This is a genomic window from Bacillus sp. FSL W8-1127 (assembly GCF_038006725.1).
In the GTDB taxonomy this organism is placed as follows: domain Bacteria; phylum Bacillota; class Bacilli; order Bacillales; family DSM-4216; genus Bacillus_O; species Bacillus_O smithii.
The window spans coordinates 2018504-2133846 of record NZ_JBBOVU010000001.1 but is presented as its reverse complement, the minus strand read 5'-3'; the positions used below and the strand labels follow the sequence as shown (position 1 = coordinate 2133846).

Here is a 115343-nt window from a genome sequence, read left to right as displayed (position 1 = left end):
ATGAGAATGGTGATTCCTTCGAGGATTTTTTGGAAAGATCCCTTTTATTATGTGGCGGTCGACTATTCTCAAGAAGGGATGAAAAAAAATCTGGAGCCTGTTATTTTGGAATATGCAGAGAGATCTCGTCTCACGATTCATTATTTGGAGGAATACGGAAAAATAATTTTTTCCAATAAAGGGATTGAAAACGTCTATAAATTATTTCCGGGATAAAAAAGAGTCTTACCAAAAGGCTCTTTTTATAAGCCTGTTTTTATTTTCTGTTTTATTCGGCTTTTTCCATGTGGCGATGATTCATGTTTTGTAAAATGACCGGGATCTATTCAAAACATATGATGGAAATGAGGTACATATTCCCTGCGAACGGGAAGATGAAATTCCAATGGCCGCTTTTTGATCCGAAATCCCAGATTTTTGATTGCATTTCAAGGATTCTAGTGTATACTATGACGTGAATTGTAGCGTGAGAATGGGAAGATGGATAGGACAAAATGGATTAAAAGAGCCATTTTGCATTTTTGCTGCTTTTGAAACGAATGAAACGAAAAAAAGCAATACATAAATTTCCAGTAAAATAAAGTGGTGAACGGAACGACCGTGCGACGTGCAATCCTTAAGGAACTGTTTTCTTGCACGAAGGTAAGCCGCAGTGACAAATTGCCAATGATTTAATGTTTTTCATTCGTCATCACAATATTGATTGAAATGCGGGTAAAACATTGGATTTACCGGGATTTTGTATATGACGGGAGCGAAAATAGACAAATACTTTTCGATTGTTTGGAATATATGAAATGTTTTAAAGGATCCGAACGAAAGAAACGTCTGAATGGACTTTTATCAGCAGTACCGCTTCTTTGTTGTACGGTAGGAGAAAGGGTGGAACGGAATGTTGAAGGAAGAATGCATCATTATTGGAGGAGGGCCATGCGGTTTGGCGGCAGCCATCTCGTTAAAAGAAACAGGAAAAAACCCACTCATTATTGAAAAAGGAAATATTGTGGATACGATTTATCGTTTTCCCACTCATCAAACTTTTTTCAGTTCAAGCGATAAACTGGCAATTGGCGATGTTCCTTTTATAACGGTGGAACGGAAACCAAAAAGAAACGATGCCTTAACGTATTATCGTGAAGTGGTGAAAAGAAAACAGCTTCGCATCCATCGTTTCGAAGAAGTAAAAGACGTAACGAAACAATCGAACGGTACCTTTTTCGTCAAAACGACAAAAGAAGTGTATGAAACTCCATATGTAGTTGTCGCAACTGGCTATTACGACCATCCCAATTATATGAATATACCAGGAGAAGAATTGGACAAAGTCTATCATTATTTCAAAGAAGCTCATCCGTTTTTTGACACTGATGTCGTCGTGATCGGCGGCAAAAATTCGGCTGTTGATGCTGCATTGGAGCTGCATAAATCAGGAGCGAGAGTGACGGTTTTATACAGAGGAAAACAATATTCGGAAAGTATAAAACCGTGGATTTTGCCAGAATTTGATTCCTTGATACGTCATGGAGAAATTGTGATGGAATTCAACGCCCATGTGAAAGAGATCAAGCAAAACTCAGTTCTATATACGGTTGGAAGTATTGATAAAGAAATCGCAAATGATTTTGTATTCGCCATGACCGGGTATCATCCTGACCATGAATTCATCAGCAAAATGGGAGTGGAGATTATACCGGAAACAGGAAGGCCAAACTATAATCCCGATACGATGGAAACGAATGTTGAAGGGATCTTTATCGCAGGCGTGATTGCTGCCGGGAACAATGCCAATGAAATTTTTATAGAAAATGGCCGTTTTCATGGCGAACTCATAGCGGCGGCGATTGCAGAAAAAGAACAAGCAAGCTAAACAATGCGACCATCTGCTAGTTTCATAGAATGAAAAGGACAAATGGTATCATTGGTTTCATTTGTCCTTTTGCTGTTTCCTGAAATGAAAAGACATGGTCATTCTACATAGGAATGTACTTGACTATTTCCGTTGGACATTCGACTTTCATTGATGATTCGGGACACAGTACCCTATAAAATAGGGATTACTGCAAAACCGAATGGCGATGAAATCTTAAAGTGTTTGCAAAATCATTCTCCTAAATCGTAAGATGTGAAAATGCCCTCGCCAGATTGTATTGTTTAAAAAGGTTCTTTTCTTGTTGATCCATGCTGGATGAATTGTGCGACCCACATTATTTCTAATTTTAAAAAAATTGCAAAAAACATCTTTAAACAACAAAATGAGTATGATAGTATAAAAAAAAACATTTTTATAACCAGGTCATCAGATGACCAGTTAACCTGTAATGATGAGTCAAAGTAAACAAGGGGGGAGGACATAAAAAAGCAAGAAGTTATAACGTTATTATCAGCAAAAAAATAAGAATATTCTTATTTGATATGAACAAAGGAAAGGGAGAGAATGATGGAGAAAAGTATGTGGAGAGTTTTAATTGCAAGCATAGTTGGCAGTGCCATTGAATGGTTTGATTATTTTTTATACGGAACCGTGGCATCGCTAGTTTTTAATCAGCTCTTTTTTGTCAGCAAAAGCCCCACGATCGGTTTATTATTCGCCTATACTTCATTTGCTTTAGCGTTTTTTCTAAGACCTGTTGGCGGGATTATCTTTAGCCATATAGGAGATAAACTCGGGAGAAAGAAAACGTTGGTCTTAACGCTTAGCTTGATGGGGATTTCAACATTTGGCATGGGGATACTGCCCACCTATCAAGTGATTGGAATATGGGCTCCTATCTTTTTAACTTGCTTACGATTTATACAAGGTTTAGCGCTTGGCGGAGAGTGGGGAGGATCCGTTTTATTAGCCGTGGAATATGCTCCAAAAGATAAAAGAGGATTGTTTGGCAGTGTTCCACAAATGGGTATTTCAGTAGGGTTGATATTAGGCACGCTAGCCCTTTCAGTAATGACGCTGCTGCCGGAAAAAGATTTTATGTCATGGGGATGGCGCGTTCCTTTCTTATTAAGTGCGATATTAGTTATTTTAGGGTTATGGATTAGAAAAGGAATTGAAGAGACCCCATCCTTTAAGAAAGCCCAAGAAAAAGGAGAAGTTTCCAAAATCCCATTAGTGGATACTCTTCGCTATCATTGGAAAGAAGTATTCATTGCAATGGGTACTAAAGTAGTGGAAACGGCACCATTTTATATATTTGGTACGTTTGTTGTTTCTTATGCCACTGCCAATTTACATTTTAGTAAAACGTCTGCTTTAACCGCTGTTCTTATTGGTTCAGTCACTGCCACTATTTTAGCTCCTTTCATTGGAATGTTGTCTGATCGCATTGGACGTAAACCGATTTACGTTAGTGGAATTGTTTTGACTATTTTGTATGCGTTTCCATATTTTTGGTTGCTTCAACAAAAATCTGTAGCGCTATTAATTATCGCAACGGTCATCGGTCTCGGTGTGATTTGGGGATCGATTAATGCTGTCCAAGGCACGTTGTTTTCAGAGATCTTTACAGCAAAAATAAGATATACAGGCATTTCGTTAGGCTATCAACTAGGAGCGGCAATTGCAGGGGGGACAGCACCATTAGTGGCAACCGCTTTATTAGCTGAATTTCATCAATCATATGTACCAGTTGCTCTTTATATCATTTTGGCTGCATTGATCAGTTCGATTGCTATATGGACAGTGAAAGACAGATCGAATCAAGAGATAGATAAAGAACTGCAGTTTGATGCTCGTTCGAAGATATCTAAGATCGAAGGTTGAGGAATGGATATTTAGATCTGTCTGTGAATGAATCGAGATGTTGAGATATATTTCGGAAATGATTCGTCGGCAGAATCTCTTCATGATCCATGGCTTTTACGCTTAAAATAAAATATGAATAATAGATAAGCGACTCAACCGCTTTGTTCAAAATGGAAAACGCCATAACAAACAGGGGCTCCCTATATGGGAACCCCTATGACAATATTATGGGCGTTATTGTAAATTTTGCTGAGAAATTTGAGTGAGTGCCTCTCCAGCTTTTTCATTCGATTTTTCGCTGACGGATAGGTCGCCAAGAGCAACCATGCCGACAATTTGACCGTTTTCTACGACTGGAAGACGGCGGATTTGGTGTTGTGCCATTAATTGAGCCGCTTCTTCAACAGAAGCGTCAGGACTGACTGAAACGACATTATGAGTCATGACTTGCTCTACATTTTTGTTGGCATTGTCATCAGCTACCGCACGGATAGTTACATCGCGGTCCGTAATCATTCCAGTTACTTGGCCGTTTTCTACGACTGGAAGGGCACCGATATTCAATTGTTTCATTTTAGAGGCCACTGTTTGCAAGGAATCTTGACTAGAGCAGCTTTCAATATTGGATGACATGATATCACGCACTTTCATGACATTTCCTCCTTTAATGGTGTAGTGCATACATAGTATTTGCTGCGTATTCAAACCTATTCAAAGAATTCTTTCCTTGCGGCCTGACTCTGACTCCGTTGATTACAATTGAAACATTTCTTCAATTTTTTGAACATCTTTCGTAATGGACAAAGTGATAAGCAATTTGATCCGGGCTTTTTGGCCGTTCAGACCATTCGAGAAAATAACGCCCAAATCTTTTAATTGTTTCCCTCCACCTTCATAGGCATACACATCCTCAGCAATTCCGTTGAAGCATCTAGAAACAAGAACGACCGGAATTCCCGCTTCCACAAGGCTTTTAATTCCGGGAACGGTAGCAGGAGGTACATTGCCTTGTCCGAGCGCTTCAATGACCACGCCATCATAATTTAAGTCTTTTAACGCATAAAACAAACTCGAATCCATGCCGGAATGAATTTTAAGTAATCCGATTTTCGGAGAAATGTCCAAAATCGGATAATGTTCCCTGGAAACGGGCGTATGATGAAAAAGAACCGCTCTTTTCGTGACGATGCCGATCGGACCGTATTGAGGACTTTGAAAAGTTGAAACATTGCTTGCATGAGTTTTGGTAACGTTTTTGGCGGCATGAATCTCATCATTTAGGACGACCAATACTCCTTTGTCTTTTGCCTCCTCGCATGACGCCACTTTAATGGAAGAAATCAGATTGTATAGTCCGTCTGCCCCGATTTCATTGCTTGACCGCATGGCTCCGGTGAACACAATGGGAATAGAAGTTTGGACGGTAAGGTCCAGAAAATAGGCCGTTTCTTCCAGCGTATCTGTTCCGTGGGTGATCACAACCCCTTCAATCATCGAATGTTCTTTCAGCTTCTCTTCAATCAAGCGTTTCAGTTCATACATTTCTTTTGTCGTAATATGAGGAGATGGAAGTTGAAATGGTTCTTCGGTGATGATATTGGCATATTGGTTCAATATTTTTTCAGCTTCTGTCAAGGGATTTTTTTGCCGAGGAAGAACATTTCCTGTCTTCTTATCTTCTTGCATGGAAATGGTTCCTCCGGTATGAATGACTAATATCGTTTTTTTCAACCGAAAAACCTCCTACCTGCAATTTTTTAAATAGAAAATCATTTCATTTCTTTTCTTTACATGATAAATTTAACATGAAACTAAACAGATAGAAATGAGGACCATGTATGCTTACTGTTTTATCCGCCGGAATTGCTCCCGGTCTAGCGCTCCTCTGTTATTTTTATTTAAAAGACCAATTTGAAACAGAACCTTTACTGATGGTCTTGAAAATGTTTATTTACGGCGGCTTTTTAACCTTGCCCGTCATGTTTATTCAATATGTGTTTTCCGCGGAAGGAATCGTTCATTCTGACTTTTTGCAAGCTTTTTTCTCATCGGGAATGATTGAAGAATTGTTTAAGTGGCTTGTTTTATTTTATGCCATATACGGACATGCAGAGTTTGATGAGCCATATGATGGCATTGTGTATGCAACTAGTGTGTCATTAGGGTTTGCCACTGTAGAAAATATTTTATATTTGATCGCAAATGGAGTTGAGTTTGCTTTTTCGAGAGCTTTGCTTCCGGTTTCCAGCCATGCTCTTTTTGGAGTCATAATGGGCTATTATTTGGGAAAATCGAAATTTTCCAGCCCCGGGAAAAAACGAACAGGTTTGTTTCTTTCTTTGTTTTTGCCTTTCGTACTTCATGGGCTTTACGATTATATATTATTTTTAAAGGAGACATGGATGTATGTCATCATACCGTTCATGCTGTTTTTATGGTGGCTCGGTCTCAAAAAAGTTAAAGATGCTCGCATTGTGACAGAACATTATAAAAAAGGTCTGTTGTCAAAATAGACTCCTCTTGTTTTGAGTGAGAAATAAGATGAATGGCATAAAAAGGCGATACGCGGTGTATCGTTCTTTTTTTTGTCTTTTTAGAGGCTGCTTTTTTCCGGAAAAGGATCTGAAAAACGATTCAAGTGAAAAATGAGTTCAGGATAGTCGGAAAGATTTCCTTGTCATCTCAATATGGAAAGATTTGAAACTCTTTCTAGTTTTTGTTGTTGGAAGTTTGGAATAAAAAGACAATGATAACGAAAAATAGGGTTAATGTTAAAACAGGGTTTGGAGGTTTGCGACATGAAAAGTTGGAGATGGATCCTTTTAATGGGTCGGATGATGGTTATTTTAAGTTTCATTATTTTTTTCCCTTGTCAAAATCTTAGAGCAAATGCTTTTTCCAACCAGGTCATTCAAAGAGGAGCATTTGGTGATGATGTGATCGAACTTCAAGCACGGCTTCAATATATTGGATATTACCGTGGAAAAATTGATGGAGTTTTCGGGTGGGGAACTTATTGGGCGGTAAGAAATTTTCAAAATGCATTTGGTCTGCCGGTCGACGGATTGGTGGGTGATGCAACGAAACAAAAACTTGTAAAAGCTTCCAAATACGATGAAAACTATGTGAAAGAACAAATTTACAAAGGAAAAAATTTTACCTATTACGGGGGAACCGAGCAAACGAAAAATAGTGGCAGCGGCCAAATAAAACCTACTGCAGCAAACACTCCGCCTGGTTTTTCTCAAAATGATATTCAACTGATGGCAAACGCGGTGTATGGCGAGGCGAGAGGAGAGCCTTATGAAGGACAAGTAGCAGTCGCTGCTGTCATTTTAAACCGTCTGGAACATCCGTCTTTTCCAAAAACGATTTCCGGTATCATTTTCGAACCTGGAGCTTTCACCGCCGTTTCAGACGGACAAATATGGCTGACTCCAAATGAGACAGCCAAAAGAGCTGTACTGGATGCGATTAATGGATGGGATCCAAGCGATGGAGCGATTTATTATTTCAATCCGGCCACGGCTACGAGCAAATGGATTTGGTCGCGTCCGCAAATCAAGCAAATTGGTAAACATATTTTCTGTCGGTAAAGGGGTGGAAAAATGATCAGATACATTTTAGTTGTCATCTTGACATTGGGACTTGCCGGAACGGTTCTTTGGGGATACCAAGAGCATAAAGAAAAAAACGCTGTGTTGATCAACGCCGAAAATAATTATCAACGAGCTTTTCATGATTTGACGTACCAAGTAGACATGCTCCATGACAAAATTGGAGCCACGTTGGCCATGAATTCACAGAAACAGTTATCGCCTGCTTTGGCGGATGTGTGGAGGTTGACTTCTGAAGCTCATACCGACGTTGGACAACTGCCGCTTTCTTTGCTTCCGTTTAATAAAACCGAAGAATTTCTATCCAACATAGGAAACTTCAGCTATCGAACAGCGATCCGCGATTTGAATAAGCAGCCTCTTTCAGAACAAGAGTACAGTCAATTGAAAAAGTTATATAAACAGTCGGCCGACATTCAAAATGAACTGCGTCAAGTCCAGCACATGGTATTGAAAAACAATCTTCGCTGGATGGACGTCGAAATGGCGCTTGCAAATGGCAAAGAAGCCTCCGACAATACGATTATTGACGGTTTTAAGACCGTTGAGAAAACAGTAGGGGGATATGGAGAAGAAGATGTCAACGGCGTGGCTTCTATTTCGACAAGAGCGAAAAAGCCGCAATTCGATCAGCTTCCGGGAAAAGAAATTTCCAGAAAAGAGGCTGTCCAGATTGCCAAATCGTTTTCTCCTTCTTCAAACATATCGAATGTGAAAGTAACCAAAAACGGGGATGGTTCGGAATTTGGATTTTATAGCGTTTCTTTTAAAAGCGACGGAGCTGAAGGCACTATGGATGTAACGAAAAAAGGCGGTTATCCGATTTGGTATATGGTGAACAGAGACGTGGCGAATCAAAAACTGAGTTTAAATGAAGCTTATTTAACAGCCCAAAGATTTTTAAAAAAACATCACTTTCAAAATCTGGAGGGAGTGGACAGCGCTCAGTATGATCATATCGGGGTGTTCACTTTCGTTTCCAACCAAAATGGAGTAAGGATCTATCCGGAAGCAGTGAAAATCAAAGTGGCCCTTGATAATGGCGAGGTGATGGGGCTAGTCGCTTCCGACTATTTAAATCATCATCATAAGCGACAACTTCCAAAGCCGAAACTATCAGTCAGCGATGCGAAAAAAATGATTCATAGCAATGTGAAAATTGAAGAGAGCCGCCTTGCCGTGATTAACAATGATTTGGATGAAGAAGTGCTGTGCTATGAATTTTTGGGAACGCTTGATCAAGATACGTACCGCATTTATATTAATGCTGAAACAGGAGACGAAGAGAAAGTGGAAAAATTAGAAAACGCAGAACCTATTTACAATGATGTTCTATAAATGAAACGAGATTTTCTTTATCAGTCGTTGAAGTCGGCATTCCGCATTTCCTTATAGATTCCTCATCTTTTTCATGGCATAATAAAGATGGATTTTTGAGGAAACAGGTGATGGAATGTTGGAAATCGGGTCAATATTAACGCTGAAGACGGTCGATGAAAATGAAGAACTTTATAAATGCCGGGTAGTCGATAAAGGCCCCGGTATACTTTACGTTGATTATCCAGTCCATTTGGAGACAAATAAATCTCGCTTTTTTATGGACGGAACAACGTTCAAAGTTACGTTTATTGCGGAAAAAAATTCAGTCTATACTTTTCAGACAACGGTGATCGGAAAAGAAATAAAACAAATCCCGACCATGGTCATACAAGATCCGGGCGAAGAAAAATATATACGGATTCAACGGCGTCGGTTCGTTCGGGTGGAAACCTCTGTAGATGTCTCGATTTCGAAAGAGGGGAGCGATGAAGTTTTTGCCACCATTACAAAGGACATAAGCGCAGGAGGGGCCGCTGTAATCATTCCTAAACATCTGGATTTGAAGCAGAAAGAACAATTGAATATATTGATGGTGTTGCCAATGCAGTCCGGTGAATTTCATTATTTAAAATTAAAAGGTGAAATCGTTAGAGTTTCGGATGAAGGCCATAATTCCATTGCTTATATTCAATTTTCCGATACGACTGCTTTTGAGCGCCAGCTTTTGCTCCGCTTTAGTTTTGAAAGACAGTTATTATTAAGAAAAAAAGGTCTGCTCGAATAGTGATATTCTAATGTTGTTGAATATGGACTGGATGCGCGGCAGCAATGATGAAAAATGACTTTCAAAATGCTTTTCATCCTCGCTGTGAATTCAAAACAAATGGTGGTTCACCTTCGATAGTTCGAAGGAGGAAAATGGAAAAAACATTTTTGTTTTTATTGTGAAACGTTTGGAGAAGTTGCCAGCCTTCGGAATACTGCTGGAGAGTGCCTCATTATATCCCCCGTTTGCCCCAAAAGTAAAAGAATCTCCCGGCGAAGCATTCTTTTTCTCTTCGCACCGGGAGATTCTTTTGTTGGCGATTGGACACGAATGTTGGACGAATTAACATTAGTGTATAAAGAAAAGTAAGCTTTAAGAGAAAGAGTTCGCTTGCTTTTGTGTTATGTTTTGCTTTGACTTTACATCTTTTTCAATTCATACTTTATAACATCGTTATGATAAAATAGACTTGACTGATTGTGAGAAGGTGAAAATATGGTGAAAGAGATTCAAATTGCAATTGACGGGCCGGCAGCTGCCGGAAAAAGCACCGTCGCGAAATTGGTTGCTAAAAAGTTATCATACCTATACATAGATACAGGAGCGATGTATAGAGCTCTTACATATAAGGCGCTAAAGTTAGGAGCGGATCTGGAAGATGAACAAGCTTTAGCGGAGATTTTAAACAATACTAATATCGAACTTATCCAAGGGAATGCAGCACAACACGTTTTATTAGACGGAACGGATGTTACGGACGAAATACGATCTCACGAAGTGACAAAACATGTCTCCACTGTTTCCAAGCATCCATTAGTCAGAAAAGAAATGGTGGAAAGGCAGAGGGAATTAGCCCAAAAAGGCGGAATCGTCATGGATGGAAGAGACATTGGCACTCATGTGCTTCCAAACGCCGAAGTCAAGATTTTTTTAGTGGCCACTGTTGAGGAACGGGCTAAAAGACGACATCAAGAAAATTTAGCAAAAGGATTTGAATCGGATCTAGCCCAATTAATGAAAGAAATTGCTTTGCGCGATAAGATGGATTCAGAAAGAGAGGCCTCTCCTTTAAAAAAAGCGGATGACGCAATCGAATTAGATACGACTTCCTTGTCCATTGAGGAAGTGGTAGACCATATCATGGAGCTTGTAAAAGAAAGGGTTCGATTGAAGTGACGTTTTATGCGTTTGCAAAGCGGATCGTATCTCCTATCTTAAAAAAAATGTATAGAGTGGAAGTTAAAGGATTGGAACACTTTCCTGAACAAGGAGGTGTTCTCCTTTGTTCCAATCATATAGATAATATGGACCCTCCTATTTTAGGAGTAACTTGTCCACGCCCCATTTCCTTTATGGCAAAAGCTGAACTTTTCAATGTACCGATTCTAAGCGGCATCATTAAAAAGCTCAATGCTTTCCCTGTAAAAAGAGGAGGAAACGACAGAGAAGCGTTGCGAACGGGTTTGAAAGTACTTAAGGAAGGAAAAGTTCTAGGTCTGTTTCCGGAGGGAACCCGCTCTAAGACAGGCAAATTAGGAAAAGGTCTGGCCGGAGCCGGTTATTTTGCCTTGAGGACAAATGCTCAAGTCATTCCTTGTGCCATCATTGGCAGCTATAGAATATTTCAAAAAGTAAAAGTGATTTACGGGAAACCGATTGATATGTCGGAATTGCGAGAAAAAAAAGCATCTCCTGAAGAGGCGACAAATCTGATCATGACGCATATTCAGCAGCTTTTAAATGAAAATCGCTAATGCGAGATGCTTGACAAATGACAGCATTTGTTAGAAGTTAGTAAAAAGAGGTTTTTTTTCATTTTTTCGCAGTCTCGTATTAAGGAGGAGTACTTTATGACAGAGGATTTGAATAGTCTCGAAATTTCCCCGTTGAATGTGGGAGACAAAGTAAAAGGAACGGTTATAAAAGTTGAAGACAAACAAGTGCAAGTAGAAATTGAAAACAGTAAAAAAGACGGTATTATTCCTATTAGCGAGCTGTCAAGTTTACACATAGAAAAAGCATCGGATGCAGTAAATGTAGGAGATACGCTTGAATTAGTAATTACGAAAGAAGAAGATGATCTGTATGTTCTTTCGAAACGGAAAGTGGATGCAGAAAAGGCTTGGGATTTGATGCGTAAGCGCTTTGAAAACGGCGAAATATTTGAAGCCGAAGTAAAAGAAGTTGTAAAAGGCGGCCTCGTGGTTGACTTAGGCGTACGCGGGTTTGTTCCGGCGTCGTTGGTAGAAGATTATTATGTAGAAGATTTTGAAGACTACAAAGGAAAAACACTGACTTTCAAAATTGTAGAGTTGGACGAAGAAAAAAATAGGCTGATTCTTTCCCATAGGGCAGTGGTGGAAGAAGAAAAACAAAAAGCGAAGAAAAAACTTTTGGATGAAATTCAGCCTGGTGACGTACTGGAAGGAAAAGTACAAAGGCTGACGGACTTTGGAGCGTTTGTCGATATAGGTGGAGTGGACGGTCTTGTTCATATTTCGCAATTATCGCATGAACATGTAGAAAAACCTTCTGATGTGGTAAAAGAAGGCGAGATTGTCAAAGTAAAAGTACTCTCTGTCGATAGAGACAATGAACGCATTTCATTGTCCATTAAAGAAACCATTCCGGGACCTTGGGAAAATATTGCAGAAAAAGCACCTGTCGGCTCCGTTTTAAAAGGAACCGTTAAACGCCTTGTTTCTTATGGCGCTTTTGTCGAAGTTTTCCCTGGGGTGGAAGGTCTCGTCCATATTTCGCAAATTTCCCATAAACATATTGGCACGCCGCATGAAGTTTTAAGCGAAGGCCAAGAAGTGGAAGTAAAAGTGTTGGATGTAAATGAAAAAGAAAAACGTCTTTCTTTAAGCATAAAAGAATTAGAAAATGAACCTGTCGATACAAATGATTCTTTTGAATTGCCGGAAGAATCGAAAGGTTTCCAGTTGGGTGAAGTAATCGGCGACCAACTAAAAGGTCTTAAATAATTCCTATTGCTCGAAGGAAAAGGGGATGCCCAAAAGTCAGAAAAATGACTGAGGGGCATCCCCTTTTTTATGTAAATCTCGGGATCGCAATCCACTCGTTTTCCGCGGACGATCCGCAAGTCTTTTCTTTCGCTCCTCGCCCGGCTCGCTTCCCCGCAACAGTCTCCCACATTTTTCGACCGTCACAGTAAAAAGCAACTTTGACAAATGCCAAAAACTCGGCTTGCCCATTCATTCGTTCGTTCGGTCATATTAAAGGCAATCAGTCATTCCGCAAATTTTCTTTGCAAAAGCTGCATCGAATTCGGGCTGCTCTGTCATCTCTTATCACTTTTTGAAACAGGAGGAAGAAAACAGCCTGATTCAAAAAGAAAGTTCCGAATAGAAAAAACCCGACGAGAAAATTTTATCTCGTTGCCGGATAGGTCAGAATTCGTTCATCTTCTGTTCATGAGGATAAAAAGAAACAATTCCTTCCGTTCCAAGAAAACGCATTCGTTCGCATTGGACGATCATCATTTCGAATAATTCGATTTTCCAATAGATTGGAAATCGGAAAGCGAGGCTTTTGATGAATCCTGGCCTGGCTTTTACCATTAAGAAATGTTATCTTTGTTGTTTTCTCTATCTCTCCCCTCCTTAGTATGAAGGAAATGACGAAAACCGTGAACTTTTCCAATGAATGAAATTCATAATCCTTTCCCATAATGGTAACAATAGGAGGGCAAATGATGGAGTACATAATTTTTTTATCCGTATGCTGGGGTATATGGATAACGGCTACCTTTCTTATGGATAAATCTCATCCTCTACGGTTGAAAATAAGCATTATGAGCTTGCTGCTTTGTATTGGAGCGGGAAAATTTATCACAATCGATCATGCTGAAGTATCGTTTTCTTATCTTTTACTGACAGCGATTGGATGTTTCGCCATTCGACAATATCCATTCATACAACTGTTTTCATTATGTATATCCGCGTTGATGACCGCTATGGTATTCGCGGGGATAAAGCTTTTTGAAATGTATGAAAGGGCCTGGTTTTTAGTCGACGTCAAATGGTATATTGTGATCCTTGTTCTGCTCATTCAATTTGCGATCTATCCTAAGCCTCGACTTTGGAAAAATAGAATGATCTCTGTTTATATGGGGTTTTTAGCGGGAGAATGGTTATTGTTTAAGGTCCTTAGCCAAGCATCCTTGCCTTATAAAATAGGGGATAGCTGGTTTTTAGACTTTTTTTCTTTTTCCATGCTAATCATGGTTGGCATCCATGAATTACGGATTCTCAAATCTATATTCCACGTAAAATCTTTGCCAGTAAAGGAGAAGCAAACTTATGAATGAGTATGTGCATCCAGTGATATTCGGTGTGGTTGCCGGAACATTAACCAGGATTTACATGTTAAAAACAGATTACCGTCAGTATCCGACCTATCTGCACGGAAAAATTATTCATATTTCCATGGGATTTATTGCTTCAGCCTTAGGTTCAGTCGCGATACCGGCGATTATGGAAAAAGATTTTACAGCTATTACATTCTTATCGTTAGCTGCTCAACAATTTCGTGATGTTCGGAATATGGAGCGGAATACGTTGACAACCATCGACCAATTAGAACTAGTGCCAAGGGGCGCTACTTATATCGAAGGAATTGCTGTTGCTTTCGAAAGCAGAAATTACCTCGTGATTTTAACTTCATTTACTACAACGCTTTTGTATATTCTCTTTCACTTTTATGTCGCACTCATCGGTGCTTTTGTATGCTTGTTGATTTCAAGAAAATTAATGGCTGGCGGAAAACTGGGCGATATCGTTCATATTGAATACGTTGAGCCGCATGTGAAAGGAGCAGGCTTGTATGTGGGAGATATTTATATTATGAATATAGGACTTCCTGAAAGGCAAAAGGAAGTATTGAAATACGGCATGGGATTTATTTTGACGCCAAAAAATTTTAATGCGCGCACTACGATTGCCAACCTCGGACAGAGACAAGCGATATTACACGATATTTCCACCGCTATGGGAGTCATCCGGGATTCCGGAACGCCAGCGTTAGTTCCGTTGGCTAAAAGGGATCTGAATAACGGCCAAGTGGCTGTTTTTGTGTTGCCGCAAGAAAAAAACAAGGAAAAAGCCATCCGTATTTTAAAAGAGGTCCCGACACTTGAAAACGCGATTCGAATGCCGAGTGAGTCAAATGCCATTCAAAAGGGGGATCGGCAAAAATGACAATGATGATTGAAAATTTCATTTTGGCCGCCGTGACCACGAATCCCAAAAAAGTTCCGTCCGGCACGACTGTTTTTCACTGCGAGGATCAAAAGGAGATGGAAGTCATCGCCACGAATTTAGAGGCTATATTGGATGGAATCGCCCACCAGCTGACCGAAGAGATATTTATTATCGTGAGGCATTAGATTCTATTCGCCATTGCTAGTTTTGTGCATTATTGCTAAAATGGTGAAGTTGAACCCTTCTTTTTCGGAAGGGTTTTGTTCTTAATTGATAAAAAATCGACAGACTCGACGGGAGTCTTCCTTCCAGCTGTGCTTTCTCTTAAAATGGACATGTCTTTAGATTGAATTATGGACAAAAAATGAATGGAATATTTTCTATAACCACTGTGAAAGGATGATATAAATGGCAAAACCGGTTGTAGCGATCGTGGGGAGGCCAAATGTGGGGAAATCCACTATTTTCAACCGTATTGTTGGGGAAAGAATCTCAATAGTGGAAGATGTTCCGGGTGTTACTAGAGACCGGATTTACAGCTCTGCTGAATGGCTGACTCATGAATTTAATATTATTGACACCGGCGGGATTGAGATCGGTGATGAACCTTTTCTTGAACAAATTCGCCAGCAAGCGGAAATCGCCATTGATGAGGCGGATGTCATCATCTTTTTGACCAATGGACGGGAAGGGGTTACAGCAGCTGATGAAGAAGTGGCTAAAATTTTGTATCGTTCCAATAAACCGGTTGTGTTGGCTGTCAATAAGATCGATAATCCGGATATGAGGGATGTAATTTACGATTTCTATGCTCTTGGTTTTGGAGAGCCATTTCCTATTTCCGGCGCCCATGGTCTTGGACTTGGAGACTTGCTGGATGAAGTGGTGAAACGTTTTCCGAAGTCTTCTCAGCAAGAGTACGATGATGATGTGATTAAATTTTGCTTAATCGGCCGGCCAAATGTAGGAAAATCTTCTTTAGTCAATGCTATTTTAGGGGAAGAAAGAGTGATTGTGAGCGATGTCGCCGGCACCACTAGGGATGCGGTGGACTCTCCTTATACGTATAACGGTCAAAAGTACGTGATTATCGATACAGCCGGCATGAAGAAAAAAGGAAAAGTATATGAATCAACGGAGAAATACAGCGTGCTGCGTGCTCTTAGAGCAATTGAACGTTCAGACGTTGTATTAGTCGTGTTGAATGCAGAAGAAGGGATAAGAGAGCAAGATAAGAAGATTGCCGGCTATGCTCATGAAGCGGGAAGAGGAATTGTGATCGTCGTAAATAAATGGGATGCGGTTGAAAAAGACGAGAAAACGATGAATGAATTTGAAAAAAAGATACGCAGTCATTTCTTATTTTTGGATTATGCGCCGATCGTATTTGTGTCAGCTAAAACAAAGAAACGTCTTCATACGCTTCTTCCCGTTATAAACATGGTGAGTGAAAACCATGCGATGCGCGTTCAATCCAGCGTGCTCAATGATGTCATAATGGATGCCGTGGCGATGAATCCTACTCCTACTGAGAATCAACGGCGGCTAAAAATATTTTACGCGACTCAAGTGGCAGTCAAACCGCCGACTATTGTTATCTTCGTCAATGATCCTGAATTAATGCATTTTTCATATGAACGTTTTTTAGAGAATCGGATCAGAGATGCATTTGGATTTGAAGGAACGCCTATTAAAATCATTGCGAGATCTCGGAAATAACCAAAAGTAGGTGAAAAGCATGAATGAGACGAATATTGACACGATTACCGTTATCGGTGCAGGCAGTTGGGGAACCGCTTTGAGCATGGTACTTGCGGATAATGGATGCCATGTACGGCTTTGGGGTCATAATCCACAACAAATCATGGAAATCAATGAACATCATACGAATAAAAAATATTTGCCGAATGTCATATTGCCCGAAAACATAAAAGGATTCGCCTCCATGGAAGAAGCGCTGAACGGTGTTGAATTGATTGTATTGGCAGTGCCGACAAAGGCGATTCGAGAAGTTGTCAGACAAATGGTCGAGGTTTTAAAAAAGCCGATTACTCTCGTCCATGTCAGTAAAGGGATTGAGCCCGATACGCTTATGAGAATTTCGGAAATGATTGAAGAAGAAATGCCTTCTTGTTTGTTAACGGATCTTATCGTCTTGTCAGGACCGAGTCACGCAGAAGAAGTAAGCCAGCGTCAGCCGACGACTGTGACGGTTTCTTCAAAAAATATAAAAGCAGCCGAGAAAATCCAAAAACTGTTTATGAATCAGCATTTCCGTGTTTATACGAACCCGGATATGATCGGCGTAGAAATTGGAGGAGCGCTAAAAAATGTCATTGCGCTTGCAGCAGGTATTTCGGATGGTTTAGGGTACGGAGATAATGCCAAAGCGGCTCTTATCACGCGAGGGCTAGCTGAAATAGCCCGTCTGGGAACAAAAATGGGGGCCAATCCTTTAACTTTTTCCGGGTTGGCCGGGCTCGGTGATTTAATTGTTACATGTACAAGCGTCCACTCGCGAAATTGGCGGGCAGGGAATTTGCTTGGAAAAGGAAAAAATTTAAACGAAGTGCTCGAAAACATGGGAATGGTGGTAGAAGGGGTAAGAACAACCAAAGCGGCTTATCAATTATCTCAAAATTATAATGTGAAAATGCCTATTACAACTGCCCTTTATCAAGTACTTTTTCATAACTATGACCCGAAAAAAGCTGTGGATGAATTGATGACCAGAATGAGAACTCATGAAATGGAAGACTTGTCCGGTATTTTAGATGCAAGAATGAATGAGTAATGTGTTTTGGTTTTTGCCCCAACGTGCAAATCGAACGAAACCATTACGCGGCGATAAAAGGATTAAGCGGGAAACTTCAATAGGTTGTTGCCACTCTCGTTTCATTTGAAAAAAGATACCGAGACTTGTCGGCAAAAAAAGCGGAAATTCAAGAGAATTTATGATCATTTGGGCTTTAGAAGGATGCACATCTAGTTTCTACTCATACGATACTATGAGAAAGCAGGCTTTATAAAAAGGATGGGTCGTCTTTCTAACCGGGGATATTCCCCGGTTGTACTTTCTTGAAAAAGTCTCTTGGCAATGAACAAAACAGGAATCATTTGATCAAAACCTCCTCGAAAGCAATGCATCGAGGAGATTTTTTTGTTTTTCTTTTGTGAATGGAGTTGAACGGAATGGCAAATTTTATTTAGTGTGTATGTCCGATTTTTCACTTCGGAAACGAAAACGGCAGCTGTGATTCTGAAGACACGGCCGAATTCTGTGCTTCCTTCTCTTTGAACTCGCCATCCAAAATAATCTTCACTATATTTATGTCAGATTATCTGACAAATAAATATTAAAAATAGTATGAAAATTTTAAAATATAATCAAGAAAGGTTTCGATAAGTGATAGATTATTTAGAAAAGGTGTGAAAACTATTGAAAAAAAGTACTTTATTGAAGTCAAACGAAAAAGATTTCCTTTTTGAAGAAGTCACAGTAGAAGAACTTATAGCTGGGTATCAAAATGGTGAATATACGGCTCAAGAAGTAGTTCAGTCTTACCTTGATCGAATTCATGAATTGGAACAGTTTTATAATGCCTTTACCTTCATGAATCCTAATGCTCTTGAGGATGCTAAAAACATTGACCGGCTGCGTGAAGAAGGAGCAGAACTTGGACCTCTGGCAGGAATTCCTATTGTCATAAAGGAAGCGGTGGATGTTGCAGGGTTTCCTTCCACGTTTGGCTGGGCTCCTCTTTGTAAGGAATCTGGTGGAATCGAGTTAATGCCGGTGAAAGATGCGCCGGTCGTTGCAAGATTGAAAGAAGCGGGTGCTATCATTCTAGGAAAAACCAATATTCCGGCTTTTAGCTGTGCTTATAATGCAAACAATAGTTGGGACGGGCCCACATATAATGCAGTAAACCGCTCGATTTCACCAGGAGGAAGCAGTAGTGGTACCGCGACTGCCGTTTCAGGAAACTTTGCGGTCCTTGGCGTCGCTGAGGAAACGGCCGGATCCATTCAAGTTCCTGCTGCAGCTCAAGCTTTAGTCGGTATTAAGCCTTCTTTTGGGTTAATACCGAATGTCGGGGTCACTCCCCTAGGAGGAACGACTCGCGATGTGTTAGGACCACACGCTCGTACGGTTCAAGATGCAGCGCTTATGCTAAGCGTGATGGCCGGGTATTCAAAAGAAGATCCAAAAACCATTTCTTCAATTGGAAATATTCCTAAAAACGGATACACTTCTTTTCTTGATAAGAATTTTTTACAAGGTAAACGTTTAGGATTATACGGACCGGGATGGCGTACACAAGAACTTTCAGCGGAAACCCAAAAATTGTATTTGGCGGCCATTGAAGTATTAAAAGCCCAAGGTGCGGAAGTTGTTGAGGATCCTTTTGCAGGAACCGGACTTGCTGAATATGTATCATCTAAAGGTGGTCCGTCGGCTTTAGTGGGTCTTGGGCTGGAAACCTTTTTCTACGACTTGGAAAAATACCTTAAACATTTAAATCCGGAGGATCCTTCTCTTTCGATCAAAACAGTGTTTGATAAAGCAAAAAGTATTCCTTGGACTGAAGATGGCCCGCTTGCTTTAGTTCACGATTATGTGAATGCTGAAACAGCTGAAGCGGATCACAGCATTTTGCCGGATTTGAGTGAATTTTACGAAACAAAGGGGGAATTGCTTAGAATGATTCATCAAGTAATGGAAGACAAAGGTCTTGACGGATTTGTCTATCCACAAATGCCAACAGCCATTCCGTCGATTCAGGAAAATGTTGTGCAATCTACCACCATATCTGAAATCAATATAAGCGGTTTACCGCTGATTACCGTTCCGGCTGGCTATTATGAAAGCGGATCGCCGTTTGCATTGGCCTTCTTCGGCAAAATGTGGAGTGAAGGCGAACTGATTGGAATGGCTTATGCTTACGAACAAGCTACAAAACATCGAAAAGCCCCTGTATTGTATCCGGAATATTAAGTCCTTGTTAACATGAAAAGCACGATAAACGCTTTTTGAACCAGCAGCCAGTGAAAAATAATAAAAAGTTTAAACGGCCTTAAGCCCTATATTTCAGTGGTGTGAGGCCGTTTAATTGTTGTTATATTCTTTCGTGGCTATAAAATCGCATGTATATTTTTCAGCCGTTGTAGATCATCCTTCAAGGTATCGTACCTTTCCCCGTGAATGTGTCTCCAAAAAGATTCCATTGGATTAAATCTATACATCTCCCAACCCAACCCGGGACATACTGTGAGTCCGATTTGCTTTCTTCATCTTTCTCTTTCATCCATGCGAAGTTGCCCGCACCTACAATCGATATAAAATAAGTGGATGTTCATCAGGAAATCATACAAAAGCTCTTGATCAAGAGTATCCAACATAAATTTATTATTATAGAATGTTTAAGAACATAACCGACGATCGTTTCATCATAAAGATCACGAATGGTACTGAAATGCAATGTTTTCAAACCATCGTTTTGTTTTATCTGAATCGGCAAAGGAAAAATGCAGCAATAATATTTTTGAAAAATAACGAAAATTCTATGAAATATACTCGTAGCGTGATATACTATATTTGGAAAAATAGGAGGAGATATTCCATGTCACCAGGCATGATTAAAATGTGGATATCCTTTCTTGCGATGGGGTTCATGATTCTTTCTGTGTTCGCTATTTATGTCAGCCGATATAAAATGAAATTTAAGTTTCTTCGATTTCTTGTTGCTTTTTTTGCCTACATATTTTTATTTCTTGGCGGCATCATGATGATCTATGTTGTTTTCAGCGGCCCTGTCGGCTAGAAAGAAAAAGAATTTTCATTTATTCGTATCCGCTTTATTAACGTTGGATTTTTGACATAGAAAGGGAGTTTTCGATTGAGGAAGTTGCTCATATCTGTTTTATTGCTCACAACTGTTTTCTTTTTAGATGGATGCATGTTTCCGGATGAAGAGAAAGCAGAGAATAAAGTCCCTTATCAAGAACAAATTCAATCCGTTCAAAAAGCCGTTGAACAGTTTCAAAAACAAAACGGAGGCATCCTTCCCATTCAAACAAAAGATGAGAATGTTCCAATCTATCAAAAATATTTAATTGATTTTAAAAAATTAGTTCCTCAATATTTGCCGGAACCTCCGGGGAATTCGTACGAAAACGGCGGGATCTTTCAATACGTATTGTTGGATGTAGAGAAAAAACCTGTTGTCAAAATCTTTGATTTGCGTATTGCGGAAACCATAAGGGAATTGGAAATACGTATTCAATCTCACGGATATCCACCGTTTAAAAAAGAAATCGCGCCAAATGTCTATACTCTTGATTACAAAAAACTTGGCTATAAAGAAGAACCAATGGTTACGAGCCCCTACTCTCAAAAAAATCTTCCACTCGTCATTACCGGAGACGGAAAGATTTATGTCGATTATCGTATGGACTTGTATGAGGCCTTGAAAAACAACAAACATATATACAAGCCGGGAGAAGATATACGACCGTTATTAACGCAGCATTCATTTTTCGTTCCCGCTTATTCATTGCCCTATACCGTTAATGAAAAAAATGAACCGGTATTTATGAAAAAATAGGTTCTAACCCTTTTCTTTGCAAATATATTGTAGGGAAGAGGGTTTTTTATTGCATTATTAGAAAGTACATCTTATTTTGCAGTCATAACAAAGTGGGACAATGTCATACACATATATAGAAGACATATATACCAGAATATCATCCCTGGAATGAATGTTGGGAGGGAATCCTTTTGGAAAAAGTAGATCTTTTTAAAGATATTGCAGAAAGAACCGGCGGAGATATCTACTTAGGGGTAGTAGGAGCGGTCCGTACGGGAAAATCAACTTTTATAAAAAAATTCATGGAACTTGTTGTATTGCCGAATATTCAAAGTGAAGCAGACCGGGCTCGTGCTCAAGATGAACTTCCACAGAGTGCGGCGGGGAAAACAATTATGACCACCGAGCCGAAATTTGTTCCAAATCAAGCGGTGAAAGTGAGCGTTGATGAGGGGCTTGAAGTGAATATTCGCTTGGTTGATTGCGTTGGATATACGGTTCCGGGAGCAAAAGGATATGAAGATGAAAACGGACCGAGAATGATCAGCACTCCGTGGTATGAAGAGCCGATTCCTTTCCATGAAGCAGCTGAAATTGGTACAAGAAAAGTCATTCAAGAACATTCAACGATTGGTGTTGTCATTACGACAGATGGAAGTATTGGAGAAATCCCGCGCGCTGATTATATTGAAGCCGAGGAGCGCGTCATCGATGAATTAAAAGAAGTAGGGAAGCCATTTATCATGATTGTCAATTCTGCGAGGCCTTATCATCCGGAAACGGAAGCGCTTCGTTTAGAGCTTAGCGAAAAATATGATATTCCCGTATTGTCCATGTCGGTGGAAAATATGCGGGAAGGCGACGTTTTAAGTGTTTTACGTGAAGCATTATATGAATTTCCTGTGCTTGAGGTGAATGTTAATCTGCCTAGTTGGGTCATGGTATTGAAAGAAGATCATTGGCTTCGGGAAAATTATCAAGAAGCCGTGAAAGAAACGGTGAAAGATATCAAACGGCTTAGAGATGTGGAACGAGTGGTTCAGCAATTTGACGAGCTCGAATTTATTGAAAGAGCCGGTTTGGCAGGAATGGATATGGGGCAAGGGGTTGCGGAAATAGATTTATATGCACCCGATGAATTGTATGATCAAGTATTGAAAGAAATTGTCGGTGTGGAAGTGCGGGGAAAAGATCATCTGTTGGAATTGATGCAAGATTTTGCTCATGCAAAATCGGAATATGATCAAATTGCTGATGCTTTGAAAATGGTAAAACAAACCGGATACGGCATCGCCGCACCGTCTTTAACGGATATGAGTTTAGACGAACCGGAAATTATCAGGCAAGGGTCGCGATTCGGTGTCAGACTAAAAGCCGTCGCCCCATCCATTCATATGATTAAAGTGGATGTTGAATCAGAATTTGCTCCGATCATTGGAACGGAAAAACAAAGCGAAGAATTGGTCCGGTATTTGATGCAAGACTTTGAAGATGATCCGTTATCCATTTGGAATTCCGATATATTTGGCAGAAGTTTAAGTTCGATTGTTCGAGAAGGCATACAGGCGAAACTATCATTAATGCCGGAAAATGCCCGCTATAAACTGAAAGAGACGCTGGAACGCATCATTAACGAAGGTTCCGGAGGACTTATAGCCATTATACTTTAGGCCTCTTATGTGGGAGGTCTTTTTTTATTTACATTTTGACTCGGTATATGCCAATAAAGCGTTTTAACGGTTGAACGATAGAAGGGCGCCCGTTATTTGCCAACAAGGCTATGGCCAATCGGACTTTAAAACAAGCTAATGTGTCGAGTATTTATGTATGACGATTTTTTTTAATTTTTTTTAATTTAATCTTTTTCCCAATTTGTATTCCAGTATGACTTGACAATAAAGGCGATAAAGAGTATAAAAATGGAAACCGAAAAAAATCAATAGAGTATTGGAACAAATCCTTTATGTATGATTAAGGAAATATTGTTAAGGAAATATTGACCGAAATAAAAGAATTGTGCTTGATATGGCAATTCTTATGTGATAATCTTTTAACAGAATTGATGTGATAAACATGAATTCTACAGCGTTTCTCCCATAAAGTTTGTTTAGAAACGGAAAAAATGCGTAAAAATGAAAAATAAGCAGAAGTGCATTGTTAATTTTGGGAGGAGGTGATTGGTGTGAATAAAACAGAACTAATCAACGAAGTTGCAGAAGCAGCTGAACTTTCTAAAAAAGATGCGACAAAAGCGGTGGATGCGGTGTTTACTGCTATCCAAAATGCTCTGGCTAGCGGAGATAAAGTTCAACTTATCGGATTTGGAAATTTCGAAGTTCGCGAACGTGCTGCGCGTAAAGGACGCAACCCTCAAACAGGAGAAGAAATTGAAATCGCAGCTAGCAAAGTGCCTGCATTTAAACCTGGTAAAGCATTGAAGGATGCTGTCAAGTGAGTACATAAGTGCCGGGTATAGAAAGAAGACTCGTACTTTCGAGTCTTCTTTTTTTGTCCCGCTTTAAGCAGGCGAAAGAAGTTACAGGTGAAAGACAGTGCCGCTAAAAGCCCGATTGGTCCAACGAACCATCATTGGAAGAAGATGAGAAAATCTCCGCTTATGAAAGCACTGTATCTCATTTTAAGAAGCGGTAGTTCTGCAAAGATAAGCAGTCCTAATAGGAGAAACTGATTATAAAAAGCCGTTTCTGCAGCGGAAGAGTCTTAAACGAATCGTGGGATGCACAAACCATAAATCTTCGCTGCTTTGAAATAGTTTAAAGGGTTTCATTCTCATGGAAACGGACTTTTTGAAAGATAAAACATTTATCGAAAGGAAAAAGCTAATCCAAATCCATAAAAGTCTTTTTGGTTGTCTTTCATTTTCAATCGGCAAAAAGAATCCCTCTAGATCGCAAATTGCTTCTTTGCCCCCTTCCTATTCGTGTGCTATTATGAAGATTAGCATATGCTTGCGAATGAAAATACCTTTAGGAGTGGTTCTATACATGCAAAAAACAGAAGTCAATTTGACACAAATTGAACAAGCTGTGCGCTTGATTTTAGAAGCAATCGGAGAAGATCCCGAACGAGAAGGGTTGATTGATACACCAAAACGGGTGGCAAGAATGTATCAGGAAGTCTTTTCGGGTTTAAGACAAGATCCCGGCGAGTATTTTGAAACCATCTTTAGCGAAGACCACGAGGAGTTAGTCCTTGTCAAAGATATTCCTTTTTACTCGATGTGTGAACATCATCTTGTCCCTTTCTTCGGGAAGGCTCATGTTGCTTACATACCAAAGAACGGAAAAGTAACGGGCTTAAGCAAACTTGCTCGTGCAGTAGAAGCAGTGGCCAAACGTCCGCAGCTTCAAGAAAGAATTACAGATGAAGTCATAGAGGCCATCATGAAAAAATTAGATCCGCATGGAGCGATGGTGGTCGTAGAAGCTGAGCATATGTGTATGACGATGCGAGGAGTCAAGAAACCAGGATCTAAAACGGTTACGACTGCTGTTCGAGGGATTTTCGAACAAGATGCTCAAGCACGTGCTGAAGTATTGGCTCTTATCAAATAAACTTTTCACCATGAAGGAAGCGAGAGTGGAATGGTCAATCAAAGTGATTATGTGGTCATCAAAGCGTTGGAAAACGGAGTAAACGTCATCGGCTTAACAAGAGGAACCGATACTCGTTTTCACCATTCGGAAAAATTAGATGCAGGCGAAGTAATGATCGCGCAATTTACAGAACACACGTCCGCTATCAAAGTACGGGGGCGTGCGGAAATATGGACGAATGTTGGCCAGCTAAAAAGCGGGGTCGATGAATAAAAGATGAAATAGAAAGAAGAGCAAGCTGTTTTTCATTTAAAAGAAAAACAGCATGTTTTCTTTCATCCAACCGCTGTTCGTAATTAAAAGGCGAGTATGATATAATATTGGTTGTTTTAAAAACTGCGCGTACATATGGGTGAATAGGATACATACTTTTATTTTTATGGGATTAAGGGGAATGCTTATGTACACTTGGTTGAAGAAGATGGCGGATATTAAAGAAGAAATTCAGCAAAAGCTGTCATATCCTTACTTGAGTCGGCATTTGGATGATCCGCATATTGATGAAGATCGGCTCTTATTTTTGTTATTGCCATTTCAAGAAGAATCGTTGAAAGAAAACGTGAAACATTATATTACAACAGCTATGCTGATTCAAATTGCCCTTGATACCCATGAAAAGGTTTCCGTGTCTAATGAAGAACCAGCGATGAAACGTCAAATCAAAGTGTTGGCAGGCGATTATTTCAGCGGGCTGTATTATCAAATTTTGGCCGATGTTCAAAATGTATCCATGATCCGAATATTTGCCAATTCCATTAAGCAAATCAATGAGCAGAAAATCGCTGTATATCAACATGAGAATCGATCGACGGACGAGATTATAAACAGCATCAAGTTGATAGAATCAGGTGTTGCTCAAGGATTTTACTCTTATTTTCAATACGGCGCTTATTCTTCTTTCATATCTGAAATTTTATTACTCAAAAGGCTTCTGCAGGAACGGAACTTATTTTTAAAACAAAAACCGGCTTTGCTTTTTGATGCTTTGAAATCCATTCAATTTCCGACAGTTCAAGGCTCTTTGTACAGTTTGGCCGGAAGTGATCTTCGCTCCTTGCTTCACATTAGCGATCGATACATTCAAAGGACAAAACAAAAAATCGAGAAAACTCTCAACACTTGGGAGCATCGGGATCCATTGCTGATTGAAAAAGTTCGAACGTTGTTAGAAACGGAGCCGTATTCAATCAAAATACTTGCGGAAGAAGGGTAGCGAATGCATCAACCATCATCAAAAGAAGAACGTGTTTTAAATGTGTTTGAAAAAATTTATTCGAATTACGATAAAATGAATTCACTGATTAGCTTTAAGCAACATATGCGGTGGCGAAAAGATACAATGAAGCGAATGAATGTGCAGAAAGGAAAAATTGCTCTCGATGTATGTTGCGGAACGGCTGATTGGACGATAGCGTTGGCGGAAGCGGTCGGTGAAGAAGGAAAAGTGTATGGACTCGATTTCAGCAAAAATATGCTGAAAATCGGCGAACAAAAGATAAAAGAAAAAAACCTTTCCCAAGTGACGCTTCTACACGGCAATGCTATGGAGCTTCCTTTTGAAGATAATACGTTTGATTATGTCACGATCGGATTTGGGTTAAGGAATGTTCCTGATTATTTGCGCGTTTTGGAGGAGATGCACAGGGTATTGAAGCCGGGCGGGATGGCAGTCTGTCTCGATACTTCGCAGCCGACTTTATGGGGATATCGGCAGCTTTATTATTTTTATTTTCGGTTCATCATGCCTTTGTTCGGAAAAATCTTTGCCAAAAGTTATGATGAGTATTCGTGGCTTCAAGAATCCGCCCGCGAATTTCCAGGTATGAAAGAACTGGCAAAGCTTTTTGAAAAGGCAGGATTTATTAACGTCGCTTATAAACCTTATAATGGCGGTGTGGCTGCAAGCCATTTTGGATATAAACAAACGTAAGCTAGGTGGATAAAAATATGAAATTTCAATCGTTATATTCGTTTTTAAAAACGGATATTGATTTAATTGAAAGGGAACTGGAGCAGGCCATTTATTCCCGGTCCCCCATCATTTATAACTCCTCTTTAAAACTGTTGCAGGCTGGCGGAAAACGGATTCGCCCCATCTTTGTCTTGCTGGCCGCTCATTTTGGAAATTACGATATTGGAAAAATCAAAAATTTGGCTGTAGCTCTTGAGCTTATACATATGGCTTCTCTCGTTCACGATGATGTCATCGATGATTCCGATATAAGGAGAGGAAAGCCGACTGTAAAAGCTCAATGGGACAACCGAGTGGCGATGTATACAGGTGACTATCTTTTCGCTCGCTCGTTGGAATATATGACTAAGCTTGAAAATGTGGAAGTTCATAAGGTCTTGTCCGATACGATCATCGAAGTATGTATCGGCGAAATGGTACAAATGAAAGACAAGTATCGATTTGATCAAAATCTAAGGGATTACCTTCGTCGAATTAAAAGAAAAACGGCGTTGCTGATCGCGGCAAGCTGCCAGCTCGGAGCCGTTGCGTCCGGCGCCCCGCCCCATATTTGCAAAAAATTGTACCATTTCGGCTATAATGTCGGGATGTCTTATCAAATCATTGACGATATATTGGACTTCACGGGAACGGAAAAACAGTTGGGGAAACCTGCTGGAGGCGATCTTCTTCAAGGAAATGTCACCCTCCCTGTTTTATATGCCATGGAGAAGCCCGGACTGCGGGAAGCGATCTATACGGTCAATGAAAAAACATCCCAAAAAGATATCAAAAGGATCATCGAACAAATCAAGCAAAGTGATGCCATTCAGCGTTCCAACAATTTAAGCCAAAGATACTTGGATCGAGCAATCGCCATCTTGGATGATCTTCCCGACAATAAAGCAAAAAAGTCTTTGAAAGAAATCGCCAAGTATATCGGTAAAAGAAAATATTAGAAAAAGACATGGAAACGTTGTCAAATATTTGCGCGAATGATACTATTTTCTTGGGTTGTCTTTTGTGACAACAATAGTGATACATAATAGGAGTTGGGAAAATGGAAAGAACATTTTTAATGATCAAACCGGATGGAGTCCAAAGAAATTTGATTGGTGAAATTGTGTCCCGTTTTGAAAAAAAAGGATTTCAACTTGTGGGCGCTAAATTGATGACAGTCACGAAAGAGTTGGCGGAAAAACACTATCAAGAACATAAAGAACGCCCTTTTTTCGGTGAATTAGTGGAATTCATTACGTCCGGACCTGTATTTGCGATGGTTTGGGAAGGAGAAAATGTCATTGCGACAGCTCGTCAAATGATGGGAACGACCAATCCGAAAGACGCTGCTCCGGGAACCATCAGAGGAGATTTTGGACTGACTGTAAGTAAAAACGTCATTCATGGATCTGATTCTCCGGAAAGTGCAGAGCGTGAAATTGGTATTTTCTTCAAAGAAGAAGAACTCGTTGAATATTCAAAATTGATCAACCAATGGATTTATTAAGATAAAAATTTTTTCTTAAGGAAAGGGTTGCCGTGATGGCAGCTCTTTTTTGATTGTTGGGAGGAATCATTTCATTTTGACTGGGTTTCAATCGTGTGAATTTCTGCTCATTCTTGATGTCAAATTTATGATTGATTTCGTTAAATAGGAAATCGAAGCATTTTTTTCCTTCAACTGATTGCCTCCATTCGTTATAATAAAGTACAAACGAAAACTTCAATCCGTGGGAGATGGATAATGAGTGGAACCAGTTCGGGCGTAGAGAGAGTTTCAACCTTGAGGATTTCTGCATGTATTGGTGGCTATTAAGTCTCTATGTTAAGAGGAAATGTGTGTAATTAGATGGAGAGGAAAAAGTCATGCCGGATGATTATCAAGCATTTATTGTTTCGATTAAGAAAAAAACAGGAATCGATCTTTCGTTGTATAAAGAAGCGCAAATGAAGAGAAGATTGACTTCCTTGTATCAAAAAAGGGGCTTTCGCTCTTTTCAAGAGTTTTTTCAAGCGATGAATACCAATTCCGAACTATTGAACGAATGTTTGGATCGAATGACGATTAACGTGTCGGAATTTTACCGCAACAGAAAACGATGGGAAGTTCTTGAGAAAAAGATTTTTCCAAGGATGCTGGCAGCAAACAAGCAGTTGAAAATTTGGAGTGCTGCTTGCTCGACTGGCGAAGAGCCATACACGATTGCCATGATATTGTCCCAGTTTCTCCCCTTATCGCAAATAAGGGTTCTTGCTACGGATATAGACGAAAAGGCGATTCAAAAAGCAAAAATGGGAGTATACCCGGAACGTTCTTTGGAAGAAGTTCCTTCGGAAATGAAAACAAAATACTTCACAAAAGAAGGAGATTTTTATCGCCTATCCGATGAGATAAAGCGTACGGTCCAATTTCGGAAAGAAAACTTGTTTTCAGATCCATTCGAGAAAAATTATGATTTGATCGTCTGCCGTAATGTGCTTATTTATTTTACAGAAGAAGCGAAAGATCTTTTGTATAAAAAATTTAACGCCGCATTGAAAGAAGGGGGCGTCCTATTTGTAGGGAGTACAGAGCAAATTTTTAATCCAGAAGTCTATGGCTTTGAACCGGAGGAACCTTTTTTTTATCGGAAATTATAAATGTTAGACTGTTAGTCGTAAAACGATCACGGGTCCGTAAAGGTATTGGATTTTGAAGAATAAAGAAAAAAGCTTTCATAAGGCAATATGTGGGGGCTGAAAGGCCCTCCGCTGTTTTTGGGCTGGTTTAGCTTTTTTTCGGCAAAGAAAGACGGAAAAATTTTTCAAATAAAATCAATAATAGACGGAACTATTTGAAAACAAATGATATTATGAATAATAGGCAAATAAGAAAAAGTCTTGGAAATTCATTTTTTCTATGCCAAGTCATGCGGAATATGATATATTGTTATAAACGCTTTAACGAGTTGAAGGGAGAAAGTGACATGAGATATTTAACAGCAGGAGAATCACATGGCCCTCAGCTAACTGCTATTATCGAGGGCCTTCCCGCAGGAATGCCTTTAACTGCGGAAGACATCAATATTGAATTAAGCCGTCGTCAAAAGGGCTATGGGCGAGGACGGCGAATGCAAATCGAAAAAGACCAGGTTCAGATTAAGGGCGGTGTTCGCCACAGACTGACATTAGGCTCACCTGTCGCTCTCGTTGTCGAGAACAAGGATTGGAAGCATTGGACCAACATTATGGGCATTGAAGCCCCGGAGCAACCGGAAGAAACAAAAAGAAAGGTTACGAGGCCACGTCCCGGTCATGCGGATTTAAATGGGGGAATCAAATACGGACACCGTGATATGCGAAATGTTCTTGAACGTTCGTCTGCGAGAGAAACGACCGTGCGAGTAGCAGCCGGTGCGGTTGCCAAAAAACTATTAAAACTGCTTGGAATCGAAATCGCTTCTCACGTAGTGGAAATAGGGGGAGTAAAGGCGAAAAACCTCCGCTACAAATCGATAAAAGAACTGCAAGAAGTCACTGAACAATCTCCGGTTCGTTGTTTTGACAGCGAAGCGGAAAAGGAAATGATGAAAGCGATCGACCAAGCAAAAGAAAAAGGAGATTCGATCGGCGGCATAGTGGAAGTAGTCGCTGAAGGAATGCCGGCAGGAGTCGGCAGCTATGTACATTATGACCGAAAGCTGGATGCAAAAATCGCGGCGGCGATCGTCAGCATCAATGCTTTCAAAGGCGTAGAATTCGGGATCGGCTTTGAAGCGGCCGGAAAGTTTGGCAGCGAAGTGCACGACGAAATCATTTGGGATGAAGAAAGAGGGTTTTCGCGGAAAACGAACCGTCTTGGCGGATTTGAAGGGGGAATGACAACCGGAATGCCGATAGTCGTCCGAGGAGTCATGAAGCCTATTCCAACACTTTATAAACCGCTTCAAAGTGTAGATATCGACACGAAAGAACCGTTTTCCGCCAGCATTGAGCGTTCCGACAGCTGTGCCGTCCCTGCTGCCAGCGTGGTCGCAGAAGCGGTTGTTGCTTGGGAATTAGCAGCGGCGATCGTTGATCAATTTTACAGCGACCGTATGGATGCGTTAATTCGAAACGTAGATGAACAAAGAAAGTATGCAAGGGAGTTTTAATATGGAAAAGATGGAGGTCCATACACGAAATAAAACCTACCCGATTTGGGTGGGAGAAAATGCGCTGGAAATGATTCCAGAAATTTTTAAGGAAAAGCTGTCAGATGCCACGAAAATCCTGGTGATCGCCGATAAGCATGTTTCTCATCTATATAAGGAAAAGCTAAAAAAACATCTGCCGACCCATGTCCCGTATGCATGGAAAGAAGTGCCTCAAGGGGAAGCGGCTAAATCAATGGCTGTTTTTGAATCGTGTATAACGGAAGCGCTCGAACAAAATTTGGATCGAAAATCATGTATTATCGCTTTTGGGGGAGGAGCCGCGGGAGATCTGGCCGGATATGTGTCGGCTTCCTATATGAGAGGAATCCGTTTTTTACAAGTTCCAACCACCATTCTAGCCCACGACAGTGCTGTAGGAGGAAAAGTGGCCATCAACCATCCCCTTGGAAAAAATATGATCGGGCACTTCCATCAGCCGGAAGCGGTTATTTTTGATACGAATTTTATCAATAGTTTACCAGAAAAAGAGGTTCGTTCCGGATTCGCAGAAGTGATCAAACATGCGCTGATAAAAGATAAAACATTTTTACATCAGCTAACCAGTACGCTCGTGTCCTTTGATAAGATGGACTCTGATTTTCTGGAAATGTGCTTATGCAAAGGCATCAGCATTAAAGCGGACATTGTTTCAGAAGATGAAACGGAACAAGGAATACGGGCATTTTTAAATTTTGGGCATACATACGGCCATGCATTGGAAGCGACTATTGGCTACGGAAGAATAACTCATGGCGAAGCGGTTATGATTGGAATCGTATATGCATTGTATTTAAGCAAGAAAAAATACTCGCTCGACTTGGATTTGTCGTCTTTTGTTGATTGGATCAAACAACTGGGATATTCCTTGGATGTACCAGAAACGATCTCATTTGATCAGCTTTTCGCCGCCATGAAGCGAGATAAGAAAACGATTGGCAGCTCCATTCGGTTTGTGCTTCTCGAAGAAATCGGAAAGCCTGTCATTGTGGAGATGAATCAAGAAGACTTAAAAGAAGCGGATCAGTTTATTCGATCTTTCTCTAAACTTTGAACCAATCGTTATGAAGACCTTGTCCGTTTGACTAAAAAACCATTTAAGATGGCTTGGACAGTGTATGAGAAAGGGAGGAAATGGATTGATTAGAGGGATAAGAGGGGCGACAACCGTTGAACAAAATGAGGAAACCGAGATCATCGCTGCGACCAAGCAGCTTTTGGTCGAAATGATCGAATCGAATAACATTCAACCGGAAGATGTTGCTTCTGTTTTCATTTCTGTTACAAAAGATGTGTTTGCCGCTTTTCCAGCTAAGGCGCTTAGAGAAATCGAAGGTTGGACATACGTTCCTGTTATGTGTATGCAAGAAATCCCTGTTCCTGATAGTTTAGAAAAATGTATCAGGATTATGATGCATGTGGAAACGGCGGTTCCTCAGGAAGAAATCCGCCATATTTATTTGAATCACGCAACGGTTTTGCGTCCGGATTTAGCAGGATCAAATGAATCTAATCAAAAATAAACTTTAGTGCTACAATAAAGATAAGGTTTCTTTATCTTGGTAAAGAAATAAAGTGCAAAAGCAGGGAGAGATAAACATGAAATGGAAAAAACAAATATTAGATTTGGAGCCTTACCAACCTGGAAGAACAATAGAGGCAGTGAAAAAAGAATTCAATCTTGAGAAAGTAACGAAACTGGCATCCAATGAAAACCCGTTCGGCTGTTCTCCGCTTGTAAAAGAGTGGCTGAAAAATTTTGATCGTTCTTTTGCCCTTTATCCAGATGGATATGCAACCGAATTGCGCAAAGAGATGGCCAAACGCTTAAATATTGAAGAAAATCAGCTGCTTTTTGGCAATGGATCCGACAATATCCTACAAGTCGTTTCCAGCACGATTCTTGAGCCGGGAAAAAATACTGTCATGGCAGTGCCGACTTTTTCACAATATCGCCATAACGCAGTCATTGCAGGAGCAGAAGTGAGGGAAGTTCCACTGATCAACGGAGCTCATGACTTGGACGGAATGTTAGCGGCCATTGATGAAAACACGGCCATAGTGTGGATATGCAATCCCAATAATCCAACTGGGGTCTACATCACTGAGGATGAAATGATACCATTTTTGAAAAAAGTTCCGGATCATGTTCTGGTCGTGTTAGACGAAGCGTATAGAGAATACGTTGTAGCGGACGATATTTATGATGCTGTATCGTTGGTGAAAACATTCAAAAATGTTCTTGTTACTCGCACTTTTTCCAAAATATACGGTATGGCAAGCTTCCGAGTAGGCTACGCATTCGGTCATCCAGACATCATCAAGTATTTCAATGCGGTGCGCGAACCGTTTAATGTCAATACATTTGGCCAGGGAGCTGCCGTTCAAGCGCTTCGCGATCAAGAATTTATCGAAGAATGCCGCAAGAAAAACCGACAAGGACTTGAGCAATTTTACGAATTTTGCCGTCAAGAAAAGTTAAACTATTTTCCTTCTCAAACCAACTTTGTTTTGATTGATTTTGGCTGTAACGGTGATGATGTCTTCCATTATTTAATGACAAAAGGCTATATTGTTCGATCAGGCAATGCCCTTGGATTCCCAACATCCGTTAGGGTGACGGTTGGTTCCAAAGAACAAAATGAAGGCGTCATTGAAGCGATGCGAAGCTTTATAAAAGAAAGAGCTATTGGCTAACGTGAGGAGGATCGTTTTTTGAAAGGGACAGTTTTAATCGCCGGTATCGGTTTAATTGGAGGATCGCTGGCACTTACCATTAAAGAGGCTCATCCTCATGCAACTGTTATCGGCTTTGACGTTAAAGAATCAGAGAGAAAATTGGCTAAAGCGCTAGGAGTGGTGGATGAAGAATCTGATTCTTTTATCGAGCTGGCAGCAAGGGCAGATCTCATCATTTTAGCTGTTCCTGTCAAGCAAACCGAGATTCTCATCAAGGAATTGGTCCAAAACGCGGACAAATTGAAAAAAAATGTCATTGTGACAGACACAGGCAGTACGAAAGCGAGAATCATGCAAAAAGGAAAAAAATTGAATGACTTAGGAATCTCCTTTATCGGAGGCCATCCGATGGCGGGATCCCACAAAAGCGGTGTAGCGGCTGCTAAGAAAATTCTTTTTGAAAATGCGTTTTATTTATTGACTCCCGATGAACAAACCAGTACTGAAGAGCTAAATGCATTGAAGGAGTGGCTCAAAGGGACAAAAGCGAAAATGATCGAAGTGACTCCTGAAGAACATGATCAATTAACCGGAGTCATCAGCCATTTTCCTCACGTGATTGCGTCTTCCCTTGTCCATCAAGCCAGGCATTTTGACCAACAAAATCCGTTAGTGTCTAGGCTTGCGGCGGGTGGATTTCGCGATATTACACGCATTGCTTCCAGCAATCCTGAAATGTGGAAAGATGTTTCGTTGCACAACAAGGAGACGCTCATCCAGCTTTTAGAAGTATGGCAAAAAGAGATGCACAAATTTGCCGAGCTGTTGAAAGACGAAAACGGGGAAGGATTGTACGAATATTTTGCTGCGGCTAAAACGTTTCGCGATCAGCTGCCTTCTTCATCTAAAGGAGCAATTCCTGCCTTTTATGATTTATATGTGGATGTGCCCGACTATCCGGGGGTCATCTCAGAGATAACCGGCTACCTTGCCGAGGAAAGAATCAGCATCACCAATATTCGAATTATGGAAACGCGCGAAGATGTATACGGTGTTTTGGTCATCAGTTTTCAAAACGATCATGACCGTATGAAAGCAAAAAAATGTATTCAAAAACATACAAATTATGACGTATTTCTTGCGTAATAGAAAAGGATGGTAGAGACATGAGGTTGCCACATAATCATTCCCATTTACGTGGAGTCATTCATGTACCCGGAGACAAGTCGATTTCCCACCGTGCCATTATGTTTGGTTCAATCGCTCAAGGGAAAACCACAATTCGCCACTTTTTAAGAGGACAAGATTGTTTAAGCACCATAGACTGTTTTCGAAAACTAGGCGTTCATATAGAGGAAGATGGACAACAGATCACCATTTTAGGAAAAGGTTGGGAAGGGTTGGAAGAACCAAAGGATATATTGTACACAGGAAATTCCGGCACTACGACGAGATTAATAATGGGGATTCTTGCCGGCCGCCCTTTTCATTTCGTGCTCATGGGAGATGAATCCATAGGCAGACGGCCGATGGATCGCGTCGTTCTTCCGTTACGGGAAATGGGGGCCTCCATTTCGGGAAGAGAAAATGGTAAATTTACGCCGATTTCCATTAATGGAGGATCACTTCGGTCGATTCACTATAAAATGCCGGTAGCAAGTGCCCAAGTCAAATCCGCCTTGCTATTTGCAGGCCTCCAAGCGGAGGGGACCACCGTGATTGAAGAAATGGCCCCAACTAGAGATCATACCGAAAAAATGATCAAGGAATTTGGCGGTGAATGTATCCGAGAAGGCATGACCATTTCCGTTAAAGGATCTCAATCATTTGAAGGAAGAGACATTTATGTGCCGGGAGATATATCGTCAGCTGCCTTTTTCCTGGCGGCTGGAGCGATCATTCCAGGAAGCGAGATTATTTTAAAAAATGTAGGTTTAAATCCGACTCGTTCTGGAATCATTGATGTTTTGAAGGAAATGGGAGCGGATTTGGAGTTGTCTGATCTCTCGTCTAATGGCGAAGAAACGGGCACGATTGTGATACGCTATTCCCAATTAAAAGGCATCGAAATCGGAGGCAGTTTAATTCCGCGATTAATTGACGAGATTCCTATTATCGCTTTAATGGCTACTCAAGCAGAAGGGGAAACGGTGATTAAAGACGCGGAGGAATTAAAAGTAAAGGAAACAAACCGAATCGATACCGTCGTAGGAGAATTGAAAAAATTGGGAGCGGATATTGAATCGAGAAAAGATGGGATGGTCATACGGGGAAAAACGGCATTAAAAGGCGGTAAAGTGTCCAGTTTTGGAGATCATCGTATTGGAATGATGCTCGCCATAGCTGCTTTGCTGTCAAAAGATCCGGTCGATTTAGAAAACCCGGAATGCATAGCTGTCTCTTACCCCAATTTCTTTGACGATTTGCAGAAGTTGATTTAAAACCATAGCCTCACAAGACTTTTGGTCTTGTCAGAGGCTTTTCTTATTTCTTTTATCCGAAAGAAGTCTAGCTCAATCAGCCTGCTTCCGTTTTATGGAAGAAAGATGATCCAAAGAGATGCCGCCGGCACAAAGACTGATCCTTTTGATTTCGGTTTTGGGTTTTTATCGGATGAATTTTTTCGTGCAAATCGACGATTTTATGAAGGGAATATTCGCTGCAAAAGAGAATTCTAGAAAAGTAAGAATGGCATTTTAGTTGAAGGAAAGAGAACTTTGCTTTACTATTAACAGCAGATTCATAATGATTCACAGAATGATCATTGGGTTCACCAATCTGATGGAGTTACCCAAGAATAGTCGCTTTTCATTTTTTAACATTACCTAATCCGTCAACACGAGTTTACGCTAAAAGGAGATATACTTGTGATGAACAACGTGGAAGAAATCATCCAATTATTTGAAAATGGACAATTAGATAAAGCAAAAAAGCTTATTGATAAGGTAAAAACAAGCGGGAGTGATGAAGAACGATATCTTCTTGCAGAAGAATTAAACCAGCTTGGATTTCCTGAAGATGCAAAGAATTTGTATCAGATTCTTCTGGAAAAATATCCTGAAGAAGGAGAATTAATTGTCCTTCTCGCCGAAACGTTCGTAGATCTCAATCAAGAAGAAGAGGCCATACTTCTTTTGGAAAAAATTGACGCCTCGGATCCGTCCTACCCACGAGCACTGCTGCTATTAGCTGATTTGTATCAAATGCAGGGATTGTATGAAGTAAGTGAGCAAAAACTGTTAATGGCCAAAGAATTAGCAAAAGATGAGCCTGTGATTGATTTTGCTCTTGGCGAACTTTATATGGAACAAGGACGGTATCGTGAAGCGGTTGATTACTATCATAAGTTAATCGATCAACAGATATACGAATTGGCGGGTACTCAAATTCGCCAACGAATCGCCGAAGCATTAAGCGCTGCCGGAGAATTTGAAGAGGCTTTGCCTTATTATGACGATGCATTGGATGAAAAATTAGAAGTCAATACTTTATTTGGCTTTGGGTTAACTGCCTATCAAGCCGGTTATTATCAAACGGCAATTGAAAAATTTACGGAATTAAAAGCCCTCGATCCTGATTATCACTCATTGTATCTTTATTTAGCAAGATCCTACGAGCATGAAGAAATGCTTGAACAAGCATTGCAATCGATTAAGGAAGGAATTTCACACGATGAATTTCAAAAGGAATTGTACTTCCTTGGAGGAAAGATTGCTTTGAAATTGCAAAAAGAGGACGAAGCGGAGTCATTTTTCCAACAGGCATTGCGATTAGACCCGGGCTATTTGGAAGCAGCACTCACTCTTAATAAATTATACATGACTCAGGAACGGTACAGCGACATATTGGATATTATTAAGCAAGTGCAAAACGAAGGGGAAGACGACCCTCAGTTTTTATGGGATCAAGCGAAAGCTCTTCACGGCTTAGAGCAATATTCAGAGGCATTAAAAATGTACCAGAAAGCATATAATGATTTTAAAAACAATCAAGATTTTCTTGAAGAATACGGTTATTTTCTTTTGGAGGAAGGAAAAACGCAAAAAGCTGCAGAAATATTTCATAAGCTGTTGGAAAAGGATCCGACCAATGAAGAATGGATTCTTTTGCTGGAAAGACTTGAGTGATTCTGAGAGCTTTATTACACAGTAAGGAGGGAAAGAACATGGCAACCCCTGTTTCTGTGAATGAAAAGAAAGATTTTATTCGCTGGTTTTTAAATCATTATCAATTAAAAAGAAGAGAGTCGGTCTGGATTCTAAACTATTTAATGAGCCACGATCAATTGATGGAGAAAGTTCATTTTGTGGAAGATGCACAATATTGCCCTAGAGGAATTGTGATGTCCACACATTGCGTAGACAGTACTCCATTTCGTTTTTTCAAAAATAATATCATGACGACAGATGCCGAAAAATCCTTTCATGATATCCGCTTGAACAAAGATGAAAATATCTATATAGAATTAAAATTTCGCGGAGCCAATACTTCTCATCAATATGCGCTTGTGCTTGAAGAAAACCCTTATATGCCGAGAAATTTAAAAATCACCGAAAAAGATCGGTTTTTAGCGGAACAGTTTCTAAAGGACAGCATCTATAAATTTCAGAAAGAAAAACTTCTCAAGGCCATTGATGAAGCATTAGACAAAAATGATAAAGAAGCTTTTCAAATTTTAACTGAAAAGTTAAAAGAACTGGAACGATAAATCCCTTTTACACGTTGTTGTTAAAGGGGTTTTTCTTTTATCTGAAAGTGAAAGAAAGCATCAAGTGTGGTATATTGGCAAGAATATCAGCCATCATGTACGAGAACTTCAAATGTTGATCTTAGCATTCGTTTTTTCTTTGTCATCTGCTTTCGAAGCAATATTGACTACTGTAATCGAAATTTTTATCGTTCCTTTGGAAAAAATTTGTTATAATGGGAGAAAAAAGAGGTGAAAATAATGATATGGAACGGGAGGGACGCACGACTTTATCAACAAGAAAAGAGCTTTATTGATAGTGCCGTGATACCGCTCTTGCCGATTGATTTTGGAAATGAAATGAGGCGATCCGCTTCACAAGGAGAATATATCCAATTGTTTTCGAGTTGTCTTGAAAAACAATTCAGAGGAAGAATCATGTTGTTTCCAGCCATTATTTATTTATCACAAGAAATAACGGATGAAAAATCTTCACTCCTAAACCGCTGGTCTGATTTATTACATGAAGAAGGATTTATGCATCTGTTTTTTATCACGTCCGATGCCAACTGGAAATCAAGAGAAAGCCAGCTGAAAGGAACGCTGATTTGGCTCCCTGCGACCCCAATGGAGGATATGGACGATTCCTTTAAATACGATTTCATCGAAAATCAAGTCAAACAGTATGTACATAAGATTCTTGAGAAATGGGAAAAACAATAGATGATTTCTAAATATTTAGTATTTTATAAACTTTTGGACAATTGTTATTGATTTCATCTTCTGTATGATTTATCATAATGATGACTAACTTTAATGTTGTACGTAAAGGTCCGAATGGGCTTAGTTCAAAATTGAAGGAGGAAACATATGAGCAAGGAGCGTGTATCTAGACGCCAATTTCTAAATTATACGCTTACTGGTGTAGGCGGTTTCATGGCAGCTGGTGTTCTTATGCCGATGCTTCGTTTTGCCATTGATCCTGTCCTGGCAGCCGAAGGAAAAGGCAATTTTCATGCGACGAAGCAAAAGGTTGATGATTTGACAGAAACTCCAACGCGTGTAGACTTCACTTACGAGCAAAAGGATGCCTGGTATACGTCCAATGTCACTCAAACAGCCTGGGTTTATAAAACGAAGAATGGAGACATTGTGGCTCTTTCCCCTATTTGTAAGCATCTAGGCTGCACCGTCAACTGGAATGCAAACAAGTCCCACCCCAATATGTTTTTCTGTCCTTGCCACGGAGGTCTTTACCACAAAAATGGGAAAAACGTACCCGGTACTCCGCCTACAAAACCGTTAGACGTTTATCCGGTAAAAGTGAAAGACGGCTATTTGTATCTTGGAAAACCAAAGGCGAATAATCTCGTATAAAGGGGGCGTAATCCTTGCTGAACAAACTGTATGATTGGATTGATGAACGTTTAGACATTACGCCTTTATGGCGGGATATAGCAGACCACGAGGTTCCAGAGCATGTGAATCCGGCGCATCATTTTTCTGCCTTCGTGTATTGTTTTGGAGGATTGACGTTTTTTATCGTTGTCATTCAAATTCTTTCTGGCATGTTTTTAACCATGTATTATGTACCGGATATTAAAAATGCTTGGCAATCGGTCTATTACTTGCAAAATGAAGTCGCTTTCGGACAAATTGTTCGCGGCATGCACCACTGGGGAGCCAGCCTTGTCATTGTAATGATCTTTTTACATACATTGCGGGTCTTTTTCCAAGGTGCATACAAAAAACCGCGCGAATTAAACTGGATAGTGGGCGTTTTGATCTTTTTTGTCATGCTGGGATTAGGCTTTACCGGTTATTTGTTGCCATGGGATATGAAAGCGCTATTTGCGACGAAAGTTGGTTTGCAAATTGCCGCGGCGACACCAGTGATTGGCGAGTGGCTGAAAGTATTGCTGGCCGGCCATCATGATATTGTAGGAGCACAAACTCTTACACGCTTTTTTGCCATACATGTCTTTTTCCTTCCTGCAATACTGCTCGGATTAATGGCTGCACACTTTTTGATGATCCGTAGGCAAGGCATTTCCGGCCCGCTCTAGCTTTTAGCGGATGATCGAATAAAATTAGAATCATATGACCAAAAGGAGGGGAACGTATGCATCGCGGAAAAGGGATGAAATTTGTCGGGGATTCCCGTGTTCCCGCTGAACGGAAACCGAATATTCCGAAAGATTATTCAGAGTACCCGGGAAAAACAGAATCCTTTTGGCCGAACTTTCTTTTGAAAGAATGGATGGTCGGCGCTGTTTTCTTGGTAGGATATTTATGCTTAACGATTGCACATCCGTCGCCGCTTGAACGGATTGCGGACCCGACGGATACGGGCTATATTCCAATGCCGGATTGGTATTTTTTGTTTCTTTATCAGCTTTTGAAATACAGTTATGCGTCTGGACCCTATGAAGTAATCGGACTGGTTATTCCCGGGATTGCTTTTGCAGCCCTGCTTTTGGCACCGTTTATTGATCGGGGGCCGCATCGCCGCCCGTTAAAACGTCCGTTTGCGACTGGATTTATGCTGCTGACGTTGGCAGCAATGATTTTTTTGACATGGCAGTCCGTCGTTACTCATGATTGGAAAGCGGCAGAAGAACAGGGGAAAATTGTTCAAGAAGCGAAAATTGACAAAAGTTCAGAAGGCTATCAGCTTTTTCAAAAAAATGGCTGTATTAACTGCCACGGCGAAAAGCTCACTGGCGGAGCAGCTGCTCCTAGTCTCGTAGACACAGGTTTAAAGCCTGAGGAAATTAAGAAAATAGCCAGAAACGGAAAAGGAAATATGCCTCCCGGTCAATTTAAAGGCACCGATCAAGAACTCGATAAATTGGCAAATTTCATTGCTAATTTAAAAACAAAATAAAGAGAGTCAAGAGTCAGCTCTTGCTGGCTCTTTTGATTTTTCTTAGAAGATTTTACTTTTGTCGATCGAAAAGAAAAAATAGAAAGATATTGATCAGCGGAACATTTGATGGGAGAATCAATACGTGTACAAAGGTCATAATAGGTTGTTCATGATGAGATGTTCTCGTTTTGTGAGAAATCGAAAGAGGACAAGTAGGAGGCAAAAAAGTGAATCGTTTATATCTTGTATTGGGTAACAAGAAGTTTTTACAATTATTGTGGATTGTGAATTTAGCCGGAACCGTATACGGATATATATGGTATATTCCGCAAATGAAGAATACGGAATGGTGGTTTCTTCCGTTCGTTCCCGACAGCCCGACAGCGAGCTTGTTTTTTGTTATTGCGCTGACGGGATTTTGGCTGAAAAAAAATTGGGGGCTACCTGCTGCTTTAGCGGCCATGACCCTTTTTAAATATGGCATTTGGGCGGTTGTCATGAATTTGCTTACATTAACCGTTTCTGGATCTTTGCCTTGGCAAGGCTATATGTTGATGATTTCCCATTTGGCAATGGCGATCGAAGGGATCCTTTATTCTCCTTTTTACAGGATTAAGCCATGGCATTTTTCCGTGGCGGCCATTTGGACATTACATAACGAAATGATTGATTATGTGTTCATGCAATACCCTATATATCCGCAACTGAATTTATACATAAGACCCATTGGGTACTTTACGTTTTGGCTTAGCATCTGTTCCATTGGACTTACTTATTTCTTTAGTATGCGCAAAAAACGGATTACGTTAGCTTTTCCTTGGCATAACGGGCAGGAGTGATTCGAACGGTTGTCGCTTTAAGGAAGAGTTCTACTCTTGTCCCTCTTCACATACACTGAATTAGTAGCATTAGGGGGGACTGGAATGCTCTTTATTAGAATACTCCTGACGATCATGATTACTTTTGGATTCGTCGACGCTGTTTTGGCGGCGGAAGAATCGTCGCCGATGCAGAAGCTGGATTCGACGGTTGAAGAAGCTTTACAGATGACGAAAAGCTATCATTACACCGAAGCAAAGCAGCTCTTGAATGATTTTTCGGAAAAGTTTACGAAATCAGCCATTCTTCATCAAACATTCACCATGGATGATATTCGGATTTTAACAGTGGCACATCATCAGGCGTTAAGAGCCTTAAATAGTACATCGATGAATCACGAACAAAGAGTAGATGAAGTCACAACCTTTCGTTTAGTAGTGGATGCGTTGACGTCTCGATATCAGCCCTTATGGTCGGAAATGAAAGAACCGGTTTTGACGGCTTTTCAACATGTGAAGGAGGCGGCCAAGATTGGCAACAAAGAAGTCTACCGTCAAACGGTCAACCAATTTTTAGAAAAGTATAGTATTATTGAACCGAGTTTAAGAGTGGATATACCGGTGGAAGAAGTTCAAAAATTGGATGCGAAAATTCAATATATCGATCAATACAGTGTTGACAATTTAAAGAAGAAAGAGGCCGTATCCCAATTAAATGATCTTCAATCGGATTTACAAAAATTGTTTGACAGAACGGAAGAAGACGAAGCGGATCCGTCGTTATGGTGGGTCATTATTTCAACCGGAAGTATTATTATCGGTACATTATCCTATGTGGGATGGAGAAAATACAAAGGGGAAAAAGAAGAAAAAAAGCCTCGCAAGCAGAAAGATTGACAATACATTTATTTTAATACTAAAATAAATGCAAATACAATGCGACCGAAGATCGTGTAGAGTCCTCATTGAATCTCTGAAGAATGGACTCGAAAACGGGTTGGTCGTAAGAGGTGAAGGCAAAATGGTCACTTCTCGCTAACACTTTCCGATATTGACTTAGATCGTTTTGGCTGAATGATGGAAAATGAAAAGATTTTATAGTTAGAATCAAATCAGAACTTAAATGGAGGTTATCAACTTAACATGTATATTCTCTATTTTATCCTGATTGCGTTAATACCCATTTGGGCACAATTTAGGGTAAAAAGAACGTATGATAAGTATTCCGACGTCCCCTATTCTACAGGGATGACGGGAGCTGAAGTGGCTCGTCGAATTTTGGATGAAAATGGCTTGTATCACGTAAAAGTACTGGAAACGGAAGGCTTTTTAAGTGACCACTATAATCCGATAACGAAAACAGTTCATTTATCACCAAATAACTATTGGGGCAATTCGATTGCCGGCGCATCTGTTGCGGCGCACGAAGTCGGCCACGCCATTCAAGACAAAGTCGGATATTCCTTTTTACGTTTTCGCCATGCGCTTGTTCCCATTGCTAATTTTAGTTCCAGTTTATCTTGGATCTTCATTATCATTGGGGGGTTAACCACCCTGACGAAATTGTTTCTGCTCGGTATTATTTTGATGTCGGCCGGAGTACTTTTTCAAGTCGTTACGCTGCCGGTGGAATTTAATGCGTCATCGCGGGCGTTGAAACAGTTAGTCTCTATAGGCATTATCCGCAACGATGAAAAAAGAGAAGCTCGTAAAGTGCTTGGAGCGGCTGCAATGACGTACGTGGCTGCCACAGCGGTTGCCATTTTGGAACTAATTCGTTTGATTCTTGTATTTGTCGGAATGCAAAATAACGAAGATAATTAAAAATGAATGAGGATTTAAAAAGATCAGACTTTCGACGTTTTGGATCGAGAGTCTGATCTTTTTTCGTTTACCGTTCTATTCAGTTGGTGAGTGCTTCATTCTTCAAGCGGCTTTTTATTTTCATCAAGCGTAAATCCTTCCCCAAGAACTTCATGAACTTCCACGACAGAAACAAATGCATGGGGATCGACGGATGTGATAATATTTCGTAAGCGGATAATTTCATTTTTGGCTACAACGCAATATAGTACGTTTCTGTCTTTCTTTGTAAAAAATCCATGCCCCTTGAACACGGTGACTCCTCTGTCCATTTCTTCCAAAATCTTATGCGCAATTTCTTCGTTTTTTTCAGAAATAATGAATGCGCCTCTTGCTGTATACGCACCTTCTTGCATAAAATCGATCACTCTAGCGCTGACAAAAACGGCCACGAGGGTATACATCGCTTCCCTGTAATTGATATATGTCAACAAAGAGGCGATGATCACGCATGCGTCAAAAACAAACATGGTTTTTCCCATGGAGATATGGGTGTATTTATTGACAAGCCGCGCAATAATGTCGACTCCGCCTGTCGTTCCGCCATATCGAAAGATGATGCCAAGCCCGATCCCAATAAACACGCCCGCAAACAGAGCGGCTAAAAGAAGATCGTGATGAAGAGGGATATTTAACTGAAAGCGTTGGAAGATCCATAAAAATAAGGAAAGGGCGAGTGTACCGATAATCGTGTATCGGAATGTTTTTCCTCCCAAAAGTTTCCATCCGATGATGAAAACAGGTATGTTTAAGAATAAGTTTGTATAGGAAGGATCAATGCCGAACAAATTGTATAAAATCAGCGTAATCCCGGTAAAGCCGCCTTCTGCCAAGTTGTTCTCCATATTGAAATGCACTAAGCCAAAAGCATAGATGGCGGCTCCTATACAAATGAATAAAATATTTTTTATTTTCAGCCCCAAAATCATCATGGAACCTCCTTAACATGATGGTAACGTATAGTGTCAGAAAAAAGATTCAATCCATATTGCCAAGACGAATATTAGAACGATGGAAAAGGCAGTGCAGACATCGAAACTATTATATAGAAAGCGAAAGAAACAAGCAATTTTATCCTGTATCACCTCTTAAGCGATTTCATTCAATGACGTATTGGGAGATAGAAATAGATTGTAAATAGAATAGGAATTAGCTAACATGGAAGGAGAAAGTGAGGCGGTAAAAAATGAGGAAAACGATGGCCCAAATTCAGGAAGAAGTGGACCAATATATTAGCCAGTTTAAAGAAGGCTATTTCAGTCCTTTAGCCATGCTTGCTCGATTAACAGAAGAGCTTGGTGAACTGGCCAGAGAAATCAATCATTATTACGGAGAGAAACCTAAAAAGCCAAGTGAACAAGCAAAGACAGTGGAAGAAGAACTGGGTGATTTATTATTCGTTCTTGTTTGTTTGGCGAATTCTTTACATATTGATTTGGAACACGCGCATGATGTTGTGATGAATAAATTTCAAACGAGAGATAAAGACCGTTGGACAAAAATCAAAGCAGAGGAGGATGCGGATAATGGAAACCATTAAAATCATTGTAGCGGGTCCGAGAGGAAGAATGGGAAGTGAAGCCGTTCAGCTTATTCAACGCACGGATCATTTTGAACTGGAAGCTGTCTTGGATCATAAATATAATGGCATTCTGCTAAGTGAATTAGAAGGTTTTCAAGGAATCGATGTACCGGTATACAACGATGTAGATGAATGCTTGCAAAAAACAAAAGCTGATGTATGGATTGATCTAACGGTTCCGGAAGCCGGATTCCTACATACCAAAAAGGCGCTTGAATATGGAGTGCGTCCGGTTGTCGGAACAACTGGATTTACAGAAGAACAGCTGGAAGAGTTAAAAGAACTTGCCAATTCGAAGCAAATTGGCTGCATTATTGCACCTAACTTTGCCATAGGTGCTGTACTTATGATGAAATTTTCACAAATGGCTGCCAAATATTTCTCAGATGTTGAAATTATTGAACTTCACCATGATCAGAAATTGGACGCGCCTTCAGGAACAGCTGTGAAAACCGCTCAAATGATTTCAACTGTCAGGGAGCAAAAACAGCAAGGGCATCCAAATGAAAAAGAAACCATTTCAGGGGCAAGAGGTGCCAATATCGATGGCATGCATATTCACAGCGTACGTCTTCCGGGCTTGATTGCGCATCAGCAAGTTATGTTTGGGTCGGAAGGACAAACGCTGACGATTCGCCATGATTCCTACAATCGTGCTTCCTTTATGTCAGGAGTAAAAGTAAGCGTCGAAACCGTTACGAAATTAAATGATTTTGTCTATGGGCTTGAAAATATTTTGGAATAGGGGCAATGTGAGATGAATATCGCATTGATCGCTCACGATAAGAAAAAGGACGATATGGTCAGATTCGTCCTTGCTTATCGTGATACGTTTGCAAAACATACTTTGTACGCCACCGGCACGACAGGCTTAAGAATTCAAGAGTCAACGGGGCTTAAAGTTCATCGTTTTCAATCAGGTCCTCTTGGAGGGGATCAAGAAATTGGAGCGATGATTGCCAAGAATCAAATGGATTTAGTTTTTTTCTTCCGGGATCCTTTAACGGCCCAGCCTCATGAACCTGATGTTTCTGCATTGATCAGGCTTTGTGATGTTTATTCCGTACCGCTGGCGACCAATATGGGAACAGGCGAAGTTTTGATTAGAGGTCTTGAAAAAGGAGACATCGATTGGCGCAATTTATATAGAAACAAGCATTGATAGGAAAAACGCCGTTGCGAGTGTCGTCCTTTCTTCTTCCATCCAACTAGAAGGACAAGAAAAAAGGGTTTTTTTCATTAGGATGAAACCAATACAATCGCCTAGCCGCCGATCGATGATGGAAATCGGCGGCCATTTCGCGAAAAAGGAAGGGGGCAAGAAATGAGGTTGAAAATTGGAATCACTTGTTATCCAACAGTTGGCGGTTCAGGAGTTGTGGCGACAGAACTCGGTAAACTATTGGCAGAAAAAGGGCATGAAATTCATTTTATTACTTCGAGTGTCCCTTTCCGTCTGAACCGAATGTATCATAATATTTATTTTCATCAAGTGGAAGTGAGCCAGTATTCTGTTTTTCAATATCCGCCATATGATATCGCATTATCCAATAAAATGGCCGAAGTCATGCGGAGAGAAAAATTGGATATTCTTCACGTTCACTATGCCATCCCTCATGCGGTTTGTGCCATACTAGGGAAGCAAATGGCCGGATCAAACAGTAAAATCGTCACTACATTGCATGGTACGGATATTACTGTTTTAGGCTATGACCCTTCTTTAACCGATGCTATCCGTTTTGGCATCGAACGTTCTGATGCTGTCACAGCGGTTTCCAATGCACTTGTTCAGGAAACATATCAATTGATCCAGCCGGAAAAGGAGATCATTCCCATTTATAATTTTATCGACGAAAGAATTTTTAAAAAGATTTCATCCAGCCATCTGAAGGAAGAGTACGGAATTCGCTCTGATGAAAAAGTGATTATCCATGTTTCCAATTTTCGATCCATCAAACAGGTGCCGGATGTCGTAAAGGTATTTGCCCGCATTTTTGAGAAGATGCCTGCGAAACTTCTTCTTGTCGGAGACGGACCGGAAATGACGGTCGTGAGCAAATTAGTCAGCGATTTAGGTTTGGATGAGGGAGTTTTCTTTTTAGGAAAACAAGATAATTTAGAAGAACTATACTCTATCAGTGATTTAATGCTTTTGCTTTCTCAAAAAGAAAGTTTCGGGCTGGCGTTGTTGGAGGCAATGGCGTGCGGAGTTCCTTGCATCGGAACCAATGTCGGCGGAATTCCGGAAGTGATTCAAAACGGCGTGAACGGGTTTATTTGTGAGCCGGGAGATCTTGCGGATATCGTCCAAAAGTCTCTGTACCTTTTGGAAAACAGCGAAATTCACAGGCAATTTTCTGAAAGGTCGGTTTTAACGGTCAAACAAAAATTTTATTCACGGAAAATTGTCAACCGTTATGAATCCATCTATTTGAGTTTGCTTCAACAAGACTAGGCAGGTGAAAAAAATGAATGACACACTTTTTCAAAAGGCTGTTCCTTTGTTGGAAAGATTGGAGCAGGCTGGCTATGAAGCCTATTTTGTCGGGGGATGCGTCCGCGACTATTATTTAGGAAGGCCGATCAGCGATATTGATATTGCCACATCTGCTTTGCCTGAAGAAGTGAAAGAAATTTTTCCAAATACAGTGGACGTGGGAATTGAACACGGGACTGTTTTAGTCCTTTACAATGGCGAAGGATATGAAGTGACAACCTTCCGGGCAGAATCGGACTACAAAGATTTTCGCCGGCCGGAAAAAGTCGTTTTTATACGGTCTTTATACGAAGATTTAAAGAGAAGAGACTTTACGATGAATGCTATGGCGATGGACCGCACTGGGAGAGTAGTGGATCCTTTTAATGGAAAGGAAGCAATCCGACACCGTCAGATCGTCACTGTGGGTAAGGCGGAAGAACGATTTTCAGAAGATGCTCTTAGGATGATGAGAGCGGCCCGATTTGCCAGCCAGCTTGGGTTTGATTTGGAAGACGGCGTATTTACGGCCATATGCCGCAATGCTGGTTTAATGCAGCATATTGCGGTGGAAAGAAAACAAAATGAGTTTGAAAAACTTATTTCGGGGCGCTTCCGAAAAAAAGGTTTGAAGTTATTACTGGAAACGGGATTGTATATTTACTTGCCTGGTCTTGAATCAAACGAAAAAGAGCTGGAAAAGATGTTGACCATCGACTGCACTTCTTTAACGCTGCAGCAAATGTGGCTTTTAATTGCTGTTTTGGTTTCCGGGGATAAACCTGTCGAGTTTTTGAAAGCATGGAAACTCCCTTCCAAAACGATAAAATATTTGTTAAGCGGGTTGACTTGGATGAAAAAACGGCGAGAAACACCATGGACGCAGTGGGATGTATACGATGCGGGACTTTCCGTTGCCGTCGATGTTGAAAAAGTTCATTCTGTCCTTTACCAAGATGAAGATATGACGGAACAGATTCAGACTCTTTATGAGAATCTTCCTATCAAACATCGAAAAGAATTAAGCGTAAACGGTCATGACTTATGCATGTGGTTTCAAAAGAAGCCGGGACCATGGCTGAGAGCCTGTCTGGAAGAAATCGAGAAAGCCGTTTTAGATCAAAAAACGAAAAATGAGAAAGAAAAAATAAAGGAGTGGCTGAAGAGGTGCAATCGGTTGTAAGAACGAAGCTGTTAGAAGCATTTTCGAAAGCCGAAGGTGAATTTCTTTCCGGCCAAGAACTTGCTGACATCATTGGGTGTTCAAGAACTGCGGTATGGAAACATATGGAAGAACTTCGAAAAGAAGGATTTGAATTGGAAGCCGTTCGCAAAAAGGGTTACCGCATCATCAGCATGCCTGACAAAGTGACAGCCAATGAAATTCTTCTTGGGCTCAAGACAAGATTTATGGGCAGAAAGATTGTCCATAAGGAAACGGTTGATTCTACTCAAATAGAAGCTCACCGCCTTTCTCAGGAAGGTTGTCCGGAGGGGACAGTTGTGATCGCGGAAGAACAAACGGCCGGGCGTGGACGCATGACAAGAGAATGGTATTCGCCCAAATCATCAGGAATTTGGATGAGCATTATTTTGAAGCCGACACTGCCTCCCCAACAAGCTCCGCAATTTACCCTTCTGACGGCTGTTGCTATTGTGGAAGCCATTGAAGAGATAACCGGTTTGCAGCCGAAAATCAAATGGCCTAATGACATTTTAATCAACGGGAAAAAAATGACAGGGATCTTAACAGAACTTCAAGCGAACGCTGACCAAATTTATGCGATCATTATCGGAATCGGCATGAATGTCAATCAATTGCAATTCCCGGATGAGTTAAAGAATATTGCCACCAGTCTTGCCATAGAAAAAGGCGAAAAAGTTTTCCGGCCGAAGTTAATTCAAAGGATTTTAGAAAAGCTTGAACAGTATTACGATCTCTATTTAAACGAAGGGTTTGCTCCCATTAAAGCGTTGTGGGAACAATATGCCATATCCATCGGAAAACATATAAAGGCGAGAACGATTACAGGAGTGATAACAGGAAAAGCTCTTGGCATCACCGATGAAGGAGTATTGCAGCTTCAGGATGCGAACGGAACGATACACAACATCTATTCTGCAGATATCGAAATTTAAAGAGTGATATTTACCGTCTGATTGGCCGAGAATGTTTTGGTAGGCAAGAGTTGCGTATTTTTGGTATAATTTGAATGGGCAGTATCCAAGACGCGAACTGCACCTTGCGTAAATCAATAAAATGTTTGTCTGCCTTGATCCATAGTGACAGGGACAGAGGGTCGAAACAAATAAGTGGAAAACGAGTCCTTCTGTCGAAGGGCTTTTTATTTTGCAGTAAGTCTTCTGTTTCGTCCCCTTCCCAATAAAAAGGAGGATGGGAACGTGAAAACGACCGCTGATTTTTTGAAGATGAAGCAAAATCATGAAAAAATTGCGATGATTACGGCCTATGATTATCCGTCTGCCAAATTGGCGGAAGAGGCTGGAGCCGACATTTTGCTCGTCGGCGATTCTCTCGGTATGGTGGTGCTGGGATACGATTCGACTGTGCCGGTCACTCTCGAAGATATGATCCACCATACAAAAGCGGTAAAACGAGGAGCAAAAGATACTTTTGTCGTGACGGATCTTCCGTTTTTAACGGCGCATCTTTCCCGTGAAGAAATTTTGAAAGCGGCAGGACGAATTATGCAAGAAGCTGGTGCACAAGCCGTTAAGATGGAAGGCGGAGAAGAAATAGCTGAATCCGTTGCTGCCTTGACGAAAGCGGGTATACCGGTGGTCGGGCATATTGGGCTGACCCCTCAATCTGTCGGAGTACTGGGCGGCTATAAAGTTCAAGGAAAAACGGCGGATCAAGCGAAAAAATTAATAAAAGACGCGAAACAAATTGAAGCGGCAGGCGCTTTTATGATCGTATTGGAATGTGTTCCTTATCAGCTGGCAGAAGAGGTGACAAAAGAACTGACGATTCCGACGATCGGGATCGGAGCCGGCAGTGAAACAGACGGGCAGGTTCTTGTCTACCACGATGTTCTACAGTATGGGGTCGATCGATTAGCGAAATTTGTAAAGCCGTATGGAAATTTGAATGAAGCGGCGAGAAAAGGGATCAAAGATTATGTAAAAGAAGTAAAAAAAGGCGAATTTCCTGATCGAGATCATTCTTTTACGATGAAGCAGGAAGAGCTTAGTCATTTGTATGGAGGAGAACGCTCATGAAAGTTTTTACAAAAATAAAAGACATCCAAGAATTCCTCTCCGAGCAAAAACGAAACGGGAAGACCATTGGTTTTGTTCCAACGATGGGCTATCTGCATGAAGGGCATTTATCGCTTGTGAAAAAAGCGACTGCAGAAAACGATCTGACAGTGATGAGCATTTTTGTGAATCCTATTCAATTTGGCCCAAATGAAGATTTTGAGCGGTATCCTCGCGATTTTGACCGTGACCGAAAACTGGCTGAAGACAATGGCGTTGATGTGCTCTTTCACCCGTCTGTGGAAGAAATGTACCCTGAAGAATCTATCGTTCAAATGAACGTCAAAAAACGAAAAGATGTTTTGTGCGGACGTACTAGAAAAGGACATTTTGACGGCGTCGTTACCGTTCTCACTAAACTGTTTCATATTACAATGCCGGACAGAGCTTATTTCGGATTGAAAGATGCACAGCAATTTGCGATTGTTCAAGGATTTGTGGCGGATTTAAACTTTCCGATCGACATCATCGGCGTAGAAACGGTTCGGGAAGAAGACGGTTTGGCTAAAAGTTCCCGAAACACGTATTTATCCGCACAGGAGCGGAATGAAGCTCCCGAAATTTATCAAGCGCTGCTGAAAGGAAAAAAAGCCGTCGAGAATGGGGTAGATGATCCTGCGGAAATCGTCCGATTGGTATCCGATCATATTCGCCAAAACACGGGCGGAGAAATCGACTATGTGGAAGTCCTTTCTTTCCCTGAATTGGATCCGCTTGAGAGAATAAAAGGGAAAGTGATCATTGCCACAGCCGTACAATTTGCGTCAGCACGATTGATTGATAATGTGATACTAGATTTGTCTCGTTAAGGGGGAAACAAAAATGTTTCGTACATTAATGAACAGCAAAATCCACCGCGCCACTGTTACAGAAGCCAACTTAAATTATGTCGGCAGCATTACCATCGATGAAGACATATTGGATGCAGTTGGAATTGCTGTTAATGAAAAAGTGCAGGTCGTGAACAATAATAATGGTGCAAGACTAGAAACGTACGTTATCCCGGGTAAAAGAGGGAGCGGAGTTATTTGCCTAAATGGGGCGGCGGCAAGACTTGTTCAGCCCGGGGACACGGTCATTATTATTTCCTATGTTTTAGTTCCAGAAGAAAAAGTCAAGGAACATTCACCGAAAATCGCTATTATGGATGAGAATAACCGGATCGCTCAATTGATCACCGGCGAAAAAGAAGCGACCATTTTATAGTTTTTGACATGAAATAGTGGGTTGGCCCCTTTTAAAATCATTAGAATAGGAGATCTTTGATTCTATCCTATTTCTTGATGGAGGGGGCCGGCCTTTTTATTTTGCGGACATATGACTGACATCATCGGAATTCTTATGGTAAACTTGAAAAAAGATTGGCAAGTTTCACTTTAGAAAAAAGGTGTGCTCTTAGATGTTACCACAACGATTTGTAGTAGTTGATTTAGAGACAACGGGAAATTCTCCGAAAAAAGGGGATCGAATTATACAAGCATCCCTGGTGATTATTGAGCGTGAGCAGATTATTGATCAATATACAACCTTTATCAACCCGGAGACGGCCATTCCCGCCTTTATTGAAGAATTGACGGGAATTCACGAGGATCTGGTAAAACAAGCACCGCTGTTTTCAGAAGCTGCTCAAAATATTCGTCCGCTTTTGGATCATTCGATTTTTGTTGCTCATAATACCGCTTTTGATTTAACTTTTTTACAAACAGAATTGGAAAAAGCGAACTTTCCGCTATTTAACGGGCAGACAGTAGATACGGTGGAGTTGGCCAGATTTCTGTACCCCACGCAAGACAGTTATAAGCTGTCCGATTTGGCGGAAGAACTGGGAGTTTTGCATTCTAGGCCCCACCAAGCTGACAGCGATGCTTATGTGACGGCGGAAATTTTACTTTTGATGTTGAAAAAGCTGAAGTCATTGCCGTATGTCACGCTAAAAAAATTGCATCAGCTTTCTTCTCATTTAAAATCGGATATTTCCACGGTTATACAAGCGGTGTTGGATGAAAAAGAACAATCGATCGAGTCTTTGCCGGAAGATTTGGAAGTCTATCGAAATATCGCTTTGAAAAAGAAAAAAATACAAAAAAGAGAAGACCTTCTCTACGACGTGATGTATCCCTCTTCTCCCAATGAAAAAGCAGAATATATGAAAGAATTCCCCCAGTTTCAAATAAGAGAAGCTCAATTTGAAATGATGGATTGCGTTTATGAAACGCTGGACTCTTCGAATCATGCTTTCATTGAAGCGGGAACAGGGATCGGGAAATCGCTTGCTTATTTATTGCCTGCCGCTTTTTACAGTAAACAGCATAAGGTGCCGATTGTGATTAGCACGTACACAACGGTGCTTCAAGAACAGCTGATGAATAAGGATTTGGTGCTATTGAAGGCGATTTTGCCATTTTCCGTTCAAACGGCCGTTTTAAAAGGACGCAGCCATTATATTGACTTGTTTCAATTTGAAAATAGCCTGAACGACGAAACGAGCAATTACGATGAAGCGTTGACTAAGATGCAGATTTTGGTTTGGCTGACGGAAACGACTACCGGGGACAAAAATGAATTGAATTTATCCTCCGGCGGTGAACTATATTGGGCTCGCATTAAGCAAGAAGATATATTTTTGAACCGCTCCAAAAACCCTTGGATGGAAAAAGATTTTTATTTGCATGCGAGAAAACAGGCGCAACAAGCCGATATTATCGTGACCAACCACGCCATATTGGCAAAAGACTTGTTTTCTGATCAAAATTTGATCTCTGATTACAATCAAGTCATTATAGATGAAGCCCATCATTTCGGGAATGTACTCGGAGACCAGATGGGAACTGAAATAGATTTGCGAGCATTGAAATGGATGTATCAACAGATCGGAACGATGGAGCAAAAACAACTGTTCTTTCAATGCGAAGAATTGCTGAAAAAGCACGGAAAAGAGGCAACGATTCATTTCTTTGAAACCGATCATGATTTACACCAAATTGCTTTTGAAATGAACGAATGGATGAATGCCGCTTCCGCCTTTTTCCTTCACTTGGCGAAAAAGAAGCCTAACAGTTGGAATAAAGTACAGATTCGAGTTGGCGAACAAGAACGAAAAATGAAATATTGGAAAGAATTACTCTATTCAACCGAAAGATTGTATGAATTGATGAAAATGATTCATCATAGTTTGCAAGAAAGACTAATGTTGGCCAAAAAGCTGGAAACAGACTTGACTTTGGATGAAGCGGCGATGATCGAAAAGCTGTATGACTTGCTTGAAAGCTGGAAAAAGTGGATGAACGATCTCAAGAATGTAATAATAGAAGGATCGAAGCAGCCGGCTGTCATTTGGATGGAAGGCGATGTCCGAATGCCGCAAAATCATTTGAAAATTAAGTGCCGTCCCGCCGGCTTAGATCGAATACGGATGGAACAATTTATCGATGGGAAAAAAAGCGTCATTTTTACATCCGCCACTTTATCGGTAAATCGTTCATTCCAACATTTCGCTGAGGAACTAGGGATTCCGGAAAAAAGGTTTCGACAAGCCATCTTTCCTTCCCCGTTTCATTATGAAAAAAATTGCAAGCTGATCATTCCTAATGATGTTCCTGAAATTCAGGATGTAACTAGCGAGAAATACGTGGAAGTATTGGCGGATTATTTAAGTGCTGTCGCGCAAGCTACGAATGGTAGGATGCTTGTTCTTTTTACATCCTATGATATGTTGAAGAATACGTATCTTTTGATGAAGGAAAGCGGACTCCTCGAAGATTTTGTTTTAATTGCCCAGGGAATTACGAATGGAAGTAAAGTGAGGTTGACTCGCCACTTTCAAAAATTCGAAAAGGCGATTCTTTTTGGCACTAGCAGTTTTTGGGAAGGGGTTGATATTCCGGGAGAAGATCTTTCTTGCTTGGTTCTCGTTCGGCTTCCTTTCACTCCTCCGGATGATCCGCTCTTTCAAGCAAAAGGAGAGGCACTTAGAGCAGAAGGAAAAAATCCGTTCTACCATTCTTCTCTCCCGCAAGCGGTCATTCGTTTTAAACAAGGTTTTGGCAGGTTGATTCGAACAGAGCGAGATCGGGGAGTCATTATCGTATTTGACCGTAGAATCACTACGGCTCGATATGGAAAAGCGTTTATACAATCGATTCCGAAAGTACCCATTCTCCATGCTTCCTTACCGGAAGTCATTCAAGTCATTGAAGATTGGCTTTAAAAAACCCTTTTGGAGCGTCAAGCCGAAGAGAAAAACTTCGGTGGATTGGGGGGAATGTGCGCGGGAGGATTCTTTTATTCGGTGGAGGATGGATAATAGAGAATTCCGCGTGAACACCTTGAAGGGTAAATGGAACGATGGGCAGTATTGCCGTTTCATGGTCTTGAACGAAGATCCGCCATGCAAAGTGCAATGGCCGACATTTTTTATGAATATTGGTTACTGATTTTTTCAAGATTCTTGTTATAATGGTATTCGGAATAAACAATCGCTAGCGGTGTCGCTGGAAGAGTGTGTCTTTCGTTCGGTTCGAGACCACTTCTTTCGAAAAGCAAAAAAGTATTGGAGGTTTCGAATGGAGAGCAAAATTGAGGTTCTGCAGACAGTGATGATCAATTATCATCCCGATTTGTACAAAATTGTCGATGCTTTGAATCGAACATTAAAGCGAAAAGATTTAATGTTCGGATTGGCGTTGGATCCAAATGATCCGAAAAAAGCTGTTTTTACAATATATCGTACCTGAATGAAGTGATACTATGAAAAAAGTTATGATGATAATCGCAATTATAGCGGTGGTGGTTTTAGCCTTTTCCACCTATATTTATGCAAGTGCTAAAAAGCCTTATCAAAAAGCGGAAGAAGAAGCTTTGAAAGTAGCCAAAGACCACGGAATCATTTCGACTGTGGATAAATTCTATTTATACAACAGTAAGAAAACGTATTATGTGCTGATCGGCGAAAATAAAAAGCATGAAAAAATGGTAGCTTGGATTCCGAAACAGCGAAAAGATAAAATCCTATATGACAAATATTCGAATGGGATTTCCGAACAAAAAGCGATAGATAAACTATATCAAGATGAGAAACCGGCCAAACTTTTATCTGTGCATCTCGGCATGGAAGAAGTCGGACCGGTATGGGAAATGGCTTATTTGGATAAAGAAGGGGACTTAAATTATTACTATGTCCTTTTCAAAAACGGCAAATGGTGGAAGAAAATGACCAATATTTAAGGCGGTGCCTGACCCCCTTTACGCTTTAAAGCGTGAAGGGGGTCAGGCACCATTGATTGACTGAAGTGGGAAATGTATAATAGAGAGCGAATGGATTTGAACGTTGTGGTACTGCTTGGAGGGAATGTATACATGAAAAGTACAATTTCAGAAGTGAGTCAATATATTGGCCAAGAAGTAACCATTGGTGCTTGGCTATCAAATAAACGTTCCAGCGGAAAGATTGCTTTTTTGCAATTGCGTGATGGAACGGGATTTATTCAAGGAGTCGTAGTGAAAAACGAAGTGGAGGAAGAAGTCTTTCAAAAAGCGAAATCTTTATCACAGGAAACGTCGCTTTACGTAACAGGAATTGTTCGAGAAGACGCCCGGTCTCCATTTGGTTATGAGTTACAAGTGAAAGACATTCAAGTGATCCATGAGGCAGTCGATTATCCGATCACCCCTAAAGAACATGGAACAGAATTTTTAATGGATCACCGCCATTTATGGCTCCGGTCGCGGAAACAACATGCCGTTATGAAAATCCGTAACGAGATTATTCGAGCTACATACGAATTTTTTAATCAGAAAGGTTTTGTGAAGATTGATCCGCCGATCTTGACAGGAAGTGCACCGGAAGGAACAACGGAGCTTTTCCATACAAAATATTTTGACGAAGACGCCTATCTGTCTCAAAGCGGCCAACTTTATATGGAAGCAGCCGCGATGGCTTTTGGAAAAGTATTTTCTTTTGGTCCTACGTTCCGGGCTGAAAAATCGAAAACACGCCGCCATCTTATTGAGTTTTGGATGATTGAACCGGAAATGGCCTTTTATGAGCATGAAGACAGTTTGAAATTGCAAGAACAATATGTATCCTATATCGTTCAATCCGTGCTGAAAAATTGTCAATTGGAATTAGGACGTTTAGAAAGAGATACGAGCAAACTGGAAAAAGTGCAAGCGCCTTTCCCACGCATTACATACGATGAAGCGATAGAACTTCTTCATGAAAAAGGATTTCAAGACATTGAATGGGGAGAAGATTTTGGGGCACCCCATGAAACCGCTATTGCCGAGCACTTTGAAAAACCGGTCTTTATCACTCATTATCCGGCTAAAATAAAACCTTTCTATATGCAGCCTGACCCTAACCGACCCGAAGTAGTTCTGTGCGCTGATTTAATCGCACCGGAAGGATACGGTGAAATTATTGGCGGATCAGAAAGAATTCATGATTATGATCTGTTAAAGAAACGCCTCGAAGAATATCACTTGTCGCTTGATGCTTATCAATGGTATTTGGACTTGAGAAAATACGGTTCTGTCCCTCATTCAGGGTTCGGTCTAGGATTGGAAAGAACAGTTGCGTGGATTAGCGGAGTGGAACATGTACGTGAAACGATTCCGTTCCCACGCTTGCTGAATCGTTTGTATCCTTAATGAACAAAAAGATCATCCATCTTAAAATATCAGTCTGAATGAAAGAGAAGGCTGTCAGCATTTCTTTATTTTCCATTGAAGAAATGGGAGTTTTAGAAATGCTGACTGTGATGAGAAACCACATTTTCATTTTATGATGATGTGGTTTTTTCATTTGTGATTTTCAGGTGAGCAGACCTACATATATAGCCAGCACGCGGATGAAGAGAAGAAAGCGATCGAATGGAAAAACGTTTTACATTATGACATCATGCTAGGGGGATTTACATTCTCTTTCTGCTATCCCCATGCTATACTATTGATTGAGGTGTCCGAAATGGATCAAAAAGAGCTGATGAAATTTTGTTTGGAAGAAGGAACGGTGAATGTTTCCAAGTTGCTTCTTACCCATTATACGAGATTGAATTTGACGGAAACAGAATTGGTGTTGCTTTTGCAGTTAAACCGTTTCATAGAAAAAGGAATCCACTTTCCTACGCCGGAAGAAATTTCGGATACAATGACCATTTCTGCAGCAGAATGCGCACGTATACTGCGAAAACTTGTTCAAATGCAATATATTGCCATTGAAGAAGGAGAAAAGCCCGGCTACGAAAGGTATTCTTTGCAGCCGCTTTGGGAAAAATTTTTGGATGTCCTATTGATGGAAAAAAGAAAAGAAGAGCTTCAAAAAACATGGGATCATGAGCAAGATTTGTACTCTTGCTTTGAGCAGGAATTCGGCAGACCCCTTTCGCCGTTAGAGTGTGAAACACTTGCGATTTGGATCGATCAAGACGGTCATACTCCCGTCATGATTAAAGCGGCTCTTCGAGAAGCGGTCATATCAGGGAAATTGAATTTCCGCTATATTGATCGAATTTTGTTTGAATGGAAAAAACAAGGAATACAATCTATCGATCAAGCAAGAGAATACAGCCAGCGTTTTCGACAAGGAAAACAACAAACCGCTCAACCTAAAAAATCCCATAAAGCTGTTCCTTTTTATAATTGGCTGGAGAAATAAACATGTTTTTTCATCATTGCCCATTTTCAAAACGGTTAAAAAGAGAGCGTAAAGGACAGGACCGTAAAAGTATTTTTGTTCGGCATCCGTACAATCTTACGGACAATGGGTCAGTCTATTTTTAGAGAGAAAGGCGGTGACGATGATGTTGACAAAATCGCAAATTCGCTACTGTTTAGACGTAATAGCCAAAATGTTTCCCAATGCGAAAGGGGAACTGAATCACCGAAATCCATTCGAGCTGCTGATCGCTGTAGTGCTGTCTGCCCAGAGCACCGATGCGCATGTTAATAAAGTCACAAAATCATTATTTCAAAAATATAAAAGACCGGAAGACTATGTTCGTGTTCCGTTAGAGGAGCTTGAACAAGATATTCGATCCATCGGGCTTTATCGCACTAAGGCAAAAAACATTCAAAAATTGTGCAAAATACTTATCGAGAAACATCAAGGGCAAGTACCGGAAACGAAAGAGGAACTGATGGAATTGCCCGGAGTTGGAAGGAAAACCGCAAATGTCGTCGTTTCGATTGCTTTCGGACAACCGGCCATAGCGGTGGATACTCATGTGGAAAGAGTGAGCAAGCGATTAGGAATTTGCCGCTGGAAAGACAGTGTGTGGGAAGTGGAACAAACTCTTATGAAGAAGGTTCCGAAAGAGGAATGGTCCATCACTCATCATCGGCTTATTTTTTTTGGACGGTATCACTGCAAAGCGCAATCGCCGAAATGCGAAGAATGCCCGTTATTGTCTTTGTGCCGTGAAGGAAAAAAAAGAATGAAGGGGAAGAAAGGGCTTGAAGAAGCAAAGAGAACTACCGAAGGAGCTTGAGGACGATTTTTTCTTTTTGCGCTCAAAACCGTTCGATGAAAATCAAGCACCGTTATCAGCGGCAGAACTGGAGAAATTTCCTTATTTTCTTTTTGAGTTGTCTTTTTATTGGAATAGTCCAATAGAAGAGTACCCTTGGGAAAATCCAGAAAAATCGATTCCAATTTTATTGAACAAATGGGAAAAAATTCGAGAAGGGTTAGAAAGAAAATTCTCCAAAAGAGAAAAAGTACTTAAAAGCGAGATGAGGGCAGGAATAGCGTTGTTTTTTATGTTGATGTTTTGGAGCAATTCTGCGCCGGTCGAACTTAGCAATTGGAAAGAGAAAATGGATGGATTTTATGCTAAACCCGTAAATGGAGCTGAACGGCTTCAATTTATTATGGAAAGGCCAAATAGTTATCCTGCTTTCAGGCAATTAGATGAACTGTTTACAGAACAGTATAAGCAATATGCTAAAATGGCTGCTATTCAAAAACGGAAACAAAAAGAAGCAAAGTAAAAGGACTACTCCTTCGTTTTCACAGTATCTTGGAAGACGTAAGATCATTGTGAAAAGCAAGAAGGGGTAGTCCTTTTTTTGTCATTTCTCTTGAAAATCAAATTTTAAAGACCAAGAGGAAAAATCCCCTTGGTCATGGATGCATGGTCTATTATTCGTTAGGCGGAACGCTGTTGGTCGAAGCCGAACCCTTCGTTGATTGCCCTGAAACGGGTTGTTGTTTATTTTGATTGGGCGGTGTAGATGGCTGATTCGGTTGATTTGGCTGTGTATGGTTATTGCTTCCATTACCGCCGCTTTGGTTTCCATTTCCTGTGTTGTTACTTGGTTGCTCTGGATTTTGGTTATTGCTATTACCATTATTGCCGTTGCTGTTGTCATTATTATTGTTACCGCCGTTCATGCCGTTATTACTGTTTTCATTTCCGTTATTGTTGTCGGTTGGGTTCTCATTTGGATTCGTCGTTCCTTGGTCTTGATTATTGCCTTGTGATTGATCCGAATTTTCTTCACCTGGAACATTTACGCTCGTAGAAGCAGGTGCACTGCGTTTGCCATCTACAATGGCCACCACTGAAAATGAATAAGTTGAACCAGGTTGGACGCCGGAAATCACGATGGACGTACCATTCGTCGTTTGAGTCGTAGTGCCTTGGCTTGAAGAGGCAGTCACTTCAAACGAGGCCGGTTGATCGTAATTCCATGATAACGTGATGCTTTGTGTTAACGGATCGTACTGTCCGCTTAAACCAGATGGTGCAGAAACGGTTTGTTCCTCCTCTTTCTTATCGTCTTTCTTTTCTTGGTTATTGTCATCTGAAGAATCATCAGAGTATTGGGTCGGTTCTTCTCCGCGGACAAATAATTCGTAATCAACCTTATCCCTCGGCACGCTTTTGCTGGCTATCCGTGGCGGATCGGATCCTGCTACAATCGGCAATTCGACAACGCTTTTCGGTTTTTTAAAGTCTTTTGTTTCCGTATTGGAGGAAACATGCGCCATCACGTTTTTAAACATTTTCTGAGCAATTTTGGATTCTTCAGGCGTTAAATAGTTTTTATTCGGTTCAGGATAGCCGGTCCAAACGGCCATTGAATATTTTGTAGTGTAGCCAACAAACCACGAATCTTTGTTGGCATAATCAGGAATACCATACTTTTGCCGCGTTTCTTCATCATAGTTGGTCGTTCCGGTTTTTCCTGCTAAAGGAAGTCCAGGTATATTCGCCGTTTGTCCTGTACCGGATTTGACGACGTCTTTCAACATATCCGTCACCATATAGGCGGTGTAGTCTTTCATGGCAATTTGCGGGTCAATCTGATTTTTGATTTCCGTTTCGCCATCGCGCAACACAATTTTCTTAATACAATGCGGTTTATGGTAAATACCGTTATCACCAAACGCCGCGTATGCACCTGCCATTTGGAGCGGTGAAGGACCTTGATCCATTCCGCCGATGGCGTATGACTCATACATATGGTCGAAATGAATTCCCAAGTTGGAAAGGAATTCGCTTGCTTTATCAGGGCCGACGGCTTGGAATGTTTTTAAAGCCGGAATATTGTAAGACCATTGCAGCGCTTTTCGAATCGATACTTGGCCTTTATAGGTGCCGTTGGCATTGCGAATCGGTTGTCCGTTTGAGTAGCTGTAAGGCTCATCGGTCAGCTGGTGGTAGGTGGACCATTTCAAGTATTCAATCGCAGGACCGTAATCGATGAGAGGCTTAATCGTAGAACCTGGCTGTCTGTGGGCATCGACAGCATAGTTATAGCCTCTTCTTACTTTTTGATTTCTTCCGCCTCCGATTGCACGAATTTCACCAGTTTTCGTATCTAAAAGAACGAGCCCGGCTTGAAACTTGTCATCCGGATATTGAATGACATCATTGGTGTTCATCATATTTTCTACATAGCTTTGGGCATCCGGATCCAAAGTGGTGTAAATTTTCAATCCATCGGAATAAGCGTTGTAGCCGCCCATGTTTTTCACTTCATCCACGACAAGGTCGATAAAAGCACCATACTTGTTATCCGCCGTATCGACTTTTCGTTTGGATGGAGGGACAAGATAATGAGTGACATGATCCGCTTCCGCTTGACGCATTTGCTGTTCAGTAATTTTCCCGTGTTGTTTCATCAATGATAAAACGATATCTTTTCGTTTTTCTGCTTGTTCCGGATGTTCAAACGGATTGTAATTATTCGGGCTTTGTGGCATACCGGCCAGCATGGCTGCTTCCGTCAGATTCAATTGATTCAGATCTTTATTAAAGTAATGCTTTGCCGCTGCTTTAATTCCGAATATGCCATCAGACATATAAATTTTATTGACGTACATTTCAAAGATTTGTGCTTTTGTATATTTACGTTCTAGCTGATATGCCAGCCACCATTCTTGTACTTTTCGTTTAATCGTTTTTTCATGAGTCAAAAATGAGTTTTTGACTACTTGCTGAGTGATGGTGCTTCCGCCTTGGGAACCATAACCGTTTGTCACATTGCTGATAATGGCTTTAATGGTTCGAATAATATCGATCCCGTGATGTTGGTAGAAACGGGCATCTTCGGTGGCAATGATCGCATCTCTCACTAGTTTGGGGACCTCGTCATATTTGACATAGTCCCGATTTTCGGATCCCACCGAGGTAATATAGTGTCCATCCTTGTCGTAAATTTTGGAAGGAATGGGGTCCTTTAGCATCGATTCATTTAATTTAGGCGCGTCTTTAATGAAGTAGGCGAACGTTCCAATCCCGCCCACCAACATGACGAGACCGACAATCACCAATGATAACAGGATACGTTTGGCCAAAGAACCGCCATTTCGCTTCTTTTTTGGTTTTTTGCTTTGCTGTCTTCGTCGTTCTGTGCGTGATTTATATTGGTCAGCCATAAGCTTACTCCTCACTTTCAAAAATAAAAACCTAATCGCTTTCTACTTTGATATCATTATGGGTTTTTTGGCAGAAATTAAAAATAAGAATGGTAAAGAATGTCTACCACTTCCAAATAATCAATGCGAGGTTGATACTTAATCGGAATAGTTTTCCCATAATTTTCAATTTCTTCTTTTTTGATGGATTTCCTTCCCCCGTTTTTCATCCGTTCCCAAAATCGAAAAAGATGTTGGCTCGGAAGCAAGAACACTTCATCCGTTGTGGTGAAACGGATAATAACGAAGGAGATGCCTTTTTGTTGTTCCACTTGCATCATGTGGCGGATTTGATGTTCGTGAAAATTTTGCAGTGGAAAAGAGTGCAAGTTTTTCGTTTCTTTGGCTTCAAAGTCAATATATCTCCCCTTGTATACTCCGTTATAGTCTGTAGTGGATGGCTGTTTGAAATAAGCCTCTTTGATCACAGCGGCACTCCTTGCCGGATAATCTACTTGAACAATTTGAATAGGTGTCGGCTTTTTATGAATGACAGCATGTCCAATTTCTAAATAATACTGATTGGTCAAATTGAGATCTTCTTCGAGAGTCATTCCTCGATTGCCGTATCGTATCGGTTTTGAATGGCCTTTTTTCGCTATTTGTTGTTGAGAAGGATTGTATTTTTTTCCATTTGGATAATGAAACTCCACGATCAACACCTCGCAGACTACTACATATCATATCAGAAACCGAGCCGAAATGGGGGAATAAAAATCTGAAATTGTCGCTATCATAAGCTTATATATGGAAAAGAGGCGAGATATATGAACAAAACCTTATTTTTTCGTTGTATTTTTTCCAAAATCGTTGGTGCTGACCGTTTTTCCTCAATGGAAGACGTTATTTTAAAGGCAGTTTGGCGCCATAACATGGATAATATCAGCAGAACGAGCGCTTATTTTCATTTTTACCGCCATCACCCAGAGATAAAATGGGCTTTTTTGGCGTCGATGGTATCCAGAAATGCTGGATATAATATGTGTGATTTAAAAAGTCCACAATTGATCACGTTATTAGAAGAAGAAACTAGGGACCATATGTTTTTAGCTTATGAAAGAGCCAATTGGCTGATTTTTCGTGATGCGTATCCGCAATTGCTTCTATATCATTTCTCCAAATTAGAAAATCTCCCTCTTTTTCGAAGTTTAGATCGCTGGGGCGTTTCCCAATTTATGATTGAAGAATGGGAGCGCTTTTGGGTGGAAAAAGACGGAGATCGGCTGCTGAAAGCACTTATCATCAATGAACAAAACGTTATTCAAGAACCGATATTAAAACATCCTCTGTACAAAAAGAAAGTTTTTCGTTCATTGCTGTTTTGGGTGGAGGAATGTTTGCATTTCAGCACGGTTTTATTTCCGACGATCAATGGAAATTTATACGGTTCCAGCGTGACCTCGTTTCGCAACGTGGATGCGCGAATCGATTTAGGAAAGCGGTTGGCTCATATCCTGTTTCATACGGATCTTTATCCTCATTTTTTGTTATTTGCTCGAAAGGTGGAGCATACTGGTTCGCGGAAAGATTACGAGCGTTTTATGAAAAAGCCGTTTTATAGCCAGACGCCCATGCTTCGATGGGCATTTCCGATCGTGGAACATCATATACATACAAGGAGAGACTGGTCGCAAGAAGCGGTCATCAAAGATGAATGGTTTATGGATTCCGAACCTGGAAAACCCGTCCATTTAACAGAATGGTTTGTTCAAAAGCAGATTCAACTCCAATGGGCAAGCTTGATGAAAAAGATATAAAAAGAATCCAAAAAAGCAAGGAATTCCTTGCTTTTTCGGTCTTGAATGAATGATGGACTACGTTGATGGGCGGTTAGGTCCCGAGAGTTTTTTGTCACCATAGGCGGATTTTGTCTCAGAACGAGTACCTTGGTTTTTCGGCTTTTGTTCTTTTTTCTCAGCCATATTGTACACCTCCCGTCCTATTGTTAGCTTTTCGGAAAGGAAAAATACGGTGAAAGAAGGAAAAGAATAGCCCATTCTGTTAAAAAAATTCTTTCTTTGCCGAATGGCATCTAGTTTTGTCAAGAAGGCAGGGAATGGCAAAAAAATCAAGAATATGGGTAATACCTTGAAGGAAAGGAGAGGAAATTCTATGATACAAAGAGAAGAAATTTTAAAGTTGTTTGAGCAAATAGAAGAGAAAGTCGAAGATATGGATGATCTTTTGACGGTCAGTATTCATCAGGAGAAAGAAGCGGGATTTCAATCGATTGAAAAGCAAAAAAAATGGCTTATGGACCAATTGGCAGATATTGAAGCAAATGTGGAATACATTTCCTATACACAAATGAACCCTTCATCTGTTAGAAAACTTGCGTTGTGAAGAACAGTTTCGTTATAGTTTTTTTAGTAGCTTATAGATGATAAATAAGCTGCTTTTTTTATTCTTGTCAGCGGGAATGTCAAAGTCTTTCATATTGATTCGCCAAAAGCCGTTTTCATTATATTTTCGATATTTGGACCATCCTTTTATCTTGCGTCTTTCATTCTTTCCTTTTGTACGTATCCGCTTTGCACGAAACTTTTATTCAGTGCTTGAAACGGCAGCCCCATTGATTAAAGATGATTTGGTTAGATCTTGTTTTATGATTAAAGGGGGGATGTATATGGCTGGACAATCAAATTTATGGATATTAACTAGCGAACTGTTAAAGCTTGTTCAGCAGGCGGATGAAGTGTATGAAACCGTTCGATCAACGGGGAAAGAAATGGATTTTTATACGGAAGTGAAGCCTTTTGCAGACAAAATGAAATCGTTAAGTTATGAATGGGAAGCGGAAGCAAAAAAGTGGCTTATGAGTCAAAAACCGAAGTACATCCATAAACAACAAATAACCGCGACATTAGAAAATTTGCAAATCATCGCTGTACAAGCCTTTTTTCCAAAAACTAGCTACAGTCGTTTTAAGCAAACCGTTCATACAGTGGAGTATGTTTTAAATGAAGTAAAACGGAATGTTCATGATGGAGAATCCTCAAAAAATGTGATTAATGATAATGAATCGTAAAACTTCATTTTTCAATCATCAGACAAGGAATAGAATCATATGGGCGGAATATTTTCGTAAGGGCGCATAAAGGGAGTTTTAAGGCGGAAACAAAAAAGAGGCGGATTTTAAAAGGGACGGACTAACCTTTTAAAATCCGCTTCTTTATTGAGATTATAAAGCGGAAGTTGTATTCTTCCATAACGATTGTTCCAAGACAATGGGACTGATTGCTCCGGCGGTTTCTAAATCACGGACAACGTCTCTGTAGTCTCTGAGAGGCAGCTCATTCAACAAATACAAATTTCTGGCAAAATCAAGAAGCTGATTAAAATCTCGCGGCGGGTAAGATTTTTTTTCCAGAAATTTTTCTTTTAACTCGTGAATGGTCATTTTATCAACCCCCTCTTTGTTTGTTCTATGTTAACATAAATAGCCACTTATTTGGACACATTTTTGTAAAAAATAGATATACAAATATCGACATTATCGGAAAATTATGAATTCACTTTTCAACTTTTGCCACATAAAATAAATCAACAGAAATAGAGAAAGGAGAAAACATGATGCGGAGGCAAACGACTAGCGGTTATCCGTATTTGGCTCATTATCAAGCTGATCCAGGCCAACCTTATGAAATTTTACCTCATGGCCAGTCTAGTCCCATTTTTCATCATTATGCTCACTACCCTTATCAAGCTTATGATCCTTTAAATGCGGAAAATGCCGGGAGTTCTTACGTTTATCCCGCAATCCCAAATCAGCCCCCGGCAACAACGAACAGCAGCGACTTATTTGAAAATCCGCTGCAACCTAAGAAACATACTGTCCCCACACAAATAAACTATTTGCATCCATACCCGAAAGGCAACTTAATGAAACCGCCATCAGGAGGATTTCACACGATCATGAATTCTTTCAAAAATCAGGATGGCACTTTGGATATGAACAAAATGATTAACACTGCCGGTCAGATGATGGCGGTAATGAATCAATTTTCGAGTGTGGTAAAAGGGTTTAGCAGCGTATTTAAACAATCATAGGATTCAACTCAGGAAATGAAAGAACCCGCCGTTTTGGAAGGCGGGTTTTCATACGTGGATTGCAAGAAAATCATGTCAATCGGATAGTTCAATTATTTTCCCTTTCTTTTTCGGTAAAATCAATGTTAGCAGGCCGTCTTTGTACTTCGCTTTTGCCATTTTTTCATTAACCAGTGCAGGGAGAGGAATCGTTCTTGATTGTCTCCTAAAAGAAGTTTGCTCTTGCACGATTTGACGCTTCTCATTTTCCTCCAGTACATACTCTTGCTCAGAAACGGTAATAGTGACAAATTGAGCATTGATTTCTATTCCAATTTGTTCTTTCGATACACCGGGCAGTTTAGCCAATATCCAGTATTCTTTTTCTTTTTCTCTTACTTCCACCGGAAAAGAGCCGGCAAAAAACTCATCGATGTGCTTTAAAAAATTTTTCATCGGCCGCTCAGGAAAAATGCCGTTCATGGATTTCATCCAGTCGTCAAACGTATTGCGCTTTTTCGGTTTCTCTGGAAGATGGCTGTCCATCGCCATTTTTTAATCTCCTTTCTTCAATGGGTCTCTTCATTTACAATATGCCAAAATGTTGGAGAGGTGACTGCCGTTTGCGGGTGTTATACGGTGCAACATTTTTCTTTTAAAGAGAACGTTTATTCGGTACAATAGACAGTATTGAGGTGAACGATGAAATGGAAAAGAAAAAAACGATACAAGAAGCGATTGAGTGGCTGAAAACGGATGAATCCATCAAGGATCAGATTGTACATTGGCATACCATTCCCGAAAAAGAAGCGAAAACAGCTCCCTTTCCAAAAACGCTCCATCCTTTATTGAAAGAAGGGCTTCAAAAACGGGGGATCGATCGTCTTTATACTCACCAGCTTGCAGCTTATGAGAAAGCTAGAAATGGTGAGAGTTTTGTCGTAGTGACCCCCACTGCTTCGGGAAAAACATTGTGCTACAACTTGCCTGTTCTTGAATCCATTTTGTCCGATTCTTCATCAAGAGCCCTTTATTTATTTCCGACAAAGGCGTTGTCACAAGATCAGAAAAGCGAATTAAACGAAATGATAATGGAAATTGGGGCTGATATTAATAGTTATACATATGACGGTGATACTCCGTCGGGAATCCGGCAAAAAATCCGCAAAGCCGGACATATTGTCATTACCAATCCGGACATGCTGCATTCCGGGATTTTGCCCCATCATACAAAATGGGTTTCCTTATTTGAAAATTTAAAGTTTGTCATTATTGATGAATTGCATATATATCGTGGAGTATTTGGCAGCCACGTGGCCAATGTCATTCGGCGTTTGAAGCGAATTTGCCGATTTTACGGAAGCGATCCAGTGTTTATTTGCACATCAGCGACGATTGCGAATCCAAAGGAGTTAGCGCAAGCGATTTGCGAAACGCCTATGGCTTTGATCGACAATAATGGCGCTCCAAGCGGGAAAAAGCATTTTGTATTCTATAACCCGCCGGTCGTCAACAAGCCGCTGAACATTCGCAGAAGCGCGCTTTTTGAAGTTCGGAAAATAGCCGGCGAACTGTTGAAAAACAAAATTCAAACCATCGTATTCGCTAGAAGCCGAGTCCGGGTAGAACTGCTTCTTTCCTATTTGCAGGAACTAGTCCAGCATGAATTAGGTCCTAAGTCCATCCGTGGTTATCGTGGCGGCTATTTGCCATCGGAACGGCGAGAAATCGAAGAAGGTTTAAGAAAAGGAGATATTTACGGAGTAGTCAGTACGAATGCTCTGGAATTGGGCGTGGATATTGGTCAATTGCAGGCGTGTGTGATGACGGGTTATCCAGGTTCGGTATCCAGTGTTTGGCAGCAAGCGGGCAGAGCCGGCAGAAGACAAGGAGAATCTTTAGTGATCATGGTGGCTACTTCCAGCCCTCTCGATCAATATATTGTCGATCACCCGGATTACTTTTTGGACAAAAAACCGGAAACAGTACGGATTAATCCAGACAATTTAATCATCTTAGTAGACCATATAAAATGTGCTGCATATGAACTTCCTTTTCAAAAAGGAGAAACGTTTGGAAATGCAGAAGTGGAAGAGATTTTGGAGTTTTTGACAGAGGAAAGAATTCTTCATTATAAAGGCGAACGTTGGTATTGGATGAACGACTCGTTCCCGGCTCATAATATCAGCTTGCGGTCTGCTTCTCAAGAGAATGTCGTGATTATTGATACGACGGAAACAGCCAATGTCAAAGTGATTGGGGAAATGGACCGTTTTAGCGCCATGACACTTCTTCATGAAGAAGCGATTTATCTTCATCAGGGAATTCAATATCAAGTTGAAAAATTGGATTGGGATGAAAAAAAAGCGTATGTAAGAGAAGTGGATGTAGATTATTATACGGATGCCAACCTCGCGATTCAGCTCCAAGTGTTGGAAATTGACAAACAGCGGGGAAATGAACAGGCGCTAATCTCTTTTGGTGATGTAGGAATCCATATTCTTCCGACTATTTTCAAAAAAATAAAACTAGATACCCATGAAAATATTGGTTCAGGACCTATTCATCTTCCGGAAGAGGAAATTCATACGAGTGCCGCTTGGATTTCTTTGCAGCAAGATTTAAAAACTTTTTCCGAAGAACATTTAGAAGAGGGATTGATTGGCGCTGCGCATAGTTTAAAAGCCGTTATTCCGTTGCATATTCTATGCGATCCCTCGGACATTCATATAGCGCCTCAAGTAAAAGCAAATTACAATGGAAAACCGACGATCTTTATTTATGACCATTATCCGGGAGGCATTGGATTAAGCACGGAAGTGTATAACCGAATGAAAGAAATGATTTTCAGCGCAAAAGAGTTGGTTGAGAGTTGTCCTTGCGAGAACGGCTGTCCGTCCTGTATTGGAACGGATGTCGCTTCAAAGCACGGCAAAGATCATACAATACGGCTGCTAGATCTTTTCGCTAAAGCGGTCAATGAACCGATGGAGTGAGGAACATGTCGTTATCGAGTAAACTGCAACGAATGAAATCCCATTTAGTACGAGACAAAGAAGTGGTCCGATTAGATCAAAACCCGCCAAAAACGGAACAGGAAGAAGAGAAAGAGATTCCTTACCTCGATGAATGGCGAGCAGCTGGAGCTGAGCCCTATTTTTTTGACCATCAATACTGTTTGATTCGCCGATCGTTTTACAGCCTCGATCATCGCCATGGCAAGTACAGTTTCCGTGAACTGATCGAAGCTGTCCGGCATTGGAACCAGTGGGATGGTGACCATCCTTTATCAGCCAAGGGACTATCTCATGATGAGCTGTTTTTCTTTGACACGGAAACCACGGGGCTGGGACACGGTGCGGGCAATACGATCTTTTTATTGGGCCATGCCCGTGTATTGGACCATCAAGTGGAAGTTGTTCAGCATATTTTGCCTGAACCGGGTTATGAAATTGCACTTTATCAAAGTTTTTTGGAAAATATCGATTACCAAAAATTGGTTACTTACAATGGGAAAGCGTTTGACTGGCCACAGGTGAAAACACGACATACTTTAATCCGCGAGCATGTTCCAAAGCTGCCGGAATTCGGTCATTTTGATTTATTCCATGCTGCACGGAGAATGTGGAAAGAGAAACTCGAGTCCGTTAAACTGTCCAATGTGGAAAAGAGCATTTTAGGAATTGAACGGAAGGATGACGTTCCCGGCTATTTGGCTCCGATGATTTATTTTGATTATGTAGAAAGAAAAAAGCCGGATGGAATGATAGGCATTTTAAAGCATAATGAGCATGATATACTTAGCCTCATTTCGTTATACATCCATTTAACCTATCAAATTCTGGGTCTTGTCGATCAAACAGAAAATGAAAAATACCAAGTGGCAAAATGGTTCCACTATATTGGCGAAAATAAACAGGCAATGCGATCTTTAGAAGACTTGGTGGAAGAAAAAAAGACAGATAGCAGCGTTGATTTTCGGGCAAAGCAGCTTCTGGCAAAAGAATACAAAAAGGGAAAACAGTATGAGAAAGCTGTACCGCTATGGCTTGAAATAGCGGAAAAAGGGCCTATCGCCATGAAAAAAGAAGCCCTCATTGAGCTTAGCAAGTATTATGAACATAAAGAAAAAAATTTGGAGGCTGCCTATACCTTTGCGGAAAAAGCACTCGACCACTATAAGCGATGGCATGGAAGAACGAGAAAAGAACAAACGGAGACAAATGACCTATATAAAAGATTGGAACGGATCCGGCGCAAATTATTGAAGAATCAAGAATGGACAAGGTAATTTCCCGGGCAATCGCAAAATTCGACAAATGGTCATTTTTTCATTTGAGGATTGGTACAGATGATTATAAAATATAGACAGAACGAACTAAACACAGGGGTGATTGAAAGTGTATCGGGCATTGCTGGTTTTATTTTTTGTGTTTATTCTCGTCATGAGTGTGATGATGATTCATTTAAAAGATACTTTCTATTCTTTCCTGTAAATTAGGTTTTTGCATTAATACATGTTTCTCTTTTTTCTCATAGGCTATTCATATAAAAACCTGGAGAGAAAGGAGAAAAAACATGTATTGCAGACCAAAAGTATTACCGCCGATTATTCATCCGACAATTAATCGCGAAAATCATCTGATTCATCATTATGTAGTACCACACATCCATCCAAGTCATACAACCACTTTTAATCACCATGTTTTTCAGCATCAGCGCTATTTTCCATATACAGAACCGACAGTAAATGATGCGCTTCACCAAGATTTGGTGGGATTCGGGCCGGAGCCAAGGCCGCTATTTGGTCCTTAACGGTAAGTGCCTAATGATACACTTTTTTCGAATATTGCCTTATTTTGCGGTTTATGAGAAAAATTAGCTTCTTTTAAGGGAAAGTGAGCGGCAAAACCAGGAAGGGTCTGGCCCCTTATGCGAAAGGGGACGGACCTTGTTTTGAACTCAATGGGAGGGATTGATACGAAGGTAGCTGCTGTATCAGGATATAAGCCGATAGAATTAGGTATTTTTCATCATGATGCCAAAGCGATTGATTACATAAAAAAAGCCATTCAAAAAGAAATTCAAGAATTATTGGAAGAAGGTCTTGAATGGGTCCTGATTAGCGGTCAATTGGGAGTTGAATGCTGGACAGCGGATGTGGTATTGAACATGCGGATAGAACATCCTGATTTAAAGCTGGCTGTATTAACTCCTTTTTTAGATCAGGAGAAAAATTGGAATGAAGCGAACCAAGAGATGTATTTTGACATCCTGAACAACGCCGATTTTGTGGATTCCATTTCAAAACAGCCTTATACCGGTCCCTGGCAATTTCAAAATAAAAACAAGCTCTTTCTTCAAAAAAGCGATTGTCTAGTGCTTTTATATGATGAAGAAAAGGAAGGATCGCCAAAGTACCTTTATCAACAAGCTAAAAAATATCAAGAAATCAATCCGTCTTATAGCATTAAGCAAATCACTTTCTTTGATTTGCAGAACATTGTAGAAGAAGAACAATGGAAAAATCATGAGTGGTAGGTTCATAATTGACAAAAGTCCATATATTTGAAAAAATAAAGTGTACTCTCCATACTGGATGGTCGAGTCCTGCTGGAGAAAGCGGACCTTTTGAAAATAGAGGTGATGGCTTTTATGTTATCTAATAAAGTAAAGTTAACGGCGAAAGATATTTTAGAAAAAGAATTTAAGACAAGCATGCGGGGATATAATCAAGAAGAAGTTGACCAATTTTTGGATCTTGTCATTAAAGATTACGAAACTTTTCACCAAGCTATTGAAGAATTGCAAAAAGAAAACTTAAGATTGAAAATGAAGCTTGAGAAAGCGTCTAAAGTGGAGTCTCCGTCCATGTCACGGCTTCAAACGCAGCCGGCCAGCCAGCCGCAGCCAGCTGTCACCAATTATGACATTTTAAAAAGACTTTCCAATTTAGAAAAACATGTATTCGGCGATAAGCTTTATGAAGATTAACCTTTTTCGTCATGAATAAAGAAAATGACGTTGAATTTTTGCGCTGTTTCTTTTATAATAGTTCAAGCCAAAAGGATAATAACGTTCAGGTAATCGCTGCCGCCTTAAAGGCTGCAGAGGAAAGTCCATGCTCACACGGTGCTGAGATGCCCGTAGTGTTCGTGCCTGGCGAAACCATAAGCCAGGGCAGCTCGGCATTTGCTGGGCTGACGGCAGGGAAAATACCTAAGTCCCTTAAAGGGATATGGTATGATTACCTTGAAAGTGCCACAGTGACGCAGCTTTGCGAGAAATCGCAAAGGTGGAACGAGGTAAACCCCGCGAGTGAGCAACCCAAATTATGGTAGGGGCGCCTTCTCGAAGGAAATGAACGGAGAGAAGGGCAAGCAAGATGTTCTTGCTTGCAGATAGATGATTACCGCCTGAGTACGAGACTATCCCAGTCGCTTGCAGTACGAAGGAACAGAACATGGCTTACAGAACGTTATTATCGGGAATAGGATGTATAAAAAGCTCTCCTTTTGGGGGAGCTTTTATTATGGGTTTAAGAAGGAGTCCCATTTGTTCTACATACGGTTATCAATGAAAAATGAATAGGTGATGAAATGTCAACATATACCATTATTGCGACTACTGCAATGGGACTGGAAGCCATTGCGGCGAAGGAAATCAGAAACTTGGGATACGAATGCAAAACCGAAAACGGAAGAGTCCTGTTTCAAGGTGATGAAAAAGCCATTGCCCATGCCAATCTTTGGTTGAGAACGGCGGACCGGATCAAAATTCGCGTCGGCCATTTTAAGGCATTCACATTCGATGAACTTTTTGAACAAACAAAAGCGTTGCCTTGGGAACAATTTTTGCCCGTAGATGCTGAATTTCCCGTTCAAGGCAAATCCGTTAAATCCAAGCTGTACAGCGTTCCGGACTGCCAAGCGATCGTCAAAAAAGCGATTGTCGAACGTCTAAAAAAAGCGTATCATCACCCTTCATGGCTGGAAGAAAACGGAGCTTTGTTCAAAATTGAAGTGGCCATCCATAAAGACGAAGTGGAACTGTTGCTAGACACATCGGGCAGCGGACTGCACAAGAGAGGCTACCGTGCTGGACAGGGAGAAGCGCCGTTAAAAGAAACACTGGCAGCGGCTTTAGTATTGCTTACGAATTGGACGCCGGACCGTCCGTTTATCGACCCTTTTTGTGGCTCGGGAACCATTCCGATTGAAGCGGCATTAATTGGTCAAAATATTGCTCCTGGATTCAATCGCAGTTTTGTTTCTGAAACATGGCCTTGGATGGATACCGCTATTTGGGACGATGCTCGCACTGAAGTGGAAGATCTTGCCGAATACGACCGAGAATTGGATATTATGGAGACGGATATCGATCATCGGATGATCGACATTTCCAAACAAAACGCTTACGAAGCTGGCCTAGGCGAAATGATTCAGTTTAAGCAAATGCAGGTAAAAGATCTTCATACCACAAAACAATACGGAGTGATCGTCGGGAATCCTCCGTATGGAGAGCGGTTAGGAGAAAAAGCGGAAGTAGAGGCTATGTATCGGGAAATGGGGAGGACTTTTGCAAAATTAGAGACTTGGTCGATTTATATTTTGACTTCCCATCGGCAATTTGAAACATTTTATGGAAAACCGGCAACGAAAAAAAGAAAGTTGTTTAACGGATTTATCAGAACGGATTTTTATCAATACTGGGGGCCGAAACCACCAAAAGACGTGAGATCATATTGATTGGCGGGGGTCTTCCCCGCAGTTTAATATTTGTGCAGAAAGCTCCGGTATCGAATAGACTGTATCGGATTGTTCGATTAAATAGCGAGTGGTCGGTTTTATCTACAGAAAGCAAATATACATTTTAAAATCTTCGCAATTAGACCGTTTTTAAAAGCCCGCCGATATTTTTTGGAAAATGTGGTAAAATGGGTTCATACGGAGAAAAGGGGGGACCTATATGAATCCAATGACGAAAGAAATTGAAAACGATTTTTTGCAATATATCCAAAAAATGACCTCTTTTCAAGAGGCTTTAAATCTTCTTTATTGGGATATGCGGACAGGTGCGCCTAAAAAAGGAATTCAGCAGCGTGCCAATGTGGTGGGGGTATTGTCTTCTGAATTGTTTCAAATGTCTGTCTCCGACGAAATGGCATCTTTTATTGCCAGTTTATCCCCTCATGAAGAAAAGCTTTCGCCGACAGTTGCAAAAATACTAGAAGAATGCAAAAAGGAATATCATCGCAATAAAAAAATTCCGACTCAAGAATATAAAGAGTACATAATATTGCAGTCAAAATCGGAGAATGCATGGGAACAAGCAAAAGAAGAAAGTCGTTTTGAAATGTTTAGACCTTATTTAGAAAAAATCGTTGAGTATAAGAAGAGATTTATTGAATATTGGGGCTATGAAGGCCATCCATACAATGCATTGCTTGATTTGTACGAACCAGGAGTGACAGTGGATGTTTTAGATCCTGTTTTTAAAAAGGTCCGGACATTTCTGGTAGATTTTGTTTCAAAAATTGAGAAGTCGCCTCATAAACCAAAAACCGATTTTTTATTTGAATATTTTCCAAAAGAAAATCAGCGCTTATTTAGCTTACAGATATTAAAGAAAATGGGGTATGATTTAGAAGCCGGCCGATTGGACGAAACGATTCATCCTTTTGAAATAGCCTTAAATCCGGGTGATGTTCGAGTAACGACTCACTATAATGAACAAGACTTCCGGGTCGCCATATTCGGTACGATCCATGAAGGAGGTCATGCCATTTATGAACAAAATATCCGCCATGATTTGATCGGAACACCTCTCTGTGCCGGCACGTCAATGGGCATTCACGAATCACAATCATTGTTTTATGAAAATTTTATCGGCCGACATCGTCATTTTTGGAAAAAGCATTTTGATCTCTTGAAGCGCTATTCCAATGGCCAGTTTGATACCGTTTCTACAGAAGAGTTTTATCGGGCGGTGAACGAAGTAAAGCCGGGATTGATTCGGATCGAAGCCGATGAATGTACTTATCTGCTCCATATCATTATTCGGTATGAAATAGAAAAAGCGCTTTTCCAAGATGAAATACAGGTGAAAGATTTACCGGAAATTTGGAATTTAAAATATAAAGAATACTTAGGCGTTTCTCCTCAAAACGATGGAGAAGGCGTGCTCCAAGATATCCACTGGGCAGGAGGAGATTTTGGTTATTTTCCTTCCTACGGTCTCGGACTTATGTATGCAGCCCAATTTTACTACAGTATGAAAAAGGATTTACCTGATTTGGAGGGGCTTCTGGAAACAGGCCAATTGCTTAAGATCAAAGAATGGCTCAATCAAAATGTCCACCAATACGGAAAATTAAAAAAACCGCTCGAAATTTTAATGGATGCGACAGGAGAAGAATTAAATCCGGAATATTTCATCCGTTACATCCGCAATAAATATACGGACATTTACCGGTTATAGCTCACCGGAAAACCGTCTGATGTTTGATTTTCTTTGAAAAAGGCATGATCTCATTTTTTAGAAGTTTATGGTTATATAGTGGATCATCCGATCAAAAAGCGTTTCATGTTTCTTGAGGAGAAAAAAGTTTCTCCTCTTTTTCTAGCTTATGGCTTTGGTGTGATACCGTTATCGTTAAATAGTAGGGGCTTGTATGAAAGCATTTTTTTAATTGTTGGGCGTAAACCATAGGTAACGTAATAGCATCGCTGCGAATCTTTCCGAAAGTATAAAAAAACAGAAAAATAAAGAATGTTCAGAATTAAGAGGAATATATCGTGGAAAGATTTATTCAAACAAAATAATGTTCGTATTCTCTATTGAAATCACTTACTAATTTGCTATAATGTTAGTAAAATTTCAAAATGCATTCACTCATATAATGGCAAGAATATGGCTTGCCAGTCTCTACCGGACTGCCGTAAACAGTCTGACTATGAGTGAGCAATGAGGCGGACCGATTTGATTTGATCTGTCCTGTTTTTCCTTGTCCCTTTAAAAGCTCAAAGGGCATTGCTTCACTCATGTTTGGGGAATGCAATGACCTGCGGGCTTTTTTCTTTTCTGCGGGTCAAAAGAAAAGGAGGACTATGATGAAGCATTTGGAAGAAAAAATTTTAAAGGAAGGTTTGGTTTTATCTGATCAGGTGCTGAAAGTCGATTCCTTCCTGAACCATCAAATCGATCCTTTCCTTGTCAAGGAAATGGGGGAAGAGTTTGCGAAAAGATTTCAAAACGAGTCCATTACAAAGGTGCTGACATTGGAATCAAGCGGTATTGCTCCGGCGGTCATGACGGCTCTTGAACTGAAAGTGCCGGCTATTTTCGCTCGCAAAAACAAATCTTTGACTTTGTCGGAAAATGTTTATTTATCAGAGGTGTACTCTTTTACAAAACGTGAGAAGAGCACCATCTATGTATCGAAAAAATATTTAAACGAAAGCGATCGTGTCCTGATTATCGACGATTTTTTGGCAAACGGACAAGCAGCTTGCGCCTTATTGGATATCTTAAAACAAGCAGGTGCACACCTCGTTGGAATAGGCATCGTGATTGAAAAGGCCTTTCAAAATGGCGGTTCCCTTCTTCGTAAGCAAAATATTCGAGTGGAGTCGTTGGTCCGAATTCAGTCATTGGAAAACGGTAAAGTACGATTCCATGAGGAGGCATTGCTATGAAAAACCGATGGATCCAAACGGCTTCGTTAGGGCTGCAGCATGTTTTGGCCATGTATGCTGGGGCGGTGATTGTTCCTTTAATTACAGGCAGTGCGTTGAAAATGACCAGCGAACAATTAACCTATCTAGTATCGATTGATATTTTTATGTGCGGGATAGCGACCTTCTTGCAAGTATGGAAAGGAAAATGGTTTGGAATCGGTTTGCCGATTGTGTTGGGATGTACATTTACGGCTGTTGCTCCGATGATCGCCATCGGACAGTCGTACGGCTTGCCGGGTGTTTATGGAGCCATTTTGGCTTCAGGGATTTTTGTCGTGCTGATTGCGCCTGTTTTCAGCAGACTTGTCCCATTTTTCCCGCCGATCGTAACGGGCTCTGTTGTTACGATTATTGGTCTTACACTAATACCTGTTGCCATGAAAAATATGGCCGGAGGAGAAGGAAGCCCCGATTTCGGTTCTCCTGCCAATATTGCCCTTTCTTTTGGAACATTAATTGTCATTATCGTACTTTATCGTTTTTTCACAGGTTTTATTCGATCCATTTCTGTTCTTCTTGGGTTATTGGCTGGTACAATGGCGGCAGCAATGATGGGAAAAGTGGATTTTTCACCCGTTTCGGAAGCATCCTGGTTCCATATGATTAAGCCGTTTGTATTGGGTGTGCCAGCTTTTCATTGGACTTCCATTTTGACCATGATTTTTGTGGCGATTGTGAGTCTTGTTGAGTCAACCGGCGTCTATTTTGCGGCGGCAGATATTTGTGAAAAGAAAGTAAATGAAGATGATCTCAAAAAAGGATATCGTTCTGAAGGGATTGCCAGTATTTTAGGATCTCTCTTTAATTCTTTTCCGTACACGGCTTTTTCGCAAAATATCGGACTTATCCAACTATCCGGCGTCAAATCAAGATCTGTTATATTCGTAACGGCGTTCATTTTAATGCTTCTTGGATTGATTCCAAAGATAGGAGCTTTTACAACGATCATCCCGTCCTCTGTTTTAGGCGGGGCAATGGTGGCAATGTTTGGCATGGTCATAGCTCAAGGAATTAAAATGCTAAGCAAAGTCGATTTTACATCGCAAGAAAATTTATTGATTATGGCTTGTTCCATTGGGATGGGACTTGGAGTGACAGTGGTGCCGGATTTATTTGGCCAATTACCGAAAGCTCTGCAAATATTAACAGGAAATGGAATTGTGGCTGGAAGTGTGACAGCCATTGTTTTGAATATCGTGTTTCATATGATTGGCAAAAGAACAGATAAAAGCACAGCTGTGATTCAACAGAAAATTTCATAAAAATATTCAAAAATTTAGCTGGAAAAAATAAATGAAAGGCAAGGGACTCGATTCCTTGCTTTTTTATTTGGCCCTTCATACCAAATCCGGGGGTATGCTGGGCCAGTGTTGTTTGCGGTGAAACTTTTGTTCTATTCACAGGATGCCCGGACAGATTGTCTTGATTTTTGGAATCATAACTGTCAATCGGAAGGAAAAACTATTATTACTACAAAACAGGAGAGGATTCCGATGGGAATGATTGTAGCGGCGGGGCATGCCAATCCTGACTATTGTGCCTCCCAAGAGGAAGTACAAGCATTGGTAAAACAGATTTTTTCCGGTTATCCCCCTGTGGACAGGATGCTGAAAGTGTTTCAAAATGCCGAAATTGAGACTCGTTATTTTGTGAAGCCCATAGAGTGGTATCAAACATTTCATGATATGGAAGAGCGTAATCGGCTGTTTGTTGAAGAAGCAGTGCGGTTAAGGAAAGAGGCCATTCAAAATTGCCTGGACAAACAACCGCTCCATTATGAAGATATTGAGGCGATTTTTACCGTTTGCACGACGGGACTCTCCACCCCCAGCCTGGAAGCGAGAATTATGAATATACTTCCGTTCTCTTCGTCTGTGAAACGAATTCCTATATGGGGATTAGGATGCGCAGGCGGAGCATCGGGGCTGGCTCGGGCGTTTGAGTATTGCAAAGCCTTTCCAAAGGCAAATGTGCTCGTTTTGGCAGTTGAGTTATGCAGTTTGACGTTTCAATTAGATGACCGATCTAAAAGCAATTTGATCGGTACTTCTTTATTCGGTGACGGAGCGGCGTGTATGCTCGTTTGCGGCGTGGAGAGTCCAGTAGTGAAAGCGAAACAGACTCTCCCACATATTTTTGCAGCCAAAAGTGTGCTAAAAAAAGACGCACTTGATGTCATGGAATGGGATATACGCAATAACGGTCTGTATGTTATTTTTTCAAAGGATATCCCGACCCTAGTGGCAAATTGGCTTAAACCAGTTGTAGAAGATTTTTTGGCTGAGCAAAAACTTTCTTGGAACGAAATATCCCATTTTATCGCCCATCCTGGAGGGAAAAAGGTCATTCAAGCCTATGAAGAAGCTTTTGGCATTCATCGCGAAATGACAGCAGATGCTGCTTTCATTTTGAGAAAATACGGAAATATGTCTTCCCCCACCATTTTTTATGTGTTGGAACGAGTGCTGAAAAAATCGATCCGCAGCGACGAAATCGGACTTGCCTGTGCCCTTGGGCCGGGATTCAGCACAGAACTTTTGCTCATGAGGTGGACATAATGCTGTTTTTTTTCGTATTAAGTTGGTTAGTATTGCAACGGTTGATCGAACTGAGAATAGCGAAAAGGAACGAAAAACGGCTGATCGATAAAGGAGCAGTGGAATTCGGCTCTGGTCATTATCCTTGGATGGTCCTCCTGCACTGTGCTTTTTTTTCTATCCCTTTTAGCTGAAGTTCAAGGTTTTGGCAAAACACCTCATCGTTATTGGATTTTTTTATTGTTACTGTTTTTTTGCCTTCAAATGGCAAGGATATGGATTATCACTTCGTTAGGCCCTTATTGGAATACAAAAATTATCGTGCTTAAAGGAGCGGAAGCGATTAAAAAAGGACCTTACCGATGGATTAGACATCCTAATTATTGGCTTGTCACACTCGAATTGATCTTAATCCCGCTTCTGTTCCAAGCGTATATCACCTTGTTCTTATTTTTTCTCCTCAATCAATCGATGCTCCGCATTCGCATCCGAACGGAAGAAAAAGCTCTTTTAGCCTACACAAATTATCAAGACTTGCTGGAGCGCCAGCTTTGGCCAAAGCGAAAACGAAATGTACGTGAAAAATGACATTGAAAATGATTCTCGTTTATGCTATAGTCTAATTACTAATGAAAATGATTATCATGTGCATGAAAAGAGAGGAGCAAAGCCATGATCGCTATTTTCATCCTTTTAACGGTCGTTATTTGCGGATTAACATTAAAATACGTACTGAATCATGTTCTTCAGCCTGAAAGTCTGTCCTCTGCTTCTCGTCCATCTCAGCAAGAATCAAAAGACGATCCCGTTTATGTCCCAATACATTCCCACCGTTAAAGGCAAACAAAATGTTTGTCTTTTCTGTTGTTTGGAAATAAAAAGGTTTTGGCTGCTCATCCTTTTAAATCGTTCTTTCCTATAAAACTTTATTAGAATGAAGGGGAATCAGTGAAAAACTATATTAGTGTTTTTCTGAAAATAAAAATATTTATGGGAATAGAGGACAATTTCCGATAAAATAAAAAGAGAATTTTATTCTGTCAGCGCCGTGCTGAACGGTTTTAGTTTAAGCGATAAAGGGGTTAAGGGAATACATGTCAACTGCACATAAACATAAGACAACGGAACAAATGATGGCGAAAAGCATGATGCTTTATGAACGGTTTCAGCAATTCGGAGACCATGAAAGGGCGGAAAAAGCAAAACGATTTCTAAAAAAGCTCTATCGAGAGGAATTTATTATTGCTTTTTGCGGTCATTTTTCAGCTGGAAAATCAACGATGATCAATCAGCTGACAGGGGAATCGATTTTGCCGTCGAGTCCGATTCCGACAAGCGCTAATTTAGTCAAAATTCGCCATGCCGACGAGGACTTTGCGAAAATTTTGTATCGAAACCGCAAACCGCTTTTGTTCAAAGGTTCGTACGAGTTTGATACAATAAAAGAATTTTGTAAAAATGGCATGGAAGTGGAATCCATTGAAATCGGCCGCAAGCAGTCCAAGCTGCCGAAAACCTTAACGGTGATGGATACACCTGGGATTGATTCAACCGATGATGCCCATCGCATTTCCACAGAGTCGGCTTTGCATTTGGCTGATATGGTGTTTTATGTCATGGACTATAATCATGTGCAATCAGAATTGAATTTTACTTATACGAAAGAGCTCCTTTCCCATGGAGCAAAATTGTACTTAATTATTAATCAGATTGACAAGCATCATCAAGAAGAATTGTCTTTTGATGAATTTCGGCAATCAGTTTACCGTGCTTTTGATGATTGGGGAGTCCGTCCGGAAGGATTTTATTTTACAAGCTTAAAAGAGCCTGATCATCCATTCAATGATTTTTCCGTTGTGAAAAAGCTGGTGGCAGATAGCATCCAAATGCGGGAGGAGCTATCCTTGCAGTCTGCCGAAGCGATGACGGAGCGGCTGATTGCGGAGCATTTGGAATGGTTGAAAAAAGAACAAGACGAAAAAAGAGAGCAGCTAGCGGCAGTACTAGGAAGCGAATGGAATGAAAAAGAGATTTTCTCAAAGGAAGAACAACTAAGAATAAAAATCGAACAAAAAGATGTTCAAAAAGCAGTGGAGGAATTGGAAAACGAACGGGAAACCATTTTAAAAAATGCTTATATCATGCCGGCGCAGACGCGGGAACTTGCCAAGTCCTTTTTGGAAGCGTACCAGCCTGATTTTAAAGTCGGCTTTTTTTTCAGCAAGAAAAAAACGGAAGAAGAAAAGACCCGTCGATTAGAGCTGTTTTTAGCTGACTTGCAGGAAAAAGTAAAGGCCCAGGTCGAATGGCATATTCGTGACTTGCAGGCAAAATGGCTGAAAAAATACAATCTCGTTCATGACGATTTAGCAATGAAGGCGGAAGAATTTACGGTCCATTTGGATTCATCGCTTTTAATGACGGCGATTAAACCGGGCGCTCAAGTAACAGGTGATTCCGTGCTGCATTATTGCGACGAAGTAGCCGAAAAGCTAAAAAAGATGGCTCGGATGGCCAGCAATGAATGGCTGGAAACGGCCAAATCGATTTTGGAGCAAAAATGGCAGTCGGAGCTGGGATCATTGCAAAACGAATGGACAGAGTGGAATCAAAAGAAAAATGCTGTGCTTCAATGGAAAGAACTTGACATTCTTGAAGACGAAAGAAAAAAAGCGTTTGCAATGTTGAAAACCGGCACGTACTCTTACTCTCCGACCTTCGATGAAAGAATGCGGAAATGGGAAGCCGAAGAGCAGGAAGCGGAAATTTTTACAAAAGAAGCGAATCCATCAAAAACGGAATCGATTCCAAAAATCCAAAGAAAAGAAAGCGAGTCAAAGAAGGCTGAATCTGAAGCGCCGGCTTTTTCTCCTGTCATCATTGCAGAGAAAATGCATCGATGGAGCGAAGCTTTAAAAGGAATTCCGGGCTTTAAATATTTGCGGAAAGAATTAGCGGAGAAAGCAAACCGCTTAGGAAAACAAGAATTTACGATTGCATTATTCGGGGCTTTCAGTGCCGGCAAGTCCTCCTTTGCCAATGCCATGCTTGGTGAAAAAGTGCTGCCGGTTTCCCCTAATCCGACGACCGCAGCGGTGAATCGTATTCACCCACCGAATGAAATCAATCATGATCGGACAGCGGCAGTCCATTTGAAAACGAGGGAGGAAATGCTTTCCGATTTGCAGTCCTCTTTAGGTGTTTTTCATGTGAAGGCGGATTCCCTTGAGGAAGGATATGAACGCATTCCAAACATTACCGCAAACGAGAATAAAAATGGAAAAGAAAATATTCATCTGTCCTTTTTAAAAGCGTTTTATGAAGGATTTCCGGAATATAAAGACCATTTAGGGGAAACGCTCGTCGTCGATTTGGAAACGTTCCGGGGGTTTGTGGCCAATGAACGTCAAAGCTGTTTTGTAGAATCCATCGATCTTTATTATGATTGTGAATTTACCAGATTGGGAATCACATTGGTTGACACTCCGGGAGTTGATTCTATCAATGCCCGCCATACGGGAGTCGCCTTTGAGTATATTAAAAACTCCGATGCGATTTTATTTGTGACCTATTATAACCACGCATTTTCAAAAGCAGATCGTGAATTCTTGATTCAGCTTGGCCGGGTGAAAGACTCGTTTGAATTGGATAAAATGTTTTTTATCGTTAATGCCGTAGATCTTGCTAATGATGAGGAAGAAATGGCGGATGTTTTATCGTATGTTCAAGGTCAGTTGCTGCAGTATGGCATTCGCTTCCCGCGAATTTACGGCGTCTCAAGCCTGCTTGCTCTAGACCCGAACAAACGAAAGCAATCGCGGATAGAGTCGTTTCAATCAGCATTCGAATCTTTTTTACAATATGATTTAACGAAGATTGCCATACAATCTGCAGAACGTGATATGAAGCGTGCAGTCTTGCAGCTGGAGCAATTGATCAAAACGGCAGAGGAGAATCGGGAAAACCGAAAAGAAAAGAAAGCATTGCTGGCAAAGCAAAAAGAGCAAATCAGCCAACATTTGCAAAAGGAAACTCCCGATTTTTTGTGGAAACGGTTGTGTCAAGAAATCGACGAGCTCGTGTATTATGTGAAACAACGTGTTTTTTATCGGCTTCCAGACTTTTTTAAAGAATCTTTTAATCCATCTGTTTTGCAGCCGTCAAGCGGAAAGGCAGCACTTCGTACAGCATTAGAGGACTTTTTGAGTTCTATCGGATTTGATTTGTCTCAAGAAATGCGGGCCACAAGCTTGCGGGCGGAGAAATTTCTACACCAAGTTTTAAATGCGAAGCAAAAAAGTTTGCACGAACACTATCAAAGTATTCAAGAACAGCTTTACTTTTCTGATTTGGAATGGCCGACGAAAGAAACGCCTGAATTTCCGGCAGCGTTTCATTCTCTTCCACAAGAAACGTTTTCACCGGCGCTCGCTCTTTTCAAAAATGCCAAAACGTTTTTTGAAAAGAATGAGAAACAGCTCATGCAGAATAAATTGGAAGACATACTGTCGCCGTTAGCCGATCAATATCTTTTTAACGAAAAAGAAAAATTGAGCCAATGGATAAAAGAGATTTTGGACGAACAATTCAACCGCCTGAAGAACAGCTTGGCATCTGAATGCGAGGAACAATTCTCCGCTTGGATGGAAGCGTTGGAAGCAACGGAAAATATACAGGAATGGAAAGAAGTGCTGAAGGTGCTTCAAAAAGACATCGCTTAGGAGGAGATTGGATTTGTCTGTCAACCGGTTCCACGCATGCGCCACCTGCATTCATTTTTCAGCCGAAAAAACGGAAAGTGGAATGCTTTTTCGCTGTCTCCGCTTAGGCTATGAAACGAAAACTTATTATCGGTTCAACTGCTGGACACCAAAAGACCATGTAAGGAAATTGATGAAAAAAGAGAAAGGCGAGGTATTGGAACAGAGGTCGTCCTAGGAAGAAAAGAATCAGTCCGGGGCTTTCAATCGAAGCTCCGGTTTTTTTGAACAAAAAAGAGAAACACCATCATGTTAAGATGACTGAACGGCAGTTTGTCAACAATGCCGACAAGGCCATTGTTCTTTATCATGGAAAATGGAATTCTTTCTAGAATCAATGAATTATGGTAGTATGAAAGGAAGTTCATATTCAACAATGGGGTGACGGAATGAAAGAGAATGAACATCTTTTAATCGTAGACGGAATGGCGCTTTTGTTTCGGTCTTTTTACGCAACGGCTGTGACGGGACAATTTATGATCAATTCGAAAGGGATGCCGACTAATGGCGTGCAAGGATACATAAAGCATTTGCTGACAGCGGTAGAGAAGATTCAGCCGACGCATATCGCGGTATGTTGGGACATGGGTGGTAATACATTTCGAAACGACCTTTTTCCTGATTATAAAAGCAACCGTGAGGCACCGCCGGTTGAGTTGATTCCTCAATTTGACCTGGCGAAGAAAGCGACTGATTTTTTTCAACTTCCGAATATTGGAGTGGAAGGTTTCGAAGCAGATGATTGCATTGGAACCATCGCTAAAAGGGAACACCCCAAAAAAGTCACGATCTTAAGCGGAGACAGAGATTTGCTGCAATTGCTGGATGAACATATCGATGTCATGCTTCTGAAAAAAGGGTATGGAAACTATGCATTTTACACATACGAAAGATTCTATGAAGAATACGGTGTGACGCCCCAACAGTTTATAGATGTCAAAGCATTGATGGGAGATCCGAGCGACGGCTACCCGGGTGTGAAAGGCATTGGAGAAAAAACGGCACTGAAATTAATACAACAATTTGGTTCTATCGAAGGAATCCTTGAAAATCTTTCTTTGCTGTCGCCTTCTCAGAAAAAGAAAATAGAAGAAGATTTAGATATGCTTTTCCTTTCGCGGAAATTAGCAACCATCCATTGTGATGCTCCAATTAACTGGAATAAGGAACAGGCGCGTTGGGAGCCGTTTCTCGATTCTATTATGGAGTGTATCGAACAGTATGAATTCAAAACGTTAAAACCACTTTTATTACGATGGAATCAAAGTCAATCGGCCAAACTGTTATCCAATGAGCGGTGAGCAAAATATGTTGCCCACCGCCTTTTTTTAACAGTAAATCGAAAGAAGCGCTTTTTCGTAAAAGTATTTAAATTAAAACAGTCATTGGCTATTTTTTATTCGATTTTTTGGCTGCATTTTCCAATCGGCTTTTAGGATCGGGAGTAAAATCGGCATCTTGGCCATAGCCTTGCGGATTAACGCCTGGTGCTTTTGTTCCTCTTCCTCGGTTTCTGTTTTTGCTCATGATGGTCACCTCCATCTTTACTTTCTCTGGAGGGAGTTCATTTTATGCAAAGCAGCCGCTCTATCTGAAAAGAAAAGCAGGCCAGTGAATAGGGGAAACGGAGTGTTGATGATTTTTTATACTTATCAAGATACGACGAGCAGAAACGTCTTTTTTTCACTACAGCCTCTTAATCGCATAAATGGTTCTGAAATGTTCATCTGGATGCGAAGGAATGCAATAGGAGTCTATTTGAGTAGACTCTCTCGTTATCTCAAGTTCAATCTCGATCTAATCCTGTTGGAATAACCTGTACAGGATTTTCAACCTGATAGAATGGTAGGAAACCATTTTTTGTTGTTTGAAAACTTATACACTTGGGAGGGATGTTTCTTATTATTAAAAGTTATGAAACTGGTGTTTTGTCGCACATGAACTCCCAAAAGGACAAACGAAGAGATTTGATTTGACTGTTGTTCCTTTTCAACAGTTTCGTGAAAGTTCTTTTCTCTATTCATTTCTAGAAGTCTAAGAAAATGATTGCTTTCCGATTGGATTAAGTGATTGCCAAAGATTAGCTTCTTTCTTTTGGTTTATTTAACCGGCCTTTTTCCGGAAAAAATACTGAAAAATAGGCACTTCTGATATCACCATACTTAGAAAAATCAATAAAGAACCGGTCACTCCTGACCATGACAGCCGTTCACCGATCCAAAAATAGGCGGTCAGGACTCCAAATACAGGTTCCATTGACAAGATGAAAGCCACCTTTGGCGGGGACGTATATTTTTGGGCGTATGTTTGAATAAAAAAAGCAGCGTCCGTTGCCAACAAGGAAGTCATCAGTAACGGATAAAAAACAGAAGGTTTTATAAGAACAGAAAGTTGAAAAGTTGTTTGCCAATTCTCCAACAGGAAGGATCCAATGAAACTAAGAATGGATACGGTGAAAAATTGGACGGTCGTTAACATCAGCACGGAAGCTTTATGGGTAAATTTTCCTGTCAATACGATATGAAATGCGAACGCAATGGCGCAAAATAAACTGAGAACATCCCCTTTATTCCAGCTACCTCCATCACCTGCCGAAGTAAGTAAATAAAGACCTAAAGCCGCTGTAAACGAGCCTACGATGGCAGAAAAAGAAGGTTTTATTTTCAAAAGAACGAAAGCCAAAAACTGAACAAAAACAACATACAATCCAGTGATAAAACTCGATTTGGCAACAGTGGTGTACAATAGCCCGACCGTTTGAAAAGCATATCCAATAAACAAGCATAATCCAAGTACACTTCCATAGCCGATCGCATTGAAAGAAAAGGTTTTTTGATCTTTTCGAAGCACGACAATGAGAAACATGACAAGCCCGGCCAAACCAAACCTTACACCATTAAAGAAGAGTGGCGGCAAAAAGTCAATTGCGTTTTGAATCATCACAAATGTTGAGCCCCATACAAGTGCAACTATGAATAATGAAATATCAGAAAGCCATTTCATCATACTGTCTCCTTTCATGAAACGGAACCTCCGGCAAGAAATACACGTATACGAAAGTGGTGAAATCAATTCTCAAGGAATTCGTTCTTTAAAATCAGCTCAATCGAACATTCAAGTGCTCAAACAAACTCAAAAGCGATGACATTTTTTGATTTCCGCTGCCAGAAAGAATGCTAAGAAATCGAATCTGACATAAAATAAAACAAATGGAAAATCAGATTGAAATGTGCAATCATCATTAAAACGGAAAGTCCCTTGAAACATTTTTAAACAATAGGAAAATATATAAATATGTAAGTTGGTTGTATAAAGAAAAAGAAGCAGTCTCTCCAACAGAACGGCGAGAATGCTTTTGATCAGTTCGACTAACCATCAATGGGAACGATCTCCATTGATGAAAGTTTCACTTTATAAAATGATCATAAAATTCATTATACTAAACAAAAAGACATGTGCAAAGATAGGAACAGGTGAACAAGATGAAAATGAAAATAAAATGGCTATACAGCCAAAAGAAAATCCAGGAAATATGGTTTGAATCAGACTGGATGGAGAAAGAAAAAGTTCTGCCGCTGATCCAAGATTTAGAAAAGACCGGAAGATTGAAGCAAGTAGTTGTCATCGACGAGTTGCAAAATTAGTGGTCCAAAAAAGAATATATAAAATTAAACGAAAAGCTGGAGGAAGAGCCGGTTGATATCACGGTGTATTTTGACGGAGGATTTGACCGTAACACATTTACAGCAGGCACTGGTATCGTTATTTATTACACAAAAAGTGGGGTGCCCTACAGGATAAGAGCCAACCATAAGCTAGATGAACTAGAATCCAATAATGAAGCGGAATATGCAGCTTTATATCAAGCCATGCAAATGCTGGAAGAACTAGGGGTCAAAAATACGGTATGCACCATTTCCGGCGATTCATTAGGGGTATTAAAACAGCTGTCCGGGGAGTGGCCGTGCTTTGAAGAAAATCTAAATAAATGGCTGGACAGGATTGAAGCGAAAATCAACGAACTGCAAATAAAGCCTCTTTACAAAGAGGTGGATAGAAAGCAAAATAAAGAAGCGGACAAATTAGCGAGCCAAGCGCTGAAAGGAATTACAATAAACAGTCATTCGAAATTATGATGATAAATAAAATCGTTCAGTACGAAGGGTGTTGACTCAATTGGATAGGAAACAGTTGTTGGAAGAGGTGGATGAATTACTACAAACATATTGTCGAGGATGTTTAGTGAAATCCACGTTGCGAAAAGAATATGGGAAAACAAGGGCTCACCGATTTTGTATTCGTGAATGTACAGTAGGAGAAAAACTTAAAGAATACGGACGGCGACTTTAAGATGGAGAGAAAGATGTTGAGGAGCTGTCCGCATGCGAAGAATTTCGTTTCTGTTTTTCCATGTTGAATCCGTTCATCAGTAAATCGCAGTAATCGAATCGCAATCTTGAAGATGTTTCATTCATTCTTTCAAGAATCGAGTAGGAGGGAGCGATTAACTCCCGTCCTCTCACACCACCGTACGTACGGTTCCGTATACGGCGGTTCAATTAAGATAATTGACGCAAGTCTTTATAACTTCCGTGAATAGCTGTTCTCTTTATGCCAGTGGTCACTCCACCCTCCAAGAGGTCTCCCACGGGATTCACCGCTTCCTCCCTCAAGTGAGGTACTACGTTTTCTGTGTTCATCATGACTCACTGAATACCAAGGGCTATTCTCTCTTAATTGTTCGGTCCTTCTTAGTTGTTCTAGACCAACTAATACTATGACCTCTGCTGACTTCTGACGGTTCAGCTACTTATCACTAAGTAGGTTATGAAGAGTACTTCACATATCCGCCAGACCTCCCCGGGTAAGTACATGCACTTTCACACCATCTATCCGCCTCATTTACTCGATATGACCTTCGACAGAAAGAGCTTTGTTTTGTTATGCAAACTCACTCAATCATACCTAGCCTTATATGAGGTTCGTGTTCCTCGGACCGGTGTTTTGCCTCCAGCTTCCTTCAGATTCCGCGTCACCACGGACACCCTTGCTCTTGGCTAACCTCTACTTCTGTCTTCGGGGTTCGGGACTTACACCCTATAGTTCATGTACATGCCGGGCGCACATCAAAAAAAGCTGGCGGAAAACCGCCAGCTTTTCATATTCACAATGGTCAAAAAGAAACCAAAATCGCGAAATTAAAGTTTTACAACATTAGCAGCTTGTGGTCCGCGGTTACCTTCAACGATTTCGAAAGAAACTGCTTGACCTTCTTCAAGTGATTTGTAACCGTCACCTTGAATAGCTGTGAAATGAACGAATACGTCGTCTCCGCCTTCAACTTCAATAAACCCATAGCCTTTTTCATTGTTAAACCATTTTACTTTACCGTTTTGCATATTATTAAATCCTCCTAAACTTTCCAAGCACATCGTGCTCAATCAAAATATTTATCAAATAACAAAATACTTCACGGCTTCCTATAGTTTGAAAGGCGGAACATATTCTGTTAATTGATAACACCAATATACAACATAAGAAGAGAGAAGTCAAGATAAGAACAGGCCTTTTAGAAAAATTTCTCTTCTCAAAGAAAGAATTCAATGATATATTTTTATTTTTGTTCATTCTTATGATAATATTCAATTGGTAGTACACTTTCCTTATCGGAAGAATTGGAGGTAGAACATGCCAACGCCGAGCATGGAGGATTACATAGAACAAATTTACTTGTTAATTGAAAATAAAGGGTATGCAAGGGTTTCGGATATCGCCGAAGCTTTGTCTGTGCACCCATCTTCTGTGACCAAAATGGTTCAGAAGTTAGATAAAGATGAATATTTGGTATATGAGAAATATCGAGGTCTTGTCCTTACTCCAAAAGGGAAAAAAATCGGGAAGAGGCTTGTCGATCGTCATGATCTGTTGGAATCGTTTTTAAGAACGATTGGTGTAAAAGAAGAGAATATTTATAACGATGTGGAAGGAATTGAGCACCATTTGAGTTGGGACTCCATTAACCGCATTGCCGATTTGCTGCAATTTTTTGAAGAAACTCCCGAACGGATTGAATCGCTTCGCATGATTCAGATGAAAAATGAAGAAGAAATGTAAAGCGCTTCCTGAGTATGGACCCGGGAAGTTTTTTTATGCAGCACCTATCGGTTTCAACATAAGAAAAATTAGGAAAAACCGTCCTTTAATAAATGGAAGGGAAATCAGAAAAGTAGATGTCCTCGGACATTTTATTCAATAAAATTCGGTTACCGTCTTTGTTCCATTGGATTTCGGTGCCGCCCAACATCCCAGCTTCTGCTTCTATCAAGGCTTTTTGGTAGGAAATGATCCTTCCTTTGGAGGTCTGAACACTAATTATGCCTCCTGTAGAGTTTCTTTGGACAGCAACAATATATTCCATTGTTACCCCTCTTTCTTTGTAGAATCTATTGTCTATCATGTCCTTGGAAACGGATTTTTACTAATAAATTTTTATTGTTTCGAATACACCGTTCGATTATGATTATGGTAAAAACAGGCGGTGGTTCTTTTGAAATCAAACGAGTGGACGGACTATGCGAAGGATCAATGGAATCAGAATGCGCAAAATTGGCATGCTAGAAGTAAGAATATGTGGGAAAAAGGCAGCCGAAAAGAAATATTGCCATTTTTACAAAGCGCTTTGCCAATTGGAAAAAAGATTTGCGATTTAGGGTGTGGCGACGGTTATGCCGCATTAAAATTGGCTGAAGCCGGTTATCTGGTGACGGGTATTGATCTTTCTGAACAAATGATCAGCATCGCAAAGTCTTATCAGCATCCGAACGTCCGATTTTTAGTTGGAGATCTTTCAAATGTGCCGATTCCCGATCACTCACAGGACGGGGTGCTGGCGATCAATTCTATTGAATGGACGGAGTCTCCTTTGGACGTAATACGTGAAATAGGAAGGATTTTAATACCGAAAGGAATCGCCTGTATAGGGATTTTGGGCCCAACCGCCGGTCCGAGGGAAAATGCATACCCTAGATTGTTGGGGGAAAAAGTGATGATGAATACAATGATGCCATGGGAATTTAGCAAATTAGCATCTGAGCATGGTTTTATAACATTAAAGGAACTCCATGTTCCGAAAAGGGAAACGGACAGAACCATATTATCCACTCTCCCCGACCCATTAAAACAGGCGATTTCTTTTATGACTGTCTTTTTGCTGCAGAAGGTGAATTGAGCACCTTTGCCAAAGGCCTTTGAAATGACAGACTTTCATTCACAATGGGGGAAAGAAAAATGGGTATACATACGAAAGTAAAGACCGATATCGAGATCGCCCAAGAGGCGGAGCTCAAGCCGATAAAAGAAGTCGCGAAATCGATTGGTTTGGAAGAAGAAGATTTAGAATTTTATGGGAAATATAAAGCGAAGTTGTCCTATGAAACGTTAAAGCGATTGAATACAAAACCAAACGGAAAACTGATTCTCGTTACTTCCATTAATCCGACTCCTGCGGGTGAAGGGAAATCGACGGTCACTGTTGGCTTGGGAGACGCTCTCTCGCAATTAGGCAAGAAAACGATGATTGCGTTGAGGGAACCTTCGCTAGGTCCGACGATGGGAATAAAAGGTGGAGCGGCAGGCGGGGGATATGCCCAAGTCATGCCAATGGAAGATATTAACTTGCATTTTACCGGGGACATCCATGCCATTACGACAGCGAATAATGCCTTGGCCGCTCTATTAGATAATCATATTCATCAAGGAAATGAGTTGAGAATCGACCCAAGACGGATTGTTTGGAAACGATCATTGGATTTGAACGACCGTGCGCTAAGAAAAATCGTGGTTGGATTAGGCGGTCCTTCACAGGGAGTGCCGCGCGAAGATGGCTTTGACATTACCGTTGCTTCTGAAATCATGGCGGTCCTTTGTCTCGCGACCGATTTACAGGATTTAAAAAGAAGGCTGTCGCAAATGGTAGTCGCCTACAATTACGATAAAGAGCCCGTAACCGCTGGCGATCTTGGGGCTGAAGGGGCCCTTACCCTATTGTTAAAAGATGCTCTGAAGCCGAACTTAGTCCAAACGATCGAGCATACACCTGCGCTGGTTCATGGCGGTCCTTTCGCCAATATTGCCCACGGCTGCAATAGTGTAATGGCCACAAAAGCTGCGTTGAAACTTGCGGACGTGGTCGTGACAGAAGCAGGATTTGGTGCTGATTTGGGAGCTGAAAAATTTCTCAATATCAAAACGCGCGCTGCCGGATTTCAACCGGATGCCGTCGTGATTGTCGCGACAATCCGTGCCTTGAAAATGCACGGCGGACAAGGAAAAAGCGAATTAAATCAAGAAAACCTGTCCGCTTTAAGAAAAGGCATCGCGAATTTGCAAAAACATATTGAATCCATCCAGCAATTTGACCTGCCTCTTGTCGTAGCGGTGAATCGGTTTATAACGGATACGGAAAACGAAATCAATGAACTTTTTCAATGGTGTGCCGAAAAACAAATCCCTGTGGCCTTAACGGAAGTGTGGGAAAAAGGCGGAAAAGGAGGCTTGGATTTGGCGGAAAAAGTGTTAAAAGTGATCGAGCAGTCCAATCATTCTTTCCGTCCTCTGTACTCCCTTGAACAAAGCTTGGAAGAAAAAATCTTGGCCATTGTTCAATCGATTTATGGCGGAAAAGGGGTTGAGTTTTCGGCAAAAGCTCGCAAACAATTGAAAGAGTTTGAAGAGAATGGTTGGAGTGGTTTGCCGATTTGCATGGCTAAAACTCAATACTCTTTATCGGATGATCCTGAAAAATTAGGTCGTCCAAGAGACTTTGTCATCCACGTACGGGAGCTGCTGCCAAAATTAGGTGCTGGTTTTATCGTCGCGCTGACAGGAGACGTGTTGACCATGCCCGGCCTTCCCAAACATCCTGCTGCCAATCAAATGGATGTCGATGAACAAGGAAGAGCGATCGGTTTATTTTAACAGAAAGAGCCTATTGGGTTCTTTCTTTTACTGTTTGCGTGAAAAAGAGGTGAGGGCATGTTTGATCCAACGGCTTTTGACAATATGAAAGTAGTGGCGGAAGGATTGTTCTATGATTTGGATTTAAATGGAGTCATCTCCATAAAAGAGAGAAATGATATTATAGACTTAGCTCGGCTTTCGAGAAAATATTCGCTTTCCTTTTCATTAAAGGAGCGCTCGAATATTCTTGCCACCTTCCGACTTTATGCCCGTTTGGAACAGTTGTCCGCTGAATTGCTTGCCAACGGGGCTGCCGAACAACGCGGAGCATTCCTTGAAGTGGTTTATTCCGGAAGTGAGCAAGACGTGACGAAAGAAAGAATCCGTAAATGGAAAGCAGCATGGGGACAACCAAGAATGTTCGAAACAAGAAACATTGATTCTTCTTTGTCGGGAAAATCGTGTGAATTAGTGGTCCGTTTTGAACGATTAATTACGGAAGACATGATGGACGATTTGCAACAACTGATCGAATTTTTTGTTGCGACTCTTCAAGATTGATATCACGACAATGGATTCCTTTTGGATTTCGAAATTTGATTAAAATGTCCATTGAGAATCATTCACTCGTGTTTATTCATCAAGAAAGTCGTTCAACCGGACGGATTACTGCATGTATAATCGTTCTTTTCCGTGAAAGGATTCTGTCATTTCAAAGAATAGCGGCAAAAATGTTTGTTTTTTACGTTTCATATAAATGGTTTCTGTTTACAGGCCGGAGCATTCCTCGCCGCCAAATTGGGGATTGTCGCAAACGATAGAATCATTTTCTTAAAGGCTATCGTTACGTTCAGATGAAAGGAGGAAGTATAGGAGAAAATTTGGCGAACGCTTCTGCCAACCCTCCCCTTTCGCTGTGGAGGGCTCCTGTACGTTGAATATGAAAATTTTATCCGTTGAACATTTGTCTAAATCATATGGGGATAAAGTATTGTTTCAAGATATTTCATTTACCATCGGTGAAAAAGAACGGATCGGGTTAATCGGGGTGAACGGCACAGGAAAATCGACGTTATTGAAAATTGTCGCAGGAAAGGACGTTGCGGATGAAGGGGAGATATCCGCACCGAATGATTATTCTATTGCGTATCTTCCTCAAGAACCGGAACTAATAGGAGATCGAACCGTTTTAGATCAAATTTTCCAAAGTGAAGCCGAGGTGATCCGTCTCTTAAAAGAATATGAAGCAACCGTGTCGCTGCTAGAAAAATATCCGCAAAAGATGGAATTAACGGAAAAATTGTTTGAACTACAAAAAAAGATGGATGCACTGAACGCTTGGGAAGCAAACATGAATGCCAAAACGATTTTAACGAAGTTGGGGATCGATCATTTTGATCAAAAAATTGCTACTTTGTCCGGAGGGCAAAAGAAACGGGTTGCCCTGGCGCAAGTATTGATTGAAACACCTGATTTGCTGATCTTGGACGAACCAACGAACCATCTTGATTTTGAAACGATTCAATGGCTTCAAGATTTTTTGAACAAATATCCGAAATCTGTTTTCTTTGTTACACATGATCGCTATTTTCTCGATGCGACTGCCAATCGAATGTTTGAATTGGCAAACGGAAACATTTTTCTTTATAAAGGAAATTACCAAGATTATCTGGAAGCGAAAGCGGTGCGTGAAGAACAGGAAGAATCTCTGGAGAAAAAACGCCGCAATTTGTACAGAAGAGAATTGGCGTGGATAAAACGAGGGGCTAAAGCACGATCCACAAAACAAAAGGCACGGATTGAACGCTTTGAAAAGCTCGAAGAAAAAGTGGAAAATCGCGTCAAAAAAGAGCAGCTCGATATTCAATTGAAAGGAAGCCGCCTCGGGAAACAAGTGTTTGAATTAAAACATGCTTCTAAAGCTTTCGGCGACAAGGTCATATTGAAAAATTTTGATTGGATTGTGAAGCCGCATGACCGCATCGGGATTGTCGGACGAAACGGGAGCGGCAAATCTACCTTCTTAAATATTTTGGCTGGGAAAATTCCTTTGGATGAAGGAGAATTGGTGACTGGATCAACCGTTAAAATCGCTTTTTACACACAAGAGCGTACCGACATGGATGAAAATAAGCGGATCATCGCTTATGTTCGAGAAGAAGCAGAAGTGATTGAAACAAAAAGCGGTGAACGCATTTCAGCCGCCCAAATGCTGGAAAGATTTCTTTTTCCGATGAACACGCATGGAACGCCGATTCGAAAGCTGTCCGGAGGCGAGAAGCGGCGGCTTTATTTATTAAAACTGTTAATGTCACAGCCCAATGTGCTGTTTTTAGACGAACCAACGAATGATCTTGATACGGAAACTTTAACGGTGTTGGAAGATTATTTGGAGGATTTTCCCGGCGTGGTCATAACGGTCTCCCATGATCGCTATTTTTTGGATAAAACGGCCAAAGAGCTGCTCGTTTTTGAAGGAGAGGGGAACATACGTCACTATTACGGATCTTACAGTGACTATTTGAACGAGCAGGAGGCAGCGAAAAAACCTTCTCCACCGTTGAAAGAGGAACGTAAACCTAAAGCAGCAAAATCCGAAAAGAAAAGAATGACGTATTTAGAAAAAAAAGAATGGGAGGAAATTGAAGACAAAATTGAGGATACAGAAAACAAGATCAAAGAGTTGCAACAACAACTAGAAACAACCGGAAGCGATTTTGAAAAGGCACAGTCGATCATGGAGGAACTAAATCAATTAAACGAACAGCTCGAATTTTTGATTGAACGGTGGAGCTATCTTTCGGAATTAGCCTAATAGACAAATCATTCATTGGTTGTCTCTCGTTTATGATACAATGGCATTGTTACGAATTTTCCGGTTCGATGAGGGGAGGAAGAAACTTGAAAATTGTGGCAATAGAACCTACGCCTAGCCCTAATACAATGAAAATTATATTGGATGAGGAACTTCCCTCGGGGAAAAGCCATAATTACAAGAAAGAGCAAAGTAGTGATGCGCCCCCAGTCATCGCTGACATATTAAAGATAGATGGGGTAAAAGGCGTTTATCACGTGGCAGATTTCTTGGCAGTGGAACGAAATGGAAAATATGATTGGCAAGAAATTTTGCCGAAAGTACGACGCGTATTTGGCGAAGAAGTGGAAACCAAGCCCGAAAAGAGAACGGCCAATGAACATTTTGGGGAAGTAAAAGTATCGGTTCAAATGTTTAAAGGTATTCCATTGCAGATTAAATTAAATGACGGTCAAGAAGAAAAACGATTTGGACTGCCTCAGGAATTCCTTAAAGCTTTTGAAGCTGCTCAGCAAGATGGCGACAATTTTGTTCTGCAGCGTACTTGGAAAGATTACGGTGTTCGGTATGGGATATGGATGAAATTGGAAAAAGTATGATAGAAGAAATCACCGCACTTTACACCCGGGAAAGGCTGGATGCGCTCGTTGATCGCGCCCGACAAGGAGAACGTCAAAGTGAGTATAAGCCAGAACGGGTCAAGTTGACACCCGAGATGTTGGATGAATCGGACTGGCGGAAGCGGTATCAGCTGTTGGAACGAATGGAAGATCCTACATTGGACGATTTGCCCTTGCTTGAAAAAGCGATGAACGATGATAAAGTAGCCATTCGCAGACTTGCAGTGGTCTATGTAGGCATGATCAAAGATAAAAAAGTATTGCCGCTTTTGTATAAAGCGTTAAAAGATCCGGTGGTGGCCGTTCGCCGAACAGCAGGAGATTGTTTATCCGACCTTGGATTTAAAGAAGCAATCCCTGCAATGTGTGAAGCTCTGAAGGATAAAAGCAAAATCGTCCGATGGCGTGCCGCCATGTATTTATATGAAGTCGGAGATGAAACGGCCCTTCCGGCATTAAAAGCGGCGGAAAATGATCCGGAGTTTGAAGTGCAAATGCAGATTAAAATGGCAATCGAACGAATAGAAGGTGGACAAGAGGGAAAAGGTTCTGTTTGGAAACAAATGACCGAAGCCCGAAAAAATGAAAAATCGGAGGAAAAGAAATGACGAATGCTTATGAAGAATATATGAAACAATTAGTGAAGCCGATGAGACAGGAATTGGTGGACGCCGGTTTTCAAGAGTTGATCACACCGGAAGAAGTCGTTCATTTCATGGACCAAGCAGAAGGAACGACACTAGTATTTGTCAATTCTATGTGCGGCTGCGCTGCGGGGCTTGCTCGTCCTGCAGCCGTTAAGGCGATCGCAGAATCAGAGAAAAAGCCGGATCATTTGGTGACGGTTTTTGCTGGACAAGATCGGGAAGCTACGGCCAAAATGCGGGAATATTTTACAGGCTATGAGCCTTCATCGCCGTCCATGGCCATATTAAAAGGCAAAGAAGTTGTTCACTTTATTCCGAGGGAAGATATCGAATACCATGAGGTTGAAGACATCGTTACCAATTTAACGAATGCCCTTCATCAGTTTTGCGATTAATGGAGAAAGGATGTCGAATAGGCATCCTTTTTCACTTACTAACCTTTCAGGATATTTGTCTTTTCCGATTAGAATATAGGTGAGTGAATTTTTTTATTACGGAAAAATCAAATGAACGCAATAGATGATAGGGATGAAAACATCCTAACCCATCATTGTTTATTACAGGAGGCTCTTCATGTCAGAGATAATTCAAGACATCACAAAGACTTATGCACAATTTTTTGAATGGGACATGTGGATGGAAGTGTTAACGGATCCCGTAAGCTGGGGACTGATCGGTACTCTCGTTGTTTTAGAGGGGCTTCTCTCTTCCGACAACGCTTTAGTATTAGCGGTGATGGTTCGCCATCTTCCCGGTGCCCAAAGAAGAAAAGCGCTGTTTTACGGACTGATTGGTGCATATCTTTTAAGATTTATTGCCATTGGGATCGGTGTTTATTTAATTAAGCTATGGTGGATTAAAGTACTTGGAGCACTTTATCTTGCCTGGTTGTCTATCCATTACTTTGTCGATAAGAGTATGGGCGAAAAAGTGGATCAAGAGGTTACCGGGATCAAGAAAAATGGCTTATTAATCAAGTTGTTCGGGCCATTTTGGGGTACAGTAGCGGCCGTGGAGATGATGGATGCGGCTTTTTCTGTTGACAGCATCTTGGCAGCTTTCGGAATCAGTGAAAAAGTATGGGTCCTGTTGATTGGCGGAATGTTGGGAGTTCTGATGATGAGAGGAGTCGCCGGGTTGTTTTTGCGGCTCATTGATCGTATTCCAGAACTGGAAACTACCGCTTACGTCATCATTGTTTTTATATCCATAAAAATGCTCTTAAGTGTTTTCCATATTGAAATTGAGCATGTTTATTTCTTCGCATTTATACTCCTATGTTTTATATTGACCTTTGCAACCCATATATTAAGAAAGAAATGATGGAACGAAATACCCTTTTGTCAGTGTGGTACAGAATGGGTGCATTAGAGAGATTGATAGAAAGAGGCGAAAGGATGTATTTAACGATAAAAGAAACAGCGGATTATTTATCATTGCCGGAAAAGTATATTGAAAGCTTGATACTTCATAATAAAATCCGCGCTGTTTTTGACGGAGAACAGTATTTAATTTATAAAGATCAATTCAATACTCATTTAGAACAAATGGAAAAATTAAAAAAACAGTTGGAAGAATGGTACAATGAACCGATTCCGGAAGACTTGGATGTCAAAGATGAAGATTAGGTGATGGACGCGCGGTGAACTAGAAAAGAATAGGGGAAATCATCATAATATGGAAAAGGTTCAAGAAGTTGGCTTGCTCTTCGCTCTCTTATTCTATGATACAATGAATGTAGTTTAATAGGGGAGGGCGATGGCCATGAAACGTATCTTGATCATTTCTCTACTCTTTTTGCTACTGTCTGTGTGGCCGCTTCACCCGCATACAAATGCCTCTATTACAGGCATGTTTCTAAAAAATTCTCATCTAGTAAACAATATTAGCCTTCGTTCGAAACAGACATTGGGAGATATTGTCGTACTTCCTGAAAAAATCGGACAGCCCATAGATGCGGAGAAAATGATCCGACACTTGGATCATCTTCCTCCGACTCTATTAAAAAAAATAGATCAAGCAGGAATCAAGATTTATCTTTTTAATGGGAAATTAACTGATATTCCTACTGCTTCCTATTTAAAAGGAGAGAGTCCCCGCGGATATGCAAATCACAACGTGAAATGGGATAATGTCCCTGGAATAGGGGGATCGAAGTGGGTGCTCGCCAAAATTGGATGCAGCGAAAAAGGAAAAGGGCACGGTTCTGTTAGTTTGGAACTTCATGAACTCGGGCATTCGGTTGATCGCTATATTTACAACGATCCTTTCGGCGACCTGCGTTTCCATGCTATCTGGAAAAAAGAAGCCCCTGTTCTTTTTCCGCATCAATCTTATTTTATCGATTATCAGGAAGAATATTTTGCAGAAACGTTTGCTATGTATTATTTAAACAGCCAAACAAAGGCTTACTTGCGCCAACATGCACCAGAAACCTATCAATATTTCGTAGATATGGAAAAAAGCCATTTTTATGTTGCTGATATATCTGTTTGATCAACATGGTTTTGAAAAATTGGATAAAAAATTAAATAGCACATTCATTTGTCTCCCCACTGTGTGGGGATTTTTTTTATTAGGGACGGAGAAAAAAAGAAAAAACACTTTCGCTATCTAAGACAGACTCTCTGTGATATTATATGAAAAGTATTTTCTGATTAGACTCGCTTTTGGTACAATCAAATTGCAACAGGAAGAATCGAGGTGGAGTTCTTGAAACAATATTTAGAGTTAATTGAACATGTTTTAAACAATGGAATAAAGAAAGATGACCGGACAGGCACAGGTACCATTAGTACATTTGGCTATCAGATGAGAATTTCTCTGGAAGATGGTTTTCCTCTCTTGACAACGAAAAAGCTTCATTTAAAGTCCATTATTTATGAATTGCTTTGGTTTTTGCGGGGAGATACGAATGTTCGCTATTTGCAGGAGCATGGCGTAAGGATTTGGAATGAGTGGGCCGATGAAAATGGCGACCTTGGACCGATCTACGGTTATCAATGGCGTTCTTGGAGGGGTGCGGATGGCCAAACAGTGGATCAAATTTCTCAAGTGATCGAGCAAATTAAAACAAACCCTAATTCGAGACGATTGATCGTTAGTGCTTGGAACGCAGCAGAAATTGAGAAAATGGCCTTGCCTCCATGCCATGCTTTATTTCAGTTTTACGTGGCCGACGGTAAATTATCGTGTCAATTATACCAACGGTCGGCAGATGTTTTTCTTGGTGTTCCGTTTAATATTGCTTCTTACGCTCTTTTAACGATGATGATCGCTCATGTTTGCGGCTTAAAACCAGGCGAGTTCATTCATACTTTTGGAGACGTTCATATTTATTTAAACCATCTTGAACAAGTTAAGCTGCAATTAACACGCGAGCCGCGTCCGCTGCCGAAAATGATCCTAAATCCGGAAGTGAAAAATATTTTTGATTTCCAATATGAAGATTTTCGATTGGAAGGATATGATCCACATCCACATATTCCGGGTGTTGTGAGCGTATGATTTCGTTAATTGTAGCGATGGATGAAAACGGCGTCATTGGCAATGACAACCGATTGCCTTGGCGATTGCCTGAGGATTTGAAGTTTTTTAAGCGGACGACGATGGGACATGTGATTGTGATGGGGCGAAAGACGTTTGAATCGATTGGTAAGCCGCTGCCCGGGCGAAAAAATGTGGTGCTGACCAAAAACCGCAGTTTTCGGGCGGACAACTGCACGATTGTACATTCTCCGGAAGAAGTGCTGGCGATGAACGATCAGTACGGAGAAATTTTTATTATTGGAGGAGCCGAAATTTTTCGTATCTTCCTTCCTCATGCAAAACGAATGTATATAACAAAAATCCATCACCATATTGCTGGCGATACGTATTTTCCGGAAGTGAACTGGAGCGAGTGGCGGATTGAGGAAAAGAAAAAAGGAATAAAAGACGAACAAAATCCATATGATTATGAATTCCTTCTTTTTAGCCGATCTTAAACGATTTGCAGCGGTTTCTTCCGCTGCTTTTTTAATTTCTAAAAAATCGATCAAAAAAATCATTATTTTTATAAAATTTTTAAAATACTTGATTTTGTGAATATTGTACTTCATAATTTTAATACATAACAGCGTTTGAGCAAAAAAGAATGGGGGAATTTTTGTGAAAAGGAAGTGGAAAGGGATTCTAGCTGCAGGTCTAGTCAGTACCCTGCTTTTAAGTGGATGCGGCAGCAAAGAAACAAGTAGCGGAAAAAGCGGGTCCAAACAAGAGAAAACGTATTCGATCGGTGTTACGCAAATTGTGGAGCATCCTTCTTTAAATAATGCGTTTAAAGGATTCAAGAAAGCACTGAAAGATGAGGGGATTTCGGCAAAATATGATGTTCAGATTGCGCAGGGAGACCAAAATAACAACCAGACGATTGCCAACAATTTTGCGAGCGAGGGCGTTGATTTAATTTTTGCCAACTCAACTCCTAGCGCATTAGGCGCCCTAAATGCGACAAAAGAGATTCCAATCGTTTTCACGTCGGTATCTGATCCCGTCGGCAGCGGATTAGTCAAATCGATGGAAAAACCGGGAGGCAATATAACAGGTACAACGGATATGCATCCTGAAGCGATACCGAAAACGGTTCAATTTATGGCGGAACAGTTTAAAGGAAAAAAAGTGGGAGTCATTTACAATGCCGGAGAGCCGAATTCAGTGGCGCAAATCAATCAAGTAAAAAAAGCAGCCAAAAAATACAAATTAGAAATAGTTCCCGTTACGGTTTCGACTTCTTCTGAAGTGAAGCAAGCGGCGGAATCGCTGGTCGGCAAAGCGGATTTGCTCTATATATTCACGGATAATACCGTTGTTTCAGCATTAGAATCCGTCATCAAAGTAGCGGATGACCACGATATTCCGCTATTTGTAGGTGAACTGGATTCTGTTAAACGAGGAGGTTTCGCTGCTTATGGTTTTGAATATTATGATATAGGCTATGAGGCAGGAAAAAAGGCCGCACAAATTTTAAAAGGGGAAAAGAAACCGGGTGATATATCCGTTGAACCACCGTCAAAGCTGAAATTAGTCATCAATGAAAAGGCGGCGAAATCCATGAATATTCCCATCAAAGACGAGTGGAAAAAAGAAGCGGAATTGATTCAATAATGTTTGATGAGCGGTAAGGGTGAACAGAGCAGTTTGTTTGACTGCTTCTTGGAGGGATGAGCATGTTTACTTCTTTGTTTGGGTCTGTAGAGGCAGGCGTCATTTACGCCATTATGGCATTGGGAGTGTACATTTCTTTTCGCATATTAGACTTTCCCGATTTAACGGTTGACGGAAGCTTCGTGACTGGAGGTGCAGTGGCTTCCGTTATGATCGTTTCCGGAATAAACCCCTTTATAGCAACAGGTTGTGCATTTCTTGCCGGCTTTTTAGCTGGATGTATAACAGGCCTCTTGCACACAAAAGGAAAGATCAATCCGCTGCTTTCCGGGATTTTAATGATGACGGCTCTTTATTCCGTTAACCTTCGCATCATGGGAAAGCCAAATGTTCCTTTACTGGCTGAAGATACGGTCATCACGATCATTTCCAAGTGGTGGAATCATCTAGGAATCGACCAAGCGATCAACCATTGGCTGGAGTTGGCGGGTCTTGGCGCATATGTTCCGAAAACGTGGGGTATATTCATCATTATGCTAGTGCTGGCTTACTGTATGAAAAAATTGATCGATTGGTTTATGCGAACCGAAATTGGTTTAAGCATTCGTGCTGTAGGAGACAACGAAAATATGATCAAAACGTTCTCGGCGAACACTGATTGGTTGAAAGTGTTAGGACTTGGTCTTTCCAACGCATTTGTTGCTTTTTCGGGAGCATTGATCGCTCAATACAACGGTTTTAACGATATTGGCATGGGAATCGGGATGATCGTCATAGGCTTGGCGTCAGTCATTATTGGCGAAGCGATCATCGGCGACAAAACTATTATTCGAGCCACTGCGGCGGTTATCGTTGGTGCGATTATTTACCGAATCATTATTGGGCTGGCACTTCGCATTCAATTTTTCGATACGGGGGATATGAAGCTGATTACAGCTGCAATCGTAGTTCTAGCGTTAATCGTTCCACAATTGATTGAAAAGTATCGAAGACATCAAATGAAGAAGCAGCGGGTTTTGATGAGGATACGTGCAGCAACGGATCGAGGTGAAACAGATGCTGGAATTAAATCAAATCTATAAAGTTTTCTATGAAGGAACTCCTGATGAAAAAGTAGCGATACATCACCTTGATCTACAATTGAAAAAAGGGGATTTTGTCACCGTGATCGGCAGCAATGGAGCGGGAAAATCTACTTTAATGAATATCATATCCGGAAAGTTAGCTCCTGATTTGGGGATTGTACGTTTAAACGGAGTTGATGTCACCAACGTTCCTGAACATAAGCGGGCAAGGAAAATCGGAAGAGTGTTTCAAGATCCTATGGCGGGTACTTCTCCGTCCATGACCATTGAAGAAAACCTCGCTATTGCTTACAATCGTACGAAAAGACGTACATTATCGATCGGAGTGACTAAAAAAAGAAAAGAACTGTTTAAAGAAAAATTGCAAATGCTGGAATTGGGATTGGAAAATCGGCTGCAAGCAAAGGTGGGGCTTTTATCAGGTGGGGAACGGCAAGCCTTGTCTTTGTTAATGGCTACATTTACGGAACCCGAAATTTTATTGCTCGATGAACATACTGCAGCCCTTGATCCATCTAGAGCGGAACTGATCACCCACCTAACGAAAAGGATCGTCGAAACGTTCCATTTGACGACTCTCATGGTGACGCATAATATGCAGCAAGCTATCGATCTCGGCAATCGCTTAATTATGATGGACAAGGGACAAATTATTTTTGAAGCCGATGAAAAAGAAAAAAGGACATTAACGGTCGAAAAACTGTTGGAAGAATTCCAGAAGATAAAAGGTGAAAAATTGCTCAACGACCGCACGATTTTGGCGTAAACAGATGGCTGCTGCTTTTCCTTCGATAAAGAACATGGAGGTCTTTTTTCCAAATTTTTTTAAAAAGAAATTTTTTAGGTCATTATGCATTCTTTTAAGCTCAAAATGGAGTATAATAAAAATAAACGGGTTAAAAGAGGATGATATTTTGATACTCAAAGCGATTGAGTTTCAGACAAAGAAAGGCCAAAGGGTAAAAATCAGTGAAATTCCTGTATTGGAGGAGGATAACCCTTTCTATGTTGGCGTAAGAATTCGTTTAGAGACCATGATGACCAGAATCTACTATGCTCAGAATCCACGGCCGTTCTATTCGTTTCGCGATTACTTGAAAAAAGTTTTAAGATGGCCGGATTATGAACAACTATACGGATCCAGTATCCTGAAAAACAATGCATAATCCTATTTTTCAATTATACAAAATCAAAAGACATTTGCGGATATGATTCCACGTTTTGTGCAAATGAATCTACAAAGAGTGCAGGAAGCCATGCACTCTTTTTTGTATGTGCGCCCGGCATGTACATGAACTATAGGGTGTAAGTCCCGAACCCCGAAGACAGAAGTAGAGGTTAGCCAAGAGCAAGGGTGTCCGTGGTGACGCGGAATCTGAAGGAAGCTGGAGACAAAACACCGGTCCGAGGAACACGAACCTCATATAAGGCTAGGTATGATTGAGTGAGTTTGCATAACAAAACAAAGCTTTTTCTGTCGAAGGTCATATCGAGTAAATGAGGCGGATAGATGGTGTGAAAGTGCATGTACTTACCCGGGGAGGTCTGGCGGATATGTGAAGTACTCTTCATAACCTACTTAGTGATAAGTAGCTGAACCGTCAGAAGTCAGCAGAGGTCATAGTATTAGTTGGTCTAGAACAACTAAGAAGGACCGAACAATTAAGAGAGAATAGCCCTTGGTATTCAGTGAGTCATGATGAACACAGAAAACGTAGTACCTCACTTGAGGGAGGAAGCGGTGAATCCCGTGGGAGACCTCTTGGAGGGTGGAGTGACCACTGGCATAAAGAGAACAGCTATTCACGGAAGTTATAAAGACTTGCGTCAATTATCTTAATTGAACCGCCGTATACGGAACCGTACGTACGGTGGTGTGAGAGGACGGGAGTTAATCGCTCCCTCCTACTCGATTTTGTCTGTATGGATAGATATATGGTATGAATTATTTCACCATTTCCTTTCCTTATTCATCCTATGAAGTATACGACATTATTTTGGCCATTTGGTAATGTCCTTTCTATGAAACGCAAGGGGCTGCTTTTAACAGAATCATCAATCAACATGGTGATTGTGTACGGCACAGTCGTTGCAATCGTAATGACGCAGAGCCTTTTCCGACGTTTCCGGATGAGTTTTGGAAAATGAGGAAATGTTTTGAATTGTTCATTCTTCGGTTTGAAACGAAGGGAGTGTTTTGGTTGAAAAGGTGGTTTGGCTGCATCGATTTGGAGTTAATACCCGAAATGGTACGGAAATCTTATTTAGGAAACTTTTTATCGTGTTATAATAAAGTGAAACTTTTCCGTTATGAACATCATAATATGTTATTTTCATAGTGGAACCCACAGCTAAGATTTTATCTGCAGCGAGGTGAGACCATTCAGTGAAATCGGCAGCCTATATTTTCTTCGCTTTTCTTTTGCTTTTTCCGGTAGCCGGTTGTTCCTATATAGGAGGATCCGAAAAAACGGTTCAGTCACAAACCGAAAAAGTAGTACCTAAAGATTTGAAGGTGGTTGCCATTGGGGATTCCTTAACCCAAGGGGTAGGTGACAGTACGAATAAAGGTGGTTATATTCCCTATTTGAAAAAAGACTTGGAAAAATTGAAAATGGTAAAAAGTGCTAAATTTCAAAATTATGGAATTAAAGGGACGAGATCAGATCAGCTGCTCGAACGCTTAAAGACAAGGCAAATGAAATCAGCCATAGAAAAAGCGGATATGGTATTCATTACAATCGGTGGAAATGATGTAATGAAAATCCTTCGAGATCATTTCATGGATTTAAACGCAAACGTGTTTCTACAAGAAGAAAAGCCTTATCAACAGCGGCTGTTTGCCATTTTCAAGACAATACGTCAATACAATCCTCATGTAGGGATCGTCCTTATCGGTATTTACAATCCATTTTTAGAATGGTTTTCCGATATAAGGGAAATTAATCAAGTGATTTATCATTGGAATGCAGCCAGCAAACAAGTGGTAAAAAAATTTCCTCACGCCGTTTTTGTTAGCATTGATGATATTTTTTACCGTCAAAAAGAAAATTTATTATTCAATGATCATTTTCATCCGAATGATCAAGGGTACCAATTGATGGCTAATCGGATCTATCAAACTATCAAAGGGAGAAAGCTAGAAGAATTAACAAATGGGAAAATAGTGTTAGAGAAAGAGGAGAAACAGTAAATGAGTGCAAATAAGTGGAAAAGAGCTTTTTTTCTTTTATTAGGCTTGGTCCTTTTCATCATCATCGTCTTCATCGGCCTTATTTTCTGGCCAGTGGATCAAGGAGAAATTCCTAAGGAAAAAAACGTAGGCAAAACGATTCCATTTCACTTGGAAACGAATAAAGAGGATCTGAATAAAGTGATTAACTCGTATATTGCGAAAGAAAAAGGAGACACTCCCATTGATTATTATGTGAATCTAAAGGACGATGTCGAATTAACCGGAAAATTAGACCTTTTTTCTACATCGGTTCATTTTAATATGACGTTTGAACCGAAAGCGTTGAAAAATGGAGATATCGTATTAAAACAAAAGGGAATGTCGCTTGGCGAGTTACATTTGCCGCCTTCCTATGTACTGAAAATTGCCCAAGAATCATATCATTTTCCGGATTGGGTACGGATATTCCCTAACCAAAAAATGATTTATGTCTCCACAAAAAGAATGAATCTGAAGAACAATGTCAGCATACGGGTAAATGAATTTAATCTTCCTAAAGATCGAATCTCGTTCACATTGCTCGTTCCCGTGCAATGAATGAAAAAAAGACGACAGTCATCAAAAAAGGAAAATGATTGCTCTCCTTTTTGATACAAGAGGAAAACTGACATGAAACCATACAAAACCGCTCCTTTAAATGGAGTGGTTTTTTAAATTCGCACCAACTGTTTGACGACAATCTTATACTACTACTAGTACCGTTTTTCCGTTCCTTTTTTGACAGACCGTTCTTAGTTTGTCTGAATGAAGAAAAGTATTGCGGAAAACACTTCTATTATTCCTTCCACATTAACGATCCATAAATCAATCACAGTGGTTGGAACTAATTTTTGGATAGGAGTGTTGGGTTGAGTTGAAAGCTGTAACCTATCAAGGGCCTAATCATGTAGAGGTAAAACAAGTAGAGGATCCAAAAAATCAAAAAAAGACGATGTGATTGTTCGAATTACAACTACCGCCATTTGCGGGTCAGACCTTCATCTCTATCAAGGAAACTCTTCGTTGCCGAAAGGTTACGTGATTGGTCATGAACCAATGGGCATTGTGGAAGAAGTTGGTCCTGAAGTGACGAAAGTAAAAAAGGGAGATCGGGTCGTCGTTCCTTTTAATGTTGCTTGCGGCCATTGCTTTTATTGTGAACACGGCATGACGAGCCAATGCGATAATTCCAATGAATATTATGATTCAGGGGGGGTACTTCGGCTTTGGAGAAAAGTACGGAAACCATCCAGGAGGTCAAGCTGAATATTTAAAAGTCCCTTTTGGAAATTTTACTCCTTTTGTGATCCCAGAATCGTGTAAATTAGAAGATGAATCTCTTCTCTTTTTATCCGACTTGCCTACTGCTTACTGGAGTGTGGAAAATGCCGATGTGAAACCGGGTGATACCGTTATCGTTCTTGGCTGTGGACCTATCGGATTGATGGCGCAAAAATTCGCCTGGATGAAAGGCGCTAAACGCGTGATAGCTGTTGATTATTTGGATTATCGCTTAGAACACGCAAAAAAGATCAATCATGTTGAGGTGTTTAATTTTGCTGAATACGATGATATGGGGGAATACCTAAAGGAAATCACCCGAGGAGGCGCAGACAAGGTGATTGACGCCGTCGGTATGGACGGAAAAAAACACCGATTGAATTCGTGGGGCAAAAATTGAAGCTGCAAGGCGGAACCCTTAGTCCTTTGAAAATTGCTGCAAAAGCTGTCAGGAAAAACGGTACGATTCAAATTACGGGAGTATATGGGGGCAACTACAATAATTTTGAATTAGGCGCCTTATGGATAAAAAATATTACCATTAAAATGGGGCAAGCACCGGTCATTCCGATTATGCCGAAACTATTTGAAAAAATAGTGAAGAAAGAATTTGATCCGAAAGAGATTATTACTCATAAAGTATCCCTTGACGAAGCACCCAATGCTTACAAAATATTTAATGATCATCAAGATCATTGCATTAAAGTAGTTCTGAAACCGTAAAGACAACGAAAGGCAGCATTCCTTTTCATAAGGATGGCTGCCTTTTAAAAACATGAATATAAAAAACTAAGCAACGTCTATTCAAGACAGTCTTAAACCTTTTGGATAAAAATTTTTGATGATTCCTTTTGCTTCCTTGCCCCAGCCTAGCGGGAAGCCATGAATGGTTAACAGTATCCAGCCCCGGTCTTTTCCGGTTTGAATCGTTTCTCCGTGCAAATAGCGTTCCCAAAGCGTTCCGTTTTGTTCGAGTTCGAAATGGTGCCGTACATCCTTTGTTTGGACGGCAAGCGCCAGAGAGTGGTGCGGCTCAAAACGGTTTTTCTTAAATTCTCCAATAGGAAGTCCTATTCGGACAGTCTTTAACGATGACAAATCCGGCATTCGTTCCGGCACAAAATATAAGCGGTCATTTTTCAAAAAAAGCCGGTCCCATTCGAAAGGAAAGTGAACAAAGGTTTGTTCGATAAATTGTTGAAACAGTTTGGCTTGTGCCCTAGGCAACTTTGCCCCTTTCATGATGGGGGCGGAATGTTCATTTCCTCCTGTTTTCCGTAATTTTGCAACGAAGTGTCCTTCTCCTTGGAGATGGTGCGGCCAAAGGCGAGCCGTCTTTGCAATGTCGGAAAAATGCGTCTTAGTCCATTCCGGACGACCGGGGGAAACACCATGACTGTGTGGAATCGGCAATATTTCCATCTCAGGAAACGTATTGACAAATTGTTCAATGGTTTGCTCGTTTTCCTCCGGAGAAAAAGTGCACGTCGAGTAGAGAAGAATGCCTCCTTTTTTCAACATGGCATAAGCGTGAGACAAAATTTCCAGCTGCAAATGATGACACGACTCCACATAATCGCCGCTCCAATATTGGCAGCTTTCCGGGTCCTTTCGAAACATCCCTTCTCCAGAACACGGAGCGTCCACGATGATTTTATCGAAACATTCTTCAAACTGAGTGGAAAGGTTTTCCGGGGTCTCATTTATCACGGCCGTGTTTGTCAGTCCGAAACGCTCGACGTTTTCTGATAATGCTTTGACCCTTTTGGCCGAAATTTCGTTTGATAGCAAAACCCCTTCGTTTCCGAGCCGTGCGGCAATGGCAGTGGTTTTTCCCCCCGGTGCTGCACATAGATCGAGAACCATATCTCCTTGTGATAGTTCGAGCTGCTCTGCCACAAACATGGCACTTGGTTCTTGTATATAATATAGGCCGGCTGCATGATAAGGATGCTTTCCTGGAGCATCTTCCCGGCGGTAATAATAGCCATTTTCCACAAAGGGAATTTTATTCATCGCAAACGGAGAAATTTCCTCCCATTGTTCGAAAGAAACTTTTAACGGATTAATACGCAGGCCGGATGTTTTTTCTTGTTTATAGGTAGCGAAAAATGCTTCGCTTTCTTCTTTCAGCAATGTTTTCATTTTTTGAAGAAAGTCGGAGGGCAGATAATCCATGAGAGGGCTCCTTTCTTTTGCCTAATAAGCCCCGGCTTGCCGGGTTTTCCCGTCGCCAAAGACAAACATAATGCTATTATGTTTTTTGGAAAAAAGCAATAGGAAAGCGGCGGGACAGCCGGCCGCTAATGGTCGATGATTAACAGAAAATCAACAGGTATCTCGCTGTTTGAGGAGCCCGTGCATATCAGCGTGTAAATCCGCCCCGGATCCAGGAGTATTTCCAGTATAGAAGAATAAGACCCGTTCGCCAGTTTGAAAGTAAACTCGGCAGTCATGGGCGTCATTCCGATATATTCGGTTGCCTCTTTAAATGAAACGTCTTGAAAAAAGAGGTCGCCGGTTTCGGTCACTACATCGATCGGCGGAGAATCAGGTGATAAATGAATAAAACGCAGCTTTGTTTCGTGGCGGGGAACAAAGGAATCACTCGGATATCGAATCAATTTTACTTTTTTCTGCATCCCGCATACGGCCAATAACACATGATCTCCAGGATATAATAGAATTTTTTCGCTGATTAATGGATCCCACGTTTTATCGGAGGGATATATGTCGACGAAATAAAGGCCGGGAGAAAAAAGTATCGTTTCGCTGATTTGTTGAAAGGTCAGCCGGCGCATAAGCATACGTTCATTTACATAAATGTCCAATTTCTGCGAATCGGGAGAAGCATGAAAAAAGCGGATATGCGCTAGAGGAGGAGAAGAGGCTAGCAGTTTCGAAGCTATATGATATTTTGGATAATTAGGGAAAAGCGTTTTTCGTTCTAAGTTTTGATCAGAACGAAAAAAATAGTTGCGATTTTTCATTTTTTCACCTCCACTTTCAAAGTCATTGTACGCCGGCGAGAAGTGTGATATGCCCGTCATTTAAACCTTTAAATGAAAATGAATTTCCACTTTCTCTGAATATGTAATGAGAAGCCTTTTAATTGGATATCACAGGTTAACGAAAACGTTGGATTGATCGGAAAAATTTTGTTTCTATTAAAAGAAATGGGAATCTTTCCATGTCCGGTTGCTTTGCTTTTCTTTTTAAGAAAAAACGCTAAAATAAGTAGCAGAAGGTATTTTGAAAGAAAACGAGGTGAAGGACCGATGACCAACGAAAAACGTTTAGAAAAAGCGACATTTGCAGGTGGCTGTTTTTGGTGTATGGTCAAACCGTTTGACCAACTGCCGGGAATTGAAAAAATCGTTTCTGGATATACAGGCGGCCATAAGCCAAATCCTACGTATGAAGAGGTTTGCAGTGGAACGACAGGGCATCGTGAAGCGGTAGAAATCACTTATGATCCTGAACTTTTTCCTTATGAAAAATTGCTCGATATTTTCTGGATGCAAATTGATCCAACCGATGACGGCGGTCAATTTTATGATCGGGGATCTTCGTATAAAACAGCCATCTTTTACCATAATGAAGAACAGCGTAAACTAGCAGAGCAGTCAAAAAGAAAGCTTGAAGAAAGCGGTAAATTTTCTCAACCGATTGTAACAGAAATTTTGCCGGCAAAACCGTTTTATCCTGCAGAAGACTACCATCAGGATTTTTATAAAAAATTTCCTCTCAGATACAACGCTTATGTGATCGGATCCGGGCGGGAACAGTTTATCAAAAACCATTGGGGGGATCATGAAAATGAAGAATAAAGAAGAATTAAAAAAACAACTTACTCCGATTCAATACGAAGTAACGCAAAATCAAGGAACAGAACCGCCTTTTCAAAATGAATATTGGGATCACTTTGAAGATGGCATTTATGTCGATATCATCTCCGGAAAGCCGTTATTCAGCTCGAAGGATAAATATGACGCTGGCTGCGGTTGGCCTAGTTTTACAAAGCCGATTGACGAAAAAGAGATGGTCGAAAAAGCAGATTTTAGCCATTTTATGATCAGAACGGAAGTACGGAGCAAAACAGCTGATTCGCATTTAGGACATGTTTTCAATGATGGTCCAGCACCGACAGGCCTTCGCTACTGCATTAATTCCGCCGCTCTTCGATTTATTCCGAAAGAGAAAATGGCCGAAGAAGGGTACGCTGATTATTTATATTTGTTTGAGGATAAAGAAGAGAAAGGATGAACAGTCTTGTTTAAATGGCTATTTCGGAAAAAGGGGAAGCCGTCAAAAGAAATAGATGTTTACACACCTGTAAGTGGCAAAATCCTTTCACTTGAAGAAGTGCCTGATCCTGTCTTTTCTGAAAAAATGATGGGAGACGGAATAGCTATTGAACCTAGCGACGGAAGAGTAGTGGCCCCTTTTGACGGCGATATCATGCAAATATTTCCAACCAAACATGCTGTGGGAATAAAAGCCGCCAATGGGGCCGAAATCTTGATCCATGTCGGGCTGGAAACGGTCTCGATGAAAGGGGAAGGGTTTGAAAGTCATGTTTCCCAAGGCGACAAAGTAAAAAAAGGGGATCTTCTCATCACATTTGATCTAAATTTAATACGGGAAAAGGCGAATTCCACCATCACACCCATCATCGTGACGAATGGCGATATGATTGAAAACATTGCAAAAAAAGAAAATGATATTGTAACAGCCGGAGAAGAGGTATTGCTTACCGTTACAGTGAAATAACAGAAACGGATAAGAATGAATTTAGGCTAACACCCAATCCTGCCATGGGGCAAATGCATACTTTGAACTAATGTAAGAGAAAAAGCCCAATCAACGAGGAGTGAAAGGTATGCACGATCACCATGGATATGATTGCTTTTCAGGATATGAACCAGTAGGATATGGAGTTGGATCTGGTTATGGATACGGCAGCGGCTTTGGCTACGGATTCCCTTATGCTTATGGTTCTAGTTGCGGATACAACCATTGGTTTGCGCTCATCGTTGTCCTTTTTATATTGCTGATTATCATTGGGGCAACTTGCTACGGTACATCGAAATAAATCGCTAAATCCTTAAAAGGCGGCGGCGATGGCTGAATAGGTTGACAAAATGTTTCAACACTCAACCTTTACGAAGCCTTTCAATCTTCCGGGAGTTTGCTTTCGCGAATGTCGTTTAAACGGCAGGCCATGATGATGAAGCAGGAAATGATAAATAAAAAGTTTGAAAAATAGGAGAACACATATTAGTTGTATATAAGTGTTCTCCTTTTATCTTATATTAAAGTTGAACAAGTTGAAGATTAAATCCACTTTTCCATAAAACTTATTCATCCCTTTTGAAGTCCTTGCTTATTGTGTAAGTCTGTACTTCTTGATTGTTCAACTCAATCAAAAGGGTGAATCTTTTCACATCCCACTTGTTTAAAACGCCATTCAAGTTTACTACACCTCTTAATTCAATTATCTCTCTAACACAAAAAAAACATTCTGGGTCTTTTTTAATTTTCTTCAGAACGGGTTAGAATGAATCCAAGTCATCTAAAATTACAAAAATTTTTAAATTTAAGACTATTTATTTCGGTATAATAATACTGTGTATTTTATAATTGTACAATTAGTGTTTTTCAATTATTATTAAAAACCGATTCGCCTCTAAAAAGACAATATTCGTTTATAAAGGCATTGTTAATTATTATTTATAGTTTAATTACAAGGAAACGTTTTATTTACGAATGATAATTTCTTTATAAGAAATTATTATTCGTATTTTTATTGACGAGAATGGTGGTATTTGGTAAGGTGGTGGTAGAAAGATCGGAGAAAGAGGGAGATCAATGTGAACCATAAATACGATGTCATTGTCGTTGGAGCAGGACCGGCAGGAATATTTGCCTGCTATGAACTGTCGTTAAAATTACCTCAAGCGAAAATTTTGTTAATCGATAAAGGTCATGATATTTTCCGGAGGCACTGCCCGATTTTGGAGAAAAAAATTGAAAAATGTCCTCCGGCAGTGGGCAAAAAATCATTTGCCGGCTGCTATCCTGCATGCTCTATTACAAATGGGTTTGGAGGCGCAGGGGCGTACTCGGATGGGAAATTTAATATAACAAGTGAATTTGGCGGTTGGATGACAGACTATTTACCTGATTCCACCGTACTGGATCTCATTCATTATGTAGACAGCATTAATTTGAAACATGGTGCGACGAAATCCATTACCGATCCTTTAACGGAGGAAGTAAAAGCGATCGAACGGCGAGCATATGCCGCAGGATTAAAGCTGCTGCGCGCTCAGGT

At 40.7% G+C, this 115343-nt stretch carries 114 protein-coding genes, 1 other RNA gene, 3 pseudogenes and 1 riboswitch (2 of these 119 running past the window's edge); of the genes and pseudogenes, 104 read left to right on the top strand and 14 right to left on the bottom strand.

The window, feature by feature from the left end; translation table 11 throughout:
* The 3 genes from NST12_RS10080 to NST12_RS10070 all read left to right on the top strand — a co-directional run.
* Positions 1 to 216 carry the 3' end of an adaptor protein MecA gene (locus NST12_RS10080; protein ID WP_048623589.1) on the top strand. It extends 378 nt beyond the left edge of the window, so 216 of the gene's 594 nt are visible here — the last part of the coding sequence; its start codon lies off the left edge, out of view; the stop codon is at positions 214 to 216.
* Between the two features lie 676 nt (positions 217 to 892).
* Positions 893 to 1867 (top strand): YpdA family putative bacillithiol disulfide reductase, encoded by a 975-nt coding sequence (locus NST12_RS10075; RefSeq protein ID WP_048623588.1) that lies wholly within the window; start codon positions 893 to 895, stop codon positions 1865 to 1867.
* 567 nt (positions 1868 to 2434) lie between these two features.
* Positions 2435 to 3757: an MFS transporter gene (locus NST12_RS10070; RefSeq protein ID WP_445662329.1), complete on the top strand. Its 1323-nt coding sequence runs from the start codon at positions 2435 to 2437 to the stop codon at positions 3755 to 3757.
* A gap of 216 nt (positions 3758 to 3973) precedes the next feature.
* Here the strand turns inward: NST12_RS10070 and NST12_RS10065 are convergent, their stop codons facing one another.
* Together NST12_RS10065 and NST12_RS10060 are read right to left on the bottom strand one after the other, a co-directional pair.
* On the bottom strand, positions 3974 to 4390 hold the full coding sequence (locus NST12_RS10065) for a CBS domain-containing protein (protein WP_048623585.1): 417 nt from the start codon (positions 4388 to 4390) through the stop codon (positions 3974 to 3976).
* Between the two features lie 102 nt (positions 4391 to 4492).
* Positions 4493 to 5470 carry an asparaginase gene (locus NST12_RS10060; RefSeq protein ID WP_341101109.1) on the bottom strand — a complete coding sequence of 326 codons (978 nt, stop codon included), beginning with the start codon at positions 5468 to 5470 and terminating at the stop codon, positions 4493 to 4495.
* 107 nt (positions 5471 to 5577) lie between these two features.
* Here NST12_RS10060 and prsW point away from each other — a divergent pair, with 107 nt between their 5' ends.
* The 39 genes from prsW to NST12_RS09865 all read left to right on the top strand — a co-directional run bounded on the left by prsW (position 5578) and on the right by NST12_RS09865 (position 43874).
* The gene (gene prsW / locus NST12_RS10055) at positions 5578 to 6252 is read left to right on the top strand and encodes a glutamic-type intramembrane protease PrsW (protein ID WP_327802824.1); all 675 of its coding nucleotides are present in this window, start codon (positions 5578 to 5580) and stop codon (positions 6250 to 6252) included.
* Positions 6253 to 6573: 321 nt separating this feature from the next.
* A complete protein-coding gene (sleB, locus tag NST12_RS10050) occupies positions 6574 to 7335 on the top strand; it encodes a spore cortex-lytic enzyme (RefSeq protein WP_341102195.1) in 762 nt (253 codons plus the stop codon).
* Positions 7336 to 7347: 12 nt separating this feature from the next.
* On the top strand, positions 7348 to 8694 hold the full coding sequence (gene ypeB, locus NST12_RS10045) for a germination protein YpeB (protein WP_327796619.1): 1347 nt from the start codon (positions 7348 to 7350) through the stop codon (positions 8692 to 8694).
* Positions 8695 to 8812: 118 nt separating this feature from the next.
* Positions 8813 to 9460 carry a flagellar brake protein gene (locus NST12_RS10040; protein WP_327796618.1) on the top strand — a complete coding sequence of 216 codons (648 nt, stop codon included), beginning with the start codon at positions 8813 to 8815 and terminating at the stop codon, positions 9458 to 9460.
* Positions 9461 to 9937: 477 nt separating this feature from the next.
* Entirely contained in the window at positions 9938 to 10618 is a 681-nt protein-coding gene (gene cmk / locus NST12_RS10035; RefSeq protein WP_003355164.1) for a (d)CMP kinase, read from the top strand.
* The gene (locus tag NST12_RS10030; protein WP_003355163.1) at positions 10615 to 11196 is read left to right on the top strand and encodes a lysophospholipid acyltransferase family protein; all 582 of its coding nucleotides are present in this window, start codon (positions 10615 to 10617) and stop codon (positions 11194 to 11196) included. The genes cmk and NST12_RS10030 overlap by 4 nt, the downstream gene beginning before the upstream one ends.
* A gap of 96 nt (positions 11197 to 11292) precedes the next feature.
* Positions 11293 to 12429, top strand: coding sequence for a 30S ribosomal protein S1 (rpsA, locus tag NST12_RS10025; protein ID WP_003355162.1), 1137 nt, complete (start codon positions 11293 to 11295; stop codon positions 12427 to 12429).
* A gap of 731 nt (positions 12430 to 13160) precedes the next feature.
* Positions 13161 to 13775 carry a YphA family membrane protein gene (locus NST12_RS10020; RefSeq protein WP_327824236.1) on the top strand — a complete coding sequence of 205 codons (615 nt, stop codon included), beginning with the start codon at positions 13161 to 13163 and terminating at the stop codon, positions 13773 to 13775.
* Positions 13768 to 14664 (top strand): YIEGIA family protein, encoded by an 897-nt coding sequence (locus NST12_RS10015; protein WP_327796616.1) that lies wholly within the window; start codon positions 13768 to 13770, stop codon positions 14662 to 14664. The genes NST12_RS10020 and NST12_RS10015 overlap by 8 nt, the downstream gene beginning before the upstream one ends.
* Before the next feature lie 2 nt (positions 14665 to 14666).
* On the top strand, positions 14667 to 14852 hold the full coding sequence (locus NST12_RS10010) for a capping complex subunit for YIEGIA (protein WP_040341891.1): 186 nt from the start codon (positions 14667 to 14669) through the stop codon (positions 14850 to 14852).
* Positions 14853 to 15075: 223 nt separating this feature from the next.
* Entirely contained in the window at positions 15076 to 16386 is a 1311-nt protein-coding gene (gene der, locus NST12_RS10005; RefSeq protein WP_048623578.1) for a ribosome biogenesis GTPase Der, read from the top strand.
* Between the two features lie 19 nt (positions 16387 to 16405).
* Positions 16406 to 17461, top strand: a complete 1056-nt coding sequence (locus NST12_RS10000; protein ID WP_341029890.1) for an NAD(P)H-dependent glycerol-3-phosphate dehydrogenase — start codon at positions 16406 to 16408, stop codon at positions 17459 to 17461.
* A 645-nt stretch (positions 17462 to 18106) separates the two neighbouring features.
* Positions 18107 to 19666 (top strand): amidase, encoded by a 1560-nt coding sequence (locus NST12_RS09995; RefSeq protein WP_327824235.1) that lies wholly within the window; start codon positions 18107 to 18109, stop codon positions 19664 to 19666.
* A 625-nt stretch (positions 19667 to 20291) separates the two neighbouring features.
* Positions 20292 to 20492 carry a DUF2768 domain-containing protein gene (locus NST12_RS09990; protein ID WP_003355153.1) on the top strand — a complete coding sequence of 67 codons (201 nt, stop codon included), beginning with the start codon at positions 20292 to 20294 and terminating at the stop codon, positions 20490 to 20492.
* 75 nt (positions 20493 to 20567) lie between these two features.
* Positions 20568 to 21275, top strand: coding sequence for a hypothetical protein (locus NST12_RS09985; RefSeq protein ID WP_003355152.1), 708 nt, complete (start codon positions 20568 to 20570; stop codon positions 21273 to 21275).
* Positions 21276 to 21448: 173 nt separating this feature from the next.
* Positions 21449 to 22927, top strand: coding sequence for a stage IV sporulation protein A (spoIVA, locus tag NST12_RS09980; protein WP_003355151.1), 1479 nt, complete (start codon positions 21449 to 21451; stop codon positions 22925 to 22927).
* A gap of 512 nt (positions 22928 to 23439) precedes the next feature.
* Positions 23440 to 23712 (top strand): HU family DNA-binding protein, encoded by a 273-nt coding sequence (locus NST12_RS09975; RefSeq protein ID WP_003355150.1) that lies wholly within the window; start codon positions 23440 to 23442, stop codon positions 23710 to 23712.
* A gap of 550 nt (positions 23713 to 24262) precedes the next feature.
* Positions 24263 to 24832, top strand: a complete 570-nt coding sequence (gene folE, locus NST12_RS09970; protein WP_003355148.1) for a GTP cyclohydrolase I FolE — start codon at positions 24263 to 24265, stop codon at positions 24830 to 24832.
* A 30-nt stretch (positions 24833 to 24862) separates the two neighbouring features.
* Complete coding sequence (gene mtrB, locus NST12_RS09965) at positions 24863 to 25087, top strand: trp RNA-binding attenuation protein MtrB (protein ID WP_048623572.1); 225 nt, start codon at positions 24863 to 24865, stop codon at positions 25085 to 25087.
* Between the two features lie 187 nt (positions 25088 to 25274).
* A complete protein-coding gene (locus tag NST12_RS09960; protein ID WP_048623571.1) occupies positions 25275 to 26087 on the top strand; it encodes a heptaprenyl diphosphate synthase component 1 in 813 nt (270 codons plus the stop codon).
* Positions 26088 to 26090: 3 nt separating this feature from the next.
* Positions 26091 to 26804: a demethylmenaquinone methyltransferase gene (gene menG, locus NST12_RS09955; protein ID WP_048623570.1), complete on the top strand. Its 714-nt coding sequence runs from the start codon at positions 26091 to 26093 to the stop codon at positions 26802 to 26804.
* A gap of 17 nt (positions 26805 to 26821) precedes the next feature.
* Positions 26822 to 27784: a heptaprenyl diphosphate synthase component II gene (gene hepT, locus NST12_RS09950; protein WP_048623569.1), complete on the top strand. Its 963-nt coding sequence runs from the start codon at positions 26822 to 26824 to the stop codon at positions 27782 to 27784.
* A 101-nt stretch (positions 27785 to 27885) separates the two neighbouring features.
* The gene (gene ndk, locus NST12_RS09945; protein WP_048623568.1) at positions 27886 to 28332 is read left to right on the top strand and encodes a nucleoside-diphosphate kinase; all 447 of its coding nucleotides are present in this window, start codon (positions 27886 to 27888) and stop codon (positions 28330 to 28332) included.
* 359 nt (positions 28333 to 28691) lie between these two features.
* Positions 28692 to 29465: a CheR family methyltransferase gene (locus tag NST12_RS09940; protein WP_048623567.1), complete on the top strand. Its 774-nt coding sequence runs from the start codon at positions 28692 to 28694 to the stop codon at positions 29463 to 29465.
* Between the two features lie 326 nt (positions 29466 to 29791).
* A complete protein-coding gene (gene aroC / locus NST12_RS09935; RefSeq protein WP_341029883.1) occupies positions 29792 to 30958 on the top strand; it encodes a chorismate synthase in 1167 nt (388 codons plus the stop codon).
* Between the two features lies 1 nt (position 30959).
* Positions 30960 to 32051: a 3-dehydroquinate synthase gene (aroB, locus tag NST12_RS09930; RefSeq protein WP_341029882.1), complete on the top strand. Its 1092-nt coding sequence runs from the start codon at positions 30960 to 30962 to the stop codon at positions 32049 to 32051.
* A gap of 85 nt (positions 32052 to 32136) precedes the next feature.
* Positions 32137 to 32520: a chorismate mutase gene (aroH, locus tag NST12_RS09925; RefSeq protein ID WP_003355138.1), complete on the top strand. Its 384-nt coding sequence runs from the start codon at positions 32137 to 32139 to the stop codon at positions 32518 to 32520.
* 76 nt (positions 32521 to 32596) lie between these two features.
* Complete coding sequence (hisC, locus tag NST12_RS09920) at positions 32597 to 33694, top strand: histidinol-phosphate transaminase (protein WP_327805325.1); 1098 nt, start codon at positions 32597 to 32599, stop codon at positions 33692 to 33694.
* An 18-nt stretch (positions 33695 to 33712) separates the two neighbouring features.
* On the top strand, positions 33713 to 34822 hold the full coding sequence (locus NST12_RS09915) for a prephenate dehydrogenase (RefSeq protein WP_328201043.1): 1110 nt from the start codon (positions 33713 to 33715) through the stop codon (positions 34820 to 34822).
* Positions 34823 to 34842: 20 nt separating this feature from the next.
* The gene (gene aroA / locus NST12_RS09910; RefSeq protein WP_341101101.1) at positions 34843 to 36117 is read left to right on the top strand and encodes a 3-phosphoshikimate 1-carboxyvinyltransferase; all 1275 of its coding nucleotides are present in this window, start codon (positions 34843 to 34845) and stop codon (positions 36115 to 36117) included.
* Positions 36118 to 36546: 429 nt separating this feature from the next.
* Positions 36547 to 37803, top strand: a complete 1257-nt coding sequence (locus NST12_RS09905; protein ID WP_327824241.1) for a tetratricopeptide repeat protein — start codon at positions 36547 to 36549, stop codon at positions 37801 to 37803.
* Positions 37804 to 37841: 38 nt separating this feature from the next.
* The gene (locus tag NST12_RS09900; protein WP_341101099.1) at positions 37842 to 38384 is read left to right on the top strand and encodes a ReoY family proteolytic degradation factor; all 543 of its coding nucleotides are present in this window, start codon (positions 37842 to 37844) and stop codon (positions 38382 to 38384) included.
* Positions 38385 to 38624: 240 nt separating this feature from the next.
* A complete protein-coding gene (locus tag NST12_RS09895) occupies positions 38625 to 39086 on the top strand; it encodes a YpiF family protein (protein WP_341102190.1) in 462 nt (153 codons plus the stop codon).
* Positions 39087 to 39233: 147 nt separating this feature from the next.
* Entirely contained in the window at positions 39234 to 39740 is a 507-nt protein-coding gene (locus tag NST12_RS09890; protein ID WP_003355129.1) for a ubiquinol-cytochrome c reductase iron-sulfur subunit, read from the top strand.
* Positions 39741 to 39754: 14 nt separating this feature from the next.
* A complete protein-coding gene (gene qcrB, locus NST12_RS09885; protein WP_003355128.1) occupies positions 39755 to 40429 on the top strand; it encodes a menaquinol-cytochrome c reductase cytochrome b subunit in 675 nt (224 codons plus the stop codon).
* A gap of 56 nt (positions 40430 to 40485) precedes the next feature.
* Positions 40486 to 41250, top strand: a complete 765-nt coding sequence (locus NST12_RS09880) for a menaquinol-cytochrome c reductase cytochrome b/c subunit (RefSeq protein ID WP_341101097.1) — start codon at positions 40486 to 40488, stop codon at positions 41248 to 41250.
* Positions 41251 to 41459: 209 nt separating this feature from the next.
* Positions 41460 to 42071: a DUF1405 domain-containing protein gene (locus tag NST12_RS09875; RefSeq protein WP_327805318.1), complete on the top strand. Its 612-nt coding sequence runs from the start codon at positions 41460 to 41462 to the stop codon at positions 42069 to 42071.
* Between the two features lie 84 nt (positions 42072 to 42155).
* Positions 42156 to 42947: a sporulation protein YpjB gene (ypjB, locus tag NST12_RS09870; RefSeq protein ID WP_341029879.1), complete on the top strand. Its 792-nt coding sequence runs from the start codon at positions 42156 to 42158 to the stop codon at positions 42945 to 42947.
* A 246-nt stretch (positions 42948 to 43193) separates the two neighbouring features.
* Positions 43194 to 43874: a zinc metallopeptidase gene (locus NST12_RS09865; protein WP_048623559.1), complete on the top strand. Its 681-nt coding sequence runs from the start codon at positions 43194 to 43196 to the stop codon at positions 43872 to 43874.
* Between the two features lie 95 nt (positions 43875 to 43969).
* On the opposite strand, the gene NST12_RS09860 is transcribed toward NST12_RS09865, so the two are convergent.
* A complete protein-coding gene (locus NST12_RS09860) occupies positions 43970 to 44842 on the bottom strand; it encodes a YitT family protein (protein WP_048623558.1) in 873 nt (290 codons plus the stop codon).
* A gap of 257 nt (positions 44843 to 45099) precedes the next feature.
* Between NST12_RS09860 and NST12_RS09855 the strand changes: the two genes are divergently transcribed.
* The 16 genes from NST12_RS09855 to NST12_RS09780 all read left to right on the top strand — a co-directional run bounded on the left by NST12_RS09855 (position 45100) and on the right by NST12_RS09780 (position 60241).
* Positions 45100 to 45453: a nucleotide pyrophosphohydrolase gene (locus NST12_RS09855; RefSeq protein WP_048623557.1), complete on the top strand. Its 354-nt coding sequence runs from the start codon at positions 45100 to 45102 to the stop codon at positions 45451 to 45453.
* Positions 45440 to 46240, top strand: a complete 801-nt coding sequence (dapB, locus tag NST12_RS09850; RefSeq protein WP_048623556.1) for a 4-hydroxy-tetrahydrodipicolinate reductase — start codon at positions 45440 to 45442, stop codon at positions 46238 to 46240. Before NST12_RS09855 ends, dapB begins: the two co-directional genes overlap by 14 nt.
* A gap of 12 nt (positions 46241 to 46252) precedes the next feature.
* Positions 46253 to 46657, top strand: a complete 405-nt coding sequence (gene mgsA, locus NST12_RS09845) for a methylglyoxal synthase (protein WP_340404330.1) — start codon at positions 46253 to 46255, stop codon at positions 46655 to 46657.
* A 162-nt stretch (positions 46658 to 46819) separates the two neighbouring features.
* Positions 46820 to 47950, top strand: coding sequence for an N-acetyl-alpha-D-glucosaminyl L-malate synthase BshA (gene bshA / locus NST12_RS09840; RefSeq protein WP_341101094.1), 1131 nt, complete (start codon positions 46820 to 46822; stop codon positions 47948 to 47950).
* Positions 47951 to 47963: 13 nt separating this feature from the next.
* Positions 47964 to 49154, top strand: a complete 1191-nt coding sequence (locus NST12_RS09835; RefSeq protein ID WP_327797356.1) for a CCA tRNA nucleotidyltransferase — start codon at positions 47964 to 47966, stop codon at positions 49152 to 49154.
* Positions 49139 to 50110, top strand: coding sequence for a biotin--[acetyl-CoA-carboxylase] ligase (locus NST12_RS09830; RefSeq protein ID WP_048623552.1), 972 nt, complete (start codon positions 49139 to 49141; stop codon positions 50108 to 50110). Before NST12_RS09835 ends, NST12_RS09830 begins: the two co-directional genes overlap by 16 nt.
* 264 nt (positions 50111 to 50374) lie before the next feature.
* On the top strand, positions 50375 to 51214 hold the full coding sequence (gene panB / locus NST12_RS09825) for a 3-methyl-2-oxobutanoate hydroxymethyltransferase (RefSeq protein WP_003355115.1): 840 nt from the start codon (positions 50375 to 50377) through the stop codon (positions 51212 to 51214).
* A complete protein-coding gene (gene panC, locus NST12_RS09820) occupies positions 51211 to 52062 on the top strand; it encodes a pantoate--beta-alanine ligase (RefSeq protein WP_341101088.1) in 852 nt (283 codons plus the stop codon). The genes panB and panC overlap by 4 nt, the downstream gene beginning before the upstream one ends.
* A gap of 13 nt (positions 52063 to 52075) precedes the next feature.
* Positions 52076 to 52459 carry an aspartate 1-decarboxylase gene (gene panD, locus NST12_RS09815; protein WP_003355113.1) on the top strand — a complete coding sequence of 128 codons (384 nt, stop codon included), beginning with the start codon at positions 52076 to 52078 and terminating at the stop codon, positions 52457 to 52459.
* A gap of 193 nt (positions 52460 to 52652) precedes the next feature.
* Complete coding sequence (gene dinG / locus NST12_RS09810; RefSeq protein ID WP_341101086.1) at positions 52653 to 55460, top strand: ATP-dependent DNA helicase DinG; 2808 nt, start codon at positions 52653 to 52655, stop codon at positions 55458 to 55460.
* A gap of 355 nt (positions 55461 to 55815) precedes the next feature.
* The gene (locus NST12_RS09805) at positions 55816 to 55986 is read left to right on the top strand and encodes a YpmA family protein (protein ID WP_003355111.1); all 171 of its coding nucleotides are present in this window, start codon (positions 55816 to 55818) and stop codon (positions 55984 to 55986) included.
* A gap of 13 nt (positions 55987 to 55999) precedes the next feature.
* Complete coding sequence (locus NST12_RS09800; RefSeq protein WP_048623548.1) at positions 56000 to 56476, top strand: cell wall elongation regulator TseB-like domain-containing protein; 477 nt, start codon at positions 56000 to 56002, stop codon at positions 56474 to 56476.
* A gap of 132 nt (positions 56477 to 56608) precedes the next feature.
* Positions 56609 to 57901 (top strand): asparagine--tRNA ligase, encoded by a 1293-nt coding sequence (gene asnS / locus NST12_RS09795; protein WP_048623547.1) that lies wholly within the window; start codon positions 56609 to 56611, stop codon positions 57899 to 57901.
* A gap of 316 nt (positions 57902 to 58217) precedes the next feature.
* A complete protein-coding gene (locus NST12_RS09790) occupies positions 58218 to 58907 on the top strand; it encodes a DnaD domain-containing protein (protein WP_341101084.1) in 690 nt (229 codons plus the stop codon).
* Positions 58908 to 59052: 145 nt separating this feature from the next.
* Complete coding sequence (gene nth, locus NST12_RS09785; RefSeq protein WP_040341728.1) at positions 59053 to 59739, top strand: endonuclease III; 687 nt, start codon at positions 59053 to 59055, stop codon at positions 59737 to 59739.
* Complete coding sequence (locus NST12_RS09780; RefSeq protein ID WP_270583534.1) at positions 59705 to 60241, top strand: YpoC family protein; 537 nt, start codon at positions 59705 to 59707, stop codon at positions 60239 to 60241. The genes nth and NST12_RS09780 overlap by 35 nt, the downstream gene beginning before the upstream one ends.
* A gap of 151 nt (positions 60242 to 60392) precedes the next feature.
* Here the strand turns inward: NST12_RS09780 and NST12_RS09775 are convergent, their stop codons facing one another.
* Together NST12_RS09775 and recU are read right to left on the bottom strand one after the other, a co-directional pair.
* A complete protein-coding gene (locus NST12_RS09775) occupies positions 60393 to 63137 on the bottom strand; it encodes a transglycosylase domain-containing protein (RefSeq protein ID WP_341101082.1) in 2745 nt (914 codons plus the stop codon).
* Positions 63138 to 63214: 77 nt separating this feature from the next.
* Positions 63215 to 63829: a Holliday junction resolvase RecU gene (gene recU, locus NST12_RS09770; RefSeq protein WP_048623542.1), complete on the bottom strand. Its 615-nt coding sequence runs from the start codon at positions 63827 to 63829 to the stop codon at positions 63215 to 63217.
* Positions 63830 to 63943: 114 nt separating this feature from the next.
* Between recU and NST12_RS09765 the strand changes: the two genes are divergently transcribed.
* On the top strand, positions 63944 to 64933 hold the full coding sequence (locus NST12_RS09765; RefSeq protein WP_244878002.1) for a DUF2515 family protein: 990 nt from the start codon (positions 63944 to 63946) through the stop codon (positions 64931 to 64933).
* Between the two features lie 57 nt (positions 64934 to 64990).
* Here NST12_RS09765 and NST12_RS09760 read toward each other — a convergent pair whose 3' ends face one another.
* Positions 64991 to 65098, bottom strand: coding sequence for a spore protein (locus tag NST12_RS09760; RefSeq protein WP_270583530.1), 108 nt, complete (start codon positions 65096 to 65098; stop codon positions 64991 to 64993).
* 190 nt (positions 65099 to 65288) lie between these two features.
* Here NST12_RS09760 and NST12_RS09755 point away from each other — a divergent pair, with 190 nt between their 5' ends.
* Positions 65289 to 65519: a hypothetical protein gene (locus NST12_RS09755; protein ID WP_048623540.1), complete on the top strand. Its 231-nt coding sequence runs from the start codon at positions 65289 to 65291 to the stop codon at positions 65517 to 65519.
* Between the two features lie 283 nt (positions 65520 to 65802).
* Positions 65803 to 66204, top strand: a complete 402-nt coding sequence (locus NST12_RS09750) for a YppE family protein (RefSeq protein WP_327824223.1) — start codon at positions 65803 to 65805, stop codon at positions 66202 to 66204.
* A 153-nt stretch (positions 66205 to 66357) separates the two neighbouring features.
* Here NST12_RS09750 and yppF read toward each other — a convergent pair whose 3' ends face one another.
* Positions 66358 to 66576 carry a YppF family protein gene (gene yppF / locus NST12_RS09745; RefSeq protein WP_048623539.1) on the bottom strand — a complete coding sequence of 73 codons (219 nt, stop codon included), beginning with the start codon at positions 66574 to 66576 and terminating at the stop codon, positions 66358 to 66360.
* A 173-nt stretch (positions 66577 to 66749) separates the two neighbouring features.
* Between yppF and NST12_RS09740 the strand changes: the two genes are divergently transcribed.
* Positions 66750 to 67226: a YppG family protein gene (locus tag NST12_RS09740; protein WP_341101080.1), complete on the top strand. Its 477-nt coding sequence runs from the start codon at positions 66750 to 66752 to the stop codon at positions 67224 to 67226.
* A gap of 75 nt (positions 67227 to 67301) precedes the next feature.
* Here the strand turns inward: NST12_RS09740 and NST12_RS09735 are convergent, their stop codons facing one another.
* Positions 67302 to 67757, bottom strand: a complete 456-nt coding sequence (locus NST12_RS09735) for an Hsp20/alpha crystallin family protein (RefSeq protein ID WP_003355093.1) — start codon at positions 67755 to 67757, stop codon at positions 67302 to 67304.
* Between the two features lie 155 nt (positions 67758 to 67912).
* Here NST12_RS09735 and NST12_RS09730 point away from each other — a divergent pair, with 155 nt between their 5' ends.
* The 16 genes from NST12_RS09730 (at position 67913) to NST12_RS09655 (ending at position 86542) form a co-directional block, all read left to right on the top strand.
* Entirely contained in the window at positions 67913 to 70201 is a 2289-nt protein-coding gene (locus tag NST12_RS09730; RefSeq protein ID WP_327824222.1) for a DEAD/DEAH box helicase, read from the top strand.
* A gap of 5 nt (positions 70202 to 70206) precedes the next feature.
* Entirely contained in the window at positions 70207 to 71496 is a 1290-nt protein-coding gene (locus NST12_RS09725) for a ribonuclease H-like domain-containing protein (RefSeq protein WP_048623537.1), read from the top strand.
* 287 nt (positions 71497 to 71783) lie between these two features.
* Positions 71784 to 72020, top strand: coding sequence for a CotD family spore coat protein (locus NST12_RS09720; RefSeq protein ID WP_048623536.1), 237 nt, complete (start codon positions 71784 to 71786; stop codon positions 72018 to 72020).
* Between the two features lie 150 nt (positions 72021 to 72170).
* Positions 72171 to 72746, top strand: a complete 576-nt coding sequence (locus NST12_RS09715) for a DUF1273 domain-containing protein (protein WP_328201115.1) — start codon at positions 72171 to 72173, stop codon at positions 72744 to 72746.
* 114 nt (positions 72747 to 72860) lie between these two features.
* Positions 72861 to 73199 carry a cell division regulator GpsB gene (gpsB, locus tag NST12_RS09710; RefSeq protein WP_003355088.1) on the top strand — a complete coding sequence of 113 codons (339 nt, stop codon included), beginning with the start codon at positions 72861 to 72863 and terminating at the stop codon, positions 73197 to 73199.
* 81 nt (positions 73200 to 73280) lie between these two features.
* Positions 73281 to 73681: RNase P RNA component class B (rnpB, locus tag NST12_RS09705), an RNA gene on the top strand.
* Between the two features lie 123 nt (positions 73682 to 73804).
* Complete coding sequence (locus NST12_RS09700) at positions 73805 to 74953, top strand: THUMP domain-containing class I SAM-dependent RNA methyltransferase (RefSeq protein WP_341101076.1); 1149 nt, start codon at positions 73805 to 73807, stop codon at positions 74951 to 74953.
* A 220-nt stretch (positions 74954 to 75173) separates the two neighbouring features.
* Positions 75174 to 76685 carry a carboxypeptidase M32 gene (locus NST12_RS09695; RefSeq protein WP_328201089.1) on the top strand — a complete coding sequence of 504 codons (1512 nt, stop codon included), beginning with the start codon at positions 75174 to 75176 and terminating at the stop codon, positions 76683 to 76685.
* Between the two features lie 394 nt (positions 76686 to 77079).
* Positions 77080 to 77181, top strand: a riboswitch (purine riboswitch).
* A 136-nt stretch (positions 77182 to 77317) separates the two neighbouring features.
* A complete protein-coding gene (locus tag NST12_RS09690; protein ID WP_048623532.1) occupies positions 77318 to 77902 on the top strand; it encodes a xanthine phosphoribosyltransferase in 585 nt (194 codons plus the stop codon).
* A complete protein-coding gene (locus NST12_RS09685; protein WP_048623531.1) occupies positions 77899 to 79206 on the top strand; it encodes a nucleobase:cation symporter-2 family protein in 1308 nt (435 codons plus the stop codon). Before NST12_RS09690 ends, NST12_RS09685 begins: the two co-directional genes overlap by 4 nt.
* A 231-nt stretch (positions 79207 to 79437) precedes the next feature.
* Complete coding sequence (locus NST12_RS09680) at positions 79438 to 80502, top strand: type III polyketide synthase (RefSeq protein WP_341101074.1); 1065 nt, start codon at positions 79438 to 79440, stop codon at positions 80500 to 80502.
* A gap of 144 nt (positions 80503 to 80646) precedes the next feature.
* Positions 80647 to 81069 carry an isoprenylcysteine carboxylmethyltransferase family protein gene (locus tag NST12_RS09675; RefSeq protein WP_328201090.1) on the top strand — a complete coding sequence of 141 codons (423 nt, stop codon included), beginning with the start codon at positions 80647 to 80649 and terminating at the stop codon, positions 81067 to 81069.
* A gap of 84 nt (positions 81070 to 81153) precedes the next feature.
* Positions 81154 to 81318 carry a hypothetical protein gene (locus NST12_RS09670; protein WP_156179243.1) on the top strand — a complete coding sequence of 55 codons (165 nt, stop codon included), beginning with the start codon at positions 81154 to 81156 and terminating at the stop codon, positions 81316 to 81318.
* A gap of 257 nt (positions 81319 to 81575) precedes the next feature.
* Positions 81576 to 85202, top strand: coding sequence for a dynamin family protein (locus NST12_RS09665; RefSeq protein WP_328201093.1), 3627 nt, complete (start codon positions 81576 to 81578; stop codon positions 85200 to 85202).
* A gap of 13 nt (positions 85203 to 85215) precedes the next feature.
* A complete protein-coding gene (locus NST12_RS09660; RefSeq protein ID WP_040341714.1) occupies positions 85216 to 85419 on the top strand; it encodes a hypothetical protein in 204 nt (67 codons plus the stop codon).
* Between the two features lie 211 nt (positions 85420 to 85630).
* Positions 85631 to 86542 carry a 5'-3' exonuclease gene (locus NST12_RS09655; RefSeq protein ID WP_328201094.1) on the top strand — a complete coding sequence of 304 codons (912 nt, stop codon included), beginning with the start codon at positions 85631 to 85633 and terminating at the stop codon, positions 86540 to 86542.
* Between the two features lie 88 nt (positions 86543 to 86630).
* On the opposite strand, the gene sspL is transcribed toward NST12_RS09655, so the two are convergent.
* Together sspL and NST12_RS09645 are read right to left on the bottom strand one after the other, a co-directional pair.
* The gene (gene sspL / locus NST12_RS09650) at positions 86631 to 86768 is read right to left on the bottom strand and encodes a small, acid-soluble spore protein L (RefSeq protein ID WP_003355074.1); all 138 of its coding nucleotides are present in this window, start codon (positions 86766 to 86768) and stop codon (positions 86631 to 86633) included.
* A gap of 576 nt (positions 86769 to 87344) precedes the next feature.
* The gene (locus NST12_RS09645; RefSeq protein ID WP_244878001.1) at positions 87345 to 88262 is read right to left on the bottom strand and encodes a DMT family transporter; all 918 of its coding nucleotides are present in this window, start codon (positions 88260 to 88262) and stop codon (positions 87345 to 87347) included.
* A 461-nt stretch (positions 88263 to 88723) separates the two neighbouring features.
* Between NST12_RS09645 and NST12_RS09640 the strand changes: the two are divergent.
* A pseudogene (locus NST12_RS09640) lies at positions 88724 to 89377 on the top strand (reverse transcriptase-like protein).
* 40 nt (positions 89378 to 89417) lie between these two features.
* Positions 89418 to 89591, top strand: coding sequence for a zinc-finger domain-containing protein (locus NST12_RS09635; protein WP_081473103.1), 174 nt, complete (start codon positions 89418 to 89420; stop codon positions 89589 to 89591).
* 848 nt (positions 89592 to 90439) lie between these two features.
* On the opposite strand, the gene cspD is transcribed toward NST12_RS09635, so the two are convergent.
* Entirely contained in the window at positions 90440 to 90640 is a 201-nt protein-coding gene (gene cspD / locus NST12_RS09630; RefSeq protein ID WP_003355070.1) for a cold-shock protein CspD, read from the bottom strand.
* A 289-nt stretch (positions 90641 to 90929) separates the two neighbouring features.
* On the opposite strand from cspD, the gene mntR reads away from it, so the two are divergent.
* Positions 90930 to 91355 carry a transcriptional regulator MntR gene (gene mntR / locus NST12_RS09625; RefSeq protein ID WP_048623526.1) on the top strand — a complete coding sequence of 142 codons (426 nt, stop codon included), beginning with the start codon at positions 90930 to 90932 and terminating at the stop codon, positions 91353 to 91355.
* 85 nt (positions 91356 to 91440) lie between these two features.
* Here mntR and NST12_RS09620 read toward each other — a convergent pair whose 3' ends face one another.
* Positions 91441 to 91659, bottom strand: coding sequence for a DUF3892 domain-containing protein (locus tag NST12_RS09620; RefSeq protein WP_341029845.1), 219 nt, complete (start codon positions 91657 to 91659; stop codon positions 91441 to 91443).
* A 129-nt stretch (positions 91660 to 91788) separates the two neighbouring features.
* Between NST12_RS09620 and NST12_RS09615 the strand changes: the two genes are divergently transcribed.
* The 18 genes and pseudogenes from NST12_RS09615 (at position 91789) to NST12_RS09530 (ending at position 109729) form a co-directional block, all read left to right on the top strand.
* Entirely contained in the window at positions 91789 to 92469 is a 681-nt protein-coding gene (locus tag NST12_RS09615; RefSeq protein ID WP_327805275.1) for a class I SAM-dependent methyltransferase, read from the top strand.
* 59 nt (positions 92470 to 92528) lie between these two features.
* Positions 92529 to 94217 carry a formate--tetrahydrofolate ligase gene (locus NST12_RS09610; RefSeq protein ID WP_003355066.1) on the top strand — a complete coding sequence of 563 codons (1689 nt, stop codon included), beginning with the start codon at positions 92529 to 92531 and terminating at the stop codon, positions 94215 to 94217.
* Between the two features lie 57 nt (positions 94218 to 94274).
* The gene (locus NST12_RS09605) at positions 94275 to 94760 is read left to right on the top strand and encodes a hypothetical protein (RefSeq protein WP_003355065.1); all 486 of its coding nucleotides are present in this window, start codon (positions 94275 to 94277) and stop codon (positions 94758 to 94760) included.
* Positions 94761 to 95139: 379 nt separating this feature from the next.
* Positions 95140 to 97014, top strand: coding sequence for an ABC-F family ATP-binding cassette domain-containing protein (locus NST12_RS09600; protein ID WP_341030488.1), 1875 nt, complete (start codon positions 95140 to 95142; stop codon positions 97012 to 97014).
* 86 nt (positions 97015 to 97100) lie between these two features.
* A pseudogene (locus NST12_RS09595) lies at positions 97101 to 98242 on the top strand (conserved virulence factor C family protein).
* Positions 98239 to 98676: a BrxA/BrxB family bacilliredoxin gene (locus tag NST12_RS09590; protein WP_003355062.1), complete on the top strand. Its 438-nt coding sequence runs from the start codon at positions 98239 to 98241 to the stop codon at positions 98674 to 98676. The pseudogene NST12_RS09595 and the gene NST12_RS09590 overlap by 4 nt, the downstream one beginning before the upstream one ends.
* A gap of 178 nt (positions 98677 to 98854) precedes the next feature.
* Positions 98855 to 99604: a TerC family protein gene (locus tag NST12_RS09585; RefSeq protein ID WP_048623522.1), complete on the top strand. Its 750-nt coding sequence runs from the start codon at positions 98855 to 98857 to the stop codon at positions 99602 to 99604.
* A gap of 74 nt (positions 99605 to 99678) precedes the next feature.
* On the top strand, positions 99679 to 99909 hold the full coding sequence (locus NST12_RS09580; RefSeq protein ID WP_003355060.1) for an excisionase family DNA-binding protein: 231 nt from the start codon (positions 99679 to 99681) through the stop codon (positions 99907 to 99909).
* A 136-nt stretch (positions 99910 to 100045) separates the two neighbouring features.
* Positions 100046 to 100777 carry an anthrax toxin lethal factor-related metalloendopeptidase gene (locus NST12_RS09575; protein ID WP_048624473.1) on the top strand — a complete coding sequence of 244 codons (732 nt, stop codon included), beginning with the start codon at positions 100046 to 100048 and terminating at the stop codon, positions 100775 to 100777.
* A gap of 216 nt (positions 100778 to 100993) precedes the next feature.
* Positions 100994 to 101788 (top strand): thymidylate synthase, encoded by a 795-nt coding sequence (locus tag NST12_RS09570; RefSeq protein WP_048624472.1) that lies wholly within the window; start codon positions 100994 to 100996, stop codon positions 101786 to 101788.
* A complete protein-coding gene (locus tag NST12_RS09565) occupies positions 101785 to 102267 on the top strand; it encodes a dihydrofolate reductase (protein WP_341029839.1) in 483 nt (160 codons plus the stop codon). Before NST12_RS09570 ends, NST12_RS09565 begins: the two co-directional genes overlap by 4 nt.
* A gap of 163 nt (positions 102268 to 102430) precedes the next feature.
* Positions 102431 to 103426, top strand: coding sequence for an ABC transporter substrate-binding protein (locus tag NST12_RS09560; protein WP_341029838.1), 996 nt, complete (start codon positions 102431 to 102433; stop codon positions 103424 to 103426).
* Positions 103427 to 103488: 62 nt separating this feature from the next.
* Positions 103489 to 104508 (top strand): ABC transporter permease, encoded by a 1020-nt coding sequence (locus tag NST12_RS09555; protein ID WP_048623519.1) that lies wholly within the window; start codon positions 103489 to 103491, stop codon positions 104506 to 104508.
* Entirely contained in the window at positions 104483 to 105277 is a 795-nt protein-coding gene (locus NST12_RS09550; RefSeq protein WP_003354934.1) for an ABC transporter ATP-binding protein, read from the top strand. The genes NST12_RS09555 and NST12_RS09550 overlap by 26 nt, the downstream gene beginning before the upstream one ends.
* A 148-nt stretch (positions 105278 to 105425) precedes the next feature.
* Positions 105426 to 105677: a DUF2535 family protein gene (locus NST12_RS09545; protein ID WP_003354935.1), complete on the top strand. Its 252-nt coding sequence runs from the start codon at positions 105426 to 105428 to the stop codon at positions 105675 to 105677.
* A 1220-nt stretch (positions 105678 to 106897) separates the two neighbouring features.
* Positions 106898 to 107704, top strand: a complete 807-nt coding sequence (locus tag NST12_RS09540) for an SGNH/GDSL hydrolase family protein (RefSeq protein ID WP_003354936.1) — start codon at positions 106898 to 106900, stop codon at positions 107702 to 107704.
* Complete coding sequence (locus NST12_RS09535) at positions 107705 to 108283, top strand: YpmS family protein (RefSeq protein ID WP_003354938.1); 579 nt, start codon at positions 107705 to 107707, stop codon at positions 108281 to 108283.
* Between the two features lie 316 nt (positions 108284 to 108599).
* Positions 108600 to 109729, top strand: a pseudogene (locus NST12_RS09530) (zinc-dependent alcohol dehydrogenase).
* Positions 109730 to 109810: 81 nt separating this feature from the next.
* Here NST12_RS09530 and NST12_RS09525 read toward each other — a convergent pair.
* Entirely contained in the window at positions 109811 to 111184 is a 1374-nt protein-coding gene (locus NST12_RS09525; protein ID WP_048623518.1) for an RsmF rRNA methyltransferase first C-terminal domain-containing protein, read from the bottom strand.
* A 125-nt stretch (positions 111185 to 111309) separates the two neighbouring features.
* Positions 111310 to 111996 (bottom strand): DUF4397 domain-containing protein, encoded by a 687-nt coding sequence (locus tag NST12_RS09520; RefSeq protein ID WP_048623517.1) that lies wholly within the window; start codon positions 111994 to 111996, stop codon positions 111310 to 111312.
* Between the two features lie 288 nt (positions 111997 to 112284).
* On the opposite strand from NST12_RS09520, the gene msrA reads away from it, so the two are divergent.
* The 5 genes from msrA to NST12_RS09495 form a co-directional block, all read left to right on the top strand.
* Entirely contained in the window at positions 112285 to 112836 is a 552-nt protein-coding gene (gene msrA, locus NST12_RS09515) for a peptide-methionine (S)-S-oxide reductase MsrA (protein ID WP_003354945.1), read from the top strand.
* Positions 112826 to 113272, top strand: a complete 447-nt coding sequence (gene msrB / locus NST12_RS09510; protein ID WP_048623516.1) for a peptide-methionine (R)-S-oxide reductase MsrB — start codon at positions 112826 to 112828, stop codon at positions 113270 to 113272. The genes msrA and msrB overlap by 11 nt, the downstream gene beginning before the upstream one ends.
* 6 nt (positions 113273 to 113278) lie before the next feature.
* On the top strand, positions 113279 to 113779 hold the full coding sequence (locus NST12_RS09505) for a PTS sugar transporter subunit IIA (RefSeq protein WP_328203953.1): 501 nt from the start codon (positions 113279 to 113281) through the stop codon (positions 113777 to 113779).
* Between the two features lie 109 nt (positions 113780 to 113888).
* Positions 113889 to 114101 carry a YjcZ family sporulation protein gene (locus NST12_RS09500; RefSeq protein ID WP_048623514.1) on the top strand — a complete coding sequence of 71 codons (213 nt, stop codon included), beginning with the start codon at positions 113889 to 113891 and terminating at the stop codon, positions 114099 to 114101.
* Between the two features lie 778 nt (positions 114102 to 114879).
* Positions 114880 to 115343, top strand: the 5' end (the start) of a protein-coding gene (locus NST12_RS09495) for an NAD(P)/FAD-dependent oxidoreductase (protein ID WP_048623513.1). It continues 1009 nt past the right edge of the window; the window shows 464 of its 1473 coding nt (coding positions 1-464); its start codon is at positions 114880 to 114882; its stop codon lies off the right edge, out of view.

Excerpts from the sequence above, each read along its gene's own strand:
- NST12_RS09565 (WP_341029839.1), top strand. The coding sequence starts at position 101,785 with ATGATTTCGTTAATTGTAGCGATGGATGAAAACGGCGTCATTGGCAAT.
- NST12_RS09790 (WP_341101084.1), top strand. The coding sequence starts at position 58,218 with ATGGATCAAAAAGAGCTGATGAAATTTTGTTTGGAAGAAGGAACGGTG.
- NST12_RS09550 (WP_003354934.1), top strand. The coding sequence starts at position 104,483 with ATGCTGGAATTAAATCAAATCTATAAAGTTTTCTATGAAGGAACTCCT.
- NST12_RS09535 (WP_003354938.1), top strand. The coding sequence starts at position 107,705 with ATGAGTGCAAATAAGTGGAAAAGAGCTTTTTTTCTTTTATTAGGCTTG.
- NST12_RS09665 (WP_328201093.1), top strand. The coding sequence starts at position 81,576 with ATGTCAACTGCACATAAACATAAGACAACGGAACAAATGATGGCGAAA.
- NST12_RS09900 (WP_341101099.1), top strand. The coding sequence starts at position 37,842 with ATGGCAACCCCTGTTTCTGTGAATGAAAAGAAAGATTTTATTCGCTGG.
- NST12_RS09590 (WP_003355062.1), top strand. The coding sequence starts at position 98,239 with ATGACGAATGCTTATGAAGAATATATGAAACAATTAGTGAAGCCGATG.
- NST12_RS10015 (WP_327796616.1), top strand. The coding sequence starts at position 13,768 with ATGAATGAGTATGTGCATCCAGTGATATTCGGTGTGGTTGCCGGAACA.
- NST12_RS10070 (WP_445662329.1), top strand. The coding sequence starts at position 2,435 with ATGATGGAGAAAAGTATGTGGAGAGTTTTAATTGCAAGCATAGTTGGC.
- cspD (WP_003355070.1), bottom strand. The coding sequence starts at position 90,640 with ATGCAAAACGGTAAAGTAAAATGGTTTAACAATGAAAAAGGCTATGGG.
- NST12_RS09695 (WP_328201089.1), top strand. The coding sequence starts at position 75,174 with ATGAATCCAATGACGAAAGAAATTGAAAACGATTTTTTGCAATATATC.
- NST12_RS09620 (WP_341029845.1), bottom strand. The coding sequence starts at position 91,659 with ATGGAATATATTGTTGCTGTCCAAAGAAACTCTACAGGAGGCATAATT.
- NST12_RS09525 (WP_048623518.1), bottom strand. The coding sequence starts at position 111,184 with ATGGATTATCTGCCCTCCGACTTTCTTCAAAAAATGAAAACATTGCTG.
- ndk (WP_048623568.1), top strand. The coding sequence starts at position 27,886 with ATGGAAAGAACATTTTTAATGATCAAACCGGATGGAGTCCAAAGAAAT.
- sleB (WP_341102195.1), top strand. The coding sequence starts at position 6,574 with ATGATGGTTATTTTAAGTTTCATTATTTTTTTCCCTTGTCAAAATCTT.
- NST12_RS09990 (WP_003355153.1), top strand. The coding sequence starts at position 20,292 with ATGTCACCAGGCATGATTAAAATGTGGATATCCTTTCTTGCGATGGGG.
- gpsB (WP_003355088.1), top strand. The coding sequence starts at position 72,861 with ATGTTATCTAATAAAGTAAAGTTAACGGCGAAAGATATTTTAGAAAAA.
- NST12_RS09730 (WP_327824222.1), top strand. The coding sequence starts at position 67,913 with ATGGAAAAGAAAAAAACGATACAAGAAGCGATTGAGTGGCTGAAAACG.
- NST12_RS09735 (WP_003355093.1), bottom strand. The coding sequence starts at position 67,757 with ATGGCGATGGACAGCCATCTTCCAGAGAAACCGAAAAAGCGCAATACG.
- NST12_RS09740 (WP_341101080.1), top strand. The coding sequence starts at position 66,750 with ATGCGGAGGCAAACGACTAGCGGTTATCCGTATTTGGCTCATTATCAA.
- NST12_RS09960 (WP_048623571.1), top strand. The coding sequence starts at position 25,275 with ATGTACACTTGGTTGAAGAAGATGGCGGATATTAAAGAAGAAATTCAG.
- NST12_RS09765 (WP_244878002.1), top strand. The coding sequence starts at position 63,944 with ATGAACAAAACCTTATTTTTTCGTTGTATTTTTTCCAAAATCGTTGGT.
- NST12_RS09725 (WP_048623537.1), top strand. The coding sequence starts at position 70,207 with ATGTCGTTATCGAGTAAACTGCAACGAATGAAATCCCATTTAGTACGA.
- ypeB (WP_327796619.1), top strand. The coding sequence starts at position 7,348 with ATGATCAGATACATTTTAGTTGTCATCTTGACATTGGGACTTGCCGGA.
- msrB (WP_048623516.1), top strand. The coding sequence starts at position 112,826 with ATGAAGAATAAAGAAGAATTAAAAAAACAACTTACTCCGATTCAATAC.
- NST12_RS09940 (WP_048623567.1), top strand. The coding sequence starts at position 28,692 with ATGCCGGATGATTATCAAGCATTTATTGTTTCGATTAAGAAAAAAACA.
- NST12_RS09610 (WP_003355066.1), top strand. The coding sequence starts at position 92,529 with ATGGGTATACATACGAAAGTAAAGACCGATATCGAGATCGCCCAAGAG.
- NST12_RS10020 (WP_327824236.1), top strand. The coding sequence starts at position 13,161 with ATGGAGTACATAATTTTTTTATCCGTATGCTGGGGTATATGGATAACG.
- menG (WP_048623570.1), top strand. The coding sequence starts at position 26,091 with ATGCATCAACCATCATCAAAAGAAGAACGTGTTTTAAATGTGTTTGAA.
- NST12_RS09720 (WP_048623536.1), top strand. The coding sequence starts at position 71,784 with ATGTATTGCAGACCAAAAGTATTACCGCCGATTATTCATCCGACAATT.
- dinG (WP_341101086.1), top strand. The coding sequence starts at position 52,653 with ATGTTACCACAACGATTTGTAGTAGTTGATTTAGAGACAACGGGAAAT.
- NST12_RS09585 (WP_048623522.1), top strand. The coding sequence starts at position 98,855 with ATGTCAGAGATAATTCAAGACATCACAAAGACTTATGCACAATTTTTT.
- aroC (WP_341029883.1), top strand. The coding sequence starts at position 29,792 with ATGAGATATTTAACAGCAGGAGAATCACATGGCCCTCAGCTAACTGCT.
- der (WP_048623578.1), top strand. The coding sequence starts at position 15,076 with ATGGCAAAACCGGTTGTAGCGATCGTGGGGAGGCCAAATGTGGGGAAA.
- NST12_RS09700 (WP_341101076.1), top strand. The coding sequence starts at position 73,805 with ATGTCAACATATACCATTATTGCGACTACTGCAATGGGACTGGAAGCC.
- aroB (WP_341029882.1), top strand. The coding sequence starts at position 30,960 with ATGGAAAAGATGGAGGTCCATACACGAAATAAAACCTACCCGATTTGG.
- bshA (WP_341101094.1), top strand. The coding sequence starts at position 46,820 with ATGAGGTTGAAAATTGGAATCACTTGTTATCCAACAGTTGGCGGTTCA.
- sspL (WP_003355074.1), bottom strand. The coding sequence starts at position 86,768 with ATGAGCAAAAACAGAAACCGAGGAAGAGGAACAAAAGCACCAGGCGTT.
- ypjB (WP_341029879.1), top strand. The coding sequence starts at position 42,156 with ATGCTCTTTATTAGAATACTCCTGACGATCATGATTACTTTTGGATTC.
- NST12_RS09670 (WP_156179243.1), top strand. The coding sequence starts at position 81,154 with ATGATCGCTATTTTCATCCTTTTAACGGTCGTTATTTGCGGATTAACA.
- panD (WP_003355113.1), top strand. The coding sequence starts at position 52,076 with ATGTTTCGTACATTAATGAACAGCAAAATCCACCGCGCCACTGTTACA.
- NST12_RS10010 (WP_040341891.1), top strand. The coding sequence starts at position 14,667 with ATGATGATTGAAAATTTCATTTTGGCCGCCGTGACCACGAATCCCAAA.
- aroA (WP_341101101.1), top strand. The coding sequence starts at position 34,843 with ATGAGGTTGCCACATAATCATTCCCATTTACGTGGAGTCATTCATGTA.
- NST12_RS09865 (WP_048623559.1), top strand. The coding sequence starts at position 43,194 with ATGTATATTCTCTATTTTATCCTGATTGCGTTAATACCCATTTGGGCA.
- msrA (WP_003354945.1), top strand. The coding sequence starts at position 112,285 with ATGACCAACGAAAAACGTTTAGAAAAAGCGACATTTGCAGGTGGCTGT.
- NST12_RS09895 (WP_341102190.1), top strand. The coding sequence starts at position 38,625 with ATGATATGGAACGGGAGGGACGCACGACTTTATCAACAAGAAAAGAGC.
- asnS (WP_048623547.1), top strand. The coding sequence starts at position 56,609 with ATGAAAAGTACAATTTCAGAAGTGAGTCAATATATTGGCCAAGAAGTA.
- mtrB (WP_048623572.1), top strand. The coding sequence starts at position 24,863 with ATGGTCAATCAAAGTGATTATGTGGTCATCAAAGCGTTGGAAAACGGA.
- NST12_RS09555 (WP_048623519.1), top strand. The coding sequence starts at position 103,489 with ATGTTTACTTCTTTGTTTGGGTCTGTAGAGGCAGGCGTCATTTACGCC.
- NST12_RS09520 (WP_048623517.1), bottom strand. The coding sequence starts at position 111,996 with ATGAAAAATCGCAACTATTTTTTTCGTTCTGATCAAAACTTAGAACGA.
- NST12_RS09750 (WP_327824223.1), top strand. The coding sequence starts at position 65,803 with ATGGCTGGACAATCAAATTTATGGATATTAACTAGCGAACTGTTAAAG.
- NST12_RS09645 (WP_244878001.1), bottom strand. The coding sequence starts at position 88,262 with ATGAAAGGAGACAGTATGATGAAATGGCTTTCTGATATTTCATTATTC.
- NST12_RS09835 (WP_327797356.1), top strand. The coding sequence starts at position 47,964 with ATGAATGACACACTTTTTCAAAAGGCTGTTCCTTTGTTGGAAAGATTG.
- NST12_RS10000 (WP_341029890.1), top strand. The coding sequence starts at position 16,406 with ATGAATGAGACGAATATTGACACGATTACCGTTATCGGTGCAGGCAGT.
- NST12_RS09880 (WP_341101097.1), top strand. The coding sequence starts at position 40,486 with ATGCATCGCGGAAAAGGGATGAAATTTGTCGGGGATTCCCGTGTTCCC.
- NST12_RS09890 (WP_003355129.1), top strand. The coding sequence starts at position 39,234 with ATGAGCAAGGAGCGTGTATCTAGACGCCAATTTCTAAATTATACGCTT.
- NST12_RS09500 (WP_048623514.1), top strand. The coding sequence starts at position 113,889 with ATGCACGATCACCATGGATATGATTGCTTTTCAGGATATGAACCAGTA.
- NST12_RS09685 (WP_048623531.1), top strand. The coding sequence starts at position 77,899 with ATGAAAAACCGATGGATCCAAACGGCTTCGTTAGGGCTGCAGCATGTT.
- mgsA (WP_340404330.1), top strand. The coding sequence starts at position 46,253 with ATGAATATCGCATTGATCGCTCACGATAAGAAAAAGGACGATATGGTC.
- NST12_RS09775 (WP_341101082.1), bottom strand. The coding sequence starts at position 63,137 with ATGGCTGACCAATATAAATCACGCACAGAACGACGAAGACAGCAAAGC.
- NST12_RS09655 (WP_328201094.1), top strand. The coding sequence starts at position 85,631 with ATGAAAGAGAATGAACATCTTTTAATCGTAGACGGAATGGCGCTTTTG.
- NST12_RS09600 (WP_341030488.1), top strand. The coding sequence starts at position 95,140 with ATGAAAATTTTATCCGTTGAACATTTGTCTAAATCATATGGGGATAAA.
- rpsA (WP_003355162.1), top strand. The coding sequence starts at position 11,293 with ATGACAGAGGATTTGAATAGTCTCGAAATTTCCCCGTTGAATGTGGGA.
- NST12_RS09690 (WP_048623532.1), top strand. The coding sequence starts at position 77,318 with ATGAAGCATTTGGAAGAAAAAATTTTAAAGGAAGGTTTGGTTTTATCT.
- NST12_RS09755 (WP_048623540.1), top strand. The coding sequence starts at position 65,289 with ATGATACAAAGAGAAGAAATTTTAAAGTTGTTTGAGCAAATAGAAGAG.
- NST12_RS10075 (WP_048623588.1), top strand. The coding sequence starts at position 893 with ATGTTGAAGGAAGAATGCATCATTATTGGAGGAGGGCCATGCGGTTTG.
- panC (WP_341101088.1), top strand. The coding sequence starts at position 51,211 with ATGAAAGTTTTTACAAAAATAAAAGACATCCAAGAATTCCTCTCCGAG.
- NST12_RS09575 (WP_048624473.1), top strand. The coding sequence starts at position 100,046 with ATGAAACGTATCTTGATCATTTCTCTACTCTTTTTGCTACTGTCTGTG.
- NST12_RS09680 (WP_341101074.1), top strand. The coding sequence starts at position 79,438 with ATGGGAATGATTGTAGCGGCGGGGCATGCCAATCCTGACTATTGTGCC.
- hepT (WP_048623569.1), top strand. The coding sequence starts at position 26,822 with ATGAAATTTCAATCGTTATATTCGTTTTTAAAAACGGATATTGATTTA.
- NST12_RS09715 (WP_328201115.1), top strand. The coding sequence starts at position 72,171 with ATGGGAGGGATTGATACGAAGGTAGCTGCTGTATCAGGATATAAGCCG.
- mntR (WP_048623526.1), top strand. The coding sequence starts at position 90,930 with ATGCCAACGCCGAGCATGGAGGATTACATAGAACAAATTTACTTGTTA.
- NST12_RS09580 (WP_003355060.1), top strand. The coding sequence starts at position 99,679 with ATGTATTTAACGATAAAAGAAACAGCGGATTATTTATCATTGCCGGAA.
- hisC (WP_327805325.1), top strand. The coding sequence starts at position 32,597 with ATGAAATGGAAAAAACAAATATTAGATTTGGAGCCTTACCAACCTGGA.
- folE (WP_003355148.1), top strand. The coding sequence starts at position 24,263 with ATGCAAAAAACAGAAGTCAATTTGACACAAATTGAACAAGCTGTGCGC.
- yppF (WP_048623539.1), bottom strand. The coding sequence starts at position 66,576 with ATGACCATTCACGAGTTAAAAGAAAAATTTCTGGAAAAAAAATCTTAC.
- cmk (WP_003355164.1), top strand. The coding sequence starts at position 9,938 with ATGGTGAAAGAGATTCAAATTGCAATTGACGGGCCGGCAGCTGCCGGA.
- NST12_RS09805 (WP_003355111.1), top strand. The coding sequence starts at position 55,816 with ATGGAGAGCAAAATTGAGGTTCTGCAGACAGTGATGATCAATTATCAT.
- dapB (WP_048623556.1), top strand. The coding sequence starts at position 45,440 with ATGGAAACCATTAAAATCATTGTAGCGGGTCCGAGAGGAAGAATGGGA.
- nth (WP_040341728.1), top strand. The coding sequence starts at position 59,053 with ATGTTGACAAAATCGCAAATTCGCTACTGTTTAGACGTAATAGCCAAA.
- NST12_RS09605 (WP_003355065.1), top strand. The coding sequence starts at position 94,275 with ATGTTTGATCCAACGGCTTTTGACAATATGAAAGTAGTGGCGGAAGGA.
- NST12_RS09855 (WP_048623557.1), top strand. The coding sequence starts at position 45,100 with ATGAGGAAAACGATGGCCCAAATTCAGGAAGAAGTGGACCAATATATT.
- prsW (WP_327802824.1), top strand. The coding sequence starts at position 5,578 with ATGCTTACTGTTTTATCCGCCGGAATTGCTCCCGGTCTAGCGCTCCTC.
- NST12_RS10065 (WP_048623585.1), bottom strand. The coding sequence starts at position 4,390 with ATGAAAGTGCGTGATATCATGTCATCCAATATTGAAAGCTGCTCTAGT.
- NST12_RS09800 (WP_048623548.1), top strand. The coding sequence starts at position 56,000 with ATGAAAAAAGTTATGATGATAATCGCAATTATAGCGGTGGTGGTTTTA.
- NST12_RS09860 (WP_048623558.1), bottom strand. The coding sequence starts at position 44,842 with ATGATTTTGGGGCTGAAAATAAAAAATATTTTATTCATTTGTATAGGA.
- NST12_RS09905 (WP_327824241.1), top strand. The coding sequence starts at position 36,547 with ATGAACAACGTGGAAGAAATCATCCAATTATTTGAAAATGGACAATTA.
- NST12_RS09760 (WP_270583530.1), bottom strand. The coding sequence starts at position 65,098 with ATGGCTGAGAAAAAAGAACAAAAGCCGAAAAACCAAGGTACTCGTTCT.